The 115343-nt window shown below is 53.9% G+C and carries 111 protein-coding genes and 3 tRNA genes (2 of these 114 running past the window's edge); 82 read left to right on the top strand and 32 right to left on the bottom strand.

Going from position 1 to position 115343, the window contains the following annotated elements; genetic code table 11:
• The 9 genes from rseP to O5O45_RS01755 all read left to right on the top strand — a co-directional run.
• Nucleotides 1-914: the 3' portion of an RIP metalloprotease RseP gene (gene rseP, locus O5O45_RS01715; protein ID WP_305903581.1), read on the top strand. It extends 439 nt beyond the left edge of the window; only the last 914 of its 1353 coding nucleotides appear in the window; its start codon lies beyond the left edge, outside the window; the stop codon is at nt 912-914.
• Nucleotides 915-958: 44 nt separating this feature from the next.
• Nucleotides 959-3277 carry an outer membrane protein assembly factor BamA gene (gene bamA, locus O5O45_RS01720; protein WP_305903582.1) on the top strand — a complete coding sequence of 773 codons (2319 nt, stop codon included), beginning with the start codon at nt 959-961 and terminating at the stop codon, nt 3275-3277.
• A gap of 187 nt (nt 3278-3464) precedes the next feature.
• Nucleotides 3465-3977: an OmpH/Skp family outer membrane protein gene (locus O5O45_RS01725; RefSeq protein WP_011398981.1), complete on the top strand. Its 513-nt coding sequence runs from the start codon at nt 3465-3467 to the stop codon at nt 3975-3977.
• Nucleotides 3978-3996: 19 nt separating this feature from the next.
• Nucleotides 3997-5043 carry a UDP-3-O-(3-hydroxymyristoyl)glucosamine N-acyltransferase gene (lpxD, locus tag O5O45_RS01730; RefSeq protein WP_305903583.1) on the top strand — a complete coding sequence of 349 codons (1047 nt, stop codon included), beginning with the start codon at nt 3997-3999 and terminating at the stop codon, nt 5041-5043.
• 104 nt (nt 5044-5147) lie between these two features.
• Nucleotides 5148-5582, top strand: a complete 435-nt coding sequence (gene fabZ / locus O5O45_RS01735; RefSeq protein ID WP_305903584.1) for a 3-hydroxyacyl-ACP dehydratase FabZ — start codon at nt 5148-5150, stop codon at nt 5580-5582.
• Nucleotides 5582-6355: an acyl-ACP--UDP-N-acetylglucosamine O-acyltransferase gene (gene lpxA / locus O5O45_RS01740; RefSeq protein WP_305903585.1), complete on the top strand. Its 774-nt coding sequence runs from the start codon at nt 5582-5584 to the stop codon at nt 6353-6355. Before fabZ ends, lpxA begins: the two co-directional genes overlap by 1 nt.
• 9 nt (nt 6356-6364) lie before the next feature.
• The gene (gene lpxB, locus O5O45_RS01745) at nt 6365-7555 is read left to right on the top strand and encodes a lipid-A-disaccharide synthase (RefSeq protein ID WP_305903586.1); all 1191 of its coding nucleotides are present in this window, start codon (nt 6365-6367) and stop codon (nt 7553-7555) included.
• Nucleotide 7556: 1 nt separating this feature from the next.
• Nucleotides 7557-8165 (top strand): ribonuclease HII, encoded by a 609-nt coding sequence (gene rnhB / locus O5O45_RS01750; protein WP_305903587.1) that lies wholly within the window; start codon nt 7557-7559, stop codon nt 8163-8165.
• A 1-nt stretch (nt 8166) separates the two neighbouring features.
• A complete protein-coding gene (locus tag O5O45_RS01755) occupies nt 8167-8640 on the top strand; it encodes a DUF4124 domain-containing protein (protein WP_305903588.1) in 474 nt (157 codons plus the stop codon).
• A gap of 64 nt (nt 8641-8704) precedes the next feature.
• Here O5O45_RS01755 and fdxA read toward each other — a convergent pair whose 3' ends face one another.
• Both fdxA and mutS read right to left on the bottom strand, forming a co-directional pair.
• Nucleotides 8705-9028 (bottom strand): ferredoxin FdxA, encoded by a 324-nt coding sequence (gene fdxA / locus O5O45_RS01760; protein WP_011398974.1) that lies wholly within the window; start codon nt 9026-9028, stop codon nt 8705-8707.
• A 131-nt stretch (nt 9029-9159) separates the two neighbouring features.
• Entirely contained in the window at nt 9160-11742 is a 2583-nt protein-coding gene (mutS, locus tag O5O45_RS01765; protein ID WP_305903589.1) for a DNA mismatch repair protein MutS, read from the bottom strand.
• Between the two features lie 142 nt (nt 11743-11884).
• Between mutS and O5O45_RS01770 the strand changes: the two genes are divergently transcribed.
• Both O5O45_RS01770 and recA read left to right on the top strand, forming a co-directional pair.
• Nucleotides 11885-12376, top strand: a complete 492-nt coding sequence (locus O5O45_RS01770) for a CinA family protein (RefSeq protein ID WP_305903590.1) — start codon at nt 11885-11887, stop codon at nt 12374-12376.
• A gap of 116 nt (nt 12377-12492) precedes the next feature.
• Entirely contained in the window at nt 12493-13530 is a 1038-nt protein-coding gene (gene recA, locus O5O45_RS01775; protein ID WP_305903591.1) for a recombinase RecA, read from the top strand.
• Between the two features lie 145 nt (nt 13531-13675).
• Here the strand turns inward: recA and O5O45_RS01780 are convergent, their stop codons facing one another.
• Nucleotides 13676-14158: a fibronectin type III domain-containing protein gene (locus tag O5O45_RS01780; protein ID WP_305903592.1), complete on the bottom strand. Its 483-nt coding sequence runs from the start codon at nt 14156-14158 to the stop codon at nt 13676-13678.
• A 311-nt stretch (nt 14159-14469) separates the two neighbouring features.
• Here O5O45_RS01780 and O5O45_RS01785 point away from each other — a divergent pair, with 311 nt between their 5' ends.
• Entirely contained in the window at nt 14470-14649 is a 180-nt protein-coding gene (locus O5O45_RS01785) for a hypothetical protein (RefSeq protein WP_216734988.1), read from the top strand.
• A gap of 14 nt (nt 14650-14663) precedes the next feature.
• On the opposite strand, the gene O5O45_RS01790 is transcribed toward O5O45_RS01785, so the two are convergent.
• Complete coding sequence (locus O5O45_RS01790; RefSeq protein ID WP_305903593.1) at nt 14664-15047, bottom strand: SirB2 family protein; 384 nt, start codon at nt 15045-15047, stop codon at nt 14664-14666.
• A 152-nt stretch (nt 15048-15199) separates the two neighbouring features.
• On the opposite strand from O5O45_RS01790, the gene moaE reads away from it, so the two are divergent.
• Nucleotides 15200-15673, top strand: a complete 474-nt coding sequence (gene moaE / locus O5O45_RS01795) for a molybdopterin synthase catalytic subunit MoaE (protein WP_305903594.1) — start codon at nt 15200-15202, stop codon at nt 15671-15673.
• 42 nt (nt 15674-15715) lie between these two features.
• Here moaE and mobA read toward each other — a convergent pair whose 3' ends face one another.
• From mobA to O5O45_RS01810, 3 genes are all read right to left on the bottom strand, one after another.
• The gene (gene mobA, locus O5O45_RS01800) at nt 15716-16315 is read right to left on the bottom strand and encodes a molybdenum cofactor guanylyltransferase MobA (RefSeq protein WP_305903595.1); all 600 of its coding nucleotides are present in this window, start codon (nt 16313-16315) and stop codon (nt 15716-15718) included.
• The gene (locus tag O5O45_RS01805; RefSeq protein ID WP_305903596.1) at nt 16312-16722 is read right to left on the bottom strand and encodes a PilZ domain-containing protein; all 411 of its coding nucleotides are present in this window, start codon (nt 16720-16722) and stop codon (nt 16312-16314) included. The genes mobA and O5O45_RS01805 overlap by 4 nt, the downstream gene beginning before the upstream one ends.
• A 154-nt stretch (nt 16723-16876) precedes the next feature.
• Complete coding sequence (locus O5O45_RS01810; RefSeq protein ID WP_305903597.1) at nt 16877-17161, bottom strand: hypothetical protein; 285 nt, start codon at nt 17159-17161, stop codon at nt 16877-16879.
• Between the two features lie 372 nt (nt 17162-17533).
• Between O5O45_RS01810 and O5O45_RS01815 the strand changes: the two genes are divergently transcribed.
• Entirely contained in the window at nt 17534-19912 is a 2379-nt protein-coding gene (locus O5O45_RS01815) for a Lon protease family protein (protein WP_305903598.1), read from the top strand.
• A gap of 47 nt (nt 19913-19959) precedes the next feature.
• Here the strand turns inward: O5O45_RS01815 and O5O45_RS01820 are convergent, their stop codons facing one another.
• The 3 genes from O5O45_RS01820 to amrS form a co-directional block, all read right to left on the bottom strand.
• Nucleotides 19960-20808: an ion transporter gene (locus O5O45_RS01820; RefSeq protein WP_305903599.1), complete on the bottom strand. Its 849-nt coding sequence runs from the start codon at nt 20806-20808 to the stop codon at nt 19960-19962.
• Nucleotides 20809-20924: 116 nt separating this feature from the next.
• Nucleotides 20925-21536: an alpha-ketoglutarate-dependent dioxygenase AlkB family protein gene (locus tag O5O45_RS01825; RefSeq protein WP_305903600.1), complete on the bottom strand. Its 612-nt coding sequence runs from the start codon at nt 21534-21536 to the stop codon at nt 20925-20927.
• Nucleotides 21537-21541: 5 nt separating this feature from the next.
• The gene (amrS, locus tag O5O45_RS01830; protein ID WP_305903601.1) at nt 21542-22630 is read right to left on the bottom strand and encodes an AmmeMemoRadiSam system radical SAM enzyme; all 1089 of its coding nucleotides are present in this window, start codon (nt 22628-22630) and stop codon (nt 21542-21544) included.
• Nucleotides 22631-22818: 188 nt separating this feature from the next.
• Between amrS and O5O45_RS01835 the strand changes: the two genes are divergently transcribed.
• The 3 genes from O5O45_RS01835 to O5O45_RS01845 all read left to right on the top strand — a co-directional run bounded on the left by O5O45_RS01835 (nt 22819) and on the right by O5O45_RS01845 (nt 26024).
• The gene (locus O5O45_RS01835) at nt 22819-23649 is read left to right on the top strand and encodes a M23 family metallopeptidase (protein WP_305903602.1); all 831 of its coding nucleotides are present in this window, start codon (nt 22819-22821) and stop codon (nt 23647-23649) included.
• Nucleotides 23650-23671: 22 nt separating this feature from the next.
• Nucleotides 23672-24274 (top strand): response regulator transcription factor, encoded by a 603-nt coding sequence (locus O5O45_RS01840; RefSeq protein ID WP_241567000.1) that lies wholly within the window; start codon nt 23672-23674, stop codon nt 24272-24274.
• Nucleotides 24275-24401: 127 nt separating this feature from the next.
• Nucleotides 24402-26024, top strand: coding sequence for an ATP-binding response regulator (locus O5O45_RS01845; protein WP_305903603.1), 1623 nt, complete (start codon nt 24402-24404; stop codon nt 26022-26024).
• On the opposite strand, the gene astE is transcribed toward O5O45_RS01845, so the two are convergent.
• The 7 genes from astE to O5O45_RS01880 all read right to left on the bottom strand — a co-directional run bounded on the left by astE (nt 26013) and on the right by O5O45_RS01880 (nt 32324).
• Nucleotides 26013-27038, bottom strand: a complete 1026-nt coding sequence (gene astE / locus O5O45_RS01850) for a succinylglutamate desuccinylase (protein ID WP_305903604.1) — start codon at nt 27036-27038, stop codon at nt 26013-26015. The genes O5O45_RS01845 and astE overlap by 12 nt on opposite strands.
• 7 nt (nt 27039-27045) lie before the next feature.
• A complete protein-coding gene (locus tag O5O45_RS01855; protein WP_371747994.1) occupies nt 27046-27765 on the bottom strand; it encodes an ABC transporter permease in 720 nt (239 codons plus the stop codon).
• Complete coding sequence (locus O5O45_RS01860) at nt 27765-28472, bottom strand: ABC transporter permease (RefSeq protein WP_305903606.1); 708 nt, start codon at nt 28470-28472, stop codon at nt 27765-27767. The genes O5O45_RS01855 and O5O45_RS01860 overlap by 1 nt, the downstream gene beginning before the upstream one ends.
• Before the next feature lie 54 nt (nt 28473-28526).
• Nucleotides 28527-29303 (bottom strand): ABC transporter substrate-binding protein, encoded by a 777-nt coding sequence (locus O5O45_RS01865; RefSeq protein ID WP_305903607.1) that lies wholly within the window; start codon nt 29301-29303, stop codon nt 28527-28529.
• A gap of 125 nt (nt 29304-29428) precedes the next feature.
• Complete coding sequence (locus O5O45_RS01870) at nt 29429-30199, bottom strand: ABC transporter ATP-binding protein (protein WP_305903608.1); 771 nt, start codon at nt 30197-30199, stop codon at nt 29429-29431.
• A 672-nt stretch (nt 30200-30871) separates the two neighbouring features.
• A complete protein-coding gene (locus tag O5O45_RS01875; RefSeq protein WP_305903609.1) occupies nt 30872-31381 on the bottom strand; it encodes an RDD family protein in 510 nt (169 codons plus the stop codon).
• Between the two features lie 76 nt (nt 31382-31457).
• Nucleotides 31458-32324, bottom strand: a complete 867-nt coding sequence (locus tag O5O45_RS01880; protein ID WP_305903610.1) for a prenyltransferase — start codon at nt 32322-32324, stop codon at nt 31458-31460.
• A 173-nt stretch (nt 32325-32497) separates the two neighbouring features.
• Here O5O45_RS01880 and O5O45_RS01885 point away from each other — a divergent pair, with 173 nt between their 5' ends.
• From O5O45_RS01885 to O5O45_RS02110, 46 genes are all read left to right on the top strand, one after another.
• Nucleotides 32498-33871 (top strand): DUF5610 domain-containing protein, encoded by a 1374-nt coding sequence (locus O5O45_RS01885; protein ID WP_305903611.1) that lies wholly within the window; start codon nt 32498-32500, stop codon nt 33869-33871.
• A 221-nt stretch (nt 33872-34092) separates the two neighbouring features.
• A complete protein-coding gene (gene alaS / locus O5O45_RS01890; RefSeq protein WP_305903612.1) occupies nt 34093-36723 on the top strand; it encodes an alanine--tRNA ligase in 2631 nt (876 codons plus the stop codon).
• A gap of 121 nt (nt 36724-36844) precedes the next feature.
• Nucleotides 36845-38071 carry an aspartate kinase gene (locus tag O5O45_RS01895; protein WP_305903613.1) on the top strand — a complete coding sequence of 409 codons (1227 nt, stop codon included), beginning with the start codon at nt 36845-36847 and terminating at the stop codon, nt 38069-38071.
• A gap of 264 nt (nt 38072-38335) precedes the next feature.
• Nucleotides 38336-38539 carry a carbon storage regulator CsrA gene (gene csrA, locus O5O45_RS01900; protein ID WP_011398946.1) on the top strand — a complete coding sequence of 68 codons (204 nt, stop codon included), beginning with the start codon at nt 38336-38338 and terminating at the stop codon, nt 38537-38539.
• 77 nt (nt 38540-38616) lie between these two features.
• Nucleotides 38617-38706: transfer RNA gene (locus tag O5O45_RS01905), tRNA-Ser, on the top strand.
• A 17-nt stretch (nt 38707-38723) separates the two neighbouring features.
• A tRNA-Arg gene (locus O5O45_RS01910) sits at nt 38724-38800 on the top strand.
• Nucleotides 38801-38828: 28 nt separating this feature from the next.
• Nucleotides 38829-38905 (top strand) — tRNA-Arg (locus tag O5O45_RS01915).
• 363 nt (nt 38906-39268) lie between these two features.
• On the top strand, nt 39269-39517 hold the full coding sequence (locus O5O45_RS01920; protein ID WP_305903614.1) for an OadG family protein: 249 nt from the start codon (nt 39269-39271) through the stop codon (nt 39515-39517).
• 42 nt (nt 39518-39559) lie between these two features.
• Nucleotides 39560-41365 carry a sodium-extruding oxaloacetate decarboxylase subunit alpha gene (gene oadA, locus O5O45_RS01925; protein WP_305903615.1) on the top strand — a complete coding sequence of 602 codons (1806 nt, stop codon included), beginning with the start codon at nt 39560-39562 and terminating at the stop codon, nt 41363-41365.
• Nucleotides 41366-41378: 13 nt separating this feature from the next.
• A complete protein-coding gene (locus O5O45_RS01930; RefSeq protein WP_305903616.1) occupies nt 41379-42701 on the top strand; it encodes a sodium ion-translocating decarboxylase subunit beta in 1323 nt (440 codons plus the stop codon).
• 122 nt (nt 42702-42823) lie between these two features.
• The gene (locus tag O5O45_RS01935; protein WP_305903617.1) at nt 42824-43129 is read left to right on the top strand and encodes a flagellar protein FliT; all 306 of its coding nucleotides are present in this window, start codon (nt 42824-42826) and stop codon (nt 43127-43129) included.
• A gap of 221 nt (nt 43130-43350) precedes the next feature.
• Nucleotides 43351-44790 carry a sigma-54 dependent transcriptional regulator gene (locus O5O45_RS01940; RefSeq protein WP_305903618.1) on the top strand — a complete coding sequence of 480 codons (1440 nt, stop codon included), beginning with the start codon at nt 43351-43353 and terminating at the stop codon, nt 44788-44790.
• Nucleotides 44791-45104: 314 nt separating this feature from the next.
• Nucleotides 45105-46364: a sensor histidine kinase gene (locus O5O45_RS01945; RefSeq protein ID WP_305903619.1), complete on the top strand. Its 1260-nt coding sequence runs from the start codon at nt 45105-45107 to the stop codon at nt 46362-46364.
• A 27-nt stretch (nt 46365-46391) separates the two neighbouring features.
• Nucleotides 46392-47795, top strand: coding sequence for a sigma-54-dependent transcriptional regulator (locus O5O45_RS01950; RefSeq protein ID WP_305903620.1), 1404 nt, complete (start codon nt 46392-46394; stop codon nt 47793-47795).
• Nucleotides 47796-47919: 124 nt separating this feature from the next.
• Nucleotides 47920-48276 carry a flagellar hook-basal body complex protein FliE gene (gene fliE / locus O5O45_RS01955; protein ID WP_305903621.1) on the top strand — a complete coding sequence of 119 codons (357 nt, stop codon included), beginning with the start codon at nt 47920-47922 and terminating at the stop codon, nt 48274-48276.
• Nucleotides 48277-48324: 48 nt separating this feature from the next.
• On the top strand, nt 48325-50043 hold the full coding sequence (gene fliF, locus O5O45_RS01960; protein ID WP_305903622.1) for a flagellar basal-body MS-ring/collar protein FliF: 1719 nt from the start codon (nt 48325-48327) through the stop codon (nt 50041-50043).
• Nucleotides 50036-51061 carry a flagellar motor switch protein FliG gene (gene fliG, locus O5O45_RS01965; RefSeq protein ID WP_305903623.1) on the top strand — a complete coding sequence of 342 codons (1026 nt, stop codon included), beginning with the start codon at nt 50036-50038 and terminating at the stop codon, nt 51059-51061. The genes fliF and fliG overlap by 8 nt, the downstream gene beginning before the upstream one ends.
• A gap of 40 nt (nt 51062-51101) precedes the next feature.
• Nucleotides 51102-52022 carry a flagellar assembly protein FliH gene (locus O5O45_RS01970; protein WP_305903624.1) on the top strand — a complete coding sequence of 307 codons (921 nt, stop codon included), beginning with the start codon at nt 51102-51104 and terminating at the stop codon, nt 52020-52022.
• Nucleotides 52009-53373 carry a flagellar protein export ATPase FliI gene (gene fliI / locus O5O45_RS01975; protein ID WP_305903625.1) on the top strand — a complete coding sequence of 455 codons (1365 nt, stop codon included), beginning with the start codon at nt 52009-52011 and terminating at the stop codon, nt 53371-53373. Before O5O45_RS01970 ends, fliI begins: the two co-directional genes overlap by 14 nt.
• A 32-nt stretch (nt 53374-53405) precedes the next feature.
• Nucleotides 53406-53858 (top strand): flagellar export protein FliJ, encoded by a 453-nt coding sequence (gene fliJ / locus O5O45_RS01980; RefSeq protein ID WP_305903626.1) that lies wholly within the window; start codon nt 53406-53408, stop codon nt 53856-53858.
• 276 nt (nt 53859-54134) lie between these two features.
• The gene (locus O5O45_RS01985; protein ID WP_011398930.1) at nt 54135-54440 is read left to right on the top strand and encodes an STAS domain-containing protein; all 306 of its coding nucleotides are present in this window, start codon (nt 54135-54137) and stop codon (nt 54438-54440) included.
• A gap of 66 nt (nt 54441-54506) precedes the next feature.
• Nucleotides 54507-56243, top strand: coding sequence for an ATP-binding SpoIIE family protein phosphatase (locus tag O5O45_RS01990; protein WP_305903627.1), 1737 nt, complete (start codon nt 54507-54509; stop codon nt 56241-56243).
• Nucleotides 56244-56245: 2 nt separating this feature from the next.
• Nucleotides 56246-56593, top strand: a complete 348-nt coding sequence (locus tag O5O45_RS01995; protein WP_305903628.1) for an Hpt domain-containing protein — start codon at nt 56246-56248, stop codon at nt 56591-56593.
• A gap of 329 nt (nt 56594-56922) precedes the next feature.
• Entirely contained in the window at nt 56923-57963 is a 1041-nt protein-coding gene (locus O5O45_RS02000; RefSeq protein ID WP_305903629.1) for a flagellar hook-length control protein FliK, read from the top strand.
• Between the two features lie 102 nt (nt 57964-58065).
• Complete coding sequence (locus tag O5O45_RS02005; RefSeq protein ID WP_305903630.1) at nt 58066-58587, top strand: flagellar basal body-associated FliL family protein; 522 nt, start codon at nt 58066-58068, stop codon at nt 58585-58587.
• Nucleotides 58588-58723: 136 nt separating this feature from the next.
• On the top strand, nt 58724-59746 hold the full coding sequence (gene fliM, locus O5O45_RS02010) for a flagellar motor switch protein FliM (protein ID WP_011398924.1): 1023 nt from the start codon (nt 58724-58726) through the stop codon (nt 59744-59746).
• Entirely contained in the window at nt 59710-60228 is a 519-nt protein-coding gene (fliN, locus tag O5O45_RS02015) for a flagellar motor switch protein FliN (RefSeq protein ID WP_305903631.1), read from the top strand. The genes fliM and fliN overlap by 37 nt, the downstream gene beginning before the upstream one ends.
• A gap of 2 nt (nt 60229-60230) precedes the next feature.
• Nucleotides 60231-60704: a flagellar biosynthetic protein FliO gene (fliO, locus tag O5O45_RS02020; RefSeq protein ID WP_305903632.1), complete on the top strand. Its 474-nt coding sequence runs from the start codon at nt 60231-60233 to the stop codon at nt 60702-60704.
• Nucleotides 60691-61452 carry a flagellar type III secretion system pore protein FliP gene (fliP, locus tag O5O45_RS02025; protein WP_279503219.1) on the top strand — a complete coding sequence of 254 codons (762 nt, stop codon included), beginning with the start codon at nt 60691-60693 and terminating at the stop codon, nt 61450-61452. Before fliO ends, fliP begins: the two co-directional genes overlap by 14 nt.
• A 24-nt stretch (nt 61453-61476) precedes the next feature.
• Nucleotides 61477-61746: a flagellar biosynthesis protein FliQ gene (gene fliQ, locus O5O45_RS02030; RefSeq protein WP_216734948.1), complete on the top strand. Its 270-nt coding sequence runs from the start codon at nt 61477-61479 to the stop codon at nt 61744-61746.
• 11 nt (nt 61747-61757) lie between these two features.
• On the top strand, nt 61758-62543 hold the full coding sequence (gene fliR / locus O5O45_RS02035) for a flagellar biosynthetic protein FliR (RefSeq protein WP_305903633.1): 786 nt from the start codon (nt 61758-61760) through the stop codon (nt 62541-62543).
• Between the two features lie 76 nt (nt 62544-62619).
• Nucleotides 62620-63756 carry a flagellar biosynthesis protein FlhB gene (gene flhB / locus O5O45_RS02040; RefSeq protein ID WP_305903634.1) on the top strand — a complete coding sequence of 379 codons (1137 nt, stop codon included), beginning with the start codon at nt 62620-62622 and terminating at the stop codon, nt 63754-63756.
• A gap of 107 nt (nt 63757-63863) precedes the next feature.
• Nucleotides 63864-66032: a flagellar biosynthesis protein FlhA gene (flhA, locus tag O5O45_RS02045; RefSeq protein WP_305903635.1), complete on the top strand. Its 2169-nt coding sequence runs from the start codon at nt 63864-63866 to the stop codon at nt 66030-66032.
• Between the two features lie 36 nt (nt 66033-66068).
• On the top strand, nt 66069-67364 hold the full coding sequence (flhF, locus tag O5O45_RS02050) for a flagellar biosynthesis protein FlhF (protein ID WP_305903636.1): 1296 nt from the start codon (nt 66069-66071) through the stop codon (nt 67362-67364).
• Between the two features lie 56 nt (nt 67365-67420).
• Nucleotides 67421-68233, top strand: a complete 813-nt coding sequence (locus O5O45_RS02055; RefSeq protein ID WP_305903637.1) for a MinD/ParA family protein — start codon at nt 67421-67423, stop codon at nt 68231-68233.
• Between the two features lie 178 nt (nt 68234-68411).
• A complete protein-coding gene (locus O5O45_RS02060) occupies nt 68412-69125 on the top strand; it encodes an RNA polymerase sigma factor FliA (RefSeq protein WP_459077243.1) in 714 nt (237 codons plus the stop codon).
• Nucleotides 69126-69308: 183 nt separating this feature from the next.
• Nucleotides 69309-69683, top strand: coding sequence for a chemotaxis response regulator CheY (cheY, locus tag O5O45_RS02065; RefSeq protein ID WP_459077238.1), 375 nt, complete (start codon nt 69309-69311; stop codon nt 69681-69683).
• Between the two features lie 19 nt (nt 69684-69702).
• Nucleotides 69703-70494: a protein phosphatase CheZ gene (locus O5O45_RS02070; protein ID WP_305903639.1), complete on the top strand. Its 792-nt coding sequence runs from the start codon at nt 69703-69705 to the stop codon at nt 70492-70494.
• An 11-nt stretch (nt 70495-70505) separates the two neighbouring features.
• Entirely contained in the window at nt 70506-72980 is a 2475-nt protein-coding gene (locus tag O5O45_RS02075) for a chemotaxis protein CheA (protein WP_305903640.1), read from the top strand.
• Between the two features lie 55 nt (nt 72981-73035).
• On the top strand, nt 73036-74208 hold the full coding sequence (locus tag O5O45_RS02080) for a protein-glutamate methylesterase/protein-glutamine glutaminase (RefSeq protein ID WP_305903641.1): 1173 nt from the start codon (nt 73036-73038) through the stop codon (nt 74206-74208).
• A complete protein-coding gene (locus O5O45_RS02085) occupies nt 74208-74948 on the top strand; it encodes a flagellar motor protein (protein WP_305903642.1) in 741 nt (246 codons plus the stop codon). The genes O5O45_RS02080 and O5O45_RS02085 overlap by 1 nt, the downstream gene beginning before the upstream one ends.
• A gap of 45 nt (nt 74949-74993) precedes the next feature.
• Nucleotides 74994-75776: a flagellar motor protein MotD gene (gene motD / locus O5O45_RS02090; protein ID WP_305903643.1), complete on the top strand. Its 783-nt coding sequence runs from the start codon at nt 74994-74996 to the stop codon at nt 75774-75776.
• 295 nt (nt 75777-76071) lie between these two features.
• Nucleotides 76072-76887 carry a ParA family protein gene (locus O5O45_RS02095; protein WP_305903644.1) on the top strand — a complete coding sequence of 272 codons (816 nt, stop codon included), beginning with the start codon at nt 76072-76074 and terminating at the stop codon, nt 76885-76887.
• 50 nt (nt 76888-76937) lie between these two features.
• Nucleotides 76938-78197 carry a chemotaxis protein CheW gene (locus tag O5O45_RS02100; protein ID WP_305903645.1) on the top strand — a complete coding sequence of 420 codons (1260 nt, stop codon included), beginning with the start codon at nt 76938-76940 and terminating at the stop codon, nt 78195-78197.
• 128 nt (nt 78198-78325) lie between these two features.
• Complete coding sequence (locus O5O45_RS02105) at nt 78326-78811, top strand: chemotaxis protein CheW (RefSeq protein WP_011398905.1); 486 nt, start codon at nt 78326-78328, stop codon at nt 78809-78811.
• Between the two features lie 38 nt (nt 78812-78849).
• Entirely contained in the window at nt 78850-79260 is a 411-nt protein-coding gene (locus tag O5O45_RS02110) for a DUF2802 domain-containing protein (protein ID WP_305903646.1), read from the top strand.
• A gap of 97 nt (nt 79261-79357) precedes the next feature.
• On the opposite strand, the gene O5O45_RS02115 is transcribed toward O5O45_RS02110, so the two are convergent.
• The 4 genes from O5O45_RS02115 to O5O45_RS02130 all read right to left on the bottom strand — a co-directional run bounded on the left by O5O45_RS02115 (nt 79358) and on the right by O5O45_RS02130 (nt 84963).
• Nucleotides 79358-80008: a hypothetical protein gene (locus O5O45_RS02115; RefSeq protein ID WP_305903647.1), complete on the bottom strand. Its 651-nt coding sequence runs from the start codon at nt 80006-80008 to the stop codon at nt 79358-79360.
• A 74-nt stretch (nt 80009-80082) separates the two neighbouring features.
• On the bottom strand, nt 80083-81006 hold the full coding sequence (locus O5O45_RS02120) for a leukocidin family pore-forming toxin (RefSeq protein WP_305903648.1): 924 nt from the start codon (nt 81004-81006) through the stop codon (nt 80083-80085).
• A 332-nt stretch (nt 81007-81338) separates the two neighbouring features.
• The gene (locus tag O5O45_RS02125; RefSeq protein ID WP_305903649.1) at nt 81339-82028 is read right to left on the bottom strand and encodes a hypothetical protein; all 690 of its coding nucleotides are present in this window, start codon (nt 82026-82028) and stop codon (nt 81339-81341) included.
• A gap of 181 nt (nt 82029-82209) precedes the next feature.
• Nucleotides 82210-84963 (bottom strand): cation-translocating P-type ATPase, encoded by a 2754-nt coding sequence (locus O5O45_RS02130; protein ID WP_305903650.1) that lies wholly within the window; start codon nt 84961-84963, stop codon nt 82210-82212.
• 108 nt (nt 84964-85071) lie between these two features.
• Here O5O45_RS02130 and O5O45_RS02135 point away from each other — a divergent pair, with 108 nt between their 5' ends.
• Nucleotides 85072-85386 (top strand): hypothetical protein, encoded by a 315-nt coding sequence (locus tag O5O45_RS02135; protein ID WP_305903651.1) that lies wholly within the window; start codon nt 85072-85074, stop codon nt 85384-85386.
• Nucleotides 85387-85619: 233 nt separating this feature from the next.
• Here O5O45_RS02135 and O5O45_RS02140 read toward each other — a convergent pair whose 3' ends face one another.
• Complete coding sequence (locus O5O45_RS02140; RefSeq protein ID WP_305903652.1) at nt 85620-86672, bottom strand: hypothetical protein; 1053 nt, start codon at nt 86670-86672, stop codon at nt 85620-85622.
• A 459-nt stretch (nt 86673-87131) separates the two neighbouring features.
• Between O5O45_RS02140 and O5O45_RS02145 the strand changes: the two genes are divergently transcribed.
• The gene (locus O5O45_RS02145; RefSeq protein WP_305903653.1) at nt 87132-87764 is read left to right on the top strand and encodes a DUF6683 family protein; all 633 of its coding nucleotides are present in this window, start codon (nt 87132-87134) and stop codon (nt 87762-87764) included.
• A 35-nt stretch (nt 87765-87799) separates the two neighbouring features.
• Here the strand turns inward: O5O45_RS02145 and O5O45_RS02150 are convergent, their stop codons facing one another.
• Together O5O45_RS02150 and O5O45_RS02155 are read right to left on the bottom strand one after the other, a co-directional pair.
• On the bottom strand, nt 87800-88414 hold the full coding sequence (locus O5O45_RS02150) for a response regulator transcription factor (RefSeq protein WP_305903654.1): 615 nt from the start codon (nt 88412-88414) through the stop codon (nt 87800-87802).
• Nucleotides 88415-88485: 71 nt separating this feature from the next.
• Entirely contained in the window at nt 88486-89664 is a 1179-nt protein-coding gene (locus O5O45_RS02155) for a sensor histidine kinase (RefSeq protein WP_305903655.1), read from the bottom strand.
• Between the two features lie 304 nt (nt 89665-89968).
• Here O5O45_RS02155 and O5O45_RS02160 point away from each other — a divergent pair, with 304 nt between their 5' ends.
• Nucleotides 89969-90307 carry a YebG family protein gene (locus tag O5O45_RS02160; RefSeq protein WP_305903656.1) on the top strand — a complete coding sequence of 113 codons (339 nt, stop codon included), beginning with the start codon at nt 89969-89971 and terminating at the stop codon, nt 90305-90307.
• 41 nt (nt 90308-90348) lie between these two features.
• Here O5O45_RS02160 and codA read toward each other — a convergent pair whose 3' ends face one another.
• On the bottom strand, nt 90349-91599 hold the full coding sequence (gene codA / locus O5O45_RS02165) for a cytosine deaminase (protein ID WP_305903657.1): 1251 nt from the start codon (nt 91597-91599) through the stop codon (nt 90349-90351).
• Nucleotides 91600-91802: 203 nt separating this feature from the next.
• Nucleotides 91803-93485 carry a 2-isopropylmalate synthase gene (gene leuA / locus O5O45_RS02170; RefSeq protein ID WP_305903658.1) on the bottom strand — a complete coding sequence of 561 codons (1683 nt, stop codon included), beginning with the start codon at nt 93483-93485 and terminating at the stop codon, nt 91803-91805.
• Nucleotides 93486-93788: 303 nt separating this feature from the next.
• Here leuA and O5O45_RS02175 point away from each other — a divergent pair, with 303 nt between their 5' ends.
• From O5O45_RS02175 to O5O45_RS02185, 3 genes are all read left to right on the top strand, one after another.
• Nucleotides 93789-94274 (top strand): Lrp/AsnC family transcriptional regulator, encoded by a 486-nt coding sequence (locus O5O45_RS02175; protein WP_011398889.1) that lies wholly within the window; start codon nt 93789-93791, stop codon nt 94272-94274.
• A 125-nt stretch (nt 94275-94399) separates the two neighbouring features.
• The gene (gene slyA / locus O5O45_RS02180; protein ID WP_305903659.1) at nt 94400-94825 is read left to right on the top strand and encodes a transcriptional regulator SlyA; all 426 of its coding nucleotides are present in this window, start codon (nt 94400-94402) and stop codon (nt 94823-94825) included.
• Between the two features lie 93 nt (nt 94826-94918).
• Nucleotides 94919-96355: a DHA2 family efflux MFS transporter permease subunit gene (locus tag O5O45_RS02185; protein WP_305903660.1), complete on the top strand. Its 1437-nt coding sequence runs from the start codon at nt 94919-94921 to the stop codon at nt 96353-96355.
• Nucleotides 96356-96361: 6 nt separating this feature from the next.
• Here O5O45_RS02185 and O5O45_RS02190 read toward each other — a convergent pair whose 3' ends face one another.
• Nucleotides 96362-97726, bottom strand: coding sequence for a 3-oxoacyl-ACP reductase (locus tag O5O45_RS02190; protein WP_305903661.1), 1365 nt, complete (start codon nt 97724-97726; stop codon nt 96362-96364).
• Nucleotides 97727-97903: 177 nt separating this feature from the next.
• Between O5O45_RS02190 and fabR the strand changes: the two genes are divergently transcribed.
• Nucleotides 97904-98620, top strand: a complete 717-nt coding sequence (fabR, locus tag O5O45_RS02195; protein WP_305903662.1) for an HTH-type transcriptional repressor FabR — start codon at nt 97904-97906, stop codon at nt 98618-98620.
• Nucleotides 98621-98630: 10 nt separating this feature from the next.
• On the opposite strand, the gene O5O45_RS02200 is transcribed toward fabR, so the two are convergent.
• Nucleotides 98631-99047, bottom strand: a complete 417-nt coding sequence (locus O5O45_RS02200; RefSeq protein ID WP_305903663.1) for a hypothetical protein — start codon at nt 99045-99047, stop codon at nt 98631-98633.
• Between the two features lie 148 nt (nt 99048-99195).
• A complete protein-coding gene (locus O5O45_RS02205; protein ID WP_305903664.1) occupies nt 99196-101649 on the bottom strand; it encodes an ATP-binding protein in 2454 nt (817 codons plus the stop codon).
• A 1020-nt stretch (nt 101650-102669) separates the two neighbouring features.
• On the opposite strand from O5O45_RS02205, the gene O5O45_RS02210 reads away from it, so the two are divergent.
• Nucleotides 102670-103227 carry an RNA polymerase sigma factor gene (locus O5O45_RS02210; protein WP_305903665.1) on the top strand — a complete coding sequence of 186 codons (558 nt, stop codon included), beginning with the start codon at nt 102670-102672 and terminating at the stop codon, nt 103225-103227.
• A gap of 61 nt (nt 103228-103288) precedes the next feature.
• On the opposite strand, the gene O5O45_RS02215 is transcribed toward O5O45_RS02210, so the two are convergent.
• A complete protein-coding gene (locus O5O45_RS02215; RefSeq protein WP_305903666.1) occupies nt 103289-106429 on the bottom strand; it encodes a hypothetical protein in 3141 nt (1046 codons plus the stop codon).
• 11 nt (nt 106430-106440) lie between these two features.
• The gene (locus O5O45_RS02220; protein WP_305903667.1) at nt 106441-106923 is read right to left on the bottom strand and encodes a type III secretion system chaperone; all 483 of its coding nucleotides are present in this window, start codon (nt 106921-106923) and stop codon (nt 106441-106443) included.
• A 243-nt stretch (nt 106924-107166) separates the two neighbouring features.
• On the opposite strand from O5O45_RS02220, the gene O5O45_RS02225 reads away from it, so the two are divergent.
• The 11 genes from O5O45_RS02225 to O5O45_RS02275 all read left to right on the top strand — a co-directional run bounded on the left by O5O45_RS02225 (nt 107167) and on the right by O5O45_RS02275 (nt 114907).
• The gene (locus tag O5O45_RS02225; RefSeq protein WP_305903668.1) at nt 107167-107613 is read left to right on the top strand and encodes a CesT family type III secretion system chaperone; all 447 of its coding nucleotides are present in this window, start codon (nt 107167-107169) and stop codon (nt 107611-107613) included.
• Between the two features lie 56 nt (nt 107614-107669).
• Complete coding sequence (gene sctC, locus O5O45_RS02230) at nt 107670-109517, top strand: type III secretion system outer membrane ring subunit SctC (RefSeq protein WP_305903669.1); 1848 nt, start codon at nt 107670-107672, stop codon at nt 109515-109517.
• A gap of 105 nt (nt 109518-109622) precedes the next feature.
• Complete coding sequence (sctD, locus tag O5O45_RS02235) at nt 109623-110759, top strand: type III secretion system inner membrane ring subunit SctD (RefSeq protein ID WP_305903670.1); 1137 nt, start codon at nt 109623-109625, stop codon at nt 110757-110759.
• Between the two features lie 2 nt (nt 110760-110761).
• Nucleotides 110762-111010, top strand: a complete 249-nt coding sequence (locus O5O45_RS02240; protein WP_011398874.1) for a hypothetical protein — start codon at nt 110762-110764, stop codon at nt 111008-111010.
• Nucleotides 111011-111100: 90 nt separating this feature from the next.
• The gene (locus O5O45_RS02245; protein ID WP_011398872.1) at nt 111101-111304 is read left to right on the top strand and encodes a hypothetical protein; all 204 of its coding nucleotides are present in this window, start codon (nt 111101-111103) and stop codon (nt 111302-111304) included.
• A 109-nt stretch (nt 111305-111413) separates the two neighbouring features.
• Nucleotides 111414-111794, top strand: a complete 381-nt coding sequence (locus O5O45_RS02250; protein WP_305903671.1) for a hypothetical protein — start codon at nt 111414-111416, stop codon at nt 111792-111794.
• Nucleotides 111795-111797: 3 nt separating this feature from the next.
• Entirely contained in the window at nt 111798-112217 is a 420-nt protein-coding gene (locus tag O5O45_RS02255; protein WP_305903672.1) for a hypothetical protein, read from the top strand.
• Between the two features lie 15 nt (nt 112218-112232).
• Nucleotides 112233-112988, top strand: coding sequence for a type III secretion system inner membrane ring lipoprotein SctJ (sctJ, locus tag O5O45_RS02260; RefSeq protein WP_305903673.1), 756 nt, complete (start codon nt 112233-112235; stop codon nt 112986-112988).
• Nucleotides 112985-113668, top strand: a complete 684-nt coding sequence (locus O5O45_RS02265) for a SctK family type III secretion system sorting platform protein (protein ID WP_305903674.1) — start codon at nt 112985-112987, stop codon at nt 113666-113668. Before sctJ ends, O5O45_RS02265 begins: the two co-directional genes overlap by 4 nt.
• Nucleotides 113647-114273, top strand: coding sequence for an HrpE/YscL family type III secretion apparatus protein (locus tag O5O45_RS02270; RefSeq protein ID WP_305903675.1), 627 nt, complete (start codon nt 113647-113649; stop codon nt 114271-114273). The genes O5O45_RS02265 and O5O45_RS02270 overlap by 22 nt, the downstream gene beginning before the upstream one ends.
• 178 nt (nt 114274-114451) lie before the next feature.
• Nucleotides 114452-114907 carry a GNAT family N-acetyltransferase gene (locus O5O45_RS02275; protein ID WP_305903676.1) on the top strand — a complete coding sequence of 152 codons (456 nt, stop codon included), beginning with the start codon at nt 114452-114454 and terminating at the stop codon, nt 114905-114907.
• A gap of 79 nt (nt 114908-114986) precedes the next feature.
• On the opposite strand, the gene O5O45_RS02280 is transcribed toward O5O45_RS02275, so the two are convergent.
• Nucleotides 114987-115343 carry the end of a histone deacetylase family protein gene (locus O5O45_RS02280; protein ID WP_305903677.1) on the bottom strand. 600 nt of this gene lie beyond the right edge of the window, so 357 of the gene's 957 nt are visible here — the last part of the coding sequence; the start codon falls outside the window, past its right edge — the gene reads right to left on this strand; it ends in the stop codon at nt 114987-114989.

Raw genomic sequence — 115343 nt, forward strand, 5'->3', positions numbered from 1 at the left:
GCGCAGAGCTGACCAGTGTCGACGGTTCTCCGGTACACAGCTGGGGCGACGTCAATATGCAGCTTGTTGGACGTCTTGGTGACTCTGGCGTTATTGAATTCGGATATCGCCTACCTGACGAAAGTCTCCCTCACGAAGCGACTGTGCCGATTAATGACTGGCTGATAGGTAAAGTTGAACCTAACCCTGTGTTGGAGTTGGGAATGAGAAGCCTTGCTCCCTTGGCGCCTGCTGTGGTTCATGGCGTGACTCCGGGAGGGCGCGCTCAACAAGGAGGGGTTGAGCCTGGCGATAGAATTGTGGCGGTTGAAGGACGCCCCGTCGCTAACTGGTCTGATTTCGTTCGTGAAATAAAAGCTTCCCCTGAAAAGCAAATAACGTTGTCTCTGGAAAGAGCTGGACGATCATTGGATGTCAGTATTCGTCCCGAGGCAAGAGAGCACAATGGTGAAACCTATGGTGTGATCGGCGCGGAAGCGAAAGCGACTGAATGGCCGCCGGGCATGTTGCGGAACGTGCAGTATTCACCATTGGTCGCCGTTGGCAAGGCGCTGGAAGAGACTTGGGATATGTCTCTATTGACGCTGACTGCACTGAAAAAAATCGTTACCGGACGGATTTCGGTCGAAAATCTTGGTGGGCCTCTCACTATTGCTTCAGCTGCCGGAATATCTGCTAAATCCGGGGTGGAGGCCTTTCTCGGTTTTCTTGCTTATTTAAGCATTAGCCTGGGTATCCTGAATTTGTTGCCAATTCCAGTATTGGATGGCGGGCATTTATTGTATTATTTTGTCGAACTTATTCGGGGCAAGCCCTTATCTGAAGAAAAACAACAGCTTGGGATAAAAGTCGGGATGGCCCTCATTGCTTTCGTAATGTTGTTAGCGTTCTATAACGACCTCTCCAAATTGTAGTAAATAATGCTGAATCTTCGGCTCCCATCACGTGTGTTGATTACATGAGAGTATTGCTTTTTATCTTTGTTTGGCTGACGGCCGCTTTTTCTTACGCTGCAGATGATCAATTCGACGTCTCCGATATTCGAGTGGATGGTTTGCAAAGGGTGTCCGCTGGAAGCGTTTTTACCGCGTTCCCTGTCAATGTGGGAGAGAGCGTTGATTCAAAGAAGCTCGCGGATGCTACCCGTTCGCTCTTTAAAACAGGGCTGTTCACTGACATCAAGCTGAGCCGGGAAGGCGATGTGCTGATCATAAATGTGACTGAGCGTCCATCAATCAGCAAAATTGAAGTTGAAGGGAATAAAAATCTACCCACTGAAGACTTAATGGAAGGCCTCAAGTCAGCCAAGCTCTCGGAAGGAGAAGTTTTTCAGCGGTCGACCTTGGAGCGTATAGAACTGGAAATTCTGCGCAGTTATGTCGCGCAGGGGCGTTACAATGCTTCTGTGAAAGCAGAGGTGGAAGAGTTGCCGCGTAACCGGGTGCAGTTGAACATCAACATCAAGGAAGGCCCGGTTTCAGCTATCCAGCATATTAACTTCGTCGGCAATAACGCTTTCTCGGATGATGACTTGCGCGACCTCATGCAGCTCAAACTGACCGGGTTTTGGGCGTCTATTTTCAGCAGCGATAAATACTCCAAGCAGAAGTTGAATGGCGACTTGGAGCGTATTCGTTCGCATTATCTGGATAATGGGTACATCAAGTTCAGCATTGAGTCCACACAGGTTTCCGTCTCCCCGGATAAAGAGCAAGTGTTCATTACGGTTAATGTGAATGAAGGGCCTCAGTACAAAATTCGCGACATTGCTTTGAAGGGCGATTTGAAAGTCGAAGAAGAAGAACTGCGCAAGCTGATTGTAGTGAAGTCCGGCGATACGTTCTCTCGTCAGCTTCTTACCGTAACTTCAGACATCATATCCAAGCGTCTGGGTAACGATGGTTACACATTCGCCAGTGTGAATGCGATTCCTGAGCCTCACGATGATAATACTGCTTCGGTTACTTTTTATGTTGAACCGGGTCGTCGCACCTATGTTCGCCGTGTCAACTTTAGCGGAAATACTTCAACCAGCGATGAGGTGCTGCGTCAGGAAATGGTGCAGATGGAGTCCGCAGCGGCTTCGACAGATTTGATTGAAGCATCCAAGTCAAGGTTGGAGCGTTTAGGATTCTTTAAGACCGTAACCGTAGAAACGCCTTTGGTTCCAGGAACCAATGATCAGATAGACGTGAATTATTCTGTAGAAGAGCAGCCTACTGGTAGTCTTTCCGCAAGTTTGGGTTACTCTCAGGATGGTGGCGCGACTGTCGGAGCCAGTGTGGCGGAGAAGAACTTCCTGGGAACGGGCCGACGGGTGTCATTTGGAGTTAACAAGAGTAAGAGTGTTCAGAGCGCGAACTTCTCGTACACCAATCCATACTATACCGTTGATGGGGTTAGCCGAGGCTTTAGTCTGTTTTACAAAGAAACAGACTATGATGATGATGACAACGATGTCGCTGCATACCTGAAAGACAGTATGGGAGGGGCTGTTAACTTTGGTTATCCAATTGACAGATTCTCAAGGCTGACTTTCAGCACAGGCTATACTCATACACGCATTAAGCTACCCAAGTATCCTGTTCAGGAAATCTCAGATTTCACCAATGAGTTTGGTTCAAACTACAATTTCTTTGATTTGTCCGCTACTTGGAGTCGCTCCACCTTGAATAAAGGGCTATTTCCGACTTCAGGGAACTCGCAGTCTCTCTCTATGAAGGTGACGCTTCCTGAATTGAGCGATTACAACTTTTATAAGCTGAACTACAACAATACTCAGTACTATCCTTTGTCCGAAGATCAGGAATGGGCGCTGAAGCTTAGGGCTGATTTGGCTTATGGAGATGGTTACGGCGATAACGACCGTTTGCCGTTCTTCGAGCATTATTATGCTGGCGGCTTTGGCTCAATTCGAGGATTTAAAGCGAATACGCTGGGGCCAAGGAGTACGCCGCACCCAGATAACCCGGACGACGACGAGGACCCATTTGGCGGTAATGTGCAAATTGAATCCAGCCTGGAGTTAATTGTGCCCTTCATTTTTGTAAAAGACCGTTCGCAGATTCGTAGTGTGGTGTTCTTGGATGGAGGGAATGTATTCGATACGGCAAGGGGATATGACCCTTCGGTAGATGAGCTTCGATTCTCTGCTGGTGTTGCGATGACATGGGTGACGCCGATTGGTCCTTTGTCTTTCAGCCTTGGTAAAGCATTGAATGACAAAGAAGGTGACAAGACTCAGTTCTTCCAGTTCTTGCTGGGGCAGACGTTCTAAAGAAAGAGATGACATATCCTGGCGCGCCGTCAAGAAGCGCGCTTAGGAGTTTGCACTGTCTTCGCGGCATATGGCCGAAGCAGGGGCTTGGTGTTAGCCAAGTTATGTAGAACCCGATAAACTCTGCGTCCTTGCTGGCGGCTTCCACTGCCGATAGAGATAAATGTTTAAGTTTAAGGAGCCCAATATGAAATTGATTCGAATAGCCGCTTTGGCGCTGGCGTTAGTAAGCACAGGATACGCTGGAATGGTGAGTGCGGCTCAGAAAGTGGCGGTAGTTGATCTACGTACAGCGCTGCTTTCCTCTCAGGCGGCCAAGAAGTTTGGCGAGAATCTTAAGAAAGACTTTGCTGACGAAGAAGCCAGATTAAGAGAGGTTGGCGAGCAGGCGCAAAAAATGCAGGAGCGCTTGAAAAAAGATTCCGCAATCATGAGTGAAACAGAGCGCACCAAACTGAATGCAGAGTTGGAGGAAAAGGCACAGGAATTTAATTTTCTGAAAAACAAATATCAGTCTGCCATTTCCAAGCGGGAAGAACTGTTTTTGCAGGAGTCCAAGCCCAAGGTTGACGAAGCGCTGAAGAAAATCGCGGAAAAAGAGAAAGTGGATGTTATCTTGCCCAGCAAGTTAGCGGTGTATGCGAATCCATCTCTGGATTTGACTGCAAAGCTAATTGAAGCGCTTAACAGCGCCAAGTAAGTTTCAGAGGCTGGAATTTATGGGCAAGACAGACCTTTCATATACTTTGGCGGATATCGCTTCGCGGATTGGCGCTGAGCTGCGGGGCGATGGCTCGGTAGAGGTGAAAGGGTTGGCGACATTGCAAAAGGCTCAGTCTGGACAGATTAGCTTTTTGGCTAACAAGAACTATCTGAAGCATTTGAAAGATACTTGCGCGTCCGCTGTCATCATTCCATCCAGCCTCGCTGATCAGTGTTCGACCAATGTACTGGTGATGGATAACTCATACTTCGGATATGCTCTTTGTAGTCAGTTGTTTTCCCCTCAGTGGTCGAGTATGAGTGGTGTATCTCCCTCAGCCGCCATATCTGAAAACGCCAAGCTTGGTGAAGGCGTAACTATTGGCGCTAACGCAGTAATTGAGGATGACGCCGAGATTTGCGATGGGGCGGTTATTGGTCCCGGCTGCTACATCGGCGCGGGTTCTATAGTCGGAGCGAACACTCAGTTGCGTCCAAACGTTACCGTCTATCATGGTGTGAGCATAGGAGCGAGAGTGCTTATCCATAGCGGCGCAGTGATTGGTTCAGATGGTTTTGGTTTTGCTCCCAACAAGGGGGATTGGGCCAAAATCGCTCAACTTGGTGGTGTGGTTATTGGCGACGATGTTGAAATAGGCGCCAACACAACCATTGATCGCGGCGCTTTGGATGACACTGTCATTGAAACCGGGGCAAAGCTGGACAACCAGATACAAATCGCCCATAACGTCAAAGTTGGTGCGTATACTGTTATCGCCGCCTGCGTAGGCGTTTCGGGAAGCTCGTCGATAGGCAAGCATTGCATGATCGGTGGCGGGGTAGGCATTGCCGGCCACTTGGAAATAACGGATCAGGTGCAAATTACGGGAATGACATTGGTGACTCATAATATCAAGGAGCCAGGAGTTTATTCCTCCGGCACTGCGGTGGAGCCCAATGCTTCGTGGCGAAAAAATGTGGCCCGTTTCCGACAGTTGGATCAGTTGGCGCGTAGGGTCAGGGTGCTGGAACAGGGCGGCCGCCGAAAGTCCGATGCGGATTGAAAGCGAACTGTAAAGTATTGAGAATCCGAGCCAACGGCTTTGTATAATCGATATTCATAAACTTATCCGGCATTGTGCAATCATGTTGTTGAGGCTTTCCAAATATGGAAATTAATGAAATTAAAGAATACTTACCTCACAGATATCCGTTCCTGTTAGTGGACCGGGTGCTGGAGATTAAGCCGGGCGAGTTTATTGCTGGTGTGAAGAACATCACTTACAACGAGCCGCAATTTACCGGTCACTTCCCCGATCATCCTATTATGCCCGGCGTGCTTATCATTGAAGCAATGGCCCAGGTGGCCGGAATTCTTGGGTTTGTCACTACAGGCAAAAAACCTGCGGACGGTTATACCTACTATTTGGCTGGGACGGATAAAGTGCGCTTCAAAAGGCCAGTTGTGCCAGGAGATCAACTGCGTCTGGAAGCGAAAATTGTGACTGACAAGCGCGGCATATGGAAATTCGCCTGCCGAGCTTTGGTCGACGGAAATGTCGTTTGCAGCGCGGAAATTTTAACTGCTGAGAGAAGGCTTTAATGTCCATTCACCCTCAGGCGATTGTTGAACAGGGAGCCAGAATCGCCGCAGATGCGGAGATTGGGCCATGGAGTTATATCGGAGCCGATGTTGAAATCGGTTCTGGAACAGTGGTCAATTCTCACGTAGTGATCAAAGGCCCCACAAAGATAGGAAAGAATAACCGTATCTTCCAATTCGCCAGCGTGGGAGAGGAATGCCAGGACAAAAAGTACAATGGCGAACCTACCGTATTAGAGATCGGCGACAATAACGTCATCCGTGAGAGTTGCACGATTCATCGTGGGACGGTTCAAGACCTGGGCGCTACTAAGATCGGTAGTAATAACCTGTTCATGGCGTACGTTCACGTCGCTCATGACTGTGTGGTTGGGGATAATTGTATTCTGGCGAATATGACGACCCTTGCAGGGCATGTGCATATTGGCGATTGGGCGATTCTCGGTGGTGGCACTATGGTGCACCAGTTTTGCAAAATTGGTGAGCACAGTATGTGCGCCGGCGGCAGTATCGTTTTGAAGGATATCCCTGCTTATATCATGGCGGGAGGGCAATCCGCCAAGGCTCACGGGCTGAATGTCGAGGGGCTGAAGCGCCGCGGTTTCTCCAGCGAGATAATATTGGAGTTACGTCGCGCTTATAAGACGCTGTACCGGCAAGGTCTAACGCTTGAGCAAGCGATAGAGAAACTTAAAGCTCCGGCCGCGGAATTTGCAGAAGTGGATACCTTCCTTCGTAGCGTACAGTCCTCGGCCAGAGGCATCGTTAGATAATCTCCTAAGATGACGCCCATATCACAACGACCGATTCGCATCGGCATTGTTGCCGGAGAGGCTTCCGGCGACCTGTTGGGGGCGGGCCTGATACAAGAATTAAAGGCGCTATACCCTCAGGCGACGTTTGAGGGCATTGGCGGCGAGCGAATGCTGAAAGAAGGGTTTAACACCTTCTTCCAAATGGAGCGCCTTTCAATTATGGGATTGGTTGAGGTGCTCGGCAGGCTGCCGGAATTGTTGGCTATGCGCCGCCGCATCGTTGAACACTTTACAGCGAATCCTCCCGATCTTTTTCTTGGTATTGATTCCCCAGATTTCACTATCGGTATCGAATTAAAATTGCGTCAGGCGGGAATTAAAACCGCTCACTACGTTAGTCCTTCCGTATGGGCCTGGAGACAGAATCGGGTGTTCAAAATCGCCAAAGCAGTTGACTTGATGCTGACGCTGCTGCCTTTTGAAGCTCGCTTTTACCGCGAACATAATGTGCCGGTAAAGTTTGTTGGCCATCCTTTGGCGGAAATTATTCCGCTTCACCCTGATAAAGTTGCAATGCGTCATGAACTCGGTATAGACGCGTCGGGTGAAGTTATCGCCGTGTTGCCAGGCTCCAGGGGCGGCGAGGTCTCCCGCTTGGGTCCCACTTTTGTTGAGACCATTGCCTGGCTACACCAACGGCGACCCGATATCCGGTTTCTGATTCCCGCCGCCAATCAGGCGCGACGAGCGCAAATTGAGCAACAGCTGCAATCTCATGGCGGCCGACTGCCTGTGACTCTGATTGACCAGCATTCACGTGAATGCATGATGGCTGCGGACGCTATACTGCTGGCCTCTGGAACGGCGACGCTTGAAGCTATGCTGGTGAAGCGTCCGATGGTAGTGGCTTATAAGCTTGCAACGCTCAGCTATTGGATTATGCGGCGCTTATTGAAAGCAAAATATATCTCTTTACCGAACCTGCTGGCGGATAAGGCTTTAGTTCCTGAGCTGATTCAGCAAGACGCGACGCCTTCCAGGTTGGGAGGGGCGTTGCTGAAGGAGCTGGACGTGGAGCGACGGAGAAGTCTTGAAGACGAGTTTGAAGGCCTGCATAAACTCATTCGGCAAAACGCCAGTGTAGTGGCGGCGCAGGCCATTGCGGAGTTAATTGAAAAAGGGCGTGTCGCAGGCCAAGACGGCAAAGAAGGGCAATAACATGAATAATTCGCAGATCGGCCTGTTCGATCAGGAAGCTGGTGAGCTTGTAGCAGGCGTCGACGAAGTGGGTAGAGGGCCTTTGGCGGGTCCAGTCGTGGCGGCGGCGGTCATATTAAACCCAGAAAAGCCTATTGAAGGCCTGAATGACTCAAAAAAACTAAGTCATCGCCAGCGGGTTGCGTTGTCACGGGAAATCAGAGAAAAAGCGCTGGCGTGGGCGACGGGGTGGGCTACTGTCGAAGAGATTGATCAAATTAATATCCTGCAGGCCTCATTGCTGGCGATGCAGCGTGCTGTGGCAGGCTTGCAAGTTACACCGGATCTGGCCCTGATAGACGGTAACAAAGTCCCCAGGTTGGAAATGCCTGCTGAAGCGATTGTTAAAGGCGATAGCAAAGTGGCGGCCATTGCGGCTGCTTCTATACTAGCTAAAGTAGAGCGTGACGAAGAACTGGATAGATTAGACGCTATATTCCCCGGGTATGGGCTGGCGGGACATAAAGGCTACCCTACGGCTCAACACTTATCCGCTTTGAAGGAGCTGGGGGTGACGGAAATACATCGGCGTAGTTATAAGCCGGTGCAGCAGTTGTTGCAAGGTGATTAAAGTGGCTAAGCATATCGTTAGTAACCTTCCCATCAGCGCCGTCGCCGCTGTGTTGCTATTCTGTTTTGGCGCGTCCGTGCAAGCGGAAATCTATAAGTGGGTTGATGAGCATGGAGAAGTGCATTTCAGCGATACGCGTCAGCACAAAGACGCCAAAGTTATAAAAGTGCAGCCCAATGTTACAGACGCGCAGAAGCGCGACGCTGAGCAGGTTGGTCAGCGCTATCAGCGTATCTATGAGCAGTATAAGGTTGAAGAGGCCGCGCGGGTCGCTCATGAAAAAGAGCGTGCGGCTCAGAAAGCCAAGGTAGATAATTACTGCGCGCAGCTTAGGAAGGATATCAATCAGATTGATCAAGGATACGCCTTCGCCCGCATTAAAGATGACGGCACGCCTGAGTATGTTTCTGACGAAGAAATTGCCCAGAGGCGTAATAAGTTGCAAGCGTTATATCAAGAAAAGTGCGCCCCTTAGCATTCGTTAAAAAAAGAGGGCTTGAAGCCCTCTTTTTAGTTCTGAAGCCCGGCGCTGACCCAGATCAGCGCGCCAAGTCTTTAAGTTTGCCTTTGACGCCTTTCCAATCATCCGCATCAGCCGGCGCGTCTTTTTTCTCCGTGATATTCGGCCAGACGCGGCAAAGCTCTTCATTCAGTGCGATAAATTCCTTTTGATCTTCCGGCAACTCATCCTCGGAAAAAATGGCTTCGGCGGGGCACTCTGGCTCACACAGAGCGCAGTCGATGCATTCGTCCGGATCGATAACGAGGAAGTTAGGGCCCTCATAAAAGCAGTCCACCGGGCACACTTCGACGCAATCGGTGTATTTGCACTTGATGCAATTTTCGGTAACAACAAAAGTCATGGTCTGATCCCTTATTATGAAACTCTGCGCGATTGCTCAGTGACCGTTGGGCCGCGCGATTTAGTATTGTAGAAAACCCTTTCGGCGCAAGCAACCCAGGCATCCTTGCAACGCCCGGGATACCTGAGTTTTCAGGTGTTCTCACTCATCGATTTCAGCTCATACAGCATATTTAATGCGTCTCGCGGAGAGAGCGAATCCACGTCCAGCTTTTGCAAGCGGGTCTCCACTTCGCTTGGCTCGATTCGGGCGAACAAATCGTCCTGGAGCGAAGGCGTAGGAGCCGTCAACGCAGGCTTGGACGCGCCGCTTTCCAGCTGTTTCAATTGCCTTTGCGCCTGATTGATGACCTGAGGCGGCACGCCCGCCAGTTGCGCCACCTGTATTCCGTAGCTCTTGCTCGCCGGACCCTCGTGTACAGTATGCAGGAAGACAATGCTGTCGTTGTGCTCCGTAGCGGTCAGGTGCACGTTGGCGACATTTGCGTGCGTCTTGGGTAGCGCGGTCAGTTCAAAGTAGTGTGTGGCGAACAAGGTAAAGGCCTGAATTTCTTGAGCTAAATGCTCGGCGCAGGCCCAGGCCAGTGAGAGTCCGTCAAAGGTGCTGGTGCCGCGGCCGACCTCATCCATCAAGACCAGACTCTGGCGGGTGGCGTAATGCAGGATGTTGGCGGTTTCCGTCATTTCCACCATGAATGTGGAGCGTCCGCCAGCAATGTCGTCCGAGGAGCCCATGCGGGTGAATACGCGGTCTATCGGGCCGATGGCCACTTGAGCGGCGGGCACGAAGCTGCCGCAGTAGGCCAGGATGACAATACATGCGGTCTGGCGCATGTAGGTAGACTTACCGCCCATGTTCGGGCCGGTAATGATCAGCATGCGATGTTTGTCCTGCAGATCCAGATCGTTGGGGACGAAAGGGTCCTGGCTGACCTGCTCAACAACTGGATGACGACCGCCTTCGATATGCAGCATATGCTCATCTGTGAGGTCCGGGCAGACCAGATTCAGTGTCAGCGCTCTTTCAGCAAAGTTGGACAGCACATCCAATTCTGATAGGGCGCGAGCGCTGTCCTGAAGAGGGGCGAGCTGTTCTGCGATGGTTTCCAGAATCTGGTCATAGAGCATCTTCTCCCTGCTCAATGCGCGGCTCTTGGCGCTCAGAGCTTTATCTTCAAAAGTTTTTAGCTCGGGTGTAATAAAGCGTTCGGCGTTTTTCAGTGTCTGGCGCCGAATATAGTCAGCGGGCGCCTGGTCGGATTGTGTGCGGCTCAGCTCGATGAAATAGCCGTGAACGCGGTTATAGCCCACTTTTAAAGAGGACAGCTGCGTGCGTTCTTTCTCGCGTTTCTCAATTTCCAGCAGGTAGTCGCCTGCGTTTTCACTGATGCCCCGCAATTCGTCCAGCTCTTCATCGAAACCCTGGCGAAGCACGCCGCCATCGCGAATGACGACAGGAGGATTTTCTTCTATAGCGCGGGCGAGAAGGTCTGCGATGTCTGGAAACTCACTGATTTGTTTGGCCAGGCGGCGCAAGTGAGCGTCGCTTAGCTCCTCCATCTGCTTCTGTAAGTCAGGCAGGAGCGTCAGAGTGTCCCGCAAGCGGGCGAGGTCGCGAGGGCGCGCCGAGCGTAGCGCTACCCGAGACAGGATGCGTTCGCTATCGCCAATCTGTTTGAGTGTCTCGTGTAATGCTTCGAACTGATAGTCTTCCAGCAGCTCTTTAATGGCGTTTTGACGCTGGCGCACCTCTTCCTGGCTGCGCAACGGACGATTCAGCCAGCGACGTAACATACGGCTACCCATGGCGGTGGCGGACTTGTCCATGACCCAGGCCAGCGTGTGTCTGGAATCTCCCGCTAAATTAACGTCAATTTCAAGGTTTCTGCGACTGGCGGCGTCAAGGATGATGGAGTCTTCGCGGCGCTCCCGAATCATAGTGCGGATATGGGGGAGTTGAGAGCGCTGCGTCTCCTGAGCATACTGAAACAGGCAGCCGGCGGCTTCAATGGCGACGCTCATGCCTTCACAATCGAATCCAGCCAGGTCTTTAGTGCGAAACTGCTGACATAGCAGGCGTTGGGCTGTTTCCTGCTCAAAATACCAAGGTGGCTGTTTTTGAACGCCAGTGTAGTTTTCCAATAGCGTCAGGAAAGGGAACTGCTCGCTGATTAGAATCTCTGCAGGGCGTAAGCGTTGCAGTTCACTGGCTAACGCTTCGGCTCCGCGCACTTCCTGGATCAAAAAGCGTCCTCCGGCGATATCCAGAGTGGCCAGACCGAATAAATCCTTATAAGCGCTTATCGCTAAAAGTAAGTTGTCCGACTTCTCTTCCAGAAAGGCTTCATCGCTGAGCGTGCCTGGTGTGACGACTCTGACGACCTTACGTTCCACCGGCCCTTTGCTGGCGGCGGGGTCGCCAACCTGTTCGCAGATGACGACGGATTCACCAAGGCGAACCAAACGGCCGATATATCCCTCTGCGGCATGGAAGGGAACGCCCGCCATCGGAATGGGCTGTCCGCCGGATTGGCCTCTTTGCGTCAAGGTGATATCCAGCAGCTCAGCGGCGCGGCGGGCGTCTTCGTAGAACAGCTCATAGAAGTCGCCCATTCTATAAAAAACGAGCTGATGAGGATGTTTCGCCTTGATGCCAAGATACTGTTGCATCATTGGCGTGTGTTGGGGTTTGATTGCGGATTCAATAGCGGACATGACAGAACAAAAGGATTGTGTAATTTTATGAATGAAGGCGGGATTGTAAGGGAAAGCCATGGCCTTAATAAAGGAGGCCGACTACTGTCCCGGAGCGTAATGCATGACCTTCCTATATTAAATTGGGGTTGATGGTGACGGAATGAACGATGAGATCAAGAGTCTGGCGGCGCGTTTAGGCATAATCCTGGGGGAGCGGGGCCTGAAGGTGACGACAGCTGAGTCTTGTACCGGCGGTGGAATCGCCTATGCGATTACCTCTGTCGCGGGTAGCTCGAATTGGTTTGAGGAAGGCGTGGTCACATACTCCAATGAAGCCAAGCAGTCGCGTTTACAAGTGTCGCCAGCGACTCTGATGCGATGCGGCGCAGTCAGCGAAGAGGTTGTGAAAGAGATGACGCTTGGCGCTTTGCAACGTACGCAGGCGCAGCTTGCTATCGCTGTGAGCGGAATAGCGGGGCCTGGAGGTGGGACCGCAGAAAAACCCGTCGGACTGGTTTGGGTTGCGTGGAGATTTCGGAATGCGCTCTTGGCGCAGAGCTTTCATTTTTCCGGGGATAGGGAGCAAGTGCGTCTGCAGTCCGTTGTGGAGGGATTGCGGGGAGCGATAGCGGTGTTGGAAAGCAATTTGTAGAAAATTTAAGCGTGACTTTGGACGTTGGGTTGTGGAATAATGCTGTCAATTTATACAGTAATTCTGGGTTGGAATAACAACTCGTACCGGTTAAATGAAATAAAGGGTGTTTAAGAATGGATGACAATCGTAAGAAGGCGTTGACGGCCGCTTTATCACAAATTGAGCGTCAGTTTGGTAAAGGCGCGGTCATGCGGATGGGGGAGCAGCCGAGAGAAATTATTCCTTCCGTCTCTACTGGCTCGCTTGGACTGGATATCGCTCTTGGCATCGGCGGTTTGCCATATGGACGTATTGTCGAGATCTATGGACCGGAGAGTTCCGGTAAAACCACTCTGACTCTGCAGGTGATTGCAGAAGCGCAGCGCCAGGGCAAAACCTGTGCGTTCGTTGATGCGGAGCATGCGCTGGACCCTATTTACGCAGAGAAGCTTGGCGTTAATATCGATCAACTGCTGGTTTCCCAGCCCGACACGGGCGAACAGGCTCTGGAAATCGCCGATATGCTGGTTCGCTCCGGCGCGGTCGATGTCATCATTATCGACTCCGTTGCTGCGTTAACGCCGAAGGCGGAAATCGAGGGCGAAATGGGAGATTCCCACGTTGGTCTGCAAGCCCGTTTGATGTCACAAGCTCTGAGAAAGTTGACCGGTAGTGTTAAGCAGGCGAATTGCTTGATGATCTTCATTAACCAGATTCGTATGAAAATCGGTGTAATGTTCGGGTCGCCAGAGACCACTACTGGCGGTAACGCGCTTAAGTTCTACGCTTCCGTTCGTCTTGATATTCGCCGCGTTGGCTCCGTGAAAGAAGGAGAGGAAGTCGTTGGTAACGAGACTCGCGTGAAAGTGGTGAAAAACAAAGTGTCGCCGCCTTTTAGACAAGCGGATTTTCAGATCATGTATGGCCGCGGTATTTACCGCACGGGAGAGATTATCGATCTGGGTGTGAAAGAAGGCTTTGTTGATAAGTCTGGCGCTTGGTATAGCTATAAAGGCGACAAGATTGGTCAAGGTAAAGCCAATTCATCCCGGTATCTGGAAGAGCATCCTGAAATTGCGGTAGAGATCGAAACCGCCATCAGAGATAAATTGATGCCAAAGATGCCAGCAAAAGAGAAAGAAGCGCCTGTCGCCCCAGTTGAGGCTGAATAAGGCCAAATCATACTGGACGTGTTTGCTCCATTCAAAATATAAGGGCGGCCTTAGAGCCGCCCTTATTGCGTTTCCTTGTCCATATTCCTTCTCTCTATTTTTCCGTATCGAGTATTGTCCTTTGTCGGATGAAGTGTTGACCGGGCTAGAGGACTTTCTTGGTCATAATCTTGGAAGGCTCACTTTCCATGCCGTTTATGTCCAGTACGGTGACAGCGAAATAGTGAACGCCTCTTTCCAGGTTGGAAAACGCATACTCATACTGCTGATCCCCAACTTCGACGTATTGCCAGTCGTTGTCTGATTCATGTTGGTGGTACACGCGGTAGCCTTCTAATTCATATAGCTCGATTTCGCTACCGTCTTCCCGGGTATATGGCGGTTCCCAGATGATAAACGCGCTACGGGCGTAGTTCGTTGATTGTTTTGCTGCGGCGATTTGGGGAACGTCCCCGTCGATACTGGAAGAGTCGCTTCCAGATCCTCCACCACCGCCACACCCTGTTAAAACAGCGCTTGCTAGAGTGAAGCTGAAAATGGCGGTGATAGATCTACAATTTGATTTGGCGCGGTGAAAAATACTTTTTAAGTATGAAATGGCTTTGAGCTCAAAGTTAACTTGATTCAAATCATTCCCCTATTAGTAGAGTTAGAGTTATAAGTTGGCGTTATAAACAGATAACGCCCCGCGCTCTTAGTCAGGATTCGTGCCAATAATAGCGGGGTGTCGATAATTCATATTAAAAACAAAGAGTTAGACTTTTTGTTTATCTCTTTCTGGATTTGGACTATTGTGAAAAGGGTTGCCTTTTTCTTACCAGAACGCCGGCATTTGAAGTTATTGCTATAAATTTCAAATAGTTAGATTGTCTGCAATTGGCGACAGCCATTGTAGAAACGAAAATGTAACTTGAGCAGTTGTGGAGAGGGAGAACGAATATGAAGTGGGTCGTATTGCTAGCTATCGTGGTCGCGGTCGTGATTTGGGTGGTTAATAGTCGGAAACGAAACCCTGTGAGCGATCCTGAAGTCAAAGAGCTTGATCAGAAGCGCTATTACGTGACGCCACCTAAGCCGGGTGACCTAGAACCTGAGGATAAAAGCGGCACGCAATACTAATTTGGCGGAAGGTTTTAAAGCGGTAATGGCCAGCTGCTTTTAGTCAGAGCGACCATGACGATATAGGCGAACGCTGTATAAGCGCTAAGTCCGAACAGGATGCGAGTCCCTTTTGTCTTGCCTCTCTTGAGCGCGAAAACGCCTAACGCGATGTAAATGATTAACCCCACCACTTTTGCGGTGAGCCATCCATTATGGAAGGGGTATTGCTGGAGCTTGAGCGCTAGTCCTATGGCGCTCAGCAGTAGTACCGTGTCGATAATGTGCGGAAGAATCTTACTTAACTTACGCTGTAAGAGCGGGCTTTCCAGAATCATCCAAATGAAGCGCAGGGTAAAGGACGCGAAAGTCAGCGCAACGCAGGTCATATGAATGTGTTTGAGCAGCATGTAGCTCATAGTGGGCTCCTTTCACAGCTTCTTTATTATTTAGGTTTGTTTGAACGACGGCCGCCTATTAGAAATTCTTTCCTTAAAAACTTAAAGTGTTAGTCAGTATTTCTTTATCTATTGCGCGTGACGCGCAGCCTTCATTAGGTGGTTTCTGAGCGATGAGTAACAACATAAGAATCGATGTGACAACGGACGATTTTGACCTTGGAGAGGAATCGCGTCGATTGACGAAGGGCGATACCCGTATCGGCGCGGTTTGCAGTTTTGTCGGCTTAGTGCGTGATTTCAGTGATAAGCCTGATGTTAAAGGACTTTATCTGGAGCACTATCCGGCGATGACGGAAAAGTCGCTGGTTAAAATTGCAGAGGAAGCTTCTCAGCGCTGGGACTTGAATGGGGTGCGAGTCATCCATCGAGTGGGCGAACTTTGGGCGGGAGATCAGATCGTGTTGGTAGTGACCGCCAGCGCCCACCGTGGTGACGCTTTCGCCGCCTGTGAGTTCATCATGGATTATTTAAAGGTGCAGGCGCCATTCTGGAAGAAGGAACTGACGGCGGGAGGAGAGCACTGGGTAGAAGCCAAAGAAAGCGATCAGGCCAGGGCTGGGGAGTGGAGAGCTGAGCCTGAATAGCAGCAATGAGCTGGGGCGAGCAAAGTGGCGCGAGTGCTTCTGTTATTTTTCCGTAGGCTTGTCCAGATGGGCCAGTTCATCCAGCGTATTGATGTTGCTGAACATCTCTGGACAATCGCTGAAGTCGATTTGCTGCAAGGGGCGTGAATCAAGCCAGCGTTTGACGCTACGTCCTTCGCTTTGTAAATAGCGAAGAATATCTTCAAAACTGCTGGCGGGAAGCAGGCAGTGCAGATATTGCAGTCGCTCCCCATCCCAGGCGATGTTTATCAGGTTGTCGCGTCTGCCGGCAAACATGCGAAGCGCGTATTCAGGCATAAGAAGGGGCGTATCGCAGGGGCTGACCAATAGCCATTTTTTACTCATATACGGTTGGGCGGAGTAGATGCCCGCCAGAGGGCCGGCGAACTCCCCCCAGGCGTCGGAAAAGACAAAAGGCGTCATGCGCTGATACTGCGCCGTATTGCGATTGCAACTGATTAAAACTCGTTCGCAGGTTTTGGTGAATGTGGAGTGAATATGTTCGGCGAGAGGTCGGCCGCGCCAGGATAGCAGCCCTTTGTCATTGCCGCCCGCGCGCTGTCCTTTGCCCCCCGCGAGAATCAGCCCGTCGCAATCCAACATCGTCGACGGCTCAGTCATGAAGCTCTTGAGCGGCAGACTTCCTGCGCTTTGCTGAATAAACCTTCAATACGGGACAAAGCATTATCAACTTCTCTGGAGTAATCTCTGCTGGAGGCGCAGTAGGCGAATTGGATGCCGTACCTGAAGCCATGCTCATGTTCGCCACAGTTAAGAATTTGGGCTTGAATGCCATTTTCAGCAATGTAGCGGCCACGGAAACAAAGTTCAATCTTCTCGCCGAGACGAAATTTCTGACTGCTATGAAACGCCATACCATAGCGATTAAAGTCTATGCAGTTAACGACGATGCGAGTTTTGGAGCGGCTGAACAAGCCAGGCAAGCAAACGGTTGCTGTCAGGGCTGAAGTGGTATGCCGTATTTTGATGCGACGTTCTGATTGGATGGGAAAAGTCACTTCCTGCATGATCTTATGCTGAGTCTGTATCTTTTGGGTAATAGCGTTAAGCCCGATGGATTCCCTTTATCGGGCTTCTCATTTTATTAGTTGGATTTGGATAATAAATGCTCGGTTTCGTGTTTTGTGAGCTGGCGCAATCCGTGTGGTTAACAGCGAGGGGTTAAACAGCAGTATTCACCAGTCTTCCTGTTCTACTCTCCAGCTCTTCCGGCTGCCCGTCTCGCGCACCGAGCAGTTTCGGAGTGCGTCGGTCTCTCCTTTTGCGGCGCTCCTGGCCCTCGTAGTCGTTTTCATCGCTACGTCGGCGATCCGGACGCATGCGGCGGTCATGCAGTTCACCTTCTGTCAGAGGCGCCTGCGCTGGCGTGGACTCGACCTGTGCAGCCTGCTTCAAGGAAGCGGAGCTGGGGGGGGAAGGCCTGTTTCTGGCGTCATTAATGTACATGTTTGGATTTCCTCTGATAGGTTGTCTTTCATTTTTTCAATCATTCCCTATTGTTGTATTAACTCGCCTTGAATTGTTGCGCTTGGCCCTGTTTCCGGTCGGCGTCGCCGTAACCGGAGTTACGCTAAACTTATAACGGCGGGCATAGGAAAAACTTTAGTCCGCCTAGTCAATCGTCAGTGCTTTTGCGGGACTTACAGCGTTGGCGGGAGCGGCGGGAGAGCATCTTGGATAATTGTGTAAAAGCGGTTTTGCGCTAAAGCCGATTTGGTTAAACTTGACCCTTTTTTGGGAAGTCGCAGGTGAGCCGGCGTGGCGAGCAGCGATCTATACACGCATTTTGACGCCCCGGTTTAGCATCGGGCGGAGTCTATGAGTAAGAAAAAGCCCCTACAAATCCAATCGCTCTACAAACCCTGTCTGACAAAAGATTTTAAATTCAGCAGCACGCGCGCGCTGGAGCCGCTGGAAGGAATTCTTGGGCAAAATCGCGCCCAGGAGGCGGTGCAGTTCGCTATTTCCATGGCGGATGCCGGCTATAACATATACGCCATCGGCCGCAACGGTCTGGGTAAGCGGACGATGATCATGCGCTTCCTGGAGAAAAAGCGCTCTGATGCGGTCGCCAGCGACTGGTGTTACGTCAACAACTTTGACGACGTACGCTCGCCAAAAGTACTGCGTCTTCCAGCCGGTCTGGGAATGCCGTTAAAGAAAGATCTGGAGCAACTGTTGGTGCGCCTGCAAAAGGGCATTCCGCAGGCGTTTGACAACGAATCGTACTATGAGCGCGCAGAGCAGATTAAAAACGAGCTGAGCCAGAAGCAGGAAAAATCACTTAGTCGCATCGCCAACGCCGCCAAAAAACAGCAAATCAGCCTGACTGTGACGACGCCGGGCGGTTATCGTCTGGTCGCGACGGACGGCGAGAAGCCATACAGTGCGGAAACCTTTGCGGAACTTCCGGAAGCTCGCCAGCAAGAGTTCGAGGACGCGATCAACAAGTTGGAGAAAAAGCTCCGCACGGTGCTGCGTCGACTTAGCCAGTGGGAGCAGGAATATGCGGACAAACAGCAGGCGCTGAACGAAGAGATTGCGCTGGCGGTTTCTCAGCACTTGATCGACAACCTGAAGAAAAAGTATCGCGAGCACATAGAAGTTGTCGAACACTTGGAGCGTATTCAGGCGGACCTGCTGAAGAACGTCGAGATTTTTCTCGATGACGGCGAAGAGCAGGCGGCTCTGGCTGCGGCCACTATGGATAATAAGCTGCCCAGGCGCTATCAAGTGAATGTGATGGTGCATCATGACGCCAATGGCAATGCGCCGATCGTTGTGGAAGACAACCCCAACTACTACAACCTGTTCGGAGCGGTGGAAAACGTCACTTACAAAGGCACCGTATTTACCGACTTTACCTTGATCCGGCCGGGAGCCCTGCATCGCGCCAATGGCGGCTATCTGCTTATGGACGCCATCAAAGTGCTTGAGCAGCCTTTTGTCTGGGATGCAATCAAACGCACGCTGCGCTCAGGCAACGTGGCCATGAACGCGCTGGAGAAAGAGATAACGCTGTCCGGTACGATTTCTCTGGAGCCGGAGCCAATGCCGCTGGAAGTGAAAATTGTGCTGTTCGGCGATAGGGATACTTACTTGTTGCTGCAGCAGTATGATCCAGACTTTGGCGAACTGTTCAAGGTGACGGCGGACTTTGAAAGTGAGATTTCGCGCACTCCTGAAACCCAAATGCACTATGCCCGCTTTATTACCAGCTTGGTGCGTGAGAAGGGGCTGATGCCTTGTGATCGCTATGCGGTGATGAGGATTCTTGAACATAGCGCTCGCGTCGCGGAAGATCAGAACCGGTTGTCTTTACACGCGGCGGATATCGCTAATCTATTGCGTGAGAGTAACTACTGGGCTAACGAAGCCAAAGCCAAAATGATCCATTCGGAGCATGTCGACAAAGCGCTGCGCAGCGCCGAATACCGTTCCAGTCGAATTCGCGATCAGGTGTTCGACAGTATTCGCGACGGCACTACGCTGATTTCCACTCTCGGAGAGAAAGTAGGGCAAATCAATGCGTTGTCGGTGCTGAGCACGGGCGACCATGAATTTGGCGTGCCAAGCCGGGTGACTGCGACCACACACTATGGCGACGGCGAAGTGATTGATATTGAGCGCGACGTCAAACTGGCCGGCGCTATTCACTCCAAAGGCATGATGATTCTGTCTGCGTATCTGGCTTCTATTTTCGGCAAGAATGGCCCTATCAGAATTTCCGCCAGTATCGCGTTTGAGCAGTCGTACAGTGAAGTTGACGGCGACAGTGCTTCCATGGCGGAGTTCTGCGCGATCATTTCTTCTATTGCTGATGCGCCCATCAAGCAGAATATTGCCATTACCGGCTCGATGAACCAGTTTGGCGACTCTCAACCAGTTGGCGGGGTTAACGAGAAGATTGAAGGCTTCTTTGAAACCTGCTGCATCAAAGGGTTAAGTGGGGAGCAGGGCGTGATAATACCTGCTTCCAACGAGCACAACCTGATGCTGAACAAGCGTGTGTTAGACGCCTGCAAGGAAAAGAAATTCTTCATATATTCCGTCAGGAATGTGGGAGAGGCGCTGGAGATTTTGACTGGACTGCGTGTTGGACAGCCAAATGAAAAAGGAACCTATAGCCGTAATACGTTATTTGGAATGGTTCAGCAGAAACTCAAGCAACTGAAAATGGCGGAGAGACGTCACTAAGGCGTCCCTCCGTGCCTAAAGGCGTGCGGCGTCTCTGGCCGCATGCCTCAGCTCTGGGCTTTAACTGGCTTCACCACCGTCACCAAAGGGAGCCGCGCGCCGCAATGGCTGCAAAAACGGGCTTCTGCTTCATGTAAATCTTTTTCGCAGGAACGACAGGCCAGGCTCAGGTAGTTGTTGCGCAGGACGTTGGAAAGTTCGGCGGTAAAAATACCTGTTGGTACGGCGATGATAGCGTAACCCATCACCATGACCATCGCCGCCAAGCCTTGGCCAAGGTCTGTCCTTGGGGCGATGTCCCCATATCCTACGGTCGTGAGTGTGACGATAGCCCAATAAATACTGCGTGGAATGCTGGTGTAGCCATTGGCAGGGCCTTCTATCAGATACATCAGGCAGCCGAATAAGGTGACCAGCACCAGGATGGAAAACAGAAACACCGTAACTTTTTGCCGGCTTTGGCGGATCGCGTGCAATAACAGGTTGGCCTGAGAAACGTACTTCGCCAGCCGCAGGATACGAAATACCCTCAGAACCCTGAGCACCCTGATAACCAGCAGATAGTGCGCGCCGCCCACGAACAAACTCAGATAGGTTGGGATGATGGAGAGCAGGTCGACAATGCCGTAAAAGCTGAAAATATAGCGAACGGGCTTGTCCACACAGTAAATTCGCAACAGATACTCAATTGTGAACAATATTGTGAAGAACCACTCAATGGCCACGAACCAGTCGCCATACTTCAGCCGGAAATCACTGACGCTGTCCAGCATAACGGTGATAACGCTTATGAGAATGCCGCCGATCAGCGCTATGTCAAAGGCTTTGCCGGCAGGGGTGTCAGCGTGAAAAATAATGATGTAAAGCTGCCTACGCAGCTTGTCGTTAATAGACATGTTTTTCTCGAAACCGGTTTAACGGATAACCACGCCGCAGATTCTAATTCATCATTGAGGATGCGCAACTGTTTACTGGTGAGCGGCGATAGTTATCAAGACTGAGTGGGGAGCAATCAGGCGGCGGGAATATATCGATAAGTCAGGTTTACTCGCGGACCCACGGGCGCCTTCGTTTTAGGTAGTTGGTGGCGCCAGTGGCGCTGCATGTCTCCAGACATGATCAGCAGCGAGTTATGCAACAGCTCTATCGCCAGGGTTTGGCCTCCCCGTTTGGGCTTAATCTGAAACGTGCGCGTCGCGCCAAAAGAAAAAGAAGCAATAATGGGGGCGGGCCCCAGTTCTGGCTCATCATCAGCGTGCCATGAAACGCTGTCCTGTCCGTTTCGATACAGGTTACACAGAGCGCAGTTGAACTCGGCGGAAGCGAGTTCAGAGGCGATATGGCGCAGCTGCTGTAATACTGGAGGAAAAGGAGTGGGGCTCAGACGCAGGCCGGAGTAAGCATAATGACAGTGCGGTTCGCCATACCATGCTTGCAGGCGCGGGATAGGAATAGTACGACCTTGTATGCGCAGGCTGTCCTGACGCCAATCCAAATGCTGGGATAGCTCTTCCAAAACAGAGGCGGCATCAGCCTCTTCCAGTACAGGATGAACGAGGGTGAGCGCACCGTTGGCTATTGTAATGGACTCAATCTGTAAATCTGAATGTTGGCGTAACTGCATGCGTTCTAGTTTATCCTCACGGGTTGTCGACGAGGGCCCCAGTTTCCTGGGTGCGATTCAAATACGCCAGGTAAGGCGGCTCCACAATGGACGCATTCTCCGTGTGCATTCAAGCCCCATGCGCCGAGGCGATACCAGTCTCGTTCTATCAGTAACTCTCCACAGCTGGCGCACCATGTGCTGCCGCCCTGGCTGTCATGCACGTTGCCGGTGTACGCGTAGCGTACGCCGTTTTTCATGGCGATGTCCCGGGCGCGGGTGAGTGTTTCCGGTGGCGTGTGGGGTCTATCCCTCATTTTCCAATCCGGGTGAAAGGCGGAGAAATGCATGGGAACGTCTGGGCCAAGGTGTTCAACCACCCATTGAGACATGTCTTCCAACTCTTGGGAGGAGTCATTTTCACCTGGAATCAATAACGTTGTGATTTCGAACCAAACCGAAGTCTCTTGCTTCAGATAGACCAGGGTATCCAGCACCTCCGCCAGGTGCGCACCGCAGATCTTATGGTAGAAGCGTTCCGTAAAGGCTTTCAGATCAACGTTGGCGGCGTCCATGTAGCGATAGAATTCCTGGCGGGGTTCTGGGCACATGAAGCCTGCTGTCACCGCGACAGACTTTACGCCGACTTCATGGCAGGCTTGCGCCACATCAATTGCGTATTCGTGAAAGATTACGGGATCATTGTAAGTGAAGGCGATGCTGCGGCAGCCGTAATGCCGGGCGGCGTCAGCGAGCTGTTGCGGCATGGCGGTGGCGGCGAGAGTATCCATTTCTCTGGATTTGCTCATATCCCAGTTTTGACAGAATTTACAGGCGAGATTGCAGCCGGCGGTGCCAAAAGACAGCACAGGCGTGCCTGGTAGAAAATGATTTAAAGGTTTCTTTTCAATGGGATCGATACAAAATCCGCTGGAGCGACCATAGCTGGTCAGAACAATGGCGTCATTCTCTCGCGCACGAACAAAGCACAAGCCCTGTTGTCCTTTGTGCAGCTTACAGGCGCGAGGGCAGATATCGCACTGAATACGGCCATCGTCCAGCTGGCGCCAATAGCGAGTAGGGTGACTTGGGGGCGGTTGGAGTTGGGCCATCATTAAAATCAGGTTAGAAACGCCTGCCTCCGCTTACATTTGTCAGCTATCGGACGGATAAACGGTTTTACCCGCTTCCACTAACGGCTATGATAATGAGAATACCACAAAGTGGTTCGCCATTTGTTTTGCGCGCGGTCTTATCGTTAAAAATGATGTTAATCAGACTTCTGCGAAGCCTTCCATACGGAATGCTTCTTCTTTCTCTTACTCTCTGCGCCCGGGTGTGGGCGGCGTCTCCTATTGAACTCAAGGGCGACTTAACCCAGGGCGGTCTGGTAGTCGGACAAACTGCTTCTGACGCACAAGTCTGGTTTGACGACCATAAGCTTGAGCTGACAAAAGATGGTCACTTCGTTTTCGGTTTTGAGCGTGACGATGTGTTGACGCATAGTCTGAAGGTCCGTTTGGCGGATGGACAGGAGTGGACGCAACCCGTCACTATCTCCGCCAGAGATTACGACATACAGTATATTGAGGGCATTCCCAAGAAGATGATGGAGCCCGACCCAAACGATTTGAAGCGTATTCGGGAGGAGAATGCTCAAGTAGCCCGTGCGCGGGGACGCGATTCCAGACTAAACTATTTTTTACAGGGGTTTATTTCTCCTGCGAAAGGGCCTATTACGGGAGTGTATGGCAGTCAGCGGTATTTCAACGGCGAACCGCGCCGCCCTCATTATGGCTTGGATATCGCTGCGCCTCGAGGCGCTTCCGTGATTGCCCCGGCCTCTGGAGAAGTAACGCTCACCCATCCGGATATGTTTTTTTCAGGGGGAACCCTGGTGATCGATCACGGTTATGGTGTGTCTTCCACCTTCATTCACTTGGATAAGATTCTGGTGAAAGTGGGCGACAAAGTGGAACAGGGACAGGAAATCGCCAAAGTCGGTTCTACCGGGCGAGCCACAGGGCCGCATCTGGACTGGCGGATAAACTGGTTTCAGACCAGGCTCGATCCGGCGTTGTTGCTGGCGTCGGAACCTAAAATGATGAGCAACAAGAACCTGCAAGAAAAATAGGTAATTAGCCAAGATGAATGTAATGAACCAGATAGTCTATGTGGTCGAGGACGACGAAGCTGTTCGCGACTCTCTGCTGCTCCTGTTGCGGGCGGAAGGTTACAGTACCAAAGGGTATTCCAGCGCCCAAAGCTTCCTGGAAGAGGAAGTCGCCGATCTGAATGGCTGTCTGGTTCTGGATATCCGTATGCCTGGAATGACAGGCATGGAGTTGCACAAAAAGCTGCTTGAGCTGGGCTGCGCCTTGCCAGTGATATTTGTAACCGGGCATGGCGATGTGGCCATGGCTGTGGAGGCGATGAAGCTTGGCGCTGTAGACTTTGTGCAGAAGCCCTACCGAGAAGAAGATCTGCTGGAGAAGGTGAAAGGCGCTTTGGCGATGGACGCAGAACAGAAGGAAGCGCTGCGTCACAAAGAGAAGTTGCGTCAAAAGATAGAGTCTCTGACGCCGCGTGAGCTGGAAATCATGGAAATGATGATCGAAGGCAACGCCAACAAAGTGATCGCCATTGAATTGAATATCAGCCAGAGAACAGTGGAAATCCATCGTTCGCGCGTTATGCAGAAGATGGGAACGCATTCTCTGGCGCAGTTGGTGCAGATGGTGCTGGCCGCAAGAAGCTGATTTCTGCGGCTTCCGCCGCAGCTTTCCAGAGGGTGAAAGTCCCCCAGGTCTGTAAGGGTTATCGCGTATTAAACGGGATGATACGGCTGTCTATAGTCGCAAGTTCCGGCATTTTTCTCGGTGGAGCATGGCGACGGTAGATAACAAAGCAGTATCCAAGCTATCCAGACAGGACCAGATTCTGCTGGTGGATGATAATCCGGCTAACCTGAAAATCCTTTACGAAACATTGGATGGTCGCGGCTATAAGTTGTTAGTGGCGGATAGCGGCGAGAAAGCGCTTAGTATCGTTCGTAAATCCCACCCTGACTTGATTCTTCTTGACGTCATGATGCCTGGTATGGACGGCTTTGAGGTGTGTCGCACTTTGAAGCAGGATCCGGCCACTGCGTCCTCTTCTATTATTTTTCTTTCCGCACTGGATGACACGGACTCCAAAGTGATGGGCTTCGACGCTGGCGGCGTGGACTACATTTCCAAGCCGTTCCAGGTTAAAGAAGTGATCGCAAGGGTGGAGACCCACCTGAAGATTCACCGCTTGGAGCAGCAGCTGGAAGCTCGTAACCGTGAGTTGCAGATAGACAAGGCGAGCATTCTGTCCGCCATGAGCGAGGGCATATACGGGTTGAGTCGCCGTGGCGAAATCATTTTCGCCAACTCGGCGGCGGGACGCATGAATGCGTGTGACGAAGACAGCCTTCTCGGGCGCTCCTTCGTACAGCTGCATTTCAGTCAGGCGGAAAATCCTGAGGGTGAAAATGCATTCGATTTGGATCGGATGACCGAGCGTCTACAACGCGTTCTAAGTAAAAATGAGGCGTTACGCATCGGAAACGCCTTGTTCACGCGTCCAGATGGCTCTGTCTATCCTGTCGCCTTTACTGTCACGCCGACGGCGCGGGATGATCACGCCACTCATGCCGTGGTTGTGTTTCATGATACAACGGAAGAGATCAGGCAAGCTGAAGAGCTGGAAGCCGCGCGGCAAAGCGCTGAAGCGCAGCGTTCCCAGCTCGCTCATATCTCCCGTTTGAGTATGATGGGGGAGATGGCGGCGGGTATCGCTCATGAAGTGAATCAGCCACTTACCGCCATCGTCAATTACATCCGCGTCGCCAACCGTATTGCCAAGGCGGAGCAGTTGGATAAGGCGCTGATGGATGAAACCCTGAAAAAGATAGAAAGTCAGTGTTTGCGAGCCAGTCAGGTCATTCAACATATTCGCGATTTCGTTAAGAAGCCTTTACAGGGCAAAGAGATGTTATCGGCTAACACGCTCGCCAGAGACATTCTGGAGTTGGCGGAAATAGAGGCTAAGGAGCACGGCATTGAGCTGCGCGCCAATATAGAGCCCTCTTTGCCGGAGCTCTATATTGAGCCAGTGCAGGTGCAGCAGGTGGCTTTGAATTTGTTGCGTAATGGCATGGAGGCGATGGGGCACGCGAATATGCGCGGCGCTGTTAAGTTCAGAGTGGCGCAGGCAAATGGTAAGGGCATTTTATTCGAAGTGACGGATGAAGGGCCTGGCGTTGCGGAAGAGCATCAGAATAATTTGTTCAGCCCTTTCTTCACCACTAAAAAGTCAGGAATGGGAATAGGGCTGACGCTATGTCAGTCGATCATTCATTCTCATGGCGGCGAGATTGGTTTCAGGCCTGAAGAAAGCGGCGGCAGCACTTTTTATTTTACGCTGCCGGTGCGCAACAAGCCGGTAGGCAAGCGGGATCAATCCGCTGAATCAACTCAGTAATATTGCAGGTAAAGGCCTGACTAACAGTCCTGCGCGTTGACCGGGTCCCACCTTGGAGTTAGGGAAGACAATGCGCACGGAACTGTCGGAAACGACGTACTCCGTCTCCTCATCCCTCCAAACTGAATATCCCACCTCCAACTCAGTGAAGTTGGGAGTGTCTTCTGCAATGTTCAACTGGAAGTTCTTGCCTGTATTAATGACCTCGTCAACGACTTGAAATTGCTCAGGCAGCTTTCCGCTATGGGATTTGATGGCGGCGTCATCGCCGGCAATAAGCGCCAGAAGCTGGCTTTTAAGATTGGCAAGTCCCGCCAGATCGTTTTCACCAAATGGATGCACTTTGCCCAATTCCACTGTGAAACTCTCTGCGGCGTACTCTGCTGCGCTCCAACCTGAAAATGTCGCGGCGGGCTTGTTTTGCAGCAGCACGGCTTCCACCCCGCTGGCCGCTAACAGCTTAAGCTGTAGAGTGGGGCACTGCCGAGCTGGAAGGAATGGATAAACAGCGAACTTTTCGATCTGCGAACTTCGAATGGCTGTGTGCAGGTCATAGTGCCAGCACGTCTCTCCTGGCGGAACAAAGTCTTGTACCTGTGCGATAAGTTCCGCCGCTCGATTGGGCTCATATCCAGGGCCTGAAGAGGCGCTTTCCTTGAAAAGGCGATTGAGATTGATGTCAATAAAGCGCTCCTGCGCCCTCATGGCCGGAGGATTTCCGAGGAGAAACAGGCACTCTCGGCGCACAGGATGCAGCCCTTCCAATAGCTCTGAAACAATTTCGTTCAAGATTTCTATTGGCGCAGTCTCGTTGCCATGCACGCCTGCGGAAAAAACCAGCTTTGGGCCGATTGGCGAGGAGGGGGCGCACGTTAGCGCGCCATGGCCGGTGAGGCGGAACGCCACACCGTTATTTTCAATGACTTCCCTTTCTTGCGCTGCTTCCCGCCCCTCAGGGATGTCAGCCAGCGTGGCGGATAAGAAGTCCTTGTGGGGGGCGAATAAAGCGCTCATAGACAAATCAGCTTCCTACGGGTCTCAAGTGGGCCATGAGTTTGTGTTCCAGACGCTTGAAGATATAAATGATGGTGAAGGTCAGGCATAAGTAAATCAGGGCGACAAAGGTAAAGGCCTCAAAAGGCGCATAGTATTTGGAATAGATGTAACGGGCTGCGCCAGTCAGGTCGATAATCGTCACCACGCTGGCGATGGCGCTGGCGTGTAACATGAAGATGACTTCGTTGCTATACGCTGGCAGGGCTCGGCGGAAGGCGTTGGGCAGAATGATGCGACGCATGCTTAACCACCAGGACATTCCGTAAGCTTTAGCTGCTTCAATTTCCCCTTGAGGCGTTTGCTGAATGGCGCCGCGAATAATTTCTGTCGTGTACGCTGCGGTATTCAGAATGAAGGCGAGCATGGCCGGGTAAAACGCGTTAGCCAGCAGAGGCCAGATGAAAGAGTCTTTTACTCCGGGCACAGCGGGCAAGCCATAATAGATCAGGTAGAGCTGGATCAGTAGTGGCGTGCCGCGAAATATATAGGTATAGAGCCAGATTGGTTTGTTTATCCAGGGGTTCTTGCTGGTGCGTAATATGCCCAGTGGAATGGCGATAACCAAGCCGATCAGCAGTGACAGAAAAACCATTTGAACGGTGACCGTCAAGCCGTCCCAGTAGTACTCCAGAGTGCCGACATTAAAAATTTTATTCTGGTTGAGCCAGGTAGTAAGTGTCTCGATCACTGGGTAGTTCTCCTGGAATCAACATGATAGTGAGTTTCCAGCTTTTTGAATAAAAGCTCGGAAATAGAAGTCAGCGCCAGGAATATCAAAAGCACGGGAATAAAGAACATGAATGGAGCCTGTAGCGCAGCGGAAGCCTGGTGGGCGGCGCGCACCATATCCTCCATGCCAATGACGGAGACCAGCGCGGTGGTTTTCAGCATGACCAGCCAGTTGTTGCCAAGGCCAGGAAGGGCGTGGCGCATCATCTGTGGAAACATAATGCGTTTAAAAATCTGCCAGCGATTCATGCCGTAAGCCAGGCCGGCTTCAATTTGGCCGCGCTCGACGGCGAGGAAAGCGCCGCGAAATGTTTCTGACATATAGGCGCCGAAAATAAAGCCTATGGTCAATACGCCGGCGACGAAGGCGTTGATATTGATGTAGGTGTCGATTTCAAACTGGTCGTAAAGCCAGTCTGACAGGCTGTTCATCAGTATTTGGCCGCCATAAAAGATCAGCAGCATCAGAACCAGATCGGGCACGCCCCTGATCACTGTGGTGTACGCGGTGCCTACTGCCTTGGAAATCGGGTTTCTGGATAGTTTTGCGGTTGCGCCCAACAATCCCAATAGCAAGGCGAGCAATAAAGAGAGTATGGCTACTTCTATGGTAACCAATGATCCTTTGAGGATAGTGGGGCCGTAACCTTTCAGATCTAACATAAAATCGCCTGATCGATTGATGATAAGGGGAGGCCGAGGCCTCCTTTCAGATGCTTACTTGCCGTAAACGTCGATTTCGAAGTACTTGTCGTTAATCTTCTTGTACACGCCGTTGCCACGGATTTTCTTGATGGCGGCGTTGAATTTGTTGGCCAGGTCGGTGTCGCGCTTGCGCACAGCGATGCCTGCGCCTTCGCCGAAGATGCGGACGGGTTCAGTGATCATGGGGCCGGCGAATTCGAATTCCTGGCCCGCTTCTTTTTTCAGGAAGCCGCCGTCAGCAGCCAGTGCGTCAACGAACAGCAGGTCCAGACGACCGGCCTTCATGTCCAGGTAGGCTTCGTCCTGGCCAGCGTAACGCTTGATGTTGACGACGTCTTTCAGTTCTTCGCTGACATAGGTGTCCTGAATGGTGCCGCGCTGTACGCCAACAGATTTGCCTTTCAGTTGATTCATGTCGGAAGGATCAATGCCTGCGCCTTTCTTGGCTACCCAGCCAGATGGGGTGTTGTAGTATTTGTCAGAGAATAGAACTTTTTCACGACGTTCTTCAGTGATGGACATGGAAGACAGGATAGCGTCGTACTTACGAGCCAGCAGTGCAGGGATGATGCCGTCCCAATCTTGCACTACCCATTCACATTTCGCTTTCATTTCCGCGCACAGCGCATTACCGATTTCGATATCGAAGCCTTCCAGTTCGCCAGCGGCGTTTTTGGAGGCGAAGGGAGGATAGGTTGCGTCAACGCCGATACGGATTTCTTTCCAGTCTTTAGCTTGGGCTGACGAAAAAGCCAGTACGGACACCAAGGTAATGAGTAACTTTTTCATGAAATTTCCTCAACATTTATTATCAGACTGATGGCTTGGCCACCGTTTTCTAAACCCCATTTTCTGCGAAAGTGCAGCGATGAACCGAAGGACGTCGCGCACGGTTTAATTGGCCCTGTATAGGATTAATACTTCGGAGCCAAAAACTGTCGAACCCGCTCGGAATCCGGGTTGTTGAATACTTTATCAGGAGAGCCTTGCTCTTCGATTTTGCCTTGGTGCAGAAACACCACTTGGCTGGAAACGTCGCGGGCGAAGGCCATTTCGTGGGTCACCACGATCATGGTGCGGCCTTCTTCCGCCAGTGAGCGCATGACTTTCAGGACCTCGCCGACCAACTCTGGGTCAAGCGCTGAGGTGGGCTCGTCAAACAGCATGACGTCTGGCTCCATCGCCAGCGCTCTGGCGATGGCTGCGCGTTGTTGCTGGCCGCCGGACATTTGCGCGGGATAGTAGTTGCGGCGTTCCCAGATGCCGACCTTCTGGAGGTAGCGTTCTGCGCTTTCCAACGCTTCTTTTTTGGGGACGCCGAGCACATGAATGGGCGCTTCTATAATGTTTTCCAGAACGGTCATGTGCGACCAGAGGTTAAAACTTTGAAATACCATGGACAGTCGGGACCGCATGCGCTCCACCTGCTTGATGTCCGCAGGCTTGCGTTCTCCGTTTCGACTGGTGGTGAAGGTGATCTGTTCGCCGTGAACTTCTATTTCACCTGAGGTAGGGATTTCAAGCAGGTTGATGCATCTTAAAAAAGTACTTTTGCCTGAACCTGACGAACCTATCATTGAGATTACGTCACCTTTTACGGCTCTAAGCGAAACCCCTTTCAAGACTTCCAGGTCATTAAACTTCTTATGTACGTCTGTGACTACCAGGGGGGCTTTTTCAGCCATGTAAACCTCCGGTTGAGAATGGGCGATGCCGACAAATCGACTTAATAATAGTAGTTAGCTCCGGCTACCACCTATTCTTTGCTTGTGGTGAGAATAGAGTGTGGCATTTGAGCCTTTCATGCCAGGGTAGTCTCTTAGAAGCTACTCATCTAGAACTTCGCTAAGGGATAGGCGAGTGGCGAGGAAATCATCGAGGTAGGACATACAGATCCCAATAAGTAGCGAGCTGCAGAAGCGTACGCAAATGTGTTGGGAATGTTCTGTAACCATCATATGAGCCAGACCGCTTTAACTTCTATTTGATCCATAGTGCTTGCTCGTGCACAGGATACTTTCTTGTTTTTAGAACTGAGTCTTGTTGTTCTGTCTGTTGTTATTATCACAAATCACGCTTTTTGAACTAGCGGTTCCTCCGTATTCCATCCGAAAAGAATTTTAATGTCAACCAAGCTCTGTCTACGGAAATTACCTATAGACCTGTCGTTAAACTTTTAAACTGCTCTGGTTTCGGAGTTTATTGATTGTTGTATGTTTTTGTTTTTAAGAGGGATTTTTAAGCGCCATCGAGCGCCCGAATATTTTCGTTAAATTGGCGCTTCGACGGTGTCATCGGACAAATGGGGGATTGTTGAAAAGTCTGGATAGGCGGAAAAAGTGGTGAAATAGGAAATGCTACTTCTTTTTTTTCTTTTCTGAGGGCTTGGCAGGGACATAAACGACTCTGCTCAAAGAAAAACGATCATGCCAACTCAGTTTCTCTTTGTCCCAAAGAACCCAAAGATACCCCAGCCCAAGACAAACAGCGGAGGCCGCGGCGCCAAAAAAGCGCAGCAGACACTGACTCCAGTTCACTTTGAAGCCGTCCGGGTTCTGAATACGGATGCGCCAGACCTGCATGCCGAGCGTCTGTCCTATGCGTCGCCAGAAATAGGCGAAAAAGAAGAAAGTAGCCAGAAACAGACTGCTGGAAAGCAATGGATCGCCGATATTTTTACCTGCGTCAGCCTCTATCTGCATCGCTTCAGAGCCAATAACCATCCCCCGTAGAAGCATATAAATCATCGTGGTCACCATCCATACCGCAATCAGCAAAATGGAGTCATAAAACATAGCTGCGAGGCGACGCCACAAAGGGGCGGGTTGGAGTTGCGCGGGGTCTTCCGGAAAGCGATTCGATAGCATAAAAATGAGGACTCTCAAGGCGACTGAAAACTGCGGCGGGACTATACCACAGGTGACTATTTCTGTCCCGGCGCGATCAAATGGAAAGTAGGTGGCACAGCGCGGTGACGCCCGTCAGTCTGCCCGCCAATTGCGGCAGGTTGCGGCGGGACGTAATGCTGTGCATTTGCAGGAGTCGATACGCGAGGAACAGGGCGAAAACGAGCGAGCCTGACATCCACAGTGGCGAGTTCAAGTGGCCCAAAGAAATCAGAGTGATATACCCGGCGGCGGTTAATCCCAGAAGAGCCAGAAACGCCAATTTGGCGCGGGGTAACCCTAATATAGAAGAAAGCGTGCGATCGCCATGGCGCAGATCTTTTTCTATATCCCGGATTTCATTCGCCATTAACACCAGGGATATTAGCGGGCCGAAGGCGATTGAGTCCAAAAGCAACGTCTGCGACCAGTTTCCTGTAGCGCTGAATCCCGCGCCGGTAATCAGAAGAGGACCCATTAATACAAACACCAGTATTAACCCCAAGCCGCGACGTTTCAGGTTAAAGGGCTCAATGGTATACGCCAGACACCCCGCAAAGCCGGCCATGGCCAACAAAGCGATTACCGGCCCTCTCATTAACATAATGGCGCTTCCTATAACGGCAGCGAAGGCGAAACACGCCATTCCCAGAACGAAATTGCGACGGATGGCCTGAATTTGATCGCAGTTCAGGCGCAACTCGGGCTGGTGTTGGTCGCTCCAGTCGTTAATCAGGTTTACGCCGCATTGCGCCAGCAGCGTGGCAGTGAAAGTCAGTATGGCGAGTGGTGCTGAGAAGTCTGCCTCAGGGAAAGTTCTGGCGAACGCAATACCGCAGCAGCCGACAGCGATGATCAGGGAGAATGGTCGTAATGATGAGGCGAATCTGTATTTGTTGGTCGTCGGGGAGGCTGTGGCTGTCATAGTTGTCGGATAATCAAATGGTTACCTGCAAGCATAATCAAAAATTCCTAAAAATTAAGTTTTAATAATGCAAAGTCGCTAAAGAAAACGAGGGATCTGACGCTAACTATATTGCCCTCGTTGAAAATGGCTTTACGGGGAGGGCATAAACAGGTTTGGGGGAGGGCGTTTAAATGCACTTTGCAATGCCGGCGATAAATAATCTGCTTTCTGGTTCCAATCATGGCTCTGGTTCTGAGGCGTCTGAGAAGATGCGTCATGGCAAGGGCGCGGGCGGCAATATCGTCGCGTATGATTTCAGTTACTCCAGCACAGAAGTTTCTTACAGCCAAAGTGGCGGCGGCCGGGATTTTTCTGTTCGAGTTTTTGAAGCCAGAATGTCTGGGCGTCTCGCCAGCTTTGGAGTGAAGCCCGCCAATGATTCTTATCAGCCACAAGTTCCTACCCCCCAAGATGTCGCCAACAAAGTACTGGGCTTTGTAGAGAAAAGAATAGAAAACGCCGCTCGTAACGGCGCTTCGCCGGAAGAATTGGAAAATCTGTTCGCTCAAGCTGCTGAAGGCGTTGATCGTGGTTATGCAGAGGCGCTGGAGGAATTGGATGCTCGCGGCTTGATTACGGATGAGCTGCAAGAAGATATCGATTCAGGATATCAACTGATTCAGGATGGCTTGGCGGGGTTGCGTGAACGTTATCTGCCTTCAGATAGCCCCACTGACCCTCAACCTCAGGAGCCTGACGTGGTCTATGTGCCGCCGGGGTACGGAGAGCCGGATGTTATCTACGTGCCTGAGGGGTATGGTGAGCCAGATGTTATCTACGTTCCTGATGGGTACAACGGCTCTCAGGGCTCAAATTCAGATTCTGACGCTGGGTCTTCTCAGACTGGCGGCGATGCGCCATCACGCCTTGGTGGCATTGCTGAAGCATTGTCCGCCAGACGTTCTTCTCTTTATGCCGCGAATGTGGGCATAAACGTGCAGACTCAGGATGGCGATAACGTGCGTATTCGTATGGTGGAGGCATCCGGCTCGCAATCCGCGCTGAATTATCGTCGCGGAGAAAATGGCGAAGCCATGCAGTTCTCCAGTAACAGCTTCAGAGTTGGCTCTTTTGAGTTTTCCGTTGATGGCGAGCTGGATGAGGACGAGCTGAATGCGTTGGCGGACATGCTGCAACAAGTAGAGGGGATTGCAGCCTCTTTCTTTGGCGGCGATATGGATGCCGCCTTTTCCGCAGCGATGGACATGAATGTCGACAGCAGTGAAATCGCCAATTACGCCATTAACATGCGCAGTTTGCAGTATGAGCGTGTGGACGCCGCATACCGCCGCACTGAAGGCGCTGGCGACGCCTTCCAGTCTTTGGCGAAACACCGGGATATGTTGGCGGATTCCCTGAACAAAGCCTCTATGTTTGCTGATCCAGCTCGCCTGGTGCATGAGTTTCTGAGCCAGATGTTGCAAGCCCGTCAGGACGAAGCGCCCGCCTATCAGACACAATACGTGGACTTCGCGAAAGAGTTGCTGGAGCGCATGTCCGCTTAAGCGAATTCAGTCTTTTACTACGGCGCAGTTTAACCAAGCTGCGCCGTTTGCGTTTTAAGTCCCCACTGCTCCTCTCTCATATGTAAAATTGCGCATTCCATAATCTACAGGGCCGTTTTTTACCCCGCAGGTTCTATGGTAGAGTACGCAGCTCAGCCTTTGGCGCGCAATTCAGTCATCGCGCGGGTCTCACTATCGAAATCACCCAGAACGGAACAGGTATGAAGAGTTCAGAAATACGTAGCGCTTTTTTAGACTATTTTCAGCGTAAGGGGCATGAAGTTGTCGCCAGTAGTTCGCTGGTTCCTGCGGATGATCCTACATTGCTGTTCACCAACGCGGGTATGAATCAGTTCAAAGACGTGTTTCTGGGCAAGGATAAGCGTAGTTATGATCGGGCGACCACTTCGCAAAAATGCGTGCGCGCAGGCGGCAAGCACAACGATTTGGAGAATGTCGGGTATACCGCTCGTCACCACACATTCTTCGAGATGTTGGGCAACTTCAGCTTTGGCGACTACTTCAAGCGTGAAGCGATCAATTACGCTTGGGAATTCTTGACTTCAACGGACTGGCTCAATATAGACAAGAGCAAGTTGACCGTGACGGTTTACGCCTCCGATGACGAATCCTACGATATCTGGGCCAATGAAATTGGCGTGCCGAAAGAGCGTATTATCCGTATCGGCGATAACAAGGGTGCGCCCTATGCGTCTGACAACTTCTGGCAGATGGGCGACACCGGCCCTTGCGGCCCATGTACCGAAATTTTCTACGACCACGGACCGCACATCGCGGGCGGGCCTCCTGGCAGCCCGGATGAAGATGGCGACCGCTTCATTGAAATCTGGAACGTGGTTTTCATGCAGTTCAATCGCACCGCTGATGGTGAAATGCATCCGCTTCCCAAGCCGTCTGTGGACACCGGGATGGGCCTTGAGCGTATCTCCGCCCTGATGCAAGGCGTGCACTCCAACTATGAAATTGATCTTTTCCAGGAGTTGTTGGCTGAAGCTTCCAAGGTGCTTGGCGGCGCCTCTACTGAGGAGCCTGCATTACGGGTTATCGCCGACCATATTCGTTCCAGCTCATTCCTGATTGCCGATGGCGTGTTGCCTGAGAATATCGGGCGCGGTTCCGTATTGCGCCGTATTATTCGTCGCGCCGCACGCTACGGCAACAAAGTGGGCGCGAATGAGCCATTCTTGCATAAATTGGTTGCTAAGCTCGTGGCGTTAATGGGAGATGCTTATCCAGAGCTGAAATCCTCTCAAAGCAAAATTGAAAAGACACTGCTATTGGAAGAAGAGCAGTTCGCCAAAACTTTGGACAAAGGCCTGCGCCTGCTTGAGCAGGAGCTGGAGCAACTCAAGGGCTCCATCATCCCAGGTAAAACGATCTTTACTCTTTACGATACCTATGGATTTCCGGTGGAGCTGACCAACGACATCGCCAGAGAAAGAAGCTTGGCGATGGATATGGATGGCTATGAAGTGGAGATGGAGGCTCAGCGTAAGCGCGCGCGCGACGCAGGGTCTTTTGGAGTGGATTACAACGCCGGCCTGAACATAGATGTGTCCTCTGAATTTACGGGCTATACCGAACTTGCGGGCAGCTACAAGGTGCTGGTTTTGTTCGCTGGTTCAGACAAGTCTGACGCCCTGACTGCTGGTCAGCAAGGCGTAGTCGTGCTGGATAAGACGCCGTTTTACGCGGAGTCTGGCGGTCAGGTGGGCGATACTGGCGTGCTGAAGACCGATACGGGTGTATTTATCGTTAAGGACACCAAAAAGGAAGGTTCGGCGATTGTGCATATTGGCGCCGTCTCTGAAGGTGAGATCAAGGCTGACCAGACTGTTACGGCGGAAGTGGATCGCCACAAGCGTAAAGCCACGGCTCTCAATCACTCCGCTACGCACTTATTGCATGCGGCTTTGCGTAAAGTGCTGGGTGATCATGTCGCTCAGAAAGGCTCTTTGGTGGACCCAGAGCGTTTGCGTTTTGATTTTGCGCACTTTGAACCGATGACGCAGGAACAGATTCGTCAGGTGGAATCCATCGTTAATGCGCAGATTCGCGCCAATACGCCGGTATCTACGGAAGTTATGGGAATGGATGCGGCGCGGGAGCGCGGAGCTATGGCGCTGTTTGGTGAAAAGTATGGTGATACCGTGCGGGTTCTGGCGATGGGGGAAAGCGACTTCTCCATCGAACTGTGCGGCGGTACTCACGTCGAGCGCACCGGCGATATCGGCATGTTTGTGATCACCAGCGAGGCGGGAACCGCGGCTGGCGTGCGTCGTATTGAAGCGTTGACGGGGCAGCTGGCTGAGAACTGGGTGCAGTCCAGTGACGCATTGTTACGTGATATCGCCGCACTGGTAAAAGGCAATCGCGAAACAGCGGCGGATAAAGTGCGCGCTCTGCTTGAACGCTCACGTCTGTTGGAGAAGGAAATCGATCAGGTCAAAGCCAAGCTGGCCAGCTCTGCGGGTAGCGATCTGGCGGCTTCCGCTGTAGACGTAAAAGGCCTCAAAGTACTTGCCGCTAAATTGGATGGCGTTGATCGCAAAGCGCTGATGGATACCGTCGATCAGCTGAAAAACAAGCTAGGTCAGGCGGTGGTGCTGTTGGCGTCTGTTGAAGACGGTAAAGCATCTTTAGTGGCTGGCGTCACGAAAGCCGAATCTGCGAAAGTGAAAGCCGGAGATCTGGTGAAAATGGTCGCGGAGCAATTGGGCGGCAAAGGCGGTGGACGTCCGGACATGGCCCAAGGCGGTGGCGTGGAGCTGGATAAGCTTGATGCGGCGTTGGCTTCGGTAAATGCTTGGGTGGAAGGGCAACTGGGTTAATCCCGCGCATTTGAAAGGCGAAGGCAGGGAGAACAAACGGGCGCGCTTTGGGCGACGCCCCGAGCAAAGGGAAGTGTGTGACGAAAAAATGTAATTACTAAGACGGAAAGATAGAAACATTATGGCCCTACTGGTTCAAAAGTTCGGAGGCACTTCTGTCGGTAGCGTGGAGCGTATCGAGAAGGTCGCGGACAAAGTAAAAAAGTTTAGAGATGAAGGTCATGATCTGGTGGTGGTGGTGTCGGCGATGTCCGGCGAAACCAACCGCCTGATTGGGTTGGCCAAGGACATAATGGATGAGCCGACTCCAAGAGAGTTGGACGTTCTGGTTTCCACTGGCGAGCAAGTGACCATAGCGCTGCTTTGTATGGCGCTGCACAAGCGCGGTTGCGAAGCGCGCTCATATACTGGCGGACAGGTTCGCATCCTTACGGATAACGCCCACACTAAGGCCCGCATTCTTGAGATCAACGAAAACAATATCCGCGCGGATCTGGATGCCGGCCGTGTGGTGGTCGTCGCGGGCTTTCAGGGTGAAGACGAGAACGGCAATATCACCACGCTTGGCCGCGGTGGCTCGGATACCACGGGCGTCGCGCTGGCGGCCGCATTGAAGGCGGATGAGTGTCAGATCTATACCGACGTGGACGGCGTTTATACCACTGACCCTCGCGTCGTGGACAGCGCGCGCAGACTCGACAGCATTACCTTTGAGGAAATGCTGGAAATGGCGAGCCTGGGCTCCAAAGTTTTGCAAATACGCTCGGTGGAGTTCGCCGGCAAATATAACGTTCCCTTACGTGTCCTTTCATCGTTTGAAGACGGTCCAGGCACGCTGATAACAACAGAGGATGATGAGAATATGGAGCAACCCATAGTATCGGGCATAGCTTTCAACCGCGATGAAGCCAAACTGACGGTATCCGGCGTGCCGGATATCCCTGGCGTGGCGTCAAAGATCCTTAAACCGATCAGTGACGCTAACATTGAGGTGGATATGATCGTGCAGAACGTGGGTGAGGATAATCACACCGACTTCACTTTCACTGTACACCGCAATGACTTCAATAAGGCCAAAGCGATCCTTGAGAAGCTCTGTAAGGAGCTTGAGGCCAGAGAGGTGAAGGGGGATAGCAAGATCGCCAAAGTCTCCATCGTCGGCGTCGGCATGCGCTCTCACGCAGGCGTCGCCACCACGATGTTCGAGGCGCTTTCCAAAGAAGGCATCAACATCCAAATGATCTCCACTTCAGAGATCAAAATTTCTGTGGTGATCGATGAAAAATATCTGGAATTGGCGGTGAGAAGCCTGCACGGCGCTTTCGAGTTGAGCGAAAAACCGGCGTAATTTTGGATAAAACATTGGCTTTTGCCTGGAAATAACTAAAATAGGCGACCTGTGTGATGCAGGTCGCACGGAAATATAGAAAAAGATCAACCGGAATTCGCAATTTCTTAACGACGGCTATTAACCGTCCTTTTAAAAATCGGATTCTCGATAATAATAAAAAAGTGCAGTAGGTTGACGAAGGGCTTGTAGAGCGCAGTACATCTACAAGTAATCGACAATTAGGTCATTTTTTGGAATAGGTCGTTCTTTAAGGAGAATAAGATGCTAATCTTAACCCGCCGCGTAGGCGAAACTCTGATGGTTGGTGATGATGTAACCGTTACCGTTCTGGGGGTGAAGGGTAATCAGGTGCGTATCGGCGTCAATGCGCCGAAGGAAGTAGCTGTACACCGCGAAGAGATTTATCAGCGTATCCAGCGTGAGAAGTCTGCTCAGGCTGGCGAGTCGGACCATCAGGACGATTAATTGACGGTACCACAAACTTTTTTTGAATAAGGACTATCATTCTTAAAATTTTGTGGTACTATACGCCCCGCTTTTGCGGAGAGATGGCCGAGAGGCTGAAGGCGCGCCCCTGCTAAGGGCGTATGGGGGAAACCTCATCGAGGGTTCGAATCCCTCTCTCTCCGCCACTTTAAGTTTTTGATGCGCGCTCGTAGCTCAGCTGGATAGAGTACCTGGCTACGAACCAGGCGGTCGGAGGTTCGAATCCTCCCGAGCGCGCCATTTAAATCTTAAGTTGCCAATTTGTTGCGCGCTCGTAGCTCAGCTGGATAGAGTACCTGGCTACGAACCAGGCGGTCGGAGGTTCGAATCCTCCCGAGCGCGCCATATCTAAACTGTTTTTGCAGTATCTAAAACAGTAGATGTTAGGAAGCCAGACCCGGCTTCAAAAAGATGTCTACGAGCCTGAACTTTCTGATTTTCGACCCAGTTCAATTTTCCTCCATCAATGCTGTTTTTCTTCACCGGCGGATCATCACTTACCGCGCTATGGTGTTGAGTTCTCAGTTTTTTTAGGTTTTCACGTCAATAGGGGAAAACCGAAGTTTTACGGTTGCGAACCCCTGGTTTTATCGGTATCTTACGCAAGATTTGCCGCTGAGAAGCGGCCCTGCGTTTGTTCTTTAAGCACATGGAATGCGTCTTCGTTGGCGTTTTCATGCTGGTATATCAAAGACAGGTATCGATCATATGAATGAGCTTTTTCAGCAGGCGGTCACCCTGATGGTAGCGGGAATGGGATTCGTGTTCGTATTCCTGGCTATGCTGGTTGGCGCAACCAATTTGATGTCGAAAGTCGTCAATCGCCTTGCGCCGGAAATTCAGGTAGTCCCCCCTCCCACCGCAGGCAACCCCACGCCGCCTCCGAATAACAATAATGACACGATGGCTGTTATCGCAGCCGCAATCGCTAAACACCGTTCACGCCACAAGAAGTGAACGTAAGGAAATTCGCGAGAGTAAATGAAAGGCTAATAACCCATGACAACAACGAAAAAACCACTAGGTATTACGGATGTAATATTGCGTGATGCGCATCAGTCGCTGCTGGCCACGCGCATGCGTTTAGACGACATGCTCCCCATTGCCGAGAAACTTGATAAAGTCGGCTATTGGTCCATTGAGTCCTGGGGCGGCGCCACTTTCGATTCCTGTATCCGCTATCTGGGGGAAGATCCATGGGAACGCATTCGCGAATTGAAAAAAGCGATGCCAAACACGCCTCAGCAAATGTTGTTGCGTGGACAAAACCTGTTGGGCTATAGACATTATGCTGACGATGTTGTCGAGCGCTTTGTAGATCGCGCTGCGGCTAACGGCGTTGACGTATTCCGCGTCTTCGACGCGATGAACGATCCCCGGAACCTTGAGACCGCGATCAAAGCGGTGCTGAAAGTCGGCAAGCACGCGCAGGGCACCTTGTCCTACACAGTCAGCCCCGTACATACCATTGATATGTGGGTGGAGCTGGCCAAGAAAATTGAGAGCATGGGCGCGAACTCTATCGCGATCAAAGACATGGCGGGCCTGTTGAAACCCTACGTAGCGTTTGAGTTGGTCAGCCGTCTGAAGAAAGAGTGCTCCGTACCCATTCACATGCAGTGTCACGCTACTACCGGCATGTCCACGGCTACCGCGCTCAAAGCGGCGGAAGCCGGGATCGATAACGTAGACACCGCTATCTCTTCTATGAGCATGACTTATGGCCACTCTCCCACGGAAGCGTTGGTCGCCATTCTGGAAGAGACTGATCGCGATACAGGGCTGAATATTCACCTCCTGGAAGAAATCGCTGGTTATTTCCGTGAAGTGCGTAAGAAATACGCCAAATTTGAAGGCAGCCTGAGAGGCGTGGATTCCCGCATTCTAGTGGCGCAGGTTCCCGGCGGCATGCTCACCAACATGGAAAACCAACTGCGAGAGCAGGGCGCTATCGACAAGCTGGACGCGGTGTTGGAAGAGATTCCCCGTGTGCGCGAAGACCTCGGTTTCATTCCGTTGGTGACGCCCACCTCGCAAATCGTTGGCACTCAGGCGGTGTTGAACGTACTGACAGGCGAACGCTATAAATCCATTTCTAAAGAAACGGCTGGCGTGTTGAAAGGGGAATACGGTTCAGCGCCGGCGCCTTTCAATGCGGAACTACAGGCGAAGGTGCTGGAAGGCGCGCAGCCTATCACCTGTCGCCCCGCCGATCTGTTAGAGCCGGAAATGGATAGATTGACAGATGAGTTGAAAAAGCTGGCGTCTGAGAAGGGTGTCAAGCTGGCGGCGGAAGCTGTCGATGATGTGTTGACCTATGCCTTGTTTCCGCAAGTGGGCCTTAAATTCCTGGAGAATCGCGGCAATCCTGCGGCGTTTGAGCCGGTTCCCAGCGCTGATGATGTCAAGCCTGCCGCTCCTGCCGCACAGACGGCGGCACCCGCTGGCGGTCCAGAGGTGTACACCATCGTCGTCAATGGCCAGACCTACGTAGCGCAAGTGTCGGAGGGCGGCGATATTACTCAGGTAGCCCCTGTCGGCGCGGCTCCTGCTGCGCCCGCTCCTGCTGCGGCCCCTGCGCCAGCCGGTGGTGGCGTGTCAGTTCCTGCGCCTTTGGGTGGAACGATTCTGCGTCTTGTCGTTCAAGCGGGACAAACCGTTCAGGAAGGCGACGTACTGCTGTACCTGGAAGCGATGAAGATGGAGACGGAAATCCGCGCCCCGAAAGCCGGACATGTCGCCAGCATCGATGTCAAAGTGGGCGATGCAGTCTCCGTCGGCCAGTCTCTGTTGAAACTGGCTTAAGAGGTAGCGTTGTATGAACGGATTGTCCCAGCTGGTATACGGCAGCGGCCTGTATAACCTGGAATGGGGTCAGGCGGTCATGATGGCCATCTGCCTCGGTTTGTTGTTCCTGGCGATACGCAAAGGCTTTGAGCCTTTGCTTCTGCTGCCGATTGGTTTCGGCGGTTTGTTGGCGAATATTCCTGAAGCCGGACTGGCGATGTCGGCGGTTGAGAACGCGATTCATCTGGGCTCTCCCGAACAGTTGGTCAATCTGGCGGCGGCGTTGAATATTCCTTATGACGTCACGCAAGCGATAACGCCTGAAATCCGGCATGAGTTCATTCTGGCTTACAAGAGCTCTAATGCGGCCATGCATCAGGCTGTCGGGTTTGCGGCTCAGGATATGGGCTTCAGCAGCGGCATGCTGTATCAGTTCTTTGATGTCGCCATCATGAGCGGCGTCGCTCCTTTGCTCATCTTTATGGGCGTTGGCGCAATGACTGATTTTGGTCCCCTGTTGGCTAATCCGAGAACACTGATGCTTGGCGCGGCGGCGCAGTTCGGTATCTTTGGAACCGTCCTCGGCGCAGCAGCTCTGGACGCCAGCGGCTTGATTCCATTCTCCATCAAGGAAGCGGCTGCAATCGGCATCATCGGTGGGGCGGATGGCCCGACGTCGATTTATGTCTCCACCTTGCTGGCTCCCCATTTATTGGGAGCAATCGCTGTTGCGGCATACTCCTATATGGCGTTGGTGCCATTGATTCAGCCGCCGATCATGAAGGCGCTGACCAATGCGGAAGAGCGCAAGATCAAAATGGAGCAGCTCCGCCATGTGTCCAAAGCGGAGAAAATCGTATTCCCGATTATCCTGCTGGTCATGGTTGCCATGTTCCTGCCTGATGCAGCGCCACTGCTGGGTATGTTCTGCTTCGGCAATCTGATGCGTGAGTGTGGCGTGGTGGACCGTTTGAGCGATACGGCGCAAAATGCACTGATCAACATCGTCACGATCATTCTGGGTCTTTCTGTAGGAAGTAAGCTTTCTGCGGACAAGTTCCTGGACGTACAGACCCTTGGCATCCTGGTGCTGGGTATGGTGGCGTTCTGTGTAGGCACTGCATCCGGCGTATTGATGGCGAAACTGATGAATAAGCTTCCTGGCTCTAAAGTTAACCCGTTGATCGGTTCCGCTGGCGTGTCCGCTGTACCGATGGCGGCGCGGGTTTCCAATAAGGTTGGTCTAGAGGCGAACCCGCAAAACTTCCTGCTGATGCACGCGATGGGGCCGAATGTGGCTGGCGTTATCGGATCAGCGGTAGCGGCGGGCGTCATGATCAAGTTCTTGAGCTGATCCTGCCACTCTGAGTTTCCGGCGCAGCGAATAAAAATAATAACCGCGCCGGTAAATCCTGGGCTGGGATGCTACACTAGCCCGAGATGGCGTATCAAAGTCCAGCATAGGTCGAAGTCTAAATGTCGCAGTTGGAATACACGTTGGAAAAGCTAGCGGAACAGATCGAACAATTGGCCTCACAATCCAAATGGGATGAGCTAATTGCGCTGGAGCCTACGCTACGCGAATTGGTGCAGGCGACTATCGCGCAGACCAGCGAAGACGACAAACCTCAACTTATCGCCACACTGACTCGATTACGCAGCATATACGCTGACGCGGTTCAACACGCCGGCTCCAATCGTTCCGAATCCGCCCAGGAACTTACCAGCGTTCGTCGTAGCCTGAAGGCGGCGCAGTCCTATCTAAACACTTCCAAGTTTTAACCTTTCTGTTCAGCGGCTGTCTATTTTCAATCGCGCTGGCGACAATTTTTTGAACGTTTTTTATTCAAATGCCGAAATGCGACTATTTGCGTCATTTATTTGACCACTCTCGGAAAGCGTACTTTAATTCTTGGGAAAGAAAAGGTTACTCCTCGCAATATGGAACCGGGTGACCGAGATGGAGGCTCAGGACATTTCAACAAATGTAGTACTGAGGTTACATGACAAGCAAAGACAGCACTGTCCTCTTGGTTTGCGATGACGACGCGCGCAGACAGGCCATTGAAGTGATACTGGCGTTTCTGGGCGAGCCTGCTCTGGCCACGGATGCGGACAACTGGGTGAAAGCGTGTAAGGACGCCTCATTGAGCGCTGCGGACATGGCTGTGGCGTTGATGGACGCCAGTGTGACGAGTGTGGAAGATTTTCTGGCGAAGCTGGAGGAATGGGATCCGGGCCTGCCTGTGTTGATGCTGGGGGAGCGTGATCTGTCTGAAATAGACGAAGACCTGCGTCGCAAGGTCATTGTCCAGCTCGAAGAGCTGCCTCACTATAACAAGTTCATGGACAGCCTGTATCGCGCGCAAGTGTATCGCGAGCAATACGCCGCCAAGAGCGGTCGCGGCAAACAACGCGAGATTTTATTGTTCCGCAGCCTGGTCGGCACCAGCCGTAGTGTGCAGAAGGTGCGTGAACTGATGTCCCAGGTGGCGGACAAAGAAGTCAGTGTGCTGATCACCGGCGAGTCCGGCACCGGTAAAGAAGTGGTCGCGCGCAACCTGCACTATAACTCCCATCGTCGCAATCAACCTTTTGTTCCCGTTAACTGTGGCGCGATCCCTGCGGAACTTCTGGAAAGCGAACTTTTCGGTCATGAAAAAGGCGCGTTTACTGGCGCCATCACTTCCCGGGTCGGCCGTTTTGAACTGGCGCAGGGCGGCACGTTGTTTCTGGATGAGATCGGCGACATGCCGTTGCACATGCAGGTCAAGATTTTAAGAGTGCTGCAAGAGCGCACCTATGAAAGGGTCGGCAGCAGCAAAACGCTGGAAGCGGATGTGCGCATCATCGCCGCCACGCATAAGAATCTGGAGGATATGATCGAACGGGGCGACTTCCGGGAAGATCTTTACTATCGCCTCAACGTTTTCCCTATAGAAATGCCGCCACTGCGAGAGCGGGCGGAAGACGTGCCGCTGCTGATCAACGAATTGATCTCCCGCATGGAGAAAGAAAAACGCGGCTCTATCCGATTCAATTCAGCGGCGATCTTGAGCCTGTGTCGTCATGAATGGCCGGGTAACGTCAGAGAGCTGGCGAATCTGGTTGAACGGTTGGCTATCATGCACCCCTACGGCGTGATTGGCGTGCAGGAACTACCGCTGAAATTCCGTCATGTGGAAGATATCGAACAGGGCATGGAAGACCTGGAGGAAGGCTACTCCGGCGAGCCCGGTTTGGTGGGGCTTAATTCTCCGGCGGTGTTGCCCGTGAATGGATTGGACTTGAAAGAGTATCTCGCCAATTTGGAGAAGAGTCTGATCAAGCAGGCCTTGGATGATTCCGGCGGTGTGGTCGCCCGCGCGGCGGAACGTTTGCATATTCGCCGCACGACCCTGGTGGAGAAAGTACGTAAGTACAATCTCAACGCTGACGAATAGCGAGAATTTCTTTCCTCACAATTTCTGATTTCACTTCCTGTTGAGCCCGGCGCTGTCCGGGCTCTGTCGTTGTAACTCCCTGTGCTTCACATACACCTGGAAACCAGCCTGCATACGGGCCGGGGCGAAACTCGCCAAACCTTGGCGTGAGAGCCGTTGGCTTGTCAATTTTTCGGCGTGGCGCTTAGTCCTTTTGTCCTAACTCCATGAAACTGCGGCGTTAATCAGGGCTGGCACAGAAAATGATTAATTACGTTTCAGACAGGTTTTTCGTCAATGTTCCAGCGATACGGACAAGTGATCGGAGAGGCAATATGAGCGTACCGAAAATTTTGTCGCCGGCGGATCAAGAGCAGCCGGTAGCGGTGATCCACCATTTGGCCCCCAAACATACCGGGTTTGACGATGGCGCTTATGCGGCGTCCGCAGACCCGGGTTTGGACCGGGCGATGAGCATGTTCGGCGCTATCGCTGATCAGATTTCCCAAACCTATCAGGATCTCAGCGGACGGGTAAATCGTCTGGCGAATGAGCTGGATTCCGTTAGCGTCAATCGGCAAAGAGAATTTGAAGATAAAGCGCGCATCGCCAATCGCCTGAAGACTTTATTGCAGGCATTGCCGGTGGGCATCGTCGTGCTGGACGCGAGAGGTTCCGTGCAGGAGTGCAATCCCGCTGCGGTGGACCTGTTGGGCGAACCTTTACAAGGAGAGCGTTGGGTGGAAATTATCCAACGCTGTTTTGCGCCGAAGGCGGATGACGGACACGAGGTGTCTTTGAAAGACGGTCGTCGCCTGAGCATTCAAACCTGCTCGCTGGAGAACGCCCCGGGCCAGTTGATCGTATTGTCTGATCTGACTGAAACCCGTGAGCTGCAATCCCGTTTGTCCCGCAGTGAGCGTCTGTCTTCCATGGGCAGAATGGTGGCGTCTCTGGCGCATCAGATTCGCACGCCTCTGTCCGCGGCTATGCTGTATGCCGGTCACCTCTCTCAACCTGAGCTGGATGGTTCCCTGCGAGTGAAATGCGCGCAGAAGCTGATGTCCCGGCTCACGCATCTGGAACAGCAAGTGCGCGACATGCTGATTTTCGCCAAAGGCGACGCGCCCTTGGCGCAACGCATCACCTGCGCAGAATTGTTTTCTGAAATTCAGGCGGCGGCAGAGCCTGAAGCGCAACGCAAACAGGTTCCCGTGCAATGGAGCCTCGACTGCGGCGAACGGGAAATCCTGTGCAATAAAGACGCTTTGGTCGGCGCAGTATTGAACCTCTTCAATAACGCGCTGGAAGCGGTAAAAGGCGCGAATCAGCCCCAGGTCGAAGTGAATTTGAGCGCTCCGGGGCAGGGGTTCATCTGCCTGGAAGTACGCGATAACGGCGTGGGCTTTGAGCCTGAAGATGGTCCCCGTCTACTGGAGGCGTTCTATACCACCAAGTCTCATGGCACCGGCCTTGGCTTGGCGGTGGCGCAAGGCGTGGCGCAGGCGCATCACGGGCGCTTTTTCATTACCTCCGGCGGTCTGGGGCTGGGCGCCCGGGCCATTCTCACCTTGCCGGCGCGTCACTCCGCCTGACTCACGAATCTTTGAAGGAGACATGCCATGAATAAACCGACCCTGCTGATAGTGGAAGATGATCTGGAGTTACTGGATGCGCTCACCACTACGCTGGAAATGAACGGGTACGACTATATCGGCGTCGATTCCGCCAGAGAAGCCTTGAGCGTTCTGGAGCAGCGCGCCGTGGATATGATTATCAGTGACGTCAACATGCCGGGCATGAACGGCTTTGAGCTGATGCTGGAAGTACGGCGTCAATATCCCGGCGTTCCGGTAGTGCTGATGACGGCATACGGGCAGATCAGCCAGGCGGTGGCGGCCATGCAAAGCGGTGCGGCGGACTATTTGGTCAAACCTTTTGAGCCGCAGACGCTGCTGGACACGATTGAAAAATACATGGGCGGCGCCGGCGGCGACTCCAACGCCGACGAACCGGTGGCGGTGGACGGCGCCAGCAAACGGATATTCCAGTTGGCGCAAAGGGTGGCGATGACGGACTCTACGGTGCTGATCTCCGGCGAAAGCGGCACCGGGAAAGAAGTGCTGGCGCGATATATCCATCGCAAATCCACCCGCAAGAACGCGCCTTTTGTGGCGATCAATTGCGCGGCTATTCCAGAGAACATGCTGGAAGCGATTTTGTTCGGTCATGAGAAAGGCGCGTTTACCGGCGCCTACGCGAGCATGCCCGGCAAGTTTGAACAGGCGGACGGCGGCACCATTCTGCTGGATGAAATTTCCGAGATGGACCTGGGTCTGCAAGCGAAACTGTTGCGTGTATTACAGGAGCGGGAAGTGGAGCGTATTGGCGGGCGCAAGAGCATTCGTCTCGATGTGCGCGTGCTGGCGACCACTAACCGGGATCTGAAAACTTACGTGCAGGAAGGCCGCTTCCGGGAAGACCTCTATTATCGCTTGTCCGTATTTCCGATCCATTGGCGGCCGCTGCGCGAGCGTCGCGCGGATATCGTGCCCTTGGCGGAACATCTGCTGGCGAACCATGCGCAGAAAATGAAATTGTCTTTCGTGCGTTTCGACGAGGGTGCGCGTCAGGCACTTTACAACCATGACTGGCCAGGCAACGTGCGTGAACTGGATAACGCCATTCAACGCGCTTTGATTTTGCAGCAAAACGGCCAGATCACCGCGGCGGATGTGTGTCTGGAAGGCGTCAGTCTGGACAGCCTGACGGCGCCCGCCGGGCCGGGAATAACTATGCCAGAGCCGATGGACGAAATGGAGGACCTGGATGATGTCAGCGGGTTGGGGCAGGAAATGCGCATGCGCGAATTTCAGATCATTCTCGACACGCTGAAGAGTGAGGGCGGACGCCGCAATAAAGTGGCGGAGAAGCTGGGTATTTCACCGCGCACATTGCGCTACAAAATCGCCCGTATGCGTGAGTCCGGCATCGACATCGACGAACAAATGGCGCGGGCTTGCTAACGTCGTGATCATCCTGGCGAAAGCGCTGAAACTGGTATGTTTTCTGCAGAAACAGTTTAAACGAAACGGCTTTCGACGACATTTTGACAAGACGTTTCGATAGCTTGGGAATGTGGAGGCGGTTATGACAAATCGGGTCGATATCAACAATGTGCTGGCGGATATTCGCAACCTGCGCGCGCAGATGCGGCAGTCGGCGCGCGTCGAGCAGGAACTGTCTGCTGAGCAATTGAAGCCCACCCGCAAGCCAGAAGAAGTCCCCGAGTTCAGCCAGATGCTCAAGCAGGCGGTGGACAACGTCAACGACCTGCAGAAAACCTCGTCAGCCCTCAGAACCGCTTATGAGCAGGGCGACCCGCAGGCGGATCTGACCAAGGTGATGATCGCCTCGCAGAAATCTTCGGTGGCCTTTCAGGCGCTGACCCAAGTACGCAACAAGGTAGTTCAGGCTTACGAAGACATTATGAAAATGCCTATCTGATCGGCTCAGTCATTCTAATAAAGCAGTAAACAAGCATCGAGGTGGACAATGGCTAGCGTTCCCGCACAGGTCGACGCCCAGGGCGGACAGAATAACGACGTGGATCTGGTGGAAAACCGCAGCGATATGATGCTGGGGTTCAACCGTTTATCCCTGTTGCGTCAATTGGTGTTGATGGTGGGCGTCGCCGCCAGTATCGCGATGGGAGCGGCTATTATCCTGTGGGCGAATGAGCCCGCCTATCAGCCGTTGTACCCGGACATGAGCGTATACGACAGCACAGAAGTATCGGACATCCTCAATCAGAGCAACATTCACTTCAAAGTAGAGCCCAAGTCCGGCGCCTTGTTGGTGGCGGCGGAAGATGTCAGCGCAGCCAGAATGCGTCTGGCCGCCGCAGGGGTTACCCAGGACAGAACCATGGGGTACGAGCTGCTGGATAAAGATCAGGGGCTCGGCACCAGCCAGTTCATGGAGTCCACACGCTACCGCCGTGGCCTGGAAGGTGAGTTGTCGCGCACTATCTCCAGCCTGCGCAATGTGAAAAGCGCGCGCGTCCACTTGGCGATTCCCAAGCAGAGTGTGTTCGTACGCGACAAACGCAAACCATCCGCCTCTGTTCTGGTGGAGCTGACTGGCTCGCGCAGCCTGCACCAGGATCAGGTGGAGGCTATCGTCAATCTGGTGGCCGGCAGCGTGCCGGAGATGGATCATCGCGACGTCACGGTGGTGGATCAGCGGGGTAACCTGCTGTCGCAGAACAATTTGACTGAAGACGACTTGAGAACTTCCCGGGAGTTTCAGTATGCGCGCCGTATGGAAGAAGTGCTGACCGGACGGGTGAACAGCATCCTGGAGCCAATTTTGGGAGCGGGGCGGTTCCGCGCGGAAGTGTCTGCGGACGTGGATTTCACTGCTGTGGAGCAGGCGCAGGAAACCTTTAATCCCGATCCCCAGGCTGTACGCAGTGAGCAGGAGATTGGCGAGCAGCGCATCGCCGGCAGTAATCAGGGGGTTCCGGGCGCATTGTCCAATCAGCCTCCGGGCGTGGCCAGCGTGCCTGAGCAAGCGGGCGTCGCTGGCGCTGCAGCCAATGCAACCGCCAACAGTCAGGCGACGGATATCCGCAAACAAACCGTACGTAATTACGAGGTGGACCGTACTGTCAGCTACACTAAACAGCATCAGGGGAGAGTGCAGCGTCTTACCGTGGCGGTGGTCGTGGACGACTTGCGTCGGGTCGGCGCGGACGGAGCGGTCACCACTGAGGCCTGGCCGGAAGCGGAGTTGCAGCGCCTGACCGTCCTGGTGCGGGATGCGGTGGGCTACTCCGCCGCTCGTGGAGATAGCGTCAATGTCATCAACACCCCATTCATGGCGGAGGAAGTCGAGATTGGCGACTATGAAGCGCCGCTGTGGGAGCAGCCCTGGATACGGGAGCTGATCAAATGGGGCGTAGCCTTCCTGATCGTGTTGATACTGGTGTTCGGAGTCATTCGCCCGACCTTCAAGAACCTCTCCAGCGGCGGCGCTGACGCGAAGAATCTGGCCCTGGCCGGCGATGAAGACGGGTTAGCCGAACTGGAAAGTCTGGGCTCTGGCGTAGGTGAGGGAGAAAGTGTAGGCTTAAACGCAGCGGGCGATTTTTTACTGCCCGGCTCCTCTGAGGGATATGAGAAAAAGATTAACGCGCTCAAAGGACTGATTGCTGAAGATCCGGGCCGAGTGGCCCAGGTTGTTCGCCAATGGGTAATGGCTGATGAGTGACGAGAAAGGTGAGAAAAAACCGGTACGCAAAGTCTCCCGCGTGGAATCGGCGGCGATTTTGCTCATGTCTCTCGGCGAAGCGGACGCCGCCCAGATTCTAAAACACATGGGGCCCAAGGAAGTGCAACGTGTGGGCGCGCAAATGGCGCAATTGCAGAACGTGACCCAGGATGTTGTGGAGCACGTCACCACGGAATTTCTTGAAGCCGTCGGCGGCCAGACCGGTCTCGGCATCGGCGCCGACGACTATATTCGCACCATGCTTACCCAGGCCTTGGGTGAAGACAAAGCCGCCAGCCTGATCGATCGTATTCTTCTGGGGGGCAACACCACTGGTCTGGATACGCTCAAGTGGATGGAGGCCCGCGCAGTGGCGGACATTATCCGCTACGAACACCCTCAGATTCAGGCCATTGTGATTTCCTATCTTGACCCGGACCAGTCCGCGGAAGTGCTGTCCAACTTCGATGAGAAAGTGCGTCTGGACATCATCATGCGCGTGGCGGCTCTGGAGACGATTCAACCCCAGGCGCTGCAGGAACTTAACAATATTCTGGAGAAACAGTTCTCCGGCGGCTCGTCTGCGCAGACCAGCAAGATCGGCGGCGTCAAACGCGCTGCGGATATCATGAACTTTATGGACTCCAGCCTGGAGGCGCCCTTGATGGAATCCATCAAGGATGTGGACGCCGATCTGGGCAGTCAGATCGAAGACCTTATGTTCGTGTTCGACAACCTCAAGGATGTGGACGATCGCGGCATTCAATCCCTGTTGCGGGAAGTGTCGTCCGACAACCTGATTCTGGCCTTGAAGGGCGCGGAAGAGGATTTGCAGGAGAAGATCTTTCGCAATATGTCGAAGCGGGCGGCGGAGCTGTTGCGCGACGATCTGGAGGCGCGCGGCCCGGTACGCGTCAGCGAAGTGGAAGCGGCGCAGAAGGAGATTCTCACTATCGCGCGGCGCATGGCCGAAGCCGGCGAAATCATGCTGGGCGGCGGCGGCGAAGAAATGCTGTAAGCCCATCGCCTGTGCAACGCCACACTAACAGAGCCTGCCGATGAAAGACCAACCCGAAACCATCCCCAAGGAAAAACTGACGGCCTACGAACGCTGGGAACTGCCGGTTATGGGGGAGCAGCAGGAAGAGCCCAAGATCAAACCGCCAACGGCGGCGGAATTGGAGAGCATCCGACAGAGCGCTTATCAGGAAGGGCTTGAACAAGGCAAGGAAGAAGGCTTTCAGAAAGGCTTTGAACAAGGGCATGCCGAAGGCAAACGCAAAGGCGAACAACAAGGCCTGGAGCAGGGCCGCAAAACAGGCGAAGGCGAGGCGGTAAAAACCAAGAGCGCGGCCATCGACAAAGCTTTGACGCACTTCGAGGAACTGACGGCGGAACTGGAAGCGCCAATCCGCAAACACCAGGATGAGGTGGAAGAGGCGTTGCTCAATCTGGTGCTGGCGATTTCCCGCGCGGTGGTATTCCGCGAATTGAAAGTGGATCGCTCGCAAATTCTACGCGTGCTGCAGGAGGCCCTGGCGGCGCTTCCCAATACAGAGGAGCTGGTTACTGTTTATCTGCATCCACAGGATCTGGCGTTCGCCAAAGAACACTTGCTGCCGGAAAGGGGAACCCGTTATCAGGCGGACGCCGCCCTGATGGAGGGCGGGTGTCGCGTGGAGACCCGTCATACTTTGCTGGACTTCACCGTTGAGAAACGGTTCCAGACCACGGTGCAGCAAATGCTGTCCCGTCACAGCGATGGCGTCTCCTTGCAGGAAACCAAAGATTTTACCGATCAGATGGGAGAAATGAGCGATCTGCATCGGGACTTGCTGGAGAAAAACGCGGAAGCAATCCCTCCGGCTCCTGAACCTCCCGTGGAGCAGCCCGACATCGAGAACAGCGCGAGGGACAAAGTGAATCAAGCGCCCTCAGAGACTCAGGAAACGCCGGAGGGCGACGATGAGCCTGGTTGAGCGGCTACGCAACTATGAGCGCTTTGTGCCGGCTCAGGCGCGTCCTGAGTTGAGTGGTCGTCTGACCCGCGTGGTGGGGCTCACCCTGGAGGCGGTTGGATGTCCGATGACTTTGGGAGAACGCTGTCTGATCGAAGTGCGCGGTGGTCGCATGGTCGAGGCGGAAGTGGTTGGTTTCTCCGATGAACGGGTCTATCTGATGCCTCTGGCGGCGGTGGAAGGCCTGCAACCTGGCGCCAAAGTAAAGCCGATGACGGGTGTGGGACGCATTGGTGTCGGCGCCTGTTTGTTGGGGCGAGTACTGGACGGCGCTGGTGAGCCATTGGACGGTCGCGGTCCTTTACAGGCGGAGCATCACGTTGAGTTGTTCGGCGCGCCGATTAACCCATTGCACCGCGCGCCTATCCGGGGAAAACTTGATGTCGGCATCCGCGCTATTAACTCATTGCTGACGGTGGGCATCGGCCAGCGCCTGGGACTGTTCGCAGGCAGCGGCGTGGGCAAGAGTATGCTGCTTGGCATGATGACCCGTTTCACTACGGCGGACATTATTGTGGTCGGCCTGGTGGGGGAGCGTGGCCGCGAAGTGAAGGAATTCATTGAAGATATTCTGGGCGAAGAAGGCTTGCGCCGCGCCGTAGTGGTGGCCTCTCCCGCTGACGATTCTCCGCTGATGCGACTGCGCGCGGCGGTTCTGACTACACGCATCGCCGAATATTTTCGCGACTTGGGCAAGAACGTGCTGTTGCTGATGGACAGCCTGACGCGTTACGCCCAGGCGCAGCGGGAAATCGCCCTGGCGGTGGGCGAACCTCCCGCCACCAAAGGCTATCCCCCTTCGGTATTCGCAAAATTGCCGCAACTGGTGGAGCGCGCGGGCAACGGCAAGCCCGGCGGCGGCTCCATCACTGCTTTCTACACGGTGCTGACGGAAGGCGACGACCAACAAGATCCCATCGCCGACGCCGCCCGCGCGATTCTGGACGGGCATATCGTACTGAACCGACGTCTGGCCGAGGAGGGGCATTATCCCGCCATTGATATCGAGGCTTCCATCAGCCGGGTCATGCCTCAGGTAACGACGCCGGACTATTTGCAAAGGGCGCAGCGCTTCAAGCAGCTATACGCCCGCTACCAGCAGACGCGCGACCTGATCAGCGTCGGCGCATACGCGCCCGGCTCTGACAAGGAAACCGATTACGCGATTGAAAGATTTCCCCACATGCGCAAATTTTTACAGCAAAGTCTGCGGGAACGCGCTACGCTGAATGATAGCGCACAAGGGTTGAACCAATTGTTCACCCCGGCTCCGGCGCAAGGCGCCGCGCCCAGAGCCCCGGCGAAACCATAGGGTTTACTCCACATTAGTTCAGGTGCTTTAACGTGGCGGAGAAAAAGAAGTCGCAAAGGTTGTCGCTGGTGCTTGATCTGGCGGAGCGGGACGAAGAGAACGAACGCAAGAAAATGGGCGATATCCGACGCAGAGTGGAGCAGGCGGAAGCTAAGCTGGAGCAACTGGTCGCCTATCAGCGTGATTATCAGGATGAATTAAGGGGTACTCAAAACGGCGTACGCTCAGTGCGTCATATCCAAACCTATCATGTCTTCATCAGCAGGCTGGGCTCGGCTATTGAGCAGCAGCAACAGCAGTTATTGCTGTTGAAACAGCAGTTGTCGCAACAAACGGAAGTGTGGCGGGCGGCGTATCAGAAAAAAAATAACATGCAGGACTTTATTGATCGTTGCAAAAAAGAGGAAGCCTATTACGAGGATAAGAAGCAACAGCGCAACCTGGACGACGCTGTCGGACGACGCGCCTATCACAACAGACATTAAGTTACGGTAGAAAAAGTTTTTTGGTTTTAGCGAGTTAGCTGGAACAGGTGGAAAATGTGCCTGAAAGTCAGTTTTTAGCTGCGGGTAAATAGCGGCCAAGGGAATGAAAACTGGAAATTTAGTAAAAATCAGCTATTGATGAATTAGTAAGATTATGAGTATTGAAATTCACTGCGTACTATTCGTAATATCCTGAATTTCAAATAAAAAGAACACAGAATGGATCCAAACGATCCAGATGGTTTGATTAGGGGAGCGCCAACAGAAGGAGGCAATATGTCTATAACGACAAGCCGCTCTGACGATAATGCCGAACTGACCATTCGCATTAAAGGGCGATTTGATTTCAGTTCCCACCAGGAATTCAGGGATGCGTACGAAAACCCTGAGGGACCGTTCGAGCAGTACAAGATCGATATGACGGAGACGACGTATCTGGATAGCTCCGCCTTGGGGATGCTGTTGTTATTGCGGGATTATGCAGGCGGCGACAACGCTAAAATCTGCATCACGAACTGCAACAATGATGTCAGGAAGATATTGACGATTTCCAATTTTGAACAACTGTTTGTTATTCAATAAAGCGCCCGCAGTCTTCGGGCGTCTGAAACGGACTTTCCGCCATTTATGCGCCTATCGGGTATTGCTATGAAACAATCCCTGGACTCAGAAATGGCCTCGTCCGTTCTCGGGTCTCAAAAAACGCTAAAAATTCTCATCGCCGACGACAATCAGTCCGATCGCATGATCCTGCAGAATATCGTCAAAAAGCAGGGACATGATACAGCGACAGCCGTGGATGGCGTCGACGCCATTGAGAAGTTCTCCGAGTTCCGGCCGGACATTGTCCTTCTGGACGCCTTAATGCCCCGCATGGATGGCTTTGAGGCGGCGCGGAAAATCAAGTTGCTGGCCGGCGAAGACTTGATTCCCATTATTTTTCTCACCTCTCTCAGTGACGCAGAATCGCTCGCCAAATGCCTTGAGGCGGGCGGCGACGACTTTCTGTCAAAACCCTATAACCGCATTATCCTGCAAGCCAAGATCAACGCTTTCAACCGCATGCGGATCATGCATAAAACTCTGTTGCGGCAACGGGACCAGATCGCCGAACACAACGACCATATGGTGCGCGAGCAACAGGTCGCCAAAACCGTGTTCGACAATGTGGCCCATGTGGGTTGCCTCGGCGCCAACAATATTAAGCATTTGCTTTCGCCTCTGGCGGTCTTTAACGGCGACGTGTTGTTAGCCTGTCAGAAACCGTCTGGCGGCATGCACGTGCTGCTTGGGGATTTCACTGGCCATGGCCTGCCGGCGGCGATCGGCGCCATGCCGCTGGCGGAGATTTTCTATGGCATGACCAGCAAAGGGTATGCGCTGGGAGATATCCTCCGGGAAGTGAATCAGAAACTGCGCAAAATTCTGCCGGTGGGTTTTTTCTGCTGCGCCTGTATGGCGGAGTTGAACTTCGAGCAGGAAGAAATCGAGATCTGGATCGGCGGTTTGCCGGATTGTTATCTGGTGCAGGGCGATCAGTTGATCAAGGTCGCTTCCAACCGTTTGCCCCTTGGCATCCTCAAAGGCGAAGCTTTCGACGCGCGAACCTACCGCTTTGAAATGAAGCACGGCGATCGGGTGTATTTGTGGTCGGACGGCATTGTCGAAGCGACCAACGCGAAAGGGGAAATGTTCGGCGAAAAACGCCTGCAGCAGGTTTTTGAGGATAATCTGCAGGAGACTAACCTGTTTGAAAAAATCCGCCGCTCTGTGGTCGACTTCATGGGAGAGGGCGGTCCCAGCGACGATTTGACGTTGGTGGAGCTCACCATGATGCCGGAGAAGGAATTGGGGATAGAGAACAACTATCTCACCAATACCGGCCTCAAAGGTCCGCAGCACTGGCGTATGGCGTATGAACTGCGCAGCGACTCCCTGGCTGTGTTCGACCCGGTGCCGTTGCTGTTGCAGATCGTCATGGAAGTACCCGGATTGCGCACGCGCAACGGCGAAATGTTCACCATTCTCAGTGAACTTTACACCAATGCGTTGGAGCATGGCGTGTTGGGCCTGCACTCCAAACTCAAGGCCAGTCCGGACGGATTTGCAGAATATTATCGCCTGCGCGAGGAGCGCATTCGCCAGTTGGACGGGCATTTCGTGAAGGTGGACGTTCGCCATAAAGGCGCCGTCGCCGGAGGCGTGTTGACGATTCGAGTGGAAGACAGTGGAAAAGGCTTTGATTATCAGAAGCTCGACGGTAAATTACCGGGTCCGACCTGTTATAGTGGTCGTGGCACGGCCCTGCTGCTCTCCATGTGCAGTCGCGTGGAGTACTTCGGTCAGGGCAATATCGTTGAAGTGGATTATGAGTGGCAAGCTTGAATATGAGTTCGAACGATCTGTCTCACCTTGATATGGGCGCCCTGGCGGAATTGCGGGAAGTAATGGAAGACGACTTTCAGATATTGGTGGAGACCTTTATCGGAGATACAGTCGAACGTATGCGCGCTATCCGTGCGACGCTGGTCAGCAATGACCCGGACGCATTCAGTCGCGGCTGTCACAGCATCAAAGGCAGCGCCACTAATCTGGGCTTGCCGGCGTTGTCCGAACTGTGTCGTCAAGGAGAGTTGATCGGCAAGTTCAAGCAAATGGAGAAGGCGCGTGAAGTGTTTGAGTCCATTGAGCAGGAATTTGAGGTCGTGCAGTCCTTATTGCGGGATCAGGTGTAGCGGGCGGCGCATCGTCCCTTCCGGCGGTATGTGTCAGTCATATTCGCTGAAGAACTTATCTTTATTTTCATCTCCCTCCCAGGCTTTGGCCCCGGTCAGGCGTAACTTGGCCTGATCTGTGCATTTATCCCATAAAACAATGGTTTTGCCGCTTTCGCGACAGCGATTGCCGCGTTGGCGTCGGTGAGACCTGTTGCATTCGCAGGTAAGTTGTAACTTGGATTTGAGGACAGTAAATGGACAGCTCAGTGGCATTTATTGATACACCCAAAGTCGCGCCGAAATCGACTCCGAAGCCTTCAGGCAATCAGAGGGATGAGGCTAACGCTATGAATGATAAGGATGATCGCTTCTCTGAGGTGCTGGATCGCGAAGTTGCGGGCAAGACTGACAAAGCGGATAAGAAAGACGTCAAAGCGGAAAGCAGCGATGAGAAGAAAGCGCCTGATGACGATAAAGCGTCAGAGGATGTGAAGACTGTCATGCAGGCGACGCTGGCGGACATGGACCAGACCACATCGCAGAGCGGAGTGAATTTGCCGTCAGGGGAGCAAGCCGTAACGGAAAACGATGAAGAATCCATCAAGGCGATGGCTCTGGTTGAGTTGTCAGTGGATGAAGAAGAGGACGCAGATCCTACCGGAAAAAGCGCGCTGACGCCTTTGGCGCGGGCGGTGCATGACGCGGTTGAGGGCGATGAGGGCGATGAGGAAAACGCAATAGAGAAAAAGGGCGGCGAACTGATCAAGCTGACCCAGGCGCTTACGGCAAACAGTAAGGGCGGTGGGCAGGAGGCTGGCGCGGATGGCGAAACCCTGGACGCCGCGTTGCTGAAGCTGGCGGAGTCGCAGAGCGCGGCCAAACCCAACGCCTTGCACGGAGTCGCCGCGAACATCCGTGCGGAATTCAAAGTCGATGCGGCCGCGCCGCCCTATGTCACCACTCTGCAGCAACCGGTGCAGGGAGACGACTGGGGCGAGGGGATGGCGCAGAAAGTGGTCTGGTTCGTGGGACAGAAGATTCAATCCGCCAGCGTGCATCTGAATCCGCCGGAGTTGGGCCCCATCGAAATGAAAATTCATGTGCAGAAAGATCAGGCCCACGTGCAGATTCAAAGCCCTCACGCCATCGTCCGCGATATGGCGGAAGGGACGGCGCATCGGCTACGGGAACTGCTTGCGGAGCAAGGCTTGCAGTTATCCCAGTTTGATGTCTCCAGTCAGCAGCAACAAACGGGAACGGGTAGCGGTCAGGAATCCGGGGGCGCCGATGGAGGACTGTTTGGCGGGGAAGGGGACGAGGAGGGCGCAGCTGTGGCGGGAATCGAACAAGCCTTGGCCACGGATCGCATGGTGGATTATTACGTCTGATGGTTTTTCACTGAAAAATCAAAGGAATGAACTACACTTATCGACAAGGAGGCGGCGGCTTCCCCAGTGACCTGTTTATCTGTCGATGGTGGAAAATAAGTTATGGCGAAAGACAATAGTGGAGAAGGCGGCGAGGAGTCCGGTAAATCAGGCGGCCTGAGCAAGAAGCTGATCATTATCATCGTTCTGGTTCTGGTGATCGCTGTGGGAGCCAGTGTGGGAGTGACCATGATGCTGCTCAAGTCTTCTCCCGACGAGGGCGCGCCGGCGGAAGGCGGCGATCAAGCGGCTGCGCCGGTGAAGGCGGAGGCTATCTATTACGACATGCGTCCGCCATTGGTGGTCACTTTCGATTACAAAGGCAAGCAGCGGTTTTTGCAGGCGAGCATCAGTTTGTTGACCCGGAATCAGGGCGTGCTGGATGGTGTGGAGCTGCATATGCCGGTCATCCGTAACCGCTTGATAAACTTGTATAGCGGCAAAGATTTCGAAAACGTGCAGACGGACGAAGGTCGTCTCGCGCTGTTGTCTGAGTCGCTGGAAGCAATCAACACCGCTCTGAAGGAGCAGGGCGTGAATGGAGAAATTGAGCAGGTGCTGTTCACCAATTTCGTGTTGCAGTAACCGCGGGCGCGATGTATCGATTCGTCACGCCGAAACGCTGTCAGACCCGGAGACGGGGCTTGTTATAGGCCCGTCTCAGGTGATAGAACTAGATGCATAACATTTCCTGTTAGACCCTGGGTCAAGGTGTAGGGCTGTGCAAGATTTATTATCTCAAGACGAAATTGATGCGCTCTTACATGGCGTGGACGATGGCGACGTCGACACCGAGGAGGATGTCGATGCGGCGGGGGTGCGCAGTTACGACCTGACCAGCCAGGACCGTATTGTCCGCGGCCGCATGCCGACCCTGGAGATGATCAACGAACGCTTCGCCCGCTATACCCGTATCAGTCTTTTCAACCTGTTGCGCCGCAATGCTGACGTGGCCTCCGGCGGCGTGCAGATTCTGAAGTTCGGGGAATATATTCATACGCTTTACGTGCCCACCAGTCTCAATCTGGTGAAGATTCGTCCTTTGCGCGGTACCGGACTGTTTATTCTGGACGCCAAGCTGGTGTTCAAACTGGTGGACAACTTTTTCGGCGGCGACGGCCGTCACGCCAAGATCGAGGGGCGGGAGTTCACGCCGACGGAAATTCGAATCGTGCAGATGGTGCTGGAGCAGGTGTTCCATGACATGAAGGAAGCCTGGAATGCGGTGATGAAGGTGGACTTCGAATACGTCAATTCGGAAGTTAACCCGGCCATGGCCAACATCGTCAGCCCCAGCGAAGTGGTGGTGGTGAGCACCTTCCACATTGAACTGGACGGCGGCGGCGGAGACATGCACGTGGCCATGCCGTATTCCATGATCGAGCCCATTCGCGAAGTGCTCGACGCTGGCGTGCAGAGCGACGTCGACGATGTCGACGAACGCTGGATCAGCGCTTTGCAGCAGGACATCCTGGAAGCCAGGGTGCCGCTGAATGCCGCCGTGGTCAGACAAAAGATTTCTTTGCGCTCTCTGTCGAGGCTGAAGCCCGGAGACGTGATTCCGGTCGAACTGCCGGAAACCATTACGGTGACAGCGAACGGCGTGCCGATTTTCATCGCCAAGGTAGGGCAGTGCAACGGCAATCTGGCGCTCAAGATTGTAGATAAGATTAAGCGGTCGGCGGCGACGCCGACGAAGGAGGCGCAATGGCTGAAGACGACGACAATAAAGAAAACGATTTAGACGATACGAAGTCTGAAGAAGAGGCGTTGGCGGACGAATGGGCTGCTGCGCTGGGTGAACAGGAAGCGACTGAAGCTGAAGGCGATAGAGAGGATGAATGGGCCGCCGCGATGGCGGAGGCGGAGAGTGCGGAAGCCAAAGGAAAAGGCGCTGATGATGATATCCGCACCGCGTCTTTCGAAACCTTTGACGAGACGCTGCCGACCAGCGCGCCAGGGGCGCCGGATCTGGATGTGATTCTGGATATCCCGGTCACCATTTCCATGGAAGTCGGCAACACCCAGATTGCCATTCGCAACCTGCTGCAGCTCAACCAGGGGTCGGTTATCGAACTGGACCGTCTGGCTGGGGAGCCTTTGGACGTGCTGGTCAACGGCACCCTGATCGCCCATGGCGAGGTGGTGATGGTCAACGAAAAGTTTGGCATTCGTTTGACGGACGTCATCAGTCCTTCTGAACGCATCAAGAAGCTGCGGGGGTAGGGTTGAAACATACTGGGTTTAACTTAACTGCGTTTTGCGCCGCCATCACCGCGAGCCTGTGGTTCTGGGCGCCGGGCCTGGCGCGGGCGGCGGAGGAAACCGCCGCCAAGAAACCGGTGGCCGGCGTGGAGGCGGGGCAATTGCTGCAAGTCGGCGGCGCGCTGGTGCTGGTGCTGGCGCTGATCGGCGGAGCCGCCTGGATGATGCGTCGCTTTACCGGTCTGGCGCCGCAGCAACAGCAACATCTGAAAATGCTGGCGGTGCTGCCAGTAGGAACCCGTGAGCGCATCGCGTTGCTACAGATTGGCGATCGTCAAATAATCGTCGGCATTACTCAACATCAAATCACCAACCTGCTCACATTGGACGAACCCCTAGAACTGTCGCCACATAGCGGCGAGTTTGCACGGAAGTTGCAGAGCCTTTTGCGTCGTACTGAAAACGAAGCAAAAGGCGAAGCGAATGGCGCGCAATAGGGTCCTGCGGTTAACTTACCTGATCTTGTTTTTGATGCTTCCTGGAGTCGCATGGTCGGCCCAGGACGCCATCCTGCCGGCGGTCAAGCTGGTGACCAACCCGGACGGCACGCAGGAATACTCCGTCACCCTGCAAATTCTCGCGCTGATGACGGCGCTGACCTTCATCCCCGCTTTCCTGATGATGATGACGTCCTTCACCCGCATCATCATTGTTTTTTCCATACTGCGTCAGGCGCTTGGACTGCAACAAGCGCCCTCCAACCAGATTCTGGTGGGCATCGCGCTGTTCCTGACCTTTTTCATCATGGGGCCGACTTTCAAACAGGCCAATGAAATGGCGCTGCAGCCCTATCTCGCTGAGAAGTTGACGGCGCAGGAAGCGGTGGCCAAAGCCAGCGAACCCTTCCGCGAGTTCATGCTGCGTCAGACCCGCGAGAGCGATCTGGGCTTGTTTATTCGATTGGCGGGCGATGAGAACAAATACGCCAATCCGGAAGAAGTGCCGTTCACGATTCTGATGCCGGCGTTCGTCACCAGTGAGCTGAAAACCGCATTCCAGATCGGCTTTCTGATATTTATTCCCTTTCTGATTATCGACATGGTAGTGGCCAGCGTTCTGATGGCCATGGGGATGATGATGCTGTCGCCGATCATTATCTCATTGCCGTTCAAAATCATGCTGTTCGTACTGGTGGACGGGTGGGCTCTGATCATGGGCACCCTGGCCGCCAGTTTCGGGGTTTAGCCCGGTCAACCGAGGAGAACGCTTATGACGCCGGAAGTGGTGCTGGACATTTTTCGTGAGGCCTTATGGTTGATCGTCACACTGGTGACGCTGATCGTGGCGCCGAGTCTGGTGGTGGGTCTGATCGTCAGCGTTTTTCAGGCTGCGACGCAGATCAACGAACAGACCTTGAGCTTTTTGCCCCGTTTGCTGGTGACCTTGATCGTGATCATCATCGCCGGGCCCTGGATGCTGACCCAGTTGATGGAGTACACCGATATGCTCATCACCAGCATTCCTGACGTCATCGGATAGGGAGCCGGGCGGTGTTCGAGTGGACGGATGAACAGATCGGCGCCTGGGTGGGTATGCACCTGTGGCCTTTGTTTCGCATCTCCAGCTTTATGATGACCACGCCGATTCTGGGTACTCAGATTGTCCCGGCGCGCGTGCGGCTGACGCTGGCGCTGCTGATGACGATTCTGATCGTTCCCTCGTTGCCGCCAGTTCCGGAAGTAGATCCGTTATCCGTCAACTCGGTGGCGATCATTATTCAGCAAGTGCTGATCGGGCTGGCCATGGGGTTCGCCGTGCTGCTGCTGTTTCAGTTATTCGTGGTGACCGGACAAATCGTGGCGATGAATATGGGGCTGGGCTTCGCGTCCATGGTGGACCCTACCAACGGCATCACCGTGACCGCGTTGAGCCAGTTTTATCTGATGCTGGTGACCCTGTTATTTCTCTCCATGGGCGGTCATCTGGTGATGTTCGAGGCGGTGGTGGAAAGCTTCCGTTTTCTGCCTGTCTCGGCGCAGGAGGTGGACGCATGGTCCTGGTGGTATCTGGCCTCGCGCATCAGTTGGATGTTCGCCAGCGCATTAATGATCGCCTTGCCGGCGGTGACGGCGCTGCTGATCGTGAATATTTCCTTTGGCGTGATGACTCGGGCGGCGCCGCAAATGAATATTTTTTCCATCGGCTTTCCGATGACGGTGCTGTTTGGTCTGGTGGTGTTCTGGATCAGCATTGGCGGCATCCTGCCCCAGTTCACGGTGTTGAGCGAGAACACTTTTGATTTCATGCAGGTCATGCTGCAGCCGACGCCGCCCTGATAAGGCGACGCTGGCCCAGGACAGGTTACGATCGCGCAGGATGCCTGAACCCGAAGTAAAACGAGTGTGACGGACGATGGCTGAAAACGACACCAGTCAGGAAAAAACCGAAGAACCCACCCCCCGAAAGATCGAGAAGGCGCGGGAGGAGGGGCAGATCCCCCGTTCCCGCGAGCTGAACACCACGGCGGTGTTGCTGGCGGGCGCGGTTGGTCTTCTGGTGTTTGGCGCGACCATCGCCAAGGCGCTGGAAGGCGTGTTTCGCGCCAGCTTTACGTTAACCCGGGAAGAAGTATTTGACGCCCATCAGCCGATGATTCATCTCGGCATGTCGGCGTTGGATATGGCTATCTCTCTCGTGCCTTTCATGCTGGTGCTGCTGGTGGCGTCTTTGTTGGGGCCCATCGCGTTGGGCGGATGGATGATGAGCGGCAAAGCGGCGGCGCCGAAGTTCAGTCGCATCAATCCGCTGGAAGGCATTAAGCGAATGTTCTCCCTCAAATCTCTGATGGAGTTGATCAAAGGCATCGCCAAGACGCTGGTGGTGGGCGGGGTGGCGCTGATCATTCTCAATCATTCCATTCCTGATCTGCTGGCGATGGGAGCGGAAGATACGGCGGTGAGCATGGCCCATGCCTGCTCGCTGCTGGCGTGGAGCTTCCTGTTCCTGGCCAGCTCCATGATTTTGATCGCCCTGGTGGATGTGCCCTTTCAAATCTACGATCACCAGAAGAACCTGCGCATGACCATGCAAGAGATCAAGGACGAATACAAGGACACGGAAGGCAAGCCGGAAGTGAAGCGTCGGGTGCGGGAGGTGCAATACGAGATGAGCCGCCGTCGCATGTTGCAGGACGTGCCCAAGGCGGATGTGGTTATCACCAACCCGACTCACTATTCCGTAGCGCTGAAATACGACGCCAAGAAAATGGCGGCGCCGATTGTGCTGGCCAAAGGCGCGGATCATATGGCCATGAAAATCCGTGAAATCGCCAAGGCGCACAACGTTGAGATGGTCTCGGCGCCGCCGTTGACCCGCTCCATCTACCACCACTCGGAAGTGGGGGATGAAATTCCTTCCGGCCTGTACCTCGCCGTAGCCCAGGTGCTGGCGTATGTCTTTCAATTACGCCGTTATCGCAGCGGCTACGGTAAGAAGCCCCAGGGCATGCCTGACTTCAAGATACCTTCCCACCTGCGCCGGGATCTGTAAGTTGAGTTAATCTCTGTCCGGCGGCGCTTTTCCATAGGGCGGCACATTTCCTGCAGACACTCTGTGGAAACGGTTTATTCCGTCAACCTTTCGTCGTTTGGAGTGTTATGGAACGAGCTGCCGCGATCAACAACCTGAAGAGCCTGGCCCACGGCAACCTGGGCATCCCGGTGCTTCTGATGGTGTTGCTGGGCATGATGACGTTGCCGGTGCCGCCGTTCCTGCTCGACGTCTTCTTTACCTTCAATATCGCCTTGTCGCTGGTCATTCTGCTGGTGTGCGTGTACGCCATGCGTCCCATGGAGTTCGCCATTTTCCCGACAGTGCTGCTGGTGGCCACCTTGTTGCGTCTGGCTCTGAACGTCGCTTCCACCCGGGTGGTGCTGCTGGAAGGGCACGAAGGCGGCGACGCGGCGGGTAAAGTTATCCAGTCATTCGGCGAAGTGCTGATTGGCGGCAACTATGCCGTTGGTCTGGTGGTGTTCGCCATTTTGATGATTATCAACTTCGTGGTGGTCACCAAAGGCGCCGGGCGCGTTTCCGAAGTGAGCGCACGCTTTACATTGGACGCTATGCCCGGCAAGCAGATGGCGATTGACGCGGATCTGAACGCGGGCATTATTAACCAGGAAGAGGCCAAATCGCGCAGGGCGGAAGTGGCCCAGGAAGCGGACTTCTACGGCTCCATGGACGGCGCCAGCAAATTCGTTCGTGGTGACGCCGTCGCAGGTCTGCTGATTCTGGCTATCAACCTGATCGGCGGCCTCTCCATCGGCATCATGCAACACGATCTGGAGTTCAACGACGCCGTACAAAAATATGCGCTGCTGACGATCGGTGACGGTCTGGTGGCGCAGATACCCTCACTGCTGCTCAGCACTGCGGCGGCCATCATGGTCACCCGCGTCAGTACTCAACAGGATATGTCGAGCCAGGTCATCAACCAGATGTTTGGCTCCCCCCGGGCGCTGGCTATTGTGGCGGTGATCCTGTTTATCATGGGCGCGATTCCAGGCATGCCCCATATGGCGTTTTTGGGACTGGCGGCGATTATCGGCGCAGCAGCCTACTTTATGCGGAAGCGCCAGCAACAGTCGGAAGTGGTGGACGAAGGCGTGACGCCTGGCCCTAGACGTCCTGGCGCGCCCCAGCAACCCGGTGGCGGGCCCGCGCTGGCCCCCGGCGAAAGCGCGCCGGCTGTGCGTGGGCCGGAAACCAAAGAGTTGGGCTGGGATGACGTGGCCAGCGTGGATATCGTGGGTCTGGAAGTGGGCTACCGGCTGATCCCGCTGGTGGATAAGTCGCAAGGCGGACAGTTGTTGGCCCGCATTAAGGGCGTACGTAAAAAGCTGTCTCAGGAACTGGGCTTTCTCATGCCCTCCGTGCATATCCGCGACAACCTGGATTTAATGCCGAACTTTTATCGCATCACTTTGATGGGCGTCACCATCGCGGAAGCGGAAATTCATCCAGACCGGGAAATGGCCATCAATCCCGGCCAGGTCTTCGGCAAGCTGGACGGCATTCAGACCAAAGATCCGGCCTTCGGTCTGGAGGCGGTGTGGATTGACCCTTCTCAAAAAGAACAGGCGCAGACGCTGGGTTACACCGTGGTGGACTCCAGCACGGTGGTGGCGACGCACCTGAATCAGGTGCTCAGCCGTCATGCTTACGAGCTGATTGGCCATGAAGAAGTGCAGCAGTGGCTGGAGCAACTGGGCAAGAAAGCGGCGAAACTGGCGGAAGAGCTGGTTCCCAACACCGTCTCGCTCAGCACCTTGTTGAAGGTGTTGCAGAATCTGTTGCAGGAAGATGTGCCGGTGCGGGATATGCGCAGCATTGCGGAGGCCATCGTCAACTATACGCCGAAGACCCAGGACGCCGGTATTTTGACGGCGGCGGTAAGGGCTTCTCTGCGTCGCCTGATCGTCCAGAACATAGTGGGGGCGGAGCCTGAGCTGCCTGTCATCACTCTGGACCCAGGGTTGGAACAATTACTGCTTAAATCCATGCAACAAGCACAACAGGCCGGCGGCATGGATGACATCGGTCTGATTTTGGAACCGAGCATGATGGAGAAACTGCAACGCTCACTGGCGGAAGCGGCGCAGCGACAGGAAATGCTCGGTAAAGCGGCGGTCTTGCTGGTGTCCAACAGCCTGCGCCCGGTTCTGGCGCGGTTCATCAAACTCAGCGTGGAGCGCATGCATGTCCTGGCTTATCAGGAAGTGCCAGACAACAAACAAATCACCATCGTGGCGACAATCAGTGGGTAATCCCGTGCGGGCTCGTGGAGCCGGGAGGCTAACATTATGAAAGTGAAACGTTTTTTTGCAGCGTCAATGCAACAGGCCTTGAAGGATATTCGTGAAGACCTCGGCGCGGACGCCGTCATTCTGTCCACCAGTAAGACGGGGGATGGCGTGGAGGTGATTTGCGCGCTGGATTATAACGAGGACGATCAGCGCAGCAGCATGCCTGAGCAGGAAGGCTCTCGGCCGACGCCCTCTGCGGTGGCGCGGGAAACCGCGGATCGCCATCGTCGCCTGGAGGATGAAATGTCGCGGGTGCGCGACCGCCTGGAAACGCTGAAAAGCAACGCCAGACCCAAAGCTGAGCCAGCGCCGGCTTTTGCCGCTGTGGAACCGTCGGCGACCGCGACCCGGCAAATCGGCGCCGGAGAAACCGACACTTCGCGCATGCTGGCGGAAATGCGTGAAGAGATCATGCAGCTCAAAAGCATCATGCGCCAGCCCGCCGCCGCGCGCCCGGAAGAGAATCCCGGTCATCGCGAGCTGGTCGAACGCATGCAGGAAATGGGCGTCTTCCGTGAGCTGCAAAGCGCGCTCATCGCCAAAGCGGATCCGCGCAAAGGCGCGCAGGAGCAATGGCGCAACCTGATGGCGCGTCTGGCCCATGGTTTAAAGGCGGAAAATGAAGAACTGATTCACCAGCGTGGAGTCTGTGCGTTGCTGGGACCGACCGGCTCCGGCAAAACCACCACCCTCGCCAAACTGGCGGCGCGTTTCGTGGTTCACTACGGCGCCGAAAAACTGGCGCTGATCACTACCGACCGTTTCCGGGTGGCCAGTCAGCAGCAATTGCAGTCCTTTGGGCGCTTGCTGAACGTGCCAGTGTATGTGGTGGATGAGGAGAACAGTCTGGACGATCTGCTTGACCGGCTCGCCAACAAACGCCTGGTGCTGGTGGATACTGCTGGATTGACGCCTCAGGATCCAAATTGGGAGCGTCAGCAGAAAGACTTGAAAGTGGCTCGTCACCGCATCAGAAATTATCTTGTATTGTCGGCAGTTAACCAACCGCAGGTCATGAAATCCACCTATCATTACTATAAGATGTTGGGGCTTTCCGGCTGTATCATGACCAAACTGGATGAAGCGTTCAGTCTGGGTGAAGTGTTGAGCATGGCCATCCTGAACCGGCTTCCGGTCGCCTATGTCACCGACGGACAGAAAATACCCGATGACATTCATCCGGCGAAAGCGCATGCGCTGGTGGCGCGCGCGGACGCATTGTGGCGGCGGACCCGGCGAGAGGCCGAACAAACTAATAATACCAGTCGCTTCGCTGCGGAACTGGTAGTCTAAACTATTGAGTGCGGGGCCAACGCCGCGCCGTCTAATAACAGGAGATATCTACCGGTATGAGTAAAGTACATCCGGTTCAAGTTATTGCAGTCACCGGAGGAAAGGGGGGTGTCGGCAAGAGCAATGTTTCCATAAATCTGTCCCTCGCGTTAGCGGATTTGGGACGTCGCGTGGTGCTGCTGGATGCGGACCTCGGACTGGCGAATATTGATGTGTTGCTCGGCGTCACCGCCTCGCGCAATATCGGGGATGTGCTGGCGGGGGATTGCACCCTGCGGGAAGTCATGATCGAAGGCCCGGGCGGAATAAAGATCGTCCCGGCCTCATCCGGCACCCAGCATCTTACTCATCTGTCTCCTCTTGAACACGCGGGCTTGATTAACGCCTTTAGCGACATCAGCGACGATCTGGACGTACTGGTCATCGACACGGCGGCGGGGATCTCCGAACAAGTGCTCTCCTTCGTGCGCGCGGCGCAGGAAGCCCTGGTGGTGGTGTGCGACGAGCCTACCTCCATTACCGACGCCTATGCCGTCATCAAGCTGCTCAACAAGAACCACGATATGTACCGCTTCCGGGTGCTCGCCAACATGGTTCGCTCCGAGCAGGAAGGGCGGCATTTGTTCGGTAAATTATCCAAGGTCACCGAACGCTTTTTGGAAGTTGCGCTACAATATGTAGGAAGCATTCCATTTGACGAAGCCGTACGCAAAGCGGTGCAACGGCAGCGTCCTGTGTACGAAGCCTACCCGCGCGCCAAAGCGTCGCTGGCGTTCCGCCAACTGGCGCAGAAGGTGGACAACTGGCCGTTGCCGACGGCGCCGAGAGGCAATCTGGAATTCTTTGTGGAGCGTCTGGTGCACAGTTAGGCGCGCGCCGGACGGAATGCGAGGGCTCGCCCGGCGGCTATATACCGGGTGCTTGCAATGAGGCGTGACGTTTGCGCCGGACATATCCTCAAACACCCATGAGAACGTTTTTGTTGAAATCATCCGGTTTATTGCAGACCTTGCGCGCAAATTCATGTCATTGGCGAATACTTATATGATGTATAGCGAGACGCGGGCGGAGCGCGCCGACACTCTGGTCAGGCAATACGCGCCTCTGGTCAAGCGCATCGCGCATCACCTGATCGCCCGTCTGCCCGCCAGCGTGCAGGTGGAGGACTTGATTCAGGCGGGCATGATCGGATTGCTGGAAGCCGCGCAGAAATACGACGCCGGCAAGGGCGCCAAATTCGAAACCTATGCGGGCATCCGCATTCGCGGCGCTATGGTGGACGAAATTCGTAAGGGCGATTGGGTGCCGCGTTCCGTGCATCGTAACGCCCGTAATATCGCGGAAGCGATACACACTATTGAAGCCCGCACCGGTCGTGACGCGTCGGATGCGGAAGTGGCGGCAGAGCTGGGCATACCCCTGGAGCAATACCACGCCAGCCTGCGCGACGCCAGTTCGGGGAAGCTGTTCAGCCTGGAAGAGCTGGGCTTTCACGGGGAGGGCGGCTCTGACGACGAAACGTTAACCACCGACAATCCCCTCAGCGACATCGAACAAAACGCCTTTCTGGAAAAATTGAGCGCCGCGATAGACGGTTTGCCGGAACGGGAGAAGCTGGTGCTGTCTCTCTACTATGACGAAGAACTCAACCTCAAGGAAATAGGCCAGGTGCTCTCAGTCAGCGAGTCCCGGGTCAGTCAGATTCATTCCCAGGCGACCTTGCGACTGCGATCCCGTCTCTCAGACTGGAAAAACAGCTAAATCAAGCTATTGCCTGCGCAGGTTAATGTTTTTTCGAAATCAGCATCCTGCGGTCATGTTTTCTAAAACAACTTGTATCAAAAAACTGGATAGTACGGCGCGACCAGCTAGACTTACTCAGTAGAGTAATGAAATCAAAGGGTTTCCAGCGTCGCCATTGTGGAGGTTACATTGGACAAGAACATGAAAATCCTCGTTGTAGATGACTTTTCAACAATGAGGCGGATTATTAAAAACCTGCTTCGGGATTTGGGCTTCACCAATACTGATGAAGCAGATGACGGGTCCACCGCGCTGCCGATGTTAAAAACCGGGAAGTTTGATTTTCTGGTCACTGACTGGAATATGCCCGGAATGACGGGAATTGAATTACTCCAGGCTGTTCGCGCCGATGAGAGTCTGAAAAACCTGCCGGTGCTCATGGTGACGGCGGAAGCCAAACGGGACCAGATTGTCGCCGCGGCGCAGGCGGGTGTTAACGGGTATGTGGTGAAGCCGTTTACTGCGGCCGTGCTGAAGGAAAAGATAGAAAAAATCTTCGAGCGGATCGACTCATAATAAAACCGCAGGAATTACTATGACCAATGAACAGCAGCCACCATCCTCCTCCCAAGAGGACATCGAGGCGCGCTTGAGCGAGCAGGCGGCGAGCTTGATGGAGCACGTCAGCAAGGGGGACTTTGGCGAAGCGTTGCGGGTAATTTCCGACCTTAATGACACTCGGGACCGTACGCTGTACCACGAAGTGGGCAAGTTGACCCGTTCGTTGCACGAAGCCATACGCAATTTCAATATCGACATGGGCAATGTGAAGATGAATCAGCAGGAGGAAATGTCGAAGATCGCCGACGCCTCCGATCGTCTCTCCTATGTGGTCGATATGACCAACAAAGCCGCCAACAAAACCATGGATATGGTGGAAGCGAGTATGCCCGTGGCGGTGGAAATGAAGCAGGAGGCCCATGAGCTGAAGGAAGCATGGGGTCGACTGCGGCGGCGGGAAATGGATCCTTCGGAATTCCGCGAGCTGTACAAGCGTATTGATAAGTTTTTGGTGGATCTGGCCGCCAACAGCGACAAAGTGTACACCAATCTGTCGGAAATACTGTTGGCCCAGGACTTTCAGGACCTTACCGGACAGGTCATCAATAAGGTCACCGGTCTGGTCAAGGAAGTGGAAGTGAATCTGGTCAAGCTGGTCGCCATGGCTGGCAAAGTTGACCGCATAACAGGCATTCAGCATGAGGTGAAGGCCGAAGAAGAGTCTATTACAAAAGGGCACGGCCCGCAGATCCAGACCGAAGGACGCTCAGATGTCGTCGCCAGCCAGGACGACGTGGACGACCTTCTTTCCAGCCTTGGTTTCTGAGGAGCACATGAATGGGGTTTGAAGCGGACGAAGAAATCCTGCAGGACTTTCTAGTCGAAGCGGGAGAAATTCTTGAACAGCTCTCAGAGCAGTTGGTGGAACTGGAGCAGAACCCGGACGACCGCGATCTGCTGAACGCCATTTTCCGTGGGTTCCACACCGTTAAAGGCGGCGCCGGTTTCCTTCAGTTGGACGCCCTGGTGGAATGCTGCCATGTGGCGGAAAACGTCTTCGACCTGTTGCGCAACGGTCAGCTCAGTGTCGACTCTGAATTGATGGATGTCGTGCTGCAGACGCTGGACGCCGTCAACGAAATGTTTTCCCAGGTGAAAATGAGGGAAGAGTTGACCCCCGCCGCACCCGAACTCATGGCCGCCCTGGAGCGACTGGCCAGCGGCGAATCCGCCTCCGTGGCGGAAGAGGCTGACGAGCCTGCCGAAGAACCCGTTGAAGAGCACGAAGAAGAAGCCCCTGAGGAAGTCGAAGAACCCGTGGCGTCGGCGGAAGGCGATATTACCGACGACGAATTCGAGAACCTGCTCAACGCCCTGGATGATGAAGACGGCGGCGAGAAAGCGGAGGCGTCTGAGTCGAAAGACGAAGGCGATGAAATCACCGAAGACGAGTTCGAGAAGCTGCTGGATCAACTGCATGGTCCCGGCAAGTTCAGCGGCGTCAAGGAAAGCAAACCCGCCAAGACCGCCCCTGAACCCGCTCCGGTTCCGCAAGAAGAAGCCGCTGAAGCTGTGTCCGTCGGCGATAGTGATGAAATCACTGATGATGAATTTGAAGCCTTGCTGGACGAGTTGCACGGCAAAGGCAAGTTTGACGGCGCTGTATCCGACGGGGCTGAGCAGAAGAAAGCCCCTGCCGCGGAGAAGAAAGGCAAGCCTGCGGCGAAAGCCGAGCCTGAAAAGCCTGCAAAGAAAGTAGAGAAAAAAGAGGAAGCCGCCTCTGGCGACTCCGAACTGATTACCGACGACGAATTCGAAAAACTGCTGGATGAGCTACATGGCTCCGGCAAGGGACCGAGTCCTACTGCGGGCGCCAAGCCTGCCGCCGCAAAACCGGCGGAAAAGGCGGCTGCGAAAAAAGAGCCCGCCAAAAAGGAGCCAGTCAAGAAAGAGCCGCCGAAAGTCGTCAAGCCTGCGCCAGCCCGCGCGGAGCCGGACGAGGAGCGACGTCAGCCTGCGGCGAGCGCCGCTGCTGCGAAAGACGCTCAGGCCAGCATCGCCACGGAAACCACGGTGCGGGTGGACACCAAGCGTCTCGACGACATCATGAACATGGTCGGCGAACTGGTGCTGGTGCGTAACCGTCTCAAACGTTTAGGCGAAGAGTTCGCCGATGAGAACATGAGTAAAGCCGTGTCCAATCTGGACGTGGTCACCAGCGACTTGCAGTCTGCGGTCATGCAGACGCGGATGCAGCCCATCAAGAAAGTATTTGGCCGTTTCCCCCGCGTGGTGAGGGACTTGGCCCGCAATCTGCGCAAAGAAGTCAATCTGGTGTTGCGTGGGGAAGACACAGACCTAGATAAAAACCTGGTCGAAGCGCTGTCCGACCCACTGGTCCACTTGGTGCGGAACGCGGTCGACCACGGTATTGAGTCCCCTGAGGCGCGCGAGCAAAAAGGCAAGCCGCGGGTCGGGCGTGTGGTGCTGGCGGCGGAGCAGGAAGGCGATCATATTCTGTTGTCCATTGAAGACGACGGCGCTGGCATGGATCCGGTAGTGCTGCGTCAAAAAGCGGTGGAAAAAGGCATTTACGACGTGGACGCCGCCGAGCGTCTCACCGACAACGAAGCTTATAACCTCATATTCGCGCCGGGGTTCTCCACCAAAACGGAGATATCCGATGTGTCCGGGCGCGGTGTCGGGATGGACGTGGTCAAAACCAAGATCACCCAGTTGAACGGCACCATCCATATCGAGTCGGAATTGGGGCGCGGTTCTCGTATCGTGATCAAAGTGCCGTTGACCCTCGCCATCATGCCGACCTTGATGGTGATGCTGGGGGATCAGGCATTCGCTTTCCCATTGGTGAGCGTGGTGGAAATATTCCACCTTGACCTGACCCAGACCAATATTGTCGATGGGCAGGAGTGTATCGTGGTGCGCGAGAATGTGTTTCCGCTGTTCCACATCAAACGCTGGCTGGTGAAGGGCGCGCAATTTGAGCCCACCGAAGAGAACGGTCATGTGGTGATTGTTTCCGTCGGCACCAAGCGCGTGGGCTTTGTGGTCGATCAACTGGTCGGTCAGGAAGAAGTGGTCATCAAACCCTTGGGTAAAATGCTGCACGGCACGCCGGGAATGGCCGGCGCCACCATCACGGGTGACGGGCGCATTGCGCTGATACTGGACATACCCAGCATGCTTGGACGCTACGCCAAGTCCAGCAAAGTATACGGTCGGCCGACGTTCAGGAAGAGTCAGTTGGTGACGGACTCGGATGAAACGGAGCCCGCGGCTTCCGCAGGCTGAGCGCCTGTCATAAGGCGCAGCGGCGGAGTGATTTCCAAAAACGGGAGACCGATGAATGGCCTTAAAGGTCCTGGTAGTAGATGATTCGGGATTTTTCAGACGTCGCCTTTGCGAGATCCTGAACTCCATAAGCGATGTCGATGTCGTCGGCACGGCCAGCAATGGCCGCGAAGGCGTGGAGATGGCGCTAAAACTGAAACCCGACGTCATCACCATGGACTATGAGATGCCGGTCATGGACGGCATTACCGCGGTCAAGGAAATCATGCGGGTTCAGCCCACGCCGGTGTTGATGTTTTCTTCTCTTACCTACGAAGGCGCCCGAGTGACCTTTGACGCTCTGGAAGCGGGCGCGGTGGATTTTCTGCCGAAGAGCTTCGAGGCGATGTCCGGCGACGCCTCCAAGATCAAGCGCCTGCTGCACGATCGTATTAAAGAAGTTTCACGCGCCAAATATCGTATGTCCGGGGCCTCCGCTCCGGCGTCGGAACTGGCCAAACCCGCGCCCCCGACGCCTGTACGCGAGCCGTCCAAGCCCGCCGCGCCCACGCCGCGCGCTGCAGAGGCGCGCGCCAAGGCGCCGCCAGCCAAACCGGAGCCGAAGGTAGAGCCAAAACCGGAAGTGAAGGCGGCGAAATCCCGGCGCACGCCGCGTCAGGACTATAAAGTGGTGCTGATTGGCACTTCCACCGGCGGTCCAGTGGCGCTGCAAAAAATTCTCACCCGCTTACCAGGCGCGTTCCCTGCGCCACTGGTGCTGGTGCAGCATATGCCGGCCTCCTTTACGCCGGCGTTTGCCGAACGTCTGAATCGTCTGTCGCAACTGTCCGTCAAACAGGCGGAGAACGGTGAGATTCTCAAGCCTGGATGGGCCTACATTGCGCCCGGCGGTAAACAGACGCTGATTGAGCGCGTTGGCGCCCAGGCGCGGGTCAAGATTCTCGACGGCGACGAGCGACTCCACTACAAACCCTGCGTGGACGTTACTTTTGGCTCCTGCGCCAAGATGTTTCCCGGCAAAGTATTGGGCGTCATCCTGACCGGTATGGGGGCGGATGGCCGCGAAGGCTGCCGCATGCTGAAAGAGAGTGGTTCTGTGGTCTGGTCCCAGGATGAGGCGACCAGTGTGATTTATGGTATGCCGATGGCGGTGGCCACCGCCGGTCTGTCGGATGAAGTTTTAGCCTTGGATGAATTTGCGCCGCGGTTGATTGACGGTGTCGGATAATGGACTTACTCAGCATCGTGGGCGTCCTGATCGCCCTGGTGGCGATCATCGGCGGCAACATGATCGAAGGCGGCGATGTTTCCTCCTTACTGAATCTGCCCGCAGCCCTCATTGTCGTGGGTGGCACATTCGGCGCTATCGTGCTGCAACATTCCGGCAAAGTGTTGAAGCGCTCCTTCAAGCAGTTCATCTGGGTCTTCCTCCCTCCCTATATCAGTTTTGAAGACGGCATTCAGAAAGTGATTTCCTGGAGTATGGTGGCTCGTAAGGAAGGCTTGCTGGGGTTGGAGTCCGTGGCGGAAAAAGAACGCGATCCCTTTTCCCGCAAAGGGCTGCAACTGCTGGTGGACGGCGCGGAGCCGGAATCCATCCGCAACATTATGGAGCTGGAGCTTAACAGTCGCGAGCTGCGGGAGCTGGACGCCAGTAAAGTATATGAAGCCATGGGCGGTTACGCGCCCACCTTGGGGATTCTGGGCGCTGTACTTGGGTTGATTCAGGTTATGAGCCATTTGGAGGATCCCTCCATGCTGGGTCCTGGCATCGCTACGGCGTTTGTCGCCACTATCTACGGGGTCGCGCTGGCTAACCTGTTCTACTTTCCCATCGCCAATAAACTGAAAGGCATTGTTCACGAGCAATCGCTGTTGCGGGAAATGATGATTGAGGGCATCGTCGGCATTGCTGAAGGGGAGAATCCCAAAGCGATAGAATTGAAGCTGAAAGGGTTTCTGCAATGACGCCAGTTACTACCCCTCCATGCCGATAAGCGGGAGTCGCCAGCCATGAGAAAGCGCCGCCGCAACCGAGAAGAATCCCATAACCACGAACGCTGGCTGGTGTCCTATGCGGACTTCATTACGTTGCTGTTCGCATTTTTCGTGGTGATGTACTCAGTTTCCTCCGTCAACGAAGGCAAATACAAAGTCCTGTCTGAAACGCTGGAAGGGGTTTTCAACGCCACGCAGCGCAGTGTCAATCCCATTCAGGTTGGACAACAGACCGCGGCGCCTCCACAAAGCGATTCGCCTGCGATACAACCTTTCGACAGTCCGGAAAGCCAGCCTGGCGAGACGACGGAAGAGCAGGCCGGAGAGCGCTTGCAGGAAATCGCCAATCGCTTTAACTACCGGTTAAAAGGGTTGATTGGGCAAGGCATGGTGTCGATTAACGAAAACGACAACTGGATCGAGTTGTCCTTGCGCAACAATTTACTGTTCAACAGTGGCGACGCCGTGCCGGTGGACGCTGCGTTCAATCTGATCGACGGCATCGCCGGTATTCTCAAGGACTATCCCAACGCCATCTTGGTGGAAGGCTTCACCGACAACGTGCCCATTCGTAGCTCGGTGTATCCCTCCAACTGGGAACTGTCCTCCGCGCGTTCAGCGGCGGTAGCGCGCTTGTTGATTATCGGCGGCGTTGATCCCCGGCGTTTGGCGGCGGTGGGATACGGCGAATATCAGCCGGTCGCCCGTAACGATACGTCGGAGGGGCGGCAAAGAAACCGTCGGGTGGTTTTGTTGGTGGCCAAGGACGCTAAAGTTCGTCTCACCATGCGGCGCTGACCGGGTCAGGCCTGACGCGCCACTTTCCCGCCAATTGACTATTTATCCTGCTGAAACAGGCCATGAGATCCTAGCATTGGCATATATCATGCAATCTCTCCATGGCGAAACAAGGAAAGGCGGATTGCGGCGCAGGCTTGCCGTCATTCCACATCGGGATTGTCATTAATACCCGTCACTGTGAGCTTCTATACTGTCATTAGGAACTCTGTTGCGACGTGGCGAAAGCGCGTAGCGGAAACACGGTGACGAGTTGTCGTCATCTGTCTGAACATCAACGCGGGGAGTATCAACCGTGCGAATCTGGACCGTCGCGAATCAAAAAGGAGGCGTGGGTAAAACCACCACCGCCGTCGCCCTCGGCGGGATTCTGGCGCAACAAGGCAAGCGGGTGCTGTTGCTGGACTTGGATCCGCACGGCTCGCTGACGTCTTATTTCAAATATGATCCGGACAGTATCCGCGGCAGCGTATACGACTTATTCATGCATGAGGGCAAAGTGCCGGCGGATCTACCGCGCACCCTGATCCGCGACACCAGCCATCCCAATCTTAAACTGCTGCCGGCGTCCACGGCGCAGGCCACACTGGAGCGGAAAATGGTGGGCGTGGAAGGCATGGGGTTGATCATTTCCAAGTCCCTGGCGCATCTGTGGGACGATTTCGATTACGCTTTTCTGGATAACACGCCGGTGCTCGGCGTACTGCTCATCAATGCGCTGGCGGCCTGCCAGCATATTCTGATACCGGTGCAGACTGAATTTCTGGCGTTAAAGGGTCTGGAGCGCATGCTGCATACCCTTGGCATGGTAATGAAGAGCCAAAAGAATCCGCTTTCCTATACCGTCATACCCACGATGTTCGACCGTCGTACTCATGCGTCAGTGCAGACCTTTCGCACTCTGCGGCATCAGTATGGCGACGTGGTATGGCGCTATGCGATTCCAGTGGACACCAAATTCCGCGACGCCAGCCGGGCGGGCGTGATTCCTTCCGTGTATGACGCCGCCACCCATGGTGTGCGCGGCTACGAAAAACTGTTGCATGACCTGTTGGAAGCCAACGTGGGGTTCAATCCGCCGTCTCAAGCCCAGGCGGGCGGAGCGGCGTAACGTAAGGGCGGCGGAGGTCGCCGCAGGCATTAAAGGATATTTGTTTAGTAATGGCAGATAAGCAGTTCGCCGATCCTGATAACTACGATAAGGCAGTCCTCGATTATATTGACGACCTGCTGCGCGCGCCTGCGCCGGAGACGGACGATGAGCCTTCTGGCGCTGATTCTTCGGCGCAGCAGGACAAGTCCGGCGCCGCACCAGCGTCTGCAAAAGAGGCTGACGTCACAGAGGCCTCAAGTCTGGCGGGTGAACGTGAGCAAGCCTCGTCCACAGCGAATGACCCACCGCAGACTCTGTCACAACCTATCAAACCGCATCCAACGAAACCGCAACCGGAGACGCCTGCGAACGAACGCGCCATAGCCGCGCCGCGTCACAAAGCGGTTCCGCCAGGGAAGGAGGTGGACATGAATTCGGCGGAGAAAGAAAGCGCATCGACGCACTCTGCGGCGGAAGCGTTACTGGAGCAGGGTCGCATGACGCTTGCGCGCCAACGTATGCTCGCCCGGCAGGCTGAGCAGGCGCGTCTGGCGCTGCAGGAACCGCCCAGGCTGGTGATGCCGATGCCCAAAGTGGCCCCTCCGCCGCCAGCGCCGACGGAGACGGAGAAAAAACCGTCGGTGGCGGAACGAAGCGCGGCGCTGCGGGAAAAGTTAAAGCAGTGGCGTGTCTCTGAGCCGAAAGAAGAAGAGCAGGAGCTGCAGTCGCTGGCGCGTCAAAAACTTGAAGCAAGGCGTCAAGAACGTGACGCGCCGATGGCGGAGCCGGAAGTGACGCAGCAGGAAGAGGTTGACGTTGAGGCGGGCTTCGGCGGCGCGCCGGATGGCTGGGCCGCTAACGGCAGGCCGGTGTGGGCGCAGGAGCGTTTCGAATGCCTTCTGTTTAATGTGGCGGGCCTGAAACTGGCGGTGCCGTTGATTTCTCTTGGCGGCGTACATGCGATGGATCATGAAACCACGCCGCTGTTCGGCATGCCTTCCTGGTTTGTCGGGCTGATTCCTGTGGCGGGAATGAATGTGAGAGTTGTGGATACGGCGCAATGGGTCATGCCTGATCGCTACAAGGCGCAATATCGGGAAAATATCCGTTACATCATTCGATTACATGATTCTGAGTGGGGACTCGGCTGCGATTTCATTGCGGAGGCGTTTACTCTGGAGCCGGATCAGGTGCGTTGGCGCAGCGAGCGCTCCAAGCGACCATGGCTGGCCGGTACGGTGGTGACGCATATGTGCGCGCTGCTGGATGTGGATGGGTTGGAGCAACAATTGAATCAGTCATCCGCCAAAGCCGGTAAAAAGGGCTGACGCAGAACCGGCGACAGACCGGGGTGGTTGGCAAAATCCGCTGGCATAGATCCTGCGTTGTTCTATATTAATTAAGTACAAACGCTAGAAATTTGACGCTCAGCGTCGGGAGAAAGAGGTTAAACGCTATGGCATCCTATTCAGGGCAGGGCCAAAGTTCAGAAGATCCGATTCTGCAATACGTGACCTTCAAGTTGGATCATGAAACTTACGGCATCAATGTTATGCAGATCCAGGAGGTGTTGCGCTATACGGAAATCGCCCCGGTGCCTGGCGCGCCGGACTACGTTCTCGGCATTATTAATCTGCGCGGCAATGTCGTCACAGTCATCGACACCCGCAAGCGGTTTGGCTTGTCGGAAGCGGAGGTTAGCGATCACACCCGGATTGTGGTGATTGAGGTGGATAATCAAGTCGTGGGCATTCTGGTGGATTCTGTGGCGGAAGTGGTTTATCTGCGGCAGTCGGAAATGGAAACCGCTCCAAATGTCGGCAACGAGGAAAGCGCCAAATTCATTCAAGGCGTGTGCAACAAGAATGGAGAACTGATTATTCTGGTTGAATTCGAAAAAATGATGTCAGAAGAAGAGTGGTCCGAGGTGGCGTCCTTGTGATCAGTCTCACCCAATAAGCTGGCGCGGGAGGATAAGTTATGAATCCGCAATTTATGAGTTGGGAGTTGCTTGTGTCCCTGTGTTTCGGGCTGATTGTCGCGATTGCCTGCTTCACAATCTGTCGGATGCAGGCCAAGCGCATTGTACGTCTGGAAATCGAAGTCGGGCAGATGCGGGATAAGCTCAATATGCTCTCCGACAGCGGCATTGGCGTGGGCCGGAAGGTGGTTTCCATTGATCAGCGTCTGAAAGCCGCTGAACTCAAGCAGAAAGAACTGCAAACGATGGATGTGCAAAAGGTGTCTTACAATGAAGCGGCCCGTTTGTTGGCGTTGGGCGCGGAAGTAGAGGATTTGGTGAAAGCCTGCGGCCTGACCAGGGCTGAGGCGGATTTGATCAAGGCGCTGCATTCCAGTCAAAGTGTAGCGCAGAGACCTGCGCGGCATTGATCCGAACCGATTCCGCCTGACAGACAGGCGGACGAAGAGGTTTATCTATAAAAGTTCAGACCCGGCTGTGGCGCTGTCGCCGCAGCCGGGTTTGTCGTTATAGGGTCTCTTTACTTTCTTTTTCTTGCTTCAATAGCGCCACCGCCAGTTTGACATCCTCGGACAGTGAGCTGTCCTCGCCTTTCTTGAGCACCGGCAACACCATGAAGTGTACGCTGCCGTCTGCGCTGGTCACACTGGTGGCGATGATGGCGTCGCCCTCAGTCGCTGCGCCATAGTAATCGGCGATAATATCCGACGGCTTCTCCGTGAGCCCGCCAAGCCGCTCGGCTTCAGTGTTGTCGAAAAGAAGGATTTCGCCGGACTGGGAAAGCTTCTGCAACAGCCTTTCTGTCTGCGGATCAAATGGGAAATTACTGGTGTCGACGTAACGTAACCCTTCCGTTTCGATAAAGTCATACAGCTCTGCGCTAAGCGATGTGGAGGCCTGCGATACCCATGGTCCGGTGTCCTGAACCGGCTCTTCCACTTCGGGAGCGGTTTCGGCCGCCATCTGTGACGCGGTCTCCTCCATAAATTCGGGAGAAACGCCCGTCAGCGTCGCCTCCTGATTTTCCGCCGGAATTTCCATTGCAGTGGATTGCGATGCGAGCTTCGCGTCAGCGTCGTCGCCGTTTGTGTGGTAGAGAAAGACGCCTGCCGCCAGACACAGGGGCGCGCCCCATAAAACGATTTTTTTAACTGACATAATGATCACCTTCTACTTGTCATGTCCGCCGGAAGTGGCTCCCCGTCGGGGAGCCGTCAGCCTGATGGGGTCCGTTAGTGGTACAGGCTGTCCTTCCATGAGATAGACACGACGCGATTGGCTTTGGTCCACTCGCTGTAGTCGTTGTAGCCCTTCCAGCTGAAATTGGAATGGAAAGAGCACCAGTCGCGAGCGAAGTGGTAATGAGTCTTCTGCCAGTTCGCTTCCAGCTTCAAGCGCGTGTAATCGACGCCGTCATTCAAATCATACTTGCGGTACAGCACCACCGCTTCCGGTTTGAAGTCCGAAGTCATCACTGTCGGCAATTCGCTGGTCGGGATGAGGTTGTTGATGCCGCAGCCCCAGAAGAGATAAGTCCATGCATAAAGCAGGTTATCCTTTGGCGGCGTGCGATGCTTGATGGTCTGGTTGACGATATTCCAGGTAACGCCTTCTGTGCCCTGGTCAAAATCCGTCACTGTCTTGAACTCTTCCTGATTGTAGGTAATCCGTGTGCTCCAGGAGACGCCGCCATTAATGCTTGGCGATTCCTCGTTGAGCGTAAAGCCCAGGTTGAAGTCCGTTGATTCGCTCACCTGAGCGCTGGAGATGGTGTTGGAGGGAGCGTGACTCAGGTGGCGCAGTCTGGAGCCGTCCTGATATCCCACTTTTAGCTGGAACGCAGTCGGCACCGTATAACGGTAGTCCGCGCTGGTTCCTGACTCATACAGAGTTTGACGGGAAGGCACGTTGGTCATATCGAACCCCGAGCCTCCGTTGAGCACCAGTTTTACTTCCTTGATCCCTTCAGGATAGTGAGACTGGTTCCAGGCGTTTTGCACGGTGTAAACGAGCCGGATACGTTTGCCCCTGGCGTCGCTGTTATCTAATTCGTACAAAGTGCTGGTGTAAGATTTAATAGTGTCTCCCGCGTGGGCGAGGCCGGCTGTGAGACACAGCCCGGTTAACACTTTTGCATACAGCTTTGCGGTTCTCATACTTATTCTACCTCGCGTCAGCTTTTACTATTTTTTTTGTTGGCCTATGCAGATTGAATTAAGAAAAATTCAAAAAGAACAGGCTTCTGTATCGTATAAGTAGGATTTTTGACCTGCAATTGGCTCATGATAGATTGTCATATTGAGCCCTGATGATGGCGCGAAAAGATAACCCTTAACCTAACCGTCAAAGATGAAAATGGCGTTAAAAAGATGTTGTTGAAAGCTGTTGATCAGGCTGTAAGCCAAGTGTAGCGTGGAGTTTGGCCGCTTAAACTTTGCGTGATATGAAAGGACGGCGCAGGTGCGCCGTCACTGAAGAAAGCTGAACGTTATTTGGTCTCTTCTGGCGCCGTGTTGGGTATGGCGGGAGTCTCCGCTTTTTTCGCCCGAGGGGCGCGGGGTGTTTTGGCGCTGCTGGGTTTTTTGGGCGCAGCGGCTTTAGCCGGTTTACTTGTACTGGTTTTCGCCGTGCTGGATTTGGTCGCTGGCGACTTACGCGCAGCACTTTTGGCGGGCGTTTTCTTGGCGGCTGGCTTTTTAGCTGTGGCCGCCGAAGTCGTGGAACCCGTTTTCTTGGCGGCGGTTTTGGCAGCCGCCGGTTTGCTGGCGGGCGTCTTTTTCGCCGCTGGCTTTCGGGTGGCGGACTTGGTTGTAGACGCTTTTTTCGCGGTGGACGTTTTCGCTGGCGCTTTTGCCGTCAGTGCCGCAACCGGCGCAGGTTTCTTTAGCGAGGCCAGTCCTAAACGATCCATGAACTGCTCCTGTAGCGCATTTATTTCATTGACCACTTTCTGATATTCAGCCTGGATTTTCTTGAGCTCTTTTTCGCGCAGCTCTTCCAGTTCTTTAATCAGTTTCATTACCGGCTCTTTAATTTGCTTTTGAATTTCTTCCGCTTGCTTATAGAAATCCGCAAGAATCGCCTGTATCTGTTCGGTGGCTTTATGCAGTTCTTTGGAAACTACATCTCCTAACTTCTCAATGTTCTTTTTGACGATGCCCTTCTCTTTTTTTGCCATTGTGTTACTCCAGTGTGATAAGCCAAGCGTTATATATTTTTCGTTGAAACCGGCAGGCAATGGATGCATCCGGAATCCGTTTCGCGACAGGATATTTCTCTATCGTTCAGCACAAGAAATAACCTGATAATGTCCTGCAACTATTATGGGAAATATTTGAATATTCAACCTAATTCCAGGACTAATCGCTGTTTTTTTGACCTTTAACGACGCTCATAACAAATTTCTCTATCTCGATGATGATGAAGACGCTGGAGCCCACGAGGGCGATGGCGAGCCAGTCCGACAACGATAAAGCGGTGGAACCGAAGAGGCGCTGCATTGGCGGCGCATAGGTGAAAAGCTGTTGGAAAAGAAGCAGGACGGCGACGGAATAGAGCGCCATACGGTTGCTGATTAGCTGGCGCCAGGACTTGATGCTTTCCATGAGCATGCGTGTATTGAAAAGGTAAAAAATCTCAAACATCACCAGCGTATTCACCGCCACCGTACGGGCGTGCTCCAGCGAGGCGCCGGTGGATTGCGTCCATCCAAACAGCCCGAAAGACCCTAACACCATAATCAATGAAACACTGAGCACCCGCCATAACAGCAGTGGGTCAAGCAGCGACTCGCCGGGCCGTCGAGGAGGGCGCGCCATGATATTCTGCTCCGCCGGCTCGAAAGACAGCGCCAGCGCCAGAGTCACAGCAGTGATCATGTTGATCCAGAGAATCTGCACTGGCGTAATCGGCATGGCGACGCCGAGCACGACGGCGGCGAGTATCATCAAGGCCTCGCCACAACTGGTAGGGAGCACAAAGACAATTGCTTTTTTGAAGTTGTCGAAGATGCGGCGACCTTCCTCTACGGCGGCGGTGATTGTGGAGAAGTTGTCGTCAAGCAGAATAATCTGAGCGGCTTCCTTGGCGACTTCAGTTCCCTGGCGTCCCATGGCGACGCCGATGCCCGCCCGCTTCAGCGCAGGCGCGTCGTTGACGCCGTCGCCGGTCATGGCGACGATTTCTCCCGACTGTTGCAGTGCTTCCACCAGCCGTAATTTGTGGAGTGGCGTGGTGCGGGCGAAGATGTTGCAACGCAGCGCCACCGCCTTCAACGCGTCGTCATCCATGTTGTCGATGTCTGCGCCAGTGACGACGCCATCGCCGACTGGAAGGTGGATGGATTCAGCGATGGCCTGCGCGGTTTTGGGGTTATCGCCAGTGATCATTTTCACTACTATGCCCGCCTGCAGGGTTTTCGCCAGCGCAGGAGCGGTTTCCTCCCGGGGAGGATCAATCATAGCGACAGCGCCGAGAAACTGAATGTCCTCCAGCGGCAGTTGGGAAGGCAGGGCTGACATTGCATTGGGCGCAGCGATGTAAGCAAAGGCCAGCAGGCGTTGTCCCTTCGCCGCACGCTGATTGAAGCGTTCGCTCCAACGCAGAGTTTCTTGTTCTGACAGCGTTTTCGAACAAAGTTGTAGAACTCTTTCTGGGGCGCCTTTAATACAAATAAAGTGGTTTCCGGCGCTATCATGATGCAGCGTCGCCATGAAGAGGTTGTCTGCGCTAAACGGCAGAACGTCCAGTCTGGGATGGTCTTTGCGGGCTTGCTCGCCGTCCCAGCCCGCCTTGGCGGCGAAGGTCACCAGAGCCGCTTCAGTGGGGTCTCCCTGAGGCGTCCAGATATCGTCATGCTTAAGAATGTCTGCGTCGTTACAGAGCAATGCCGTCAGGCTCAGGCGCGCCAGTTCAGGGTGACTCTGCGCGCTGATTAGGCGTTCATCAAAGGTGATTTCCCCATGTGGATCGTAACCGGCTCCGGAAACCTCCATGCTGTTTTCGCCGACATCAAGACTGACTACCGTCATTTCGTTTTTGGTGAGAGTGCCAGTCTTATCAGTGCAGATAACGGTGACGGCCCCCAGTGTCTCCACCGCAGGCATGCGGCGTACGATTGCGTTGCGTTTCGCCATCATCTGGACGCCGAGAGCCAGTGTGATGGTGAGTATTGCGGGCAATCCTTCTGGAATGGCTGCGACCGCCAGCCCTACCGCCGCCAGGAACATATCCGCGGCGCTGTAGTCTCTTAGCCAGTATCCTGTCACGAAACAGAGCACGGAAAGCAGAAGAATCCACCAGGATAATTTTGCGCTGAATTCCGCCATTTGCTTCAGCAAAGGCGTTTCTATTGTGTTGACTTGACGCAGCAGTGCGCTGATTTTACCGAATTCTGTGTTTTCTCCCGTGGCGACTACAACACCATGTCCCTGGCCGCGAGTCACCAGGGAGCCCGCGTACGCCATGCAGGTGCGCCCGGCCAGTTCAGTGTCTGGCGAAGTAGGCTGTATTTGCTTGCTGACCGCTTCCGACTCGCCTGTCAGCACGGCTTCACTGATATGCAGATCGCTGGTTTGAATGAGACGCATATCGGCGGGAGCGCGGTCGCCAGCTTGCAGCAGTACGATGTCGCCAGGAACCAGGACGCTGGCCGGGAGAGATTGCAGACGCCCATCCCGGCGTACGCTGACGGTGAATGTCACCATGCGCCTGATGGCTTGTAACGCTTTCTCGGCGCGACCCTCTTGCAGATAGCCGATAAGGCCATTTATGACCACGACCATCAATATCACACTGGCGTCCAGCCAATGGCGCATAATCAAGGTAATGGCGGCGGACAGCAACAGGACGTAAATGAGTGGGTTGTTGAACTGGCGCAACAGCCTTTTCCAGGCGCCTTCCCCTGACTGTTCCGCGATGATGTTTTCGCCATGACGACGCAATCGCTCTTCCGCCTCGCTGGCGCTAAGGCCGTCCACATTGGACTTCATGGCGGCCAGCGTTTTATCGGCCGGCGATGCGTGCCAGCAATCCGGCGGCGTCACATGCAGGAGGCCTGAAATGGTCTCGCCAGGAGCGGTTGTTGGGCGTTGAGGAGTATGAAGTCCGTTCACAGTATCGCCTTAATCATTCAATGCATAGAGGTCAATAATAGCGCCGAGACAAAGCGAATAATTTTTTCATCGATCGCTTGTTTAGCATATTCAGGCTAATCGCCATGTATGACGGCGTTGCGTAAACCACTATGCATAGAGAGGGCTGGCGAATACCTGTCGGGGATCAAATTTTCCCATAAGTATGGGATTGTTACCTTTACCATCCTTCCCTACAATTGGCGGCGAAATCACTTCGTCAGCGAGGAAACCATGCGCCAGGAAACGTCCGCTCTGATCGACGAGATATATCAATTGACCTTGGATATGAGCAAGTATTCTCCCGATTTGGAGAAAGATAAAGCCGAACTGGAGTCGAAGCAGGAAGAAGTTCGGATTTTATGGGAGCAGCTTGCAGAGTTGGTTTGCGCCGAGCACGTCTGATCCACGTCGGCTGAATTAAGTAGTTTCAGATTGAAAAGTAGGGCGGTGGAGACCGCCCCCAAAACGCTAGGGTTATATGACCTAACGTGATGTGGCTTTAGCGGATGTCAGGACAGTTTGTCCGGTTGACGCCCGTTGCGGGGTATTTCACACATAAACCCTGAATGCGCCAACTAGGGAAATCCCCAGTTGAACTTGAGCTGTTCAGTGGTTTAAGCATTTCCGCTTTTTCATCATTCATCTTTTTGCGTATAACTGATTCCGCCCAGATTGAACATGGCGGTGTCTTTCTGGTTGTTGTTCGGGAAAAAGAAGAATCCCATCCGTTCTGTATGGCCGTCGTCGAAGCTGAATACAGCTTGGTATTCCGTCAGGCGATAAGCGCCGGAATGCTGCGAGTCGCTTTTGGCGACCATTGTCTGGCTGACGCCGCCAGCGGATTTATTGAGTTCGAAGCGTCCATTGCGATGGAGGGTGATGTCCCTGGCGACGAACACCTGGCTACTAAGTCCGCTTACGCTCTGCGCGCCAAATGTCCCCAACATTTTCCAGGTTCCTTCCAGCGTTTCGCCAGCGTCGGCGGGGAAGACGGGATAAATGGCTTCCGCCTTGATCTCCCGGGGCTTTCCGTTCCCCAGTTGAAACTGATATCCCGTCCCTTGCGCCCGCCAATGGCCCCAATCCTCTCTCCGGGCTTGTTTGCAGGCGGTAATGTCGAGATCTGCGATCGCCGCGTCCATGCCCCGATACAGCTCACCGTTTCTAAACAATGTATAAGGCTGAAAGTGGATCAGCATCATGCTGCCGTTATAGCGGTGCTCACGGGCGGCGAAGATTTTTTCTATGACACTGCTTTCAGGGCCGGCGTTAGTAGAGACGCAGGACAAAGCGCTTTGTGATAGCAGGATGGGATGCGCAGACTTTTGCTGCCTTGTTTGATTATATCCGGGTGAATCTGTCGTCCTTTGATTGTGGGACTCCTCTGTAATGGCCGCGTACAGTTCAGGGTGCGTTCGCATTGGATTGAAACGATCGTCTTCAAGCACGTCTGAGTATGTCTTACAGAGTAAGTCTTGATGCTCATTCAGCTTTACGCGTAGTTTCTCCTCTACCTGCAACAGACTATTGCCGATGGCCGGAGTGCGTCGTTTCAGGCTGCCTACGGACGCTTCAATCAGGTCCGCCTGATTTCGCGTACGCCAGGATTGGTAATCCGACGAGCTGGCCTTGACGCCGCAAAGGCGGCGCAGGATGTCCATAGTTAGCACAGGGGTGTAAAGCGTCATAACGGTTTCCACGCTAGGGGGTGTTGACGCAAAAGCAGACGCGCCAGGCAGGCTGCTCAGAAATAGAAGCACGCAAAGCAACATCGAAAAAGGAGCAGATTTGGCGCGGCTCCTGATGTTAATTCTTGTCGAAGTCATTGAATATGACGAGAGCATCATCAAGTAGTGGACTGGTAAAACTAACCAATTGAAGGGCGATAGATAAGCTAGGGTTTCTCCCAGGTGTTTTCCTTTTGATTAAATCGTTTACCGTAATGGCTCGCATCAAAGCTTTGGCGTGTCGGCGAATGCAATTGAGGTGAGCTGTCTTTGCTGTCGCTGCGTTTCTATTGCAAATTTCGCCGGGTTTGCGTCAGCCAAACGAGGAGACTTTAAATGAGAGTTCCTGGAATTCTATATTCCATTTTTTTGCCGATGTTGTGTTTTTGGGGGCATACCGCCAAGGCGTCCAGCGATGCATTGGACGATATTGCCGGTTCGATGAACTCTGCGTTCGAAATGGCGCTGAGTGAGACTGACAATACTGCTTCAGCCGCTGGCGGCGATAATGGGGTTGTACCTGAAAAGGGCGCTTTCTTCACTCCATCAAAAGACGTCAGTGCTGAGATCAAAGAAAAAATGATCGCGGAAATGTTGAAAAAGGTTCCCGCCGATAAAGAGGCTGAACTGCGTGCGGCATTCGCCGGAATCGATATTATGCAGTTGATGGGCGATGCGGTGAAGAAAGACGGTTATCAGGCTAATGATTTAGCTTTGGCCATGGCGGCCTGGGTCACCACATCCTTTAGCATTCTCAATGATAAGGAAACCAATGATGCTGAAGATCGAGCGGTATGGAAGCAATTTCGTCAGGTGATTGCGACAAATCCTTCTCTTGCCGGACTATCAGATCGGGATAAGCAAATTACGGCGGAGACGCTGTACTGGTATTCCGCATTCGCCGCCAACGACTATCAGCAAGCCAAAGCAGGAACACCCGGCTGGAAGCTGGATGAGGTCAAAGACTATGTTAAACGTGATCTCAAAGCGCGCAAAATTCACCCTGAGCTGGTTACGATTTCCGCTGAAGGTGGCTTAGTCGCTCGTAAGTAACTTCGCCGTGCAGGGATGCACAGCCTTCTGTTCTTTTACTCGTAGCCCAGAGATAGCCTGACCAAGTCCTGTACGTTACGGGCGCCCAGTTTGTTCGCCAGGTTGGCGCGATGCAGCTCGACGGTTTTCACGCTAATGCCAAGGATATCCGCGATGGTCTTATTCAGCTTTCCGGCGCAGACATGGGTCAGCACTTGGCGTTCCCGGGGAGATAAGCGCCCCAGCTTTTCCTTGGCCGCCTGTGGGTTGCGCAGGGCGGATCCGGGCTCTGAAATGGCGCTTTTCACGGTTTCCACCAGAATGGAGTTTTCAAAAGGCTTTTCCAGGAAGTTCGCTGCGCCCATACGCATGGCGCTGACGGCTAGAGTGACGTCCGCGTGTCCGGTGATTAGAACGACGGGAATGGAAAGACGACGCGAGCGTAATTCTTCCATTAGCTCCAGCCCGTTCATGTCAGGCATGCGCAGATCGGTCACAACACATTTGTCGCTTAATGGAACGCCTGCGTCTTCCAGTTGTTGGAGTCGCGCCAGCAAGCCTGTGGCTCGATTGAAGTCTTCTACTTGTAAGCCGGCCGCCTCCAGCATCCAGACGGTGGAGCGGCGAAAATCTTCGTTATCGTCTACTAATAAAATTTGTGCTGCGTTCATGCTTGTCTCTTCGAAACGATGTATCCACAAAAATAATTTGGAGGGCCGCGTTTCTGGCGGCTTGCAATCACTTAGTCAGGAGGGCGTGTAGGCGTTGCAGTTGTGGCTAGCGGCACTGTGAAAGAGAATACAGAGCCGCCGTCAGGGTTGTCCTTGAATCCCAGGATTCCACGATGGAGCTCGATAAAGGACTTACTGATAGCGAGACCCGCACCCATACCGTCAGGCTTGGTGGTGAAAAAGGGAGTGAACAGACGACTGCGAAGATACTGGGGGATCCCGCAACCTCTGTCTGTTACGCTGACTTTGGCCCAGTCTTCGGAAATGACTTGGGCGTCAACAATGAGCTCACGCTCTTGGATTGGCGTGTCGCGCATGGCGTCCATAGCGTTGCGAATCAAATTCCCCAAGGTTTGCTCGATCATGATTCTATCCACACAGACATTGGGCATGTCCGCCGCTATCAATAAACGGGTTTTCATCTGGCGTCTATGGGTTTCGAGTTGAAGGAGCTCCAGCACGCCGTTGGCCAGCTGGCGCAGTGATACATCATCTGCGCGCGGCTCTCGCGATGTTACGAATTTACGTATGCGAGCAACGACCGCCGCCGCCTGATGAGCCTGTCGAATCGCTAGCTGCACAGCTTCTTCCGGCTTATCGACGCCGGTATGCCTTTCAAGCAGTAGCTTGGCGGCGTTAAGGTAATTGAGAATGGCGCCGATGGGTTGGTTCAGCTCATGAGTCAAGGCCGTCGCCATCTCGCCGATAGACATACTTTTGGAAGCTTGCTGCAACTGGGAGTGCATGTCTTCAGGTCGTAGCAGCAGTAGTGAAGGTCCTTCCACTTTCTGCACAGATAACAACAAACTAACGCCATCGGCATCATGAAACGGTGCGCTATTTAGCGTATAAAAAGCGCCATTTTCGGGGTATTGCGTTTGCAGTGAAAATGAGTCGCCTTTCAGGTGCGCATTTTGGGATTCAACGGGCTGAAACAGTTGCAGGAATGAGTCGCGATGAGACATCAGGCGAGACTGCGTTTTTCTGCCGCTACTAAACTCACGTAAAAACAGGGTGTTGCAAGCGATGAATTCGCCCTGGCGAGAATGCACGGCGGCGGGATAGGGGAGTGCGTTCAAGAATGGATATTTTTCACCGCCATGGGAGGCGTTGGCGGCTTTGGATTCTTTATACGCAATGATGTCAGGCTGATACGCATTGGCTGCAAGCCTGTTTTTTAACATAAGCATCTTTCTGTCCTCCCTGCACTGCCAGATACCTGGATTAAACTTCGCATTCCCTAATGCTGATGAGCGGGAATGCCGCTTAATCCGAACGTCAAACTGACGAATATCCTAAATGCCTTGCGTGACGAGGCGCAATCATATATTCGGACTATTACCATTTGGTTATTTCTTGTGTTTGCGGTAAAAATCCACTCATTGCGCCTTTATTTTCATATGGTTACTGTGTCTGGATGAATCTTGTGTGACGCTCTTGACCTGATCTTAAAACTGTATGAATATACAGAGGCTAATTTTAGGAGGCGACAAAATGGCCGTAGTGACCCTGTATATGAGTGACAGAGACCCATCACAACAGATGTTTAAATCCAAGAAAGAAGCTGATGATCATGATAAAAAGCTTGAGCTCGCCGAGGGCGTGTCTCATTTCCTGGCGCAACGCCTGACTTCTTTGAATGAAGGTTTGGCGGAAGAAATCGGTATGCTGGTCGCCAATCACAAGGAAGCATTCGCAACTGCGTTCAAAGGCAAGGTTGATGTATTGTTTGAAGAGTCGCCGGAATCTGCTCCCAGCGCAGAGGAAGAGACTAAAGAGGGCGCTAAGGTCAAAGACAGCGGCAAAGTGCGGGCGATAGCCGGCAAGGGCTGATGCCCAGGGGACGTTGTCAGCGTCCCTTGGATGTAAACGGCCTAAAGCTGAATATTTTGCGTCACCACAGCCGGTGTTTGTTGCATGATGATGTCGCCAGCGCGAATGGAAGCTGTCACCGCGCTTTGGCGGCGCAAGACTTCGTAGTCGTCAGGTCCGTCCAGTAGGATGAAGTTGGCGGGTTTACCGACTTCTACGCCGTAACGGTCTTGAATGTTCAGCACTTTGGCGCTGTTATGACTGATCAGGTCCAGTGCATTGCGATAGTCGTCATAGCCCATCATGTGGCATATGTGCAACGCGAAGTCCAAAGTGCGCAGCAGATTGCCGTTGCCGAGGGAGTACCATGGGTCCTGTATGGAGTCTTGACCGAGGCCGACATTGAGGCCAGCTTCCAACAGCTCTTTCACCCGGGTGACGCCACGACGTTTAGGGAAGTTGTCGAACCTGCCTTGTAAATGGATGCTTTCTGTCGGGCAGGATACAAAGTTTATCTGTGACATTTTCAGCAGGCGGAACAAGCGACTGCAATAGGCGTTATCGTAGGAGTGCATCGCCGTGGTGTGGCTGGCGGTTACCCTGTGACCCAAATCGCGTTTCAATGCTTCCGCCGCCAGCACCTCCAGGAACCTGGAGCCTGGGTCGTCTATTTCGTCGCAGTGTACATCGACAAGACGGTCGTATTTTTGCGCCAGATTCATAAGGATTTTGACCGACTCCACGCCATAGTCGCGGGTGAACTCGAAATGGGGAATGCCGCCGACGACATCGACGCCCATTTCTACGGCCTTTTCCATCAATTGAACGCCATTGGGGTAGGAAAGAATGCCTTCCTGTGGAAACGCCACCAGTTGCAGCTCAATCCAAGGCGCCACTTCCTGCTTTATATCAAGCAGGGCTTCCAGCGCCGTCAGCGTTGGGTCGGTGACATCCACATGCGAGCGTACCGCCTGCACACCATATTGAGTCAACATTTTCAGAGTGCGACGAGTGCGTTGCTTAACGTCCTCATGGGTCACCATAGCCTTGCGCTCAGACCAGCGTTCTATGCCTTCAAACAATGTGCCGCTCATGTTCCAGCTAGGCTCGCCTGCTGTGCCTGTCGCGTCCAGATGTATGTGTGGCTCTACAAAAGGCGCGCTGACAAGACGCTCGCCGGCGTCCAATAAAATTTCCACGTCTGAATGCGGAAGCTCCGCCATGGGCAGTATGGCGCTGATTTCGCCCTGGCTAATCTGAATGGCGTATAAACCGTCCTGGCCGCGTAAACGGACGTTGGTGACGTATTTCATTGATGGACTCACCTGATTATTTATTCTGAAGCGGACATTTTCCGTAAATGATCTGCGACTGTCGACAGCTTCTAGCCATATCAGATGCCAGCCATATCAGATGCCAGCAATATCAGAAGACAGGCATGAGAGGTTGTGATGAGGGCGGGGTGTCAGAGAGCTAAAAAAAAGGGCCCTGATGCAGGACCCAATGGGGTATAGCGTTAGACGGCTTCCCTTTGGCCGTTGTCGGCAGTGATCTGGGCGTGTCTGCCCACCGTCGACAACAACGCCTGCAGAGTGGCGGTGGTGGTGTCTTCCGCCAACGCAGCGGCGCTGAAAGGCGCGCCGTTGATCATTACCTTGATGCAGGCGAGGGCGTTGGCGTCGGTGCCTTCGCCAAGCGCGAATTCATCGTAAGCCTCTACAGCGATGCTGATGCGGTAGCGACTTTCCAGTGCGGCGGCCACCGCCTCCACGCCGCCGTGACCTTGGCCGCGGATACCGGAGATGATGGCGTCGTCGCCGAATTCAATCTGTACCTGCACGGCTTCGTCAGTTCTATGCATATCGTAAGTGCGTAACCGCCATCCTTTGGGTGTGCTCAAATAGCGCTCCTCAAACAAACGATGGATGGTGCGGGAGTCAATTTCGCCGCCTTCCGACTCTGCTTCATGCTGTACGACTTTGGCGAATTCGATTTGCAGCCAGCGTGGCAGGCTGATGTTGTAATCGCGCTCCAGTACGTGAGCGACGCCGCCTTTGCCGGACTGGCTGTTGATGCGAACCACTTCTTCGTAGCGTCTGCCCAGGTCGAAAGGATCTATAGGCAGGTACGCTACATTCCAGACGTCGCCCTCTTTGCGTTTGTGCAGACACTTGCGAATTGCGTCTTGATGGCTACCAGAGAACGCGGTGAAGACCAAGTCGCCAGCATAAGGATGGCGTGGGTGCGTACTGATCTCAGTGCAAGCCTCGACGGTATCGATAATCTCGGACATGTCGGACAGATCCAGCATGGGATCAATGCCCTGGGAGTACAGATTCATGGCCATCGTGACTAAATCCATGTTGCCGGTACGCTCGCCGTTGCCTAACAGAGTTCCTTCGACTCTGTCTGCGCCCGCCATCACCGCCAGTTCCGCAGCCGCTACGCCGCAGCCACGGTCATTGTGAGTATGCACGCTGACAATAACGTGTTCCCGTTGATGGATGTTATCGCACATCCATTCGATCTGGTCGGCGAATACGTTAGGTGTCGCCATCTCAACCGTCGCGGGGAGGTTGATGATGACCTTGCGGCCGTTTTCCGGGCGCCATACGGCGTTCACGGCATTTACTACCTCGACGGCGAAATCCAGTTCCGTACCAGTAAAACTTTCCGGAGAGTATTCAAAACTCCACTGGGTTTCCGGATGCTTTTCAGCGTGCGCCAGCACTTCCTGGGCTCCGCGTACTGCAATGGCTTTGATGCCTTCGCGATCCAGCCCGAATACCTGTTCGCGCTGTACGGTGGAGGTGGAGTTATAAACGTGAACGATCGCTTGTTTGGCGCCCTGCAGCGCTTCATAAGTACGTGCGATCAGCTCAGGGCGCGCCTGTGTCAGCACTTGGATAGTGACATCGTCCGGAATACGATTTTCTTCAATCAGTTTGCGGCAGAAGTCAAAGTCAGGCTGGCTGGCAGCGGGGAAGCCGATTTCGATTTCCTTAAACCCACATTTCACCAGAAGGTCGAACAGTCGCTGCTTCTGACTGACGTTCATTGGCTTGATCAAAGCCTGGTTGCCGTCGCGCAGGTCGACTGCGCACCAGATGGGCGCTTGTTCGATAACCTGATCCGGCCAGCGGCGGTCCGCCTTACGGATAGGAGTGAATGGACGATATTTGCGGTGGTCGAAAGCCATGGAAATCAGCCTCGTAAGTCTTCCTGTTCGAATTGAGCGGGCGTTAGTGTTTCCCGCATCCATTTAGGTCTTGAGCACAATGGCTCTGCTTCGCTTGAGCTTGTGGCTCGTTAAGCCGCCCCGCCTTGTGAGCCAGGCTGGCTGACGTCTCGTAGTAAGGTGGATGCGCCTTAAAGAGACGTGCAGTCAGGAAAGCAATAATACCGAGAATGGCGCGCAATGAGTTTGCGTTGTTGATTTGATTTTAATGAAAAATGATAGATAATTTTAAGAATAAACATTTTCGTGAAATAAAATATCCAAATGAAAGAGAAGCTTGTCAAAATCGATCGAATTGATCGCAAAATCTTGGAATGTTTGCAAAAGGATGGCGGGTTATCCAACCAGGAATTGGCGGAAAAAGTGGGGTTATCGCCGTCGCCCTGTCTGCGTCGCGTGCGTGCGTTGGAGGAGGCGGGCATTATTCTGCGGCGGGTGACATTGTTGGAGCGTAAGAAGCTGGGGCTGTCTCTGACGGTGATTATCCAGATCAGCATGGATCGCCATACGCCGGAACGCTTTGAAGAGTTTGAAAATCAGGTTAAAGAGTCTCCGGAAGTTCAGGAATGCTATTTGATAACCGGGCAGGAGGCGGACTACATGCTGAAGGTGGTGGTGCCGGACATGGATGCGTATCAAGTGTTCCTTTTGAACAAGATCACCCGTATCCCCGGGGTGAGTGGGGTGCACTCCAGCTTCGTGCTGCGCAGAGTGGTGGATAATACGGAATTGCCGTTGGGTTATTTATAGGACGTCCGTTCACGATTCGCCCACGAGAAAATTTCTCGGCTAATACGCATGGCTTATTAAAGTTCCTGTTTTATACTAATAGTTAGCTAGCTAATTAATTTGAATCCTCTAACGAACGGAATAGCATGAGCGAGTTATTTTCCTTCACATTGGCGCGCCTGAACCGGCGCTGGCGCAAACTGCTGGATGATCGGCTCAGTGATTTGGGGCTGACTCAATCCCGCTGGGTGACGCTGCTTTATCTGCAAAGGCTGGGCGGCGACCTGACCCAGAAAGAGCTGGCGAACGCTCTATCCATTGAATCGCCGACGCTGGTGCGACTGCTGCACGGCCTGGAAGAGTCTGGGCTGGTAACTCGCACTGAATGTGGACAGGACGGACGCGCCAAACGCATTCGCCTGACTGCCGCCGCGGAAAGCTATCTGGAAACAGTGAATGAACGCGCCGCCGCATTGCGGAGCGAGATGCTTGCTGGCGTTTCGCCACAGGATCTAGAACTGTGCCTGCAGGTTTTTGCGCGGATTGAAAAGAACGCATCGGAAATAAACTGACCGACGCCTCCTCCAATGCTCTGCATTGGCGATTGGATGGCGCATTCATGACGCTTGCAAGGGGATTCCGAAGACTGATTACGGAGCATTTACATGTCTGATACGTTGTTGCAGGCTCTCTTTGATCGCCATGGGCCCGCCTATCGCTGGCTGGCCATGCTCACCGTCATGATGGGGACGGTCTCCGCCGTATTGACGTCGACTATCGTCAATGTGGCCTTGCCGGACATCATGAACCACTTTTCCATAGGTCAGGGCGTCGCCCACTGGCTTTCCACCGGCTTTCTCGCCGCCATGACCACAACCATGTTGACCACCGCCTGGTTGACGCAACGCTTTGGTCTGCGTCACGCGTTGGGATTCGCCATGCTGCTGTTCGCTGGCGCTTCTATACTGGGAGGCCTGGGACTGAATGCGGAGTCTGTGATCCTGGCGCGGGTGCTGCAGGGCGCCGCCGCCGGCATGTTGCAGCCGATTGCGATGCATGTGTTGTTCAGGGTTTTCCCCCGTAATGAGCGAGGGCGAGCTATCGGCATTTACGGGATGGGCGTGATTCTGGCTCCAGCTCTGGGGCCGGTGTTGGGCGGCGTCATCGTGGACCAGCTCGACTGGCGTTATATCTTCTTTGCGCCGCTGCCTATTACCATGGCCGGTTTTCTGATGGCGCTGCGTTATATGCCTCATAGAGAGCCGGAAGTTGAGCAGCATGGTTTCGATTGGACCAGTTTCTTTTATCTCTGCTTGTTTATCGGATGCGCGCTGGATGGATTGACCCGGTTGCAGCATGGCGTCGTGCAACCGCTCTGGCAGGCGATGGGAGCCTTGCTGGCGGTGTCCTCGCTCATCTTGTTCGTGCGGCGGCAGAGACATAGCCGAAGTCCTCTGTTGGAGCTTGCGTTGTTGCGCGTCCCCAGTTTTCGCAGCGCTTTTCTGGTGGCGTTGGGACTGGGCATGGCTTTGTTCGGCTCTACCTACATCATTCCTCTTTTTGTTCAGACTGCGATGAACTATAGCGCGACAGAGGCGGGGATGATGATGGCGCCGGCCGGCATTGCGTTGGGCATACTGTTTCCCTTCAGCGGACGGGCGGCGGATAAAGGCGCTCCTCATCGCCTGGTGATCGCGGGGCTTGTATTGTTTGCCGGAGCCAGTTTGCTGTGGGTATTTATCGGACTTGCGCCGTCATTTTTCTATCTGGCTTCACTGGTGTTGGTAGGGCGCGTAGGGCTTGCGTTGATGATGCCGGCGCTCAGCACCGGCGGTTTGGTGGAAGTCAGCGATGCGCAGTTAGGGCAAGCATCGGGAATGATTAACTTCGCCAGACAATTTGGCGGCGCCATGGGCATTAATATCCTGGCGGTCATGCTGGAGTGGGGGAGCGAGGCGGGTGATGGGCGGCATGTCGCATCCATGCTAAGCTACACCGAAGCCTTTGTTTTGCTGGGCGTCATCGCCATCGCGGCGCTATGGCCGGCGGCGCGCATCGGAAAGACCGACGCCTCCGTGCAAGCCGCGCCGGAGAGCGCCTGAGCAGGCCTAGGCCCCGATCAAGGCCTGCCCGCATACTCTTATGGTCGCGCCCGTGATTCCATAAGCCCCGGATGTGGCGAGGAATGCGATCAGCGACGCGACATCTTCGGGTTGACCGCCCTGTGACAACGAGTTCAGGCGGCGACCCGCTTCCCGCATCAATAGGGGCATTTGCGCCGTCATATCGGTTTCAATAAATGCGGGCGCCACGGCGTTTACAGTTACCCCTTTGGAGGCCAACTGAGGCGCCAACGCAGCTACGTAACCAATCAGCGCCGCTTTACTGACGGCATAGTTGGTCTGGCCAAAATTTCCTGCGACGCCGCTGATGGAGGACAGACAGATAATCCGGCCCATATTACGCAACGCATTTGCGTTCAGCAGAGCGTTGTTGATGGCGACGACAGCCCGGAAATTAACATCCAGTACGCAGCGCCAAGTTTCTTCCGACATCTTCGCCAGGGTTTTGTCGCGAGTGATTCCGGCGTTATGCACGAGAATGTCGACACCGCCATATTGCTCCAGAAAGAATTGCGCCAAGGTTTGCGCCGCGTCCGGCGCGGTAATATCCATAGGCATGGGAGCGCCGTTAATATCGGCGGCGATGTTCGTTAAGGCTCTGCTGGCGGAAGGGATGTCCAGGCACACTACTGTTGCGCCTTCTTCCGCGAGTCGGCGTGCGGTCGCCGCACCGATGCCGCGGGACGCGCCTGTCACCAGGGCGACTTTGTTTTGCAGTGGTCGGGAGGGTGTTGGCAATGGCTGGGAAGGCGGTGCTTTCACCGCGGCGCTGAGCCTGATCGCCTGACCATCCACATAGGCGCTGGCGGGAGAACAGAAAAACGCCAGTGGCCCTGTCAGCCGGTCTTCCTGGCCGGACGTCAGATAAATCAGATTGGCGGTCGCTCCACGTTTACCCAACTCTTTGCCGAGAGAGCGGGTGAATCCTTCTACGGCTTTGGCGCATGCCGCCGCCACTGGGTCGTCCATCTGCTCTGGCGTTGACGCCAACAAAAGTGCGCGCCCATGACGGGGAAATTGCGCCATCAGGGGATGGAAAAAATGGTATAGCGCATCCAGATCCTCGCTCTTGCGACAGCCGGTGGCGTCGAACAGGGCGATGACCGGCGCCGCCTCGCTTGTCTGCATGTCCTCGCATACCCGCGCGCCAAGTTCCTGTAGTCGGGCGCTCACGACGTCTATTACTCCACTTCCTGTGACGCCACCGATCACAGCGGTGGCGCCCTGCAAGGGACTGTCGGCTATCGTCTGCGTTGAGCGCCGAAGTGTAACCGGAGCGGGCAAGCCGAACTTTTTCAACAGTTTGTAGGCTCCTGGATGAGTGGCGAGTGTGAGCAGTAGATCGGACATGACGATTTCCTTTTTCGTAATGACGGAGTGGTCGACTCTTATTAGGCGTAGATCTAAAAGTGGTGGCGAAAACGCTCTTTTCTTCACAGAAAATCGGCGTACGGCGGCTAAAGCCTATATTCTTCGCCGCAACAAGGCTAGGATATAACTCCTTTTCATGTCAGTAAGGGCAGTGCATTGAATCAGGAGCAGAAACTTGAGTCTGTCGCGACCAGAACGCCACAGGGGCGCAAGGCGGTTATCTCGCGGGAAGATGTAATTTCAGCTGCATTGAAGCTGGCCGGGCCGCATCGCAGCGTGTCCACGTTAAGTCTGCGTGAAGTCGCCCGGGAAGCGGGTATTGCGCCCAACAGTTTTTACCGGCATTTCAGAGATATCGATGAGTTGGCGGTGGCTCTGATAGAACGCGCGGGCGCCTCTCTCAGAAAAATCATCGGCGAAGCCCGCAATCGCGCCAGCATGGACACCAGTGTGGTGCGCTCTTCCGTCGAGGCGTTTGTCGAACAGTTGAGCGCCGATGAAAAGTTTTTACATATTCTGCTCCGAGAAGGCAATGTCGGTTCCGACGCCTTTAAATACGCGGTAGAACGCCAACTGTGCTTCTTTGAAGAAGAGCTCTGCGTAGATCTGGTGCGCCTCGCAAAATCCAAAGGCACGGGCATCATGCAACCAGAACTGGTGTCCAAGGCGATCACCCGATTGGTGTTCGCGGTGGCCGCCACCGCACTGGACCTCCCTTTTGAAAAGCATGCCGGGATCAGCGATCAGTTGGAGCGTATGATCCGTATGATTATCGTCGGGTCTCAAGTCCTGGCGGAAATCGAACCGAACCCCGCCGTCGTCGCCACGGAAATGGCGAGCGTGAGGGCGTCTCTGGAGCGTCCAGAACTCTAAGCGGATGCGCTTATTGCGCTTCCGCCGCCCGCAATTCCAACTTTAGCCAATCCTGCCCATCCCGGCGTCCGTCGTCGATAGCGTTGAAATAGCGTTTGTAGAACGTCAGTAGTTTGTCCGGGGAGGGAACGGGGCCGCCGTCCTCATGTTCTATGCGCATCGCGGTGGTGACCAGTTTTCTGATGTCCGGCGCTTGTCTGCGAATGACATTCAACAGCCATTTCATTTCCGCAAATGCGTTGCCAAGACCGCTAGGGCGTTGCAGGCGTCGATACAGAATAATCGTCAGCACGCTTTCTTCCTGGCGATAGGTGATTTCGGCGTGTTGAAAACAAGCCGTTTCGCCAATAGGGCGGGTTCCGGGTAAGAGGGAGTAGGGGCGTGTAAGGATGCCCTCGCGGGCCAGTATATTCGAGAGCGGATACATATCGTCACCTTCGGCGGTTCAGGTTAACCCTGTTATTGTTGTTGGGTAACCGTTGCGCTACGAAGGTTGCGGCGATTAATTCAACGTCTCTCCGACAAGTGGCGCCGAGACGCGGTTGGGGGCGATTTTTATATTTTTTAATTTATCTTTATTTATTCATGCATGTCTGTGGGGCGAAGTTGGGCATGTTCGGTCCCAATCCGCCGTAGGGACTGAATCCCTCCTGTCTGATATCGCATTTGGGTGGACATTGATCGCTTTTCATGGCGGTTTTCATTGCGATTTTGCGGTATTCCTGGCTCGCCACCACATGCCCTTTGCTGAGCAGTATTTCGCTATGTAGCTCGTACAGTCTGGCGCCCAGCTCATGCTGGTGATAGCGCTCTGTCAGAATTTCCGCACAGTTCAGGGCGTGAAGAGCGTCTTCAGTGCGGCCGAGCTGATAATACATCTCCGCCAGTATGCGCCAGTCGTGGCTGGCGTCGCGCTCATCTGAACAGTAATCGATGGCGGACAGAATGGCTTTGACGCCTTTATCCGTCTCTCCCAGTGATTTTAGCGCCAACGCCAGCATGCGATAGGTTTTACATTTGCATTTGGCGTCCTGTAGAAACGGCTCTGCGAGTAGAAGCAGTTGTTTGGCCTGCTTGAAATGTTGATCCTGAATCAGCCGCTCCGCCGCCGCCAACAATTCCGGCAATGCCTGATCGCTGCCGGATTTGGCGAGATGGATAGCGTACTGCACCGGATCGCGATCACGCATCCACTCCGCCGCCATAGCGTGACGTTCGCGGCGAACTTGTTCCGACATGGACTGGTAGACCGCTTCCCGCAGCAGGTTGTGAGTGAAGAACCAGCGTTCGCCATGGGGATGCAAAACACCCAGGCTAAGTAGCGTCGCGAAACGCTCCAGGGGGCCGTTCATCAGCTCTTCCAATTGCGGCTGCGTGAACCCATCCTGGCTGATTGAAATCAGTTCCATGGCGCATTTAAGGCGGGCGGACAGGCGTTCGGTTTTGGCGGCGATGATGTTGGTGATGCTAAAGGGCAATTCGTCGCCCAAATGCTCGTGATTGAGTAAATCGATTAAGAATGACGGATGTCCTTGCGCCTTTAAAACACAGTGCTCACGCCACTCCTCGCTGGCCGCGCCGTGGCCGTGCGCCAGCTCTCTCGCCTGGGGTTGCGTGAGAGGGAACAGCCGGATGGTCTTGACGTCATGCTGGTCGAAGCCGGCGATGAAATCGGTATAGCTGCTGGTGATCAGCAAGAGCGGACAGTAAGGCGTCAGATTCGCCAAGGCCTCGAGAGTGAGGCGCATGTCCTCGTCAAGCTGGTGTATCTCTTCTATCACAACGATCAGCTCCCGTTGCCCCAGCAGCGCAATCAGCAGGGTCTCAAGGGCCTGTTGGCAGCTCTTTTGGAACAGGTAGGGCGACATGCTCGCCACCATCCAGTCGTTGGGGTGCGGATCGTTGCGTTTGACGCCGAACAGGTGGTAGATGAACGGATACCAGTGGCTGTCGATACAGAAGTTGACCAGCAGGTTCAGCAGCTTGTTTTCGTCCACTTCCTGCAAGTTCGCCAGTCGGCGGATCAACTCTGCGCCTGGGTGCAGCTTGGATTTGTCATCACAAGTATTGCGCAGGATGACGCGGCTGAGGTTCTGCTTGGCGGCCTCTTCCACGAAGGCTAACGCCAAGTGGGTTTTGCCAATGCCCGCCACGCCGCTGATATTGCACCAGGCGCCTTCGCCTTCTGCTTTTAGCTGGGTCAGCAACGACTGGAAATACGCCTGCTCCTGATCGCGTCCGATGGTGTGCAGCACCGGTGGCGCGGATTCTGTCAGCGCATACCAAGGTCCGGGCGCGTAGGCCGGATTGGATTTATAGACAAAGCTGTACTCCAGGCGGCTGCAATGAAACAACTCGCTGTGCACCAGGACCACGCCGGATAGCTGCTGCTTGGCGAAGCGTTCAATGCCAAGGCGCTCGCTCATCGGCAGGCGCGCTTGGCAGTGCAGGGCTCCGTGGTGGCTGAATTCGGCCAGGATGGGCTTCACCAACGCGACGATATCGGGATGGCGTCGGGCTATGGCGCGGATGACTCGCATCGCATAAGCGGTTGGCTTCTGGTGGGCGTTTGCTGCGCCCAGCAGGAGCACATGGAATGACGGTGAAGAATAGTGCACGGTGACGTCCAGCTCATCCATCATGGGAGTGAGACTTCTGAGGTCCAGCTCGCCCGCCAGGCATAAGCCAAGCACTTTCCTATGAATGGGAGCTGATACGGGATCAATACTCTCACGCGGCACCACGGCTGGCGTTTCTGTGGGGGAGGCTGGCGTCTCTGGCTCAGAGGCGTCCTCCGCCACGATCAGCTCTTCCACTGGCACATTGTAGAAGCGTGACAGGTTATGAGCCGTGCGCAGCAATATATAGCGCTGCAATTCCGCCCGCTTCAGGGACGAAACGGACACATAAAGTCTCTGCTGTTGGCATTCGTCAGCGACCTGTTCCTGACTCAGTCCCAGGCCTTGTCTAAGCTCCAACAAGCGGTTTCGATGCAAACGGACCCTGCCGGGTCTGCAACTCTGGCGCATATTGTTATCCTTTACTACGTTGAGCGCTGACGACTGCTGTTCGGTCTCTCTCCGAATCACCTCAAACGCTTCCTGTTTTTGTGAGCTTGAAATTCCCATACACCATTGTTTTTAGGGACTTTTATCCTGATTTCCGAGCTTTTTATGAATACGCTTTCATTCGGAAGTTATCAGGGTAAGCGACACGAGAACAACAAAAACGTCATTGACTTTTCAGATGTTCTCTTTCAATAAAAACTATCAATATTTTTCAGAGTTGCGCCTCGAAATGCGCCTGTATGAGGCGCTGATAACGCTTAGCTTTCCGCTATTTTTTTCTATCTGTTTTACAGAAGGCGGAATGTGGCTGTTCCAGTGCAAAGCGACGCGAGTAATAGAGTTCCAGACATCAACGTCGCACAGAGATCGTATGAATGCGCTCCCTGTTATAGTTCGAAACAACAGACCTTCTTTGTGTAACGAAACCTAACAGTACATCAAGTTACTTAGGATACAAAAGGCGAAAAATACGTTTTTATACGAAGTCGACCTTACATTCCGTTACAAAGCCATAGGATTATCCCTCAGAGAGATTATTTAAATGCTTAATTTGGCCTATGCAAATAGTCCACTGGTTAGGCCTGTTAAGTCTGTCGCACTAACCAAATAACTATACGGCCCAGAAACTTCGCGGGGTTTCACGTTACTTAAGAAATTTATTAATAATATGGCGGTAATGTTTTTTCTTTTTTAATTACAAAAAGTTAAATGCATGCCGGTTTTAATTGAAGTTTGGATTTCCGATATGTTTTCTAACTCTGACCGGCAGTCATTTATATCTTTGCGCGCGTATATCGGAATAAGTTCATTATGTCAGGTTCACTTTTTATTGGATAAATGAACCGCAGTGTCAGATCGGTTCAGTTCAAGGGATCAGATGCATCTGCGTCGAATCTGACGCTTATCTGAAACTGGTTCAAAAGGCCGTGTGACCGACCATCGTTTCCATCAACCCCCCCGTCAACAAAAGGAATGGGAACGATGGAAATAAAATACGATGAGACCAATCAGTTAGTTAGTCAGGCCAGAAGCGGTTGCCCGAATTCATTGGATATGCTTTTTCGTGAACAGCGTCCCAAATTGCACAGATTTATTCGCAACCGAGTATCGCGTCAGGAGGATATCGAAGATCTGGTGCAGGATACCTTTCTTTGGGCGCAACAGGGGCTCAGCTCTTTTGAAGGTAAATCCCGATTCTCCACCTGGATTTTGGGTATCGCCAACAACCTGATCCGCAATCACTACAATCGCTCTCCTGAGTACAAATATGATTTTGTCTCCGATGATGTGCTGGATCAGGCGCACAACGAATCCGACACGCCGGAGGCCAGCCTGCAGCAGGAGCATCGCATCAAGCAGTTGGAGTACAGCATCCGTATGCTTCCGAAAGACGTGCAAAAGATTGTTGAGTGGGTGGCGATTGAAAACTATCCCTATCAACGCGTCGCGGATGAACTGGGTATTACTGTTCCCAGCGTGAAAAGCCGCCTGTTCCGGGCGCGGACGTCACTAAAGGAGTCAGTCATGCCGCTGATGTAAGTACTGTATTAAGGGCGCAGAGTGATTCCGCGATCATGGGCGCGGGATCACTCTGTAAGACTTAACTCAATTTCTTGACTGCTTTTTCATAATCTTTCTGCACGCCATCCTTGAAGTCATAGAGGAACAGACGGAAAGCGCTTAAGGCTTCTTTTTTCAAGTCGTCCGCTGTCGCAGATGAGCCCTCCTGCGGTCCCTGAGCCATTTTTTCGCATGCGACAAAGAATTCATCCCGCGCCTTTTCGGCTTTTTCCATACGTTCTTTTAGAGCGTGAGGCTGACAGGTTGCGAATAGCTCATCCACCTGTTTTCGCACCTTGCTGGAGGGATTCGCCATATTGGTCAACATGGCGCCCAAGTGTCCATCAAACTTTTTCGTGAGCTCTTCCCAGCCATCTCCTTCGCGGGGCGTTTCTGCTATGGTTTTACGGCTTACCAGGCCGTCAAACTGGGTTTTGAAGTAATTGAGGTTGTCTTTACCAATGAACTCTTTGACGGGGCGTTCGTGGGTCGCGGCGACGCTGCCGCCTACCTCCACAGTGACGGTGTCTGTAGGAATCGTTGCTTTGCCGCCGACTTTCAATTCACCGCCGACCAGTACCCTCCCGAAACTCATGCCCCCGTCTTTCAGCTCAAAGTAGGCTGAAACTGTGGCGGCTGCAGACCCCGTCGCTGCGCCTGAAGCGGATTCCGCAGCGCTGGAAAGTATCTCGGTGACTTCCGCGTCTTCTAATCCCGGCGCTTTTTTACTGGCGAGTTCTTTGATTTTCTCAATAGTGTCCAGGCTTACGCCGCCCTTTATGGTAATTTTTATGTCGTGAAAAGCGCCGTTGTAGTTGATATTGGCGTTATCGCGCATTTTACGACGGGTATGCTCGATTGTGGCTGTCGCGGTTGAGGCGATGTCCAGGGTGAGGGTGGTTTTGTGGCTTCTCTCCTTCGGCTGGCTGTATTCCAGAGCGCGAATTTGCGCAAAGTCGTTTTTGCTGAACTTCATTTGCGGCGTTTCAAGGTGTTTGCTGATGGTTTCAAACGCCATGATGGCTTCCGGCGCCTCTTCACGCGCCTTCGCCAGCGTGGTTTCCGGCGGTTCCCCCGCTTCCTCTCGATAGGTTTTGACGAACTCGTTGAAAATATTGGCGTGGCGAACGGTCAAGCCTTCCACCAGAGACGCTCTGCCTTTTACGCCGACTTCTTTCTCCATCTCTCTTTTGATTGCAGATTCAAGATGCTTGGGGCCCATGCCAACCACTTTGCGCAGATTATGCTCTACGCGCCCGAAGCCTTTGGTCAACGTATCATGTGAGCGTGTGTTCCCTTCGTACTGCAGTAACTTGTCAAAGTTTTCCAGGGCCATATCTTTGAGCTGGTCGCGAACCAGATCGATGGCTGGCCGCTCCTCGGAGCTTGCAATAGAACTGGTTTCGCTGATGACGGAAGGGCTGCCCTGGCTGGCGGTGTAAAAGGATTCTCCGCTTACAACGGTTGGGCTGCGATTGACGATTACTTCGTTGTCGCTCAGCGCATCCATCGAGTTCAGCGACTCCGAGCTGGCTCTACCGGAAAGGCTGCCTGGGGTGGGGGGCTCCTGTAACGCGGTGTGAAAGCTTTCTTCGGAGGCGGCGGAAGGGCTGCGATTCAGAGATCTTCCGAATAGTTCGAGATTTTCTGCGGTGAGAGGCAGAGAGTTGACCGGGTTTTGAGAGTGAGTTTCTTCCGATGTTATGGAAGCGTTTTCAATGTGAGAAATGTGCTCCTTGAGCGCGCCGAGTCGCTCAAAAAAATCGTCTTGGGCGCGATGTTCAAATTTTTCCGTACGGGATTTGAGTAAATCCTCGTCTTCCATCATCTTTTTGGTCAGCGAGGTCTCTCCTTTGACATGAATGTGAGTATGTTTGTGTTCATAACTGACTTTCACATCTGCGGCCTTGAATCCAAGCTTACCGAAGCCGCCATAGGAAAGAGAATTGACTTTGTAAGCCGCAGAGGCTGGCATGCTGCGCGGCTCCGGCAAGGCGAGCTCGACTGATCCGCTACGCCAACTTTGTAACTCGCCCACATTGGACGCCGCCTCACCGTGAGCCCTTAGAAAGTCCTGCAGTTTCAGTTTCATTTGATCGCTTTGGGTGAGAATTTCACTATCGCTGGCCACCGCTTTTTTAAGCGCCTTGGCTGATTTCGCCGCTCCCGGAGAACTCAAGGTGAGATCCAGCACACTATTGGTGAAGTGGTCGACGAAATCGCTGACGTTATCAAACCCTCTGCCCGAGGTGCGGGACAGGTTAACCGTCGCCCCGACGGATGGCCCCGCCTCAATGATTGGCAGCTTGATTTCAAATCCGAATTTGCCTGCATCGGTTCTTTCCCGCAGCACGCCAAGCGCCTGTGATGTTTGCGCTGTTTCTTTGTGACTGAGATTGACTGTTGCTTTGAGCGGCGTGTGCAGAATGTTCACGCCCAGATCCATTTCCACCGCCAGATTATTGCTGGCGCCGGAATTGTTGAGGTATTTCAGTTTATCCAGCACCTCTTCTTTTATTTTTTCGCGTTCCTGCTGGACGATGCGGTTGGCCACATGTTTGGCGAGGGGCTTGGTCACTTCGGCGGTTTCTACGCTGAACTTAGAGGGGATGAGCTGGTTGACCTCTTTCAGCGCGTAGTTCATCTGATTCAACACTTCCAGGTGATCCGTGGCGGCCTGGATTTCCCGGGGAGGGTTGAACTTCTCGTTAAAGACCCTGCGCTGCGGCTCATCGAGTTTGCTGGTCAATATGTCCTGTAACGCTTGCGTGATTTTGCCGATTTCTTTGGGCGTGGAGAGATCCAGGCCTGGGTCCGGCGCTTTGCCCATAAATTCTTGCAGGTTCAGTTTTTCGAACAGATTCTTAACAATGGCTTCGTTGCCGGCGGAGGACTTTGATTGCCCCAGCACTTCTGCAAGATTTTTTCGCTCCAGGTCCTGAATGATAATTTCGCTGTAGCGTTCTATTTTGGCCTGTGGGTAACCGGTAAGGCTTAAATCATGATTTTCCGCCCAGGCCTTGAATTTCTCCGGCGTCGTTAGCGTCGGCGCAGATTCGGAAGACGCGGAGCGGATGTTGTTTTCCCCGAGCCGCCCTGGGGCGGAGGGGGTGTTTTGCGATGATATCTGTTCTGGACCGACATTCTGGGGGACGGGAACGGAGGGACGGTTGACTTCCATTTCCTACTCCTTTAACCCTGAATCCACTGATTGTTGACCTGAGAGTCATCGCCAACCTGTTTGCGCTCAGGCGCTGGTTCAGGGCCTTTTTCCGCGTAGGCTTTCACCGTTTCAATATGCTGGAGGAGGCGTTGGCTCAACACGCCGGGAGGCGCAATAACGCTGAACGGGTACTTGTCCATCAACCAGAGCCAGCCGGAATCGTTGTCCAGAGAGAGGGTGCCTCCTTCCGTCCCCTGCCAGAATAAATTTGCGCCCAGCAACATTTTCAATAGGGCGTTCTGCTTTCGTAGCGTCTCAGGTTCTTCGCTGTCGTCAGGCAGTTTGAACAGTGGGGAGAAAATAATCAGATGCTCGTCCGCCGCATGCCACTGCAGATTCACAACCAGGGTGTCGTTGACTTCCAGAGAGAGGTAGCCGTGTTCGTCCAGTTGCAGCGAATCTTCTAACTGCAGCTGCTTCGTCAGGTCGGCGATCAGAGTATCGATATTCATAAAAGCGGCCTTTCGCAAGTAACGCCGGACCGCCGTTGCATCACATACCCGCGGACCCGACCTGTCATGGGTTAGATATTCCGTTTGGAGTTACAACTGCTTCCGTAAGGTGAGTAACCACCGCGCCAGTGAAGTTGCGCAAAGATCAGGAAAAAGTGGTCGTGTAAAAATTTTCGCAACCGTTCGCGATTAGCCGTTACCAATCCGATAGACCTAAGGCATCAGGCGAAACGGGACAGAACTATGAGCACGACACTCAACAAACTGATTGCAGAGTTTGCGAAGAAATACGGCATGCCGGATCTGGAGCAGACTCCGGAAGGCCATTTTGAATGGTATGTGGACGCCAATCCGGTGCGGTTTTTTGAGTCCGCCGGCAAGATCTACGTCGCCGCCCAGGTGCGCAAGCTACCTGAAGAGAAGCGGGAGCGCGGCGAGTGCGTCAGAACCGCATTGAAAGCGGCGCTGGCCAATGCCGACTCCCATCGCGAATCCCTTTATATCGACGTCAATCAGGATGCGTTGTGTCTGTATCGCTGTATGGCGTCGAAAGAATTGTCCCTGTTCGATTTCGAAAAACTGCTGGAGTCCTTCATGCACGCTCTGGATTGCATGACTGAGATTGCTGGCTCCGTTGGCGGCTATGTCCGTCGCGATATCCCTGTGCTGGCCCCGCATACCCGGTTCTGAATGGAATGATTTCTCAGTAAACCACTAATAACTAAAGACATTGATGGAAGTAAGGCATGAAATTTAAAGGCTTGATCGCTCTGTTGCTGACATTGGTTTGCTCCGGCGCATTCGCCGCTGAACCCCGCTGGAACAATTCGCCTTATGAGTTGTACGCCAACGGTGAATCGCTGACGGACGTATTGAAGAACTTCGCCGCCAGTTACGGCATCCCGGTGACGGTGAGCGCCCGCATCGCCGGAACGGTCAACGGCAGCTTTAAAGGGGACTCGCCGCGCCAGTTCCTGGACATATTGGGCAAGTCCTTTGAGTTTGAGTGGTACTACGACGGCTCCACGCTGCACTTTTTCCGCGGCGATGAAATCGTTAGCCGCATTATCACGCTGACCAACATCAAAACGGCGCAATTGCGCAGTGCGGTGGAGAAAGTCGGCATTTGGGACGAACGCTTCAGTTGGAAGGAAATGCCGGACAAAGGCATGGTTTATATCTCCGGTCCATCTTCCATGGTGGACCTGATTCAGGAAACCGCCTCCGTGCTGGAAAGCCAGGTGGTGACCATGCCCCGACGCGATCAGTACTCCATGCAGATGTTCCGTCTGCGTTACGCCACGGCGGCGGATCGTGTGCAAAGCTATCGCGGCAAAGAGGTCGTAGTTCCCGGGATGGCTTCCGTGTTGCGGGGCGCTTTGGCCGCGGGGCAGGGTAAAAACGGAGAAACCAGCATTGGCGGGCCAGTTGGCGTCCTGGAAGGTAAGAGAACATCCAGCCCCGTGACTTCGGATATGCCGGGAACCGGCGAACGCGCCTGGGTGGAGGCGGACGGCCGCACCAACTCCATTATCGTGTACGACCGCCTGGAGCGCATGCCCATGTACAAGGCGCTGGTGCGTAATCTGGACCAGCCATCCGAACAGGTGGAAGTGAATGTCTCCATCATCAGCGTCAGCGCCACCAACCTGAAAGAGCTGGGAGTGAGCTGGCAGGCTCGCGATCAGAAACTGGGTGAGTTCGGATACGGTGGCATAGACAGTCAGAAACCGGCGCCGGGCAAGAATCAGTTGGCGATCCTGGGCGGCGCGGACGCGACTTTCTCCACGGTATTGGATTCCGGCCTGGATTACTTCATCGCCAAGGTGAACGCCTTGGTGGAGGACGGCGACGCGCAGGTGGTGTCGAGACCATCCGTGGTCACCAGCGAGCATTTGGAGGCGGTTCTGGACGATAGCACCACCTTCCATGTGCGTGTGCAGGGTAATGAACAGGTCGATCTGTTTCCTGTCACGGTGGGCTCGGTCCTGCGGGTGACGCCCCATATCCAGCGTGGCGAGGAACAAAAGGGCATCAATCTGGAGGTCACCATTGAAGACGGGCAGCAAACCGGCGACGAGGTGGACCGCATTCCGGTTATCAAGACCAGCAGCATCAATACGCAAACAGTGGTGGGGCTGGGACAGAGTCTGCTGATCGGCGGCTTTTTCCAGGATTATGAGAGCGAGTCTGTCGGTGGGGTGCCCCTGCTCAAGGATATTCCGTTGCTGGGCGCGCTGTTCCGCACAACGAATCATAACCGCAAGAAGATGGTCAAACTGTTCCTGATGACCCCGAAGATCATTGATATCCCTACCGGCGGTTTGGCTTCTAACGGCCGCAAGATATACGGCTACGCCTTCCAGGTGGGCAGCTCTAACAAAGACGGCGCCGTGGCGATCCGTGAGTACTTCGACTCGCGCGGTTTCCCCACTCAAATGGAAGTGGAGAAAAACGGAGAAAAGCCAATTTATTCCGTCGTCATCGGAAACTATTCCCGCTGCGATGACACTCAAAGAGTAGCGAAGGCGTTCCCTGACGCATTGAAGGGCGACGCCAACATGATCAACAGCTGCCACCCGCTGACCCGTTAATGCAACGGGCGCGGAGGAGCGGCGAAACGAATGGGCGATTCAACGGTTAAGTGACTGCAAGCAGTGAACTGACCGGCAACAGGTAAATAACTGGTAAGAGCGCGTATGTCTGACTGGAAGCTGAAAATTCTCTCCGGAGCTCACGCAGGAAGCGAACTGGATCTGGCCGTCGGCAAGTATGTATGTGGTAGCGACGATAACGATGATCTGGTGTTTCAGGAGCCTAACCTGCTCGCGGCGCACTTTTCACTGCAAGTCGAAGAACAGCAAATACGCCTGACTCTGCTGCAGGAGGGTAGCCGCTTGTTACTGAATGGCGAAGTGTCCGAGCAAAGAGATTTGGTGGTGGAAGAGGTGGCGCCGGTCGCCATTGACGACTTCCAGTTCGCCGTCGCCAACGGTCCGGCGGAGTGGCCGCAACCGGTGGTCCCTGCGGCGCCGGCGACGCAGCCTAAACCCGCGTCCTCCGCCGCAGCGGACGCTCCCGCAAGCGCGCCAACGTCGCCGCTGCCCAGCCGTAGCTGGTCGGAAACCTTCAATCGCATGAAGGTGGGATTGGGCGTGATGGGCGCCTGCGCCGGCCTGCTGATGATGCTGGCGGTGGGCTCCATGTCTAACGCGGAGAAGTCCAAAGAAGGCGTTGTCGCTGCTGACCGCGCCAACCTGCAAAGTGAACTGACGCAAACACTGGGGTTGCCCAATGTGAAAGTGCTCGCGCTTGCGGACGGGGTGAGCTGGTTGGTGGAAGGTTACGTGAATGACGCCGGAGAGTTGAATCGCCTGACTCGGTGGATGGAGTCGAAAAAGCTGCAGGCCACGCTCAAGGTGAAAGTGACTGACGAGCTCATCAAAGGCGCCGAAATCGCGCTGACCGCCCTTGGTTATTCCAACGTGTCCGTGTTCAAGGGGGACCGTCCCGGTTTCCTGGTGCTGAAAGGCAATGTTGATGATGACGTGGCGTGGAAAAAGAACCGCGGTCGTCTGCAGGTGGATGTGCCTGGCGTAATCGGGTTTGAAGATTTGGTCACCGCGGACACCAAGATGGCGCTGGCGCCGTTGCCCAATCTGGTGGTGAAAGGCATTTACATGGGCAAAACCCCGTTCTTCGTACTCAGCAACGGGGAGAAGTACTTCGTCGGCAGCCAGCTTAATTACGGCTATCGGGTGGAGGAAATCACCCCCCATATGTTGCAGCTCCGCAGAGGAGACAAACTGATCCAATATCGATTAGGAGTGGACTAGGCATGTTAAATCCAATGTTAAGAAACCAACCCGTAGACACCGAAATCAATGCGGAAAATATCAGTAAGGACTCCGGCGGAGTCATGCTGAGAAACGTGATCAACGAGTTAACCAATGCGTCCGCCAGCGTGCGGCGCAAACTGAATTCCGGTCTGAATCAGGACGATTTCAAACGCCACAATGCTTTTAAGGAAAGTATTGACCGCGCCATCGTCGTGCTGGAGCAGACCTGGTCCAAACTTCAGCGTTAGGCGGTCTGGAAGACTGTCTGTTGAAGCACAAGCCCTACCGGGCGAAGAGTAATCTCGATAGAAACTTGAATATTTAGTGAGGAAAACACTATGGCGGAAGTAAGCAATAACTTCACCAGCATGACTCTTGACGACGCATCCAACTTCGCTGTGCCGGACTCTCCTGAGGCGATGAACGCCATGCTGAAGGATCTCTACGCCCAGGCGGAGAAGAATGCGATGGAAAGAGAAATCTTGTCTTTGATTCACAAGTTGATCATGGACGCCATCAAAAAGATCGGTCAAGCGGCTTAACGTTATCCGATTCTCGGGCCCGGCTTTATTTTGGGCCCGGTTATCCCCGCCGCAGGCTTTCTGAGGAGAGCGGCGGCGGGAATATCAGGAACACTGAGAGGATTTGCTTATGTTATATCCTGAAAATCTCATCAAGCGGGTGTCGGAGATCGGCGTCCTGGCGTGTGAGCAGGGCAGGTTACAGGACGCTGAAGTGATTTTCGGCGGCGTGGCGGCGATCGCTGACGATGTAACCAGCCACACTGCCGCAGGGCTGGGTATGGCGGCGACCAAGATCGCCGGCGGCGATTTTGAAAGCGGCGTTAAGCTGTTGTCCGATAATCTGGCCGCGCTGGACTACGAAAATATGGATGCGCTGGCGCTGCTGGTGTTCGCCATGAAACGGTCCGGGCGCGAGCAGGATGCGGAAGAGTTGATACCTCGCCTGACCTCCAATCCTGACTTTAAAGGCTCCCTGGCGGAAGAGATTCTGCTGGCGGCGGAGGGGTAAGCAATGGACGCAGCAATAGCCGCCGTCGCGCCGGATCAGGCGCTTCAGAAAGACTTTGCGCAGCCGGTCAATTCTGGCGCCAACGCGCATGAAATCGCCCGCTTTACTGAGGTGATGGAGGCGGGGCGCCCGCATGCGGCAAGCAATGTGCAAGTGGTGCATCAAACCTACGCGACACAGAACGCGGAAAAACCGTTCATCAGTTTAGGCGACACCATTCTGAACAAACTGCAGGCCATGGGGAAAGGCTATCAGGAACGTATTCACGCGTTGGAGCAACGTATGAATCAGCCTGTCAGCTCGCCGGCGGAAGCCAACAAGCTGTTCTTTGAAGTCAGTCAGATTTCCATTCAGCAGCAGATGGCGTTGGCGGTGACCAGTAAGGTCAACAAAAATGCGGAAAGCCTGTTAAGAGCGCAATAGACTGAAGGATATGCTATGAAAAAGCGACAGATTTGGCGGTCCGGACTGTGTTTGCTGTTACTGCTGCTGGGCGGTTGCAAAACCGAGCTGTACAGCGGTTTGAGCCAGCAGGAAGGCAATGAGATGTATGCGATTCTCCGTTCCACAGGCTTTAATGTGGAGATGGAAGTGCTCGGCGCCGGCAAAGACCAGAACGTGCGTCTGAAGCTGCCCGAGCAGCAGGTGGCCCGCGCCATCAGTGTGTTGCAGAGACAGGGCTATCCGAAGCAACATTTCGCCACTATGGGTGAAATCTTCGCGAAAGACGGCTTGATTTCTTCTCCCACTGAAGAGAAAGCGCGCTTCATCTACGCCATTTCCCAGGAGTTGTCGCACACATTGTCAAATATCGACGGCGTGTTGGTGGCGAGAGTGCATGTGGTGATGCAGGAGGGGGATAAGTTCGACAAGAATCCCAAGCCCAGCACCGCCTCGGTATTTATCAAATACGTAGAGGATGCGCCGATCGAAACTCTGACGCCGAAGATTAAAGCGCTGGTCTCCAACAGTATCCTCGGCCTGGATTACGACCAAGTCTCCGTCGCTTTGTTTCCATCGAGCCTGAAGCGGATCACGTCTCCTGAGGAAGTCACCAATGGCGGCATGATGTATCTGTGGGCGGGTATCGGCGCGTTGCTGGTGCTGTTGCTTGTTGGCGCTTTGTACTACGCGGTGAGAGCAGGTTGGATTCCACGTAAAATTCAGACTCCGGCCATCCAGAAACTGGCATGATCGAACTTATTCCCACATCGGCTCGCTATCGTAACCTGATGTCGCGACAGGTCCACGACTTTTATCGCTACCCGGCGGACTATCTGGATTCCAGTTGGCTGAGCGATGACCCGCATTGGGAAGCGATTGAACGCCTGCAGCGGCGGCCGGACAGCCGTAAGATTATGTCCGACTATATTCTGCAGCGCTGTGGGCTGGCCAAATCCATAGATTGCGACTTCGCCGTCTCCCATCAGAGACTGCCTTTATTGGCGGGGGAAGCATTGCAACGCATGATCATGCTGGGGGGCGCCTTAGCCTACTCAGCGCGCATTCCCAAACGTGCGGAGGCGGTGGCGACGCCCACGGAGTTGCATCGTTTCGCGGTGTCTAAAGCGCCGTTTCTGGCCAGAAATGCGCCGACCTTCTGTATTGATCTCGGGATTGCGGACTGGATGGATCAGGATGCGGTGTCCCAGGGGCTGCGCTCCGCAGGTCTGAATATGCTGGCTTGCGCGCTGAGCGGCGTTCCTCAATCCGTCGTCAAACGCCTGGCGTTGAAATTGCCTCATGCTGTCAGCGATATGTGCGATGCGGCTTTCATGCGTCAGACTGCGCCTGAGCAGACCCAGGAAGCGCAGCGTCTCATGCTTAAACTCTACCGGGAGATTGACCCATCATGCTTTCTGTTATTCGATTGAACGACTCCCAGGCTGACTTTGGCCCCGAGGGGGTACTCAAGGCGGAGGATTATCGCCAGTTGCGGGATGCTGAGCAGATCATACTTGAGGCGCGGCATTCGGCTGACATGATCATGCAGCAGGCGCGGGAAGCCTATGAGGAAGAGAAAAAGCGAGGCTTCGAGGAAGGCCTGCGCGAGGCGCGTCATAAGCAAGTGGAGCTGATGCTCGCCAATGCCGCGCAGATCATTCACTCTTATCAGGAAATCGAGCAGACGCTGACGAATCTGGTGATTGAGTCCGTGCGCAAGATCCTCAATGAATTCGACAAGGAAGAACTCGCCTATCAAGTCGTGCGCAAGGCGCTCTACCACATAGGCGAAGGCGCCCAGGTCACGGTCAAGATCGCCACCGACGTGGCGGCCCCGGTGCGCGCCAAGATCAAGGAGGCGCTGGAGTTCTATCCGGGGCTGGAAAAATTTGAAGTCATCGCTGACCCCAACCTGGGAGACGGCGATTGCCAGATCGAAAGCAACTTCGGCGTCATCCGCGCCAATGTTGACGATCAAATGGAAGCGCTGACCCAGGCGATGAACAGCCGGATATTGGAGAGTCAGACTTTGTAAGTCTCCTTGGCGTAATTCCACGTGTTTCTCCCCCTGACAGTGTCGCCAAAAACGCGACGCTGCATTAGAATCCCGCTGCAATAATCATAAATATCCGCACATGTTCCGAGCGTACAGGGTTGTTTAACCCGCCGGCGATTGCGCCTGCGTTGTTTTCCACTTAATGCAATGGTTTGTTATGGAAATCAGGATTGATGATCTAAGCGGCCCTGAAGTGGCTGAATTGTTACAGGAACATCTTCGGGGAATGGCGGAGAATTCGCCGCCGGAGAGCATACATGCGTTGGATCTGTCGGGTCTCAAAAAGCCCGAGGTCACCTTCTGGACTGTCTGGGACGGCGCTGAGCTGATGGGCTGCGGCGCGCTGAAAGAGCTGGACGCCGGACACGGCGAACTGAAGTCCATGCGTACGTCGACCGCGCATCTTCGCAAAGGCGTCGCCTCCCATTTATTGCGTCATATTCTAGAAGAAGCGCGTCAGCGTAATTATCGCCGCATCAGCCTGGAAACCGGCTCCATGGCGGCCTTTCAACCCGCCCATCAACTTTACGCGAACTATGGGTTCACCCTGTGCGGTCCTTTTGCGGACTACGTTGAAGACCCGAATAGTTTGTTTATGACCATTGAGTTGTAGATAGTGCTAATCGAGCCGTTGCGCCAGCGGCTCGTTTTCGATTCATGCTGGAGACGGTGACGTTTGCTTTGTATGCGAGTCATTGAGGCATTTCCAACAGGTGTTGCGCTAGGTCTGCGATCAGCCGGTAAGAGTCTTTGGAATAGCCGCCGCTGGTCATAATGACGGTCGGAATTTTGTGATTGATCAACATATCCAGAACGAAATGGTCCCGCGCTTTCACCCCGTTATAATCAACGCTCAGGCCGCCCAGTTTGTCGCCCTTTAATATGTCCGTCCCTGCATTGTAAAAAGCCAGCTTAGGCTGTTTAACATGGTTAAAGAGACGAGGGAGTTCTTCTCTAAGAATATACAGATAGATCTCGGTGTCCGTGCCGGCATGCAAAGGAACCATAAACGGAAACTCATCAGGATCGCCCGGATGGAGCCTCGGATA

The organism is Hahella sp. HNIBRBA332 (genome assembly GCF_030719035.1).
GTDB lineage: Bacteria > Pseudomonadota > Gammaproteobacteria > Pseudomonadales > Oleiphilaceae > Hahella.

Coding starts and splice junctions, on each gene's coding strand:
- bamA (WP_305903582.1), top strand. CDS start 959: ATGAGAGTATTGCTTTTTATCTTTGTTTGGCTGACGGCCGCTTTTTCT.
- O5O45_RS01725 (WP_011398981.1), top strand. CDS start 3,465: ATGAAATTGATTCGAATAGCCGCTTTGGCGCTGGCGTTAGTAAGCACA.
- lpxD (WP_305903583.1), top strand. CDS start 3,997: ATGGGCAAGACAGACCTTTCATATACTTTGGCGGATATCGCTTCGCGG.
- fabZ (WP_305903584.1), top strand. CDS start 5,148: ATGGAAATTAATGAAATTAAAGAATACTTACCTCACAGATATCCGTTC.
- lpxA (WP_305903585.1), top strand. CDS start 5,582: ATGTCCATTCACCCTCAGGCGATTGTTGAACAGGGAGCCAGAATCGCC.
- lpxB (WP_305903586.1), top strand. CDS start 6,365: ATGACGCCCATATCACAACGACCGATTCGCATCGGCATTGTTGCCGGA.
- rnhB (WP_305903587.1), top strand. CDS start 7,557: ATGAATAATTCGCAGATCGGCCTGTTCGATCAGGAAGCTGGTGAGCTT.
- fdxA (WP_011398974.1), bottom strand. CDS start 9,028: ATGACTTTTGTTGTTACCGAAAATTGCATCAAGTGCAAATACACCGAT.
- mutS (WP_305903589.1), bottom strand. CDS start 11,742: ATGTCCGCTATTGAATCCGCAATCAAACCCCAACACACGCCAATGATG.
- O5O45_RS01770 (WP_305903590.1), top strand. CDS start 11,885: ATGAACGATGAGATCAAGAGTCTGGCGGCGCGTTTAGGCATAATCCTG.
- recA (WP_305903591.1), top strand. CDS start 12,493: ATGGATGACAATCGTAAGAAGGCGTTGACGGCCGCTTTATCACAAATT.
- O5O45_RS01785 (WP_216734988.1), top strand. CDS start 14,470: ATGAAGTGGGTCGTATTGCTAGCTATCGTGGTCGCGGTCGTGATTTGG.
- O5O45_RS01790 (WP_305903593.1), bottom strand. CDS start 15,047: ATGAGCTACATGCTGCTCAAACACATTCATATGACCTGCGTTGCGCTG.
- moaE (WP_305903594.1), top strand. CDS start 15,200: ATGAGTAACAACATAAGAATCGATGTGACAACGGACGATTTTGACCTT.
- mobA (WP_305903595.1), bottom strand. CDS start 16,315: ATGACTGAGCCGTCGACGATGTTGGATTGCGACGGGCTGATTCTCGCG.
- O5O45_RS01805 (WP_305903596.1), bottom strand. CDS start 16,722: ATGCAGGAAGTGACTTTTCCCATCCAATCAGAACGTCGCATCAAAATA.
- O5O45_RS01810 (WP_305903597.1), bottom strand. CDS start 17,161: ATGTACATTAATGACGCCAGAAACAGGCCTTCCCCCCCCAGCTCCGCT.
- O5O45_RS01815 (WP_305903598.1), top strand. CDS start 17,534: ATGAGTAAGAAAAAGCCCCTACAAATCCAATCGCTCTACAAACCCTGT.
- O5O45_RS01820 (WP_305903599.1), bottom strand. CDS start 20,808: ATGTCTATTAACGACAAGCTGCGTAGGCAGCTTTACATCATTATTTTT.
- O5O45_RS01825 (WP_305903600.1), bottom strand. CDS start 21,536: ATGCAGTTACGCCAACATTCAGATTTACAGATTGAGTCCATTACAATA.
- amrS (WP_305903601.1), bottom strand. CDS start 22,630: ATGATGGCCCAACTCCAACCGCCCCCAAGTCACCCTACTCGCTATTGG.
- O5O45_RS01835 (WP_305903602.1), top strand. CDS start 22,819: ATGCTTCTTCTTTCTCTTACTCTCTGCGCCCGGGTGTGGGCGGCGTCT.
- O5O45_RS01840 (WP_241567000.1), top strand. CDS start 23,672: ATGAACCAGATAGTCTATGTGGTCGAGGACGACGAAGCTGTTCGCGAC.
- O5O45_RS01845 (WP_305903603.1), top strand. CDS start 24,402: ATGGCGACGGTAGATAACAAAGCAGTATCCAAGCTATCCAGACAGGAC.
- astE (WP_305903604.1), bottom strand. CDS start 27,038: ATGAGCGCTTTATTCGCCCCCCACAAGGACTTCTTATCCGCCACGCTG.
- O5O45_RS01860 (WP_305903606.1), bottom strand. CDS start 28,472: ATGTTAGATCTGAAAGGTTACGGCCCCACTATCCTCAAAGGATCATTG.
- O5O45_RS01865 (WP_305903607.1), bottom strand. CDS start 29,303: ATGAAAAAGTTACTCATTACCTTGGTGTCCGTACTGGCTTTTTCGTCA.
- O5O45_RS01870 (WP_305903608.1), bottom strand. CDS start 30,199: ATGGCTGAAAAAGCCCCCCTGGTAGTCACAGACGTACATAAGAAGTTT.
- O5O45_RS01875 (WP_305903609.1), bottom strand. CDS start 31,381: ATGCTATCGAATCGCTTTCCGGAAGACCCCGCGCAACTCCAACCCGCC.
- O5O45_RS01880 (WP_305903610.1), bottom strand. CDS start 32,324: ATGACAGCCACAGCCTCCCCGACGACCAACAAATACAGATTCGCCTCA.
- O5O45_RS01885 (WP_305903611.1), top strand. CDS start 32,498: ATGCACTTTGCAATGCCGGCGATAAATAATCTGCTTTCTGGTTCCAAT.
- alaS (WP_305903612.1), top strand. CDS start 34,093: ATGAAGAGTTCAGAAATACGTAGCGCTTTTTTAGACTATTTTCAGCGT.
- O5O45_RS01895 (WP_305903613.1), top strand. CDS start 36,845: ATGGCCCTACTGGTTCAAAAGTTCGGAGGCACTTCTGTCGGTAGCGTG.
- csrA (WP_011398946.1), top strand. CDS start 38,336: ATGCTAATCTTAACCCGCCGCGTAGGCGAAACTCTGATGGTTGGTGAT.
- O5O45_RS01920 (WP_305903614.1), top strand. CDS start 39,269: ATGAATGAGCTTTTTCAGCAGGCGGTCACCCTGATGGTAGCGGGAATG.
- oadA (WP_305903615.1), top strand. CDS start 39,560: ATGACAACAACGAAAAAACCACTAGGTATTACGGATGTAATATTGCGT.
- O5O45_RS01930 (WP_305903616.1), top strand. CDS start 41,379: ATGAACGGATTGTCCCAGCTGGTATACGGCAGCGGCCTGTATAACCTG.
- O5O45_RS01935 (WP_305903617.1), top strand. CDS start 42,824: ATGTCGCAGTTGGAATACACGTTGGAAAAGCTAGCGGAACAGATCGAA.
- O5O45_RS01940 (WP_305903618.1), top strand. CDS start 43,351: ATGACAAGCAAAGACAGCACTGTCCTCTTGGTTTGCGATGACGACGCG.
- O5O45_RS01945 (WP_305903619.1), top strand. CDS start 45,105: ATGAGCGTACCGAAAATTTTGTCGCCGGCGGATCAAGAGCAGCCGGTA.
- O5O45_RS01950 (WP_305903620.1), top strand. CDS start 46,392: ATGAATAAACCGACCCTGCTGATAGTGGAAGATGATCTGGAGTTACTG.
- fliE (WP_305903621.1), top strand. CDS start 47,920: ATGACAAATCGGGTCGATATCAACAATGTGCTGGCGGATATTCGCAAC.
- fliF (WP_305903622.1), top strand. CDS start 48,325: ATGGCTAGCGTTCCCGCACAGGTCGACGCCCAGGGCGGACAGAATAAC.
- fliG (WP_305903623.1), top strand. CDS start 50,036: ATGAGTGACGAGAAAGGTGAGAAAAAACCGGTACGCAAAGTCTCCCGC.
- O5O45_RS01970 (WP_305903624.1), top strand. CDS start 51,102: ATGAAAGACCAACCCGAAACCATCCCCAAGGAAAAACTGACGGCCTAC.
- fliI (WP_305903625.1), top strand. CDS start 52,009: ATGAGCCTGGTTGAGCGGCTACGCAACTATGAGCGCTTTGTGCCGGCT.
- O5O45_RS01985 (WP_011398930.1), top strand. CDS start 54,135: ATGTCTATAACGACAAGCCGCTCTGACGATAATGCCGAACTGACCATT.
- O5O45_RS01990 (WP_305903627.1), top strand. CDS start 54,507: ATGAAACAATCCCTGGACTCAGAAATGGCCTCGTCCGTTCTCGGGTCT.
- O5O45_RS01995 (WP_305903628.1), top strand. CDS start 56,246: ATGAGTTCGAACGATCTGTCTCACCTTGATATGGGCGCCCTGGCGGAA.
- O5O45_RS02000 (WP_305903629.1), top strand. CDS start 56,923: ATGAATGATAAGGATGATCGCTTCTCTGAGGTGCTGGATCGCGAAGTT.
- O5O45_RS02005 (WP_305903630.1), top strand. CDS start 58,066: ATGGCGAAAGACAATAGTGGAGAAGGCGGCGAGGAGTCCGGTAAATCA.
- fliN (WP_305903631.1), top strand. CDS start 59,710: ATGGCTGAAGACGACGACAATAAAGAAAACGATTTAGACGATACGAAG.
- fliP (WP_279503219.1), top strand. CDS start 60,691: ATGGCGCGCAATAGGGTCCTGCGGTTAACTTACCTGATCTTGTTTTTG.
- fliQ (WP_216734948.1), top strand. CDS start 61,477: ATGACGCCGGAAGTGGTGCTGGACATTTTTCGTGAGGCCTTATGGTTG.
- flhB (WP_305903634.1), top strand. CDS start 62,620: ATGGCTGAAAACGACACCAGTCAGGAAAAAACCGAAGAACCCACCCCC.
- flhA (WP_305903635.1), top strand. CDS start 63,864: ATGGAACGAGCTGCCGCGATCAACAACCTGAAGAGCCTGGCCCACGGC.
- flhF (WP_305903636.1), top strand. CDS start 66,069: ATGAAAGTGAAACGTTTTTTTGCAGCGTCAATGCAACAGGCCTTGAAG.
- O5O45_RS02055 (WP_305903637.1), top strand. CDS start 67,421: ATGAGTAAAGTACATCCGGTTCAAGTTATTGCAGTCACCGGAGGAAAG.
- O5O45_RS02060 (WP_459077243.1), top strand. CDS start 68,412: ATGTATAGCGAGACGCGGGCGGAGCGCGCCGACACTCTGGTCAGGCAA.
- cheY (WP_459077238.1), top strand. CDS start 69,309: ATGAAAATCCTCGTTGTAGATGACTTTTCAACAATGAGGCGGATTATT.
- O5O45_RS02070 (WP_305903639.1), top strand. CDS start 69,703: ATGACCAATGAACAGCAGCCACCATCCTCCTCCCAAGAGGACATCGAG.
- O5O45_RS02075 (WP_305903640.1), top strand. CDS start 70,506: ATGGGGTTTGAAGCGGACGAAGAAATCCTGCAGGACTTTCTAGTCGAA.
- O5O45_RS02080 (WP_305903641.1), top strand. CDS start 73,036: ATGGCCTTAAAGGTCCTGGTAGTAGATGATTCGGGATTTTTCAGACGT.
- O5O45_RS02085 (WP_305903642.1), top strand. CDS start 74,208: ATGGACTTACTCAGCATCGTGGGCGTCCTGATCGCCCTGGTGGCGATC.
- motD (WP_305903643.1), top strand. CDS start 74,994: ATGAGAAAGCGCCGCCGCAACCGAGAAGAATCCCATAACCACGAACGC.
- O5O45_RS02100 (WP_305903645.1), top strand. CDS start 76,938: ATGGCAGATAAGCAGTTCGCCGATCCTGATAACTACGATAAGGCAGTC.
- O5O45_RS02105 (WP_011398905.1), top strand. CDS start 78,326: ATGGCATCCTATTCAGGGCAGGGCCAAAGTTCAGAAGATCCGATTCTG.
- O5O45_RS02110 (WP_305903646.1), top strand. CDS start 78,850: ATGAATCCGCAATTTATGAGTTGGGAGTTGCTTGTGTCCCTGTGTTTC.
- O5O45_RS02115 (WP_305903647.1), bottom strand. CDS start 80,008: ATGTCAGTTAAAAAAATCGTTTTATGGGGCGCGCCCCTGTGTCTGGCG.
- O5O45_RS02120 (WP_305903648.1), bottom strand. CDS start 81,006: ATGAGAACCGCAAAGCTGTATGCAAAAGTGTTAACCGGGCTGTGTCTC.
- O5O45_RS02125 (WP_305903649.1), bottom strand. CDS start 82,028: ATGGCAAAAAAAGAGAAGGGCATCGTCAAAAAGAACATTGAGAAGTTA.
- O5O45_RS02135 (WP_305903651.1), top strand. CDS start 85,072: ATGACGGCGTTGCGTAAACCACTATGCATAGAGAGGGCTGGCGAATAC.
- O5O45_RS02140 (WP_305903652.1), bottom strand. CDS start 86,672: ATGACGCTTTACACCCCTGTGCTAACTATGGACATCCTGCGCCGCCTT.
- O5O45_RS02150 (WP_305903654.1), bottom strand. CDS start 88,414: ATGAACGCAGCACAAATTTTATTAGTAGACGATAACGAAGATTTTCGC.
- O5O45_RS02155 (WP_305903655.1), bottom strand. CDS start 89,664: ATGCTTATGTTAAAAAACAGGCTTGCAGCCAATGCGTATCAGCCTGAC.
- O5O45_RS02160 (WP_305903656.1), top strand. CDS start 89,969: ATGGCCGTAGTGACCCTGTATATGAGTGACAGAGACCCATCACAACAG.
- codA (WP_305903657.1), bottom strand. CDS start 91,599: ATGAAATACGTCACCAACGTCCGTTTACGCGGCCAGGACGGTTTATAC.
- leuA (WP_305903658.1), bottom strand. CDS start 93,485: ATGGCTTTCGACCACCGCAAATATCGTCCATTCACTCCTATCCGTAAG.
- O5O45_RS02175 (WP_011398889.1), top strand. CDS start 93,789: ATGAAAGAGAAGCTTGTCAAAATCGATCGAATTGATCGCAAAATCTTG.
- slyA (WP_305903659.1), top strand. CDS start 94,400: ATGAGCGAGTTATTTTCCTTCACATTGGCGCGCCTGAACCGGCGCTGG.
- O5O45_RS02185 (WP_305903660.1), top strand. CDS start 94,919: ATGTCTGATACGTTGTTGCAGGCTCTCTTTGATCGCCATGGGCCCGCC.
- O5O45_RS02190 (WP_305903661.1), bottom strand. CDS start 97,726: ATGTCCGATCTACTGCTCACACTCGCCACTCATCCAGGAGCCTACAAA.
- O5O45_RS02200 (WP_305903663.1), bottom strand. CDS start 99,047: ATGTATCCGCTCTCGAATATACTGGCCCGCGAGGGCATCCTTACACGC.
- O5O45_RS02205 (WP_305903664.1), bottom strand. CDS start 101,649: ATGCGCCAGAGTTGCAGACCCGGCAGGGTCCGTTTGCATCGAAACCGC.
- O5O45_RS02210 (WP_305903665.1), top strand. CDS start 102,670: ATGGAAATAAAATACGATGAGACCAATCAGTTAGTTAGTCAGGCCAGA.
- O5O45_RS02215 (WP_305903666.1), bottom strand. CDS start 106,429: ATGGAAGTCAACCGTCCCTCCGTTCCCGTCCCCCAGAATGTCGGTCCA.
- O5O45_RS02220 (WP_305903667.1), bottom strand. CDS start 106,923: ATGAATATCGATACTCTGATCGCCGACCTGACGAAGCAGCTGCAGTTA.
- O5O45_RS02225 (WP_305903668.1), top strand. CDS start 107,167: ATGAGCACGACACTCAACAAACTGATTGCAGAGTTTGCGAAGAAATAC.
- sctC (WP_305903669.1), top strand. CDS start 107,670: ATGAAATTTAAAGGCTTGATCGCTCTGTTGCTGACATTGGTTTGCTCC.
- sctD (WP_305903670.1), top strand. CDS start 109,623: ATGTCTGACTGGAAGCTGAAAATTCTCTCCGGAGCTCACGCAGGAAGC.
- O5O45_RS02240 (WP_011398874.1), top strand. CDS start 110,762: ATGTTAAATCCAATGTTAAGAAACCAACCCGTAGACACCGAAATCAAT.
- O5O45_RS02245 (WP_011398872.1), top strand. CDS start 111,101: ATGGCGGAAGTAAGCAATAACTTCACCAGCATGACTCTTGACGACGCA.
- O5O45_RS02250 (WP_305903671.1), top strand. CDS start 111,414: ATGTTATATCCTGAAAATCTCATCAAGCGGGTGTCGGAGATCGGCGTC.
- O5O45_RS02255 (WP_305903672.1), top strand. CDS start 111,798: ATGGACGCAGCAATAGCCGCCGTCGCGCCGGATCAGGCGCTTCAGAAA.
- sctJ (WP_305903673.1), top strand. CDS start 112,233: ATGAAAAAGCGACAGATTTGGCGGTCCGGACTGTGTTTGCTGTTACTG.
- O5O45_RS02265 (WP_305903674.1), top strand. CDS start 112,985: ATGATCGAACTTATTCCCACATCGGCTCGCTATCGTAACCTGATGTCG.
- O5O45_RS02270 (WP_305903675.1), top strand. CDS start 113,647: ATGCTTTCTGTTATTCGATTGAACGACTCCCAGGCTGACTTTGGCCCC.
- O5O45_RS02275 (WP_305903676.1), top strand. CDS start 114,452: ATGGAAATCAGGATTGATGATCTAAGCGGCCCTGAAGTGGCTGAATTG.